This is a genomic window from Methylobacterium marchantiae, from assembly GCF_042679825.1.
Lineage (GTDB): Bacteria > Pseudomonadota > Alphaproteobacteria > Rhizobiales > Beijerinckiaceae > Methylobacterium > Methylobacterium marchantiae.
In genome coordinates, this window is the sequence record NZ_JBHTND010000015.1 from 1 (window position 1) to 113,946 (window position 113,946).

General features: G+C 67.2%; 97 protein-coding genes and 1 tRNA gene (1 of these 98 only partly in view). 42 read left to right on the forward strand and 56 right to left on the reverse strand.

Translation table 11 applies throughout. The features are described 5' to 3' along the window. The 6 genes from infB to ACFQ4G_RS12215 form a co-directional block, all read left to right on the forward strand. On the forward strand, positions 1-2,068 hold a 2,068-nt coding region (gene infB, locus ACFQ4G_RS12190), incomplete at its 5' end, for a translation initiation factor IF-2 (protein ID WP_379040279.1). 143 nt (positions 2,069-2,211) lie between these two features. Beyond that, the gene (rbfA, locus tag ACFQ4G_RS12195) at positions 2,212-2,637 is read left to right on the forward strand and encodes a 30S ribosome-binding factor RbfA (protein ID WP_238202654.1); all 426 of its coding nucleotides are present in this window, start codon (positions 2,212-2,214) and stop codon (positions 2,635-2,637) included. A gap of 185 nt (positions 2,638-2,822) precedes the next feature. Then, positions 2,823-3,848, forward strand: coding sequence for a tRNA pseudouridine(55) synthase TruB (gene truB / locus ACFQ4G_RS12200; RefSeq protein WP_238202656.1), 1,026 nt, complete (start codon positions 2,823-2,825; stop codon positions 3,846-3,848). Positions 3,849-4,064: 216 nt separating this feature from the next. Next, positions 4,065-5,582 (forward strand): pilus assembly protein TadG-related protein, encoded by a 1,518-nt coding sequence (locus ACFQ4G_RS12205; RefSeq protein ID WP_238202658.1) that lies wholly within the window; start codon positions 4,065-4,067, stop codon positions 5,580-5,582. Continuing rightward, on the forward strand, positions 5,579-6,151 hold the full coding sequence (locus tag ACFQ4G_RS12210) for a TadE/TadG family type IV pilus assembly protein (RefSeq protein ID WP_238202660.1): 573 nt from the start codon (positions 5,579-5,581) through the stop codon (positions 6,149-6,151). Before ACFQ4G_RS12205 ends, ACFQ4G_RS12210 begins: the two co-directional genes overlap by 4 nt. An 8-nt stretch (positions 6,152-6,159) precedes the next feature. Continuing rightward, complete coding sequence (locus tag ACFQ4G_RS12215; protein ID WP_238202662.1) at positions 6,160-6,738, forward strand: TadE/TadG family type IV pilus assembly protein; 579 nt, start codon at positions 6,160-6,162, stop codon at positions 6,736-6,738. A 43-nt stretch (positions 6,739-6,781) separates the two neighbouring features. Here ACFQ4G_RS12215 and ACFQ4G_RS12220 read toward each other — a convergent pair whose 3' ends face one another. The 3 genes from ACFQ4G_RS12220 to ACFQ4G_RS12230 form a co-directional block, all read right to left on the reverse strand. Continuing rightward, complete coding sequence (locus ACFQ4G_RS12220) at positions 6,782-7,954, reverse strand: M20 aminoacylase family protein (RefSeq protein ID WP_238202664.1); 1,173 nt, start codon at positions 7,952-7,954, stop codon at positions 6,782-6,784. Positions 7,955-8,094: 140 nt separating this feature from the next. Further along, positions 8,095-8,544 (reverse strand): Cu(I)-responsive transcriptional regulator, encoded by a 450-nt coding sequence (cueR, locus tag ACFQ4G_RS12225; protein ID WP_238202666.1) that lies wholly within the window; start codon positions 8,542-8,544, stop codon positions 8,095-8,097. Next, on the reverse strand, positions 8,541-11,018 hold the full coding sequence (locus tag ACFQ4G_RS12230; RefSeq protein WP_238202668.1) for a heavy metal translocating P-type ATPase: 2,478 nt from the start codon (positions 11,016-11,018) through the stop codon (positions 8,541-8,543). The genes cueR and ACFQ4G_RS12230 overlap by 4 nt, the downstream gene beginning before the upstream one ends. A gap of 108 nt (positions 11,019-11,126) precedes the next feature. On the opposite strand from ACFQ4G_RS12230, the gene ACFQ4G_RS12235 reads away from it, so the two are divergent. After that, positions 11,127-11,381, forward strand: coding sequence for a hypothetical protein (locus ACFQ4G_RS12235; protein ID WP_238202670.1), 255 nt, complete (start codon positions 11,127-11,129; stop codon positions 11,379-11,381). Positions 11,382-11,391: 10 nt separating this feature from the next. Here ACFQ4G_RS12235 and ACFQ4G_RS12240 read toward each other — a convergent pair whose 3' ends face one another. From ACFQ4G_RS12240 to ACFQ4G_RS12290, 11 genes are all read right to left on the reverse strand, one after another. Then, the gene (locus ACFQ4G_RS12240) at positions 11,392-12,666 is read right to left on the reverse strand and encodes an ATP-binding protein (protein WP_379040284.1); all 1,275 of its coding nucleotides are present in this window, start codon (positions 12,664-12,666) and stop codon (positions 11,392-11,394) included. Between the two features lie 30 nt (positions 12,667-12,696). After that, complete coding sequence (locus ACFQ4G_RS12245) at positions 12,697-13,755, reverse strand: lysylphosphatidylglycerol synthase domain-containing protein (protein ID WP_238202672.1); 1,059 nt, start codon at positions 13,753-13,755, stop codon at positions 12,697-12,699. Positions 13,756-13,880: 125 nt separating this feature from the next. Further along, entirely contained in the window at positions 13,881-14,552 is a 672-nt protein-coding gene (locus ACFQ4G_RS12250) for a uracil-DNA glycosylase (RefSeq protein ID WP_238202674.1), read from the reverse strand. Next, positions 14,536-15,309, reverse strand: coding sequence for a PIG-L deacetylase family protein (locus tag ACFQ4G_RS12255; RefSeq protein ID WP_238202675.1), 774 nt, complete (start codon positions 15,307-15,309; stop codon positions 14,536-14,538). Before ACFQ4G_RS12255 ends, ACFQ4G_RS12250 begins: the two co-directional genes overlap by 17 nt. A 2-nt stretch (positions 15,310-15,311) precedes the next feature. Further along, a complete protein-coding gene (locus ACFQ4G_RS12260) occupies positions 15,312-16,535 on the reverse strand; it encodes a glycosyltransferase family 4 protein (protein WP_238202677.1) in 1,224 nt (407 codons plus the stop codon). After that, positions 16,532-17,377 carry a sugar phosphate isomerase/epimerase family protein gene (locus ACFQ4G_RS12265; RefSeq protein WP_238202679.1) on the reverse strand — a complete coding sequence of 282 codons (846 nt, stop codon included), beginning with the start codon at positions 17,375-17,377 and terminating at the stop codon, positions 16,532-16,534. The genes ACFQ4G_RS12260 and ACFQ4G_RS12265 overlap by 4 nt, the downstream gene beginning before the upstream one ends. Before the next feature lie 193 nt (positions 17,378-17,570). After that, the gene (locus ACFQ4G_RS12270; RefSeq protein ID WP_238202681.1) at positions 17,571-19,157 is read right to left on the reverse strand and encodes a YcaO-like family protein; all 1,587 of its coding nucleotides are present in this window, start codon (positions 19,155-19,157) and stop codon (positions 17,571-17,573) included. Positions 19,158-19,291: 134 nt separating this feature from the next. Then, positions 19,292-20,371 (reverse strand): Gfo/Idh/MocA family protein, encoded by a 1,080-nt coding sequence (locus tag ACFQ4G_RS12275; protein ID WP_238202682.1) that lies wholly within the window; start codon positions 20,369-20,371, stop codon positions 19,292-19,294. Then, positions 20,371-21,555 (reverse strand): class I SAM-dependent methyltransferase, encoded by a 1,185-nt coding sequence (locus ACFQ4G_RS12280; RefSeq protein ID WP_238202684.1) that lies wholly within the window; start codon positions 21,553-21,555, stop codon positions 20,371-20,373. The genes ACFQ4G_RS12275 and ACFQ4G_RS12280 overlap by 1 nt, the downstream gene beginning before the upstream one ends. 31 nt (positions 21,556-21,586) lie before the next feature. Beyond that, entirely contained in the window at positions 21,587-22,483 is an 897-nt protein-coding gene (locus ACFQ4G_RS12285; protein ID WP_238202687.1) for an HD domain-containing protein, read from the reverse strand. A gap of 23 nt (positions 22,484-22,506) precedes the next feature. Beyond that, positions 22,507-23,700, reverse strand: a complete 1,194-nt coding sequence (locus tag ACFQ4G_RS12290) for an inositol-3-phosphate synthase (protein ID WP_238202689.1) — start codon at positions 23,698-23,700, stop codon at positions 22,507-22,509. Positions 23,701-24,016: 316 nt separating this feature from the next. On the opposite strand from ACFQ4G_RS12290, the gene ACFQ4G_RS12295 reads away from it, so the two are divergent. From ACFQ4G_RS12295 to ACFQ4G_RS12305, 3 genes are all read left to right on the forward strand, one after another. Beyond that, positions 24,017-25,207 carry a transglycosylase SLT domain-containing protein gene (locus ACFQ4G_RS12295; protein WP_238202692.1) on the forward strand — a complete coding sequence of 397 codons (1,191 nt, stop codon included), beginning with the start codon at positions 24,017-24,019 and terminating at the stop codon, positions 25,205-25,207. Positions 25,208-25,514: 307 nt separating this feature from the next. Beyond that, complete coding sequence (locus ACFQ4G_RS12300; RefSeq protein ID WP_238202694.1) at positions 25,515-26,150, forward strand: HdeD family acid-resistance protein; 636 nt, start codon at positions 25,515-25,517, stop codon at positions 26,148-26,150. Between the two features lie 93 nt (positions 26,151-26,243). Beyond that, positions 26,244-28,736: a PBP1A family penicillin-binding protein gene (locus ACFQ4G_RS12305; protein WP_238202697.1), complete on the forward strand. Its 2,493-nt coding sequence runs from the start codon at positions 26,244-26,246 to the stop codon at positions 28,734-28,736. 314 nt (positions 28,737-29,050) lie between these two features. Here ACFQ4G_RS12305 and ACFQ4G_RS12310 read toward each other — a convergent pair whose 3' ends face one another. After that, positions 29,051-30,745, reverse strand: coding sequence for a methyl-accepting chemotaxis protein (locus ACFQ4G_RS12310; protein WP_238202700.1), 1,695 nt, complete (start codon positions 30,743-30,745; stop codon positions 29,051-29,053). Positions 30,746-30,977: 232 nt separating this feature from the next. After that, complete coding sequence (locus ACFQ4G_RS12315; protein ID WP_238202762.1) at positions 30,978-32,447, reverse strand: AMP nucleosidase; 1,470 nt, start codon at positions 32,445-32,447, stop codon at positions 30,978-30,980. Between the two features lie 396 nt (positions 32,448-32,843). Here ACFQ4G_RS12315 and ACFQ4G_RS12320 point away from each other — a divergent pair, with 396 nt between their 5' ends. From ACFQ4G_RS12320 to ACFQ4G_RS12330, 3 genes are all read left to right on the forward strand, one after another. Further along, positions 32,844-35,219 carry an EAL domain-containing protein gene (locus tag ACFQ4G_RS12320; RefSeq protein ID WP_238202702.1) on the forward strand — a complete coding sequence of 792 codons (2,376 nt, stop codon included), beginning with the start codon at positions 32,844-32,846 and terminating at the stop codon, positions 35,217-35,219. 195 nt (positions 35,220-35,414) lie between these two features. Next, complete coding sequence (gene tsaA / locus ACFQ4G_RS12325) at positions 35,415-35,924, forward strand: tRNA (N6-threonylcarbamoyladenosine(37)-N6)-methyltransferase TrmO (protein ID WP_238202764.1); 510 nt, start codon at positions 35,415-35,417, stop codon at positions 35,922-35,924. Next, positions 35,924-36,622: an SGNH/GDSL hydrolase family protein gene (locus ACFQ4G_RS12330; RefSeq protein WP_238202705.1), complete on the forward strand. Its 699-nt coding sequence runs from the start codon at positions 35,924-35,926 to the stop codon at positions 36,620-36,622. Before tsaA ends, ACFQ4G_RS12330 begins: the two co-directional genes overlap by 1 nt. Positions 36,623-36,659: 37 nt before the next feature. Here ACFQ4G_RS12330 and ACFQ4G_RS12335 read toward each other — a convergent pair whose 3' ends face one another. From ACFQ4G_RS12335 to ACFQ4G_RS12345, 3 genes are read right to left on the reverse strand one after another with little or no spacing between them, the layout of a single operon-like run. Next, the gene (locus ACFQ4G_RS12335) at positions 36,660-39,752 is read right to left on the reverse strand and encodes an efflux RND transporter permease subunit (protein WP_238202707.1); all 3,093 of its coding nucleotides are present in this window, start codon (positions 39,750-39,752) and stop codon (positions 36,660-36,662) included. Between the two features lie 33 nt (positions 39,753-39,785). After that, a complete protein-coding gene (locus tag ACFQ4G_RS12340) occupies positions 39,786-40,871 on the reverse strand; it encodes an efflux RND transporter periplasmic adaptor subunit (protein WP_238202709.1) in 1,086 nt (361 codons plus the stop codon). Then, the gene (locus ACFQ4G_RS12345; RefSeq protein WP_379040292.1) at positions 40,868-41,995 is read right to left on the reverse strand and encodes an efflux RND transporter periplasmic adaptor subunit; all 1,128 of its coding nucleotides are present in this window, start codon (positions 41,993-41,995) and stop codon (positions 40,868-40,870) included. Before ACFQ4G_RS12345 ends, ACFQ4G_RS12340 begins: the two co-directional genes overlap by 4 nt. Positions 41,996-42,101: 106 nt before the next feature. Between ACFQ4G_RS12345 and ACFQ4G_RS12350 the strand changes: the two genes are divergently transcribed. Beyond that, entirely contained in the window at positions 42,102-42,695 is a 594-nt protein-coding gene (locus ACFQ4G_RS12350; RefSeq protein WP_238202712.1) for a TetR/AcrR family transcriptional regulator, read from the forward strand. Positions 42,696-42,702: 7 nt separating this feature from the next. On the opposite strand, the gene ACFQ4G_RS12355 is transcribed toward ACFQ4G_RS12350, so the two are convergent. Together ACFQ4G_RS12355 and ACFQ4G_RS12360 are read right to left on the reverse strand one after the other, a co-directional pair. Beyond that, entirely contained in the window at positions 42,703-43,602 is a 900-nt protein-coding gene (locus tag ACFQ4G_RS12355; protein ID WP_238202714.1) for a histone deacetylase family protein, read from the reverse strand. Between the two features lie 13 nt (positions 43,603-43,615). Beyond that, the gene (locus tag ACFQ4G_RS12360; RefSeq protein WP_238202716.1) at positions 43,616-44,563 is read right to left on the reverse strand and encodes an NAD(P)/FAD-dependent oxidoreductase; all 948 of its coding nucleotides are present in this window, start codon (positions 44,561-44,563) and stop codon (positions 43,616-43,618) included. Between the two features lie 162 nt (positions 44,564-44,725). On the opposite strand from ACFQ4G_RS12360, the gene ACFQ4G_RS12365 reads away from it, so the two are divergent. From ACFQ4G_RS12365 to ACFQ4G_RS12375, 3 genes are all read left to right on the forward strand, one after another. Then, on the forward strand, positions 44,726-45,886 hold the full coding sequence (locus ACFQ4G_RS12365) for a ceramide glucosyltransferase (RefSeq protein ID WP_238202717.1): 1,161 nt from the start codon (positions 44,726-44,728) through the stop codon (positions 45,884-45,886). 99 nt (positions 45,887-45,985) lie between these two features. Then, positions 45,986-47,362, forward strand: coding sequence for an ethanolamine permease (gene eat, locus ACFQ4G_RS12370; RefSeq protein ID WP_238202719.1), 1,377 nt, complete (start codon positions 45,986-45,988; stop codon positions 47,360-47,362). 46 nt (positions 47,363-47,408) lie between these two features. Then, entirely contained in the window at positions 47,409-48,107 is a 699-nt protein-coding gene (locus ACFQ4G_RS12375; RefSeq protein WP_238202721.1) for a glutamine amidotransferase-related protein, read from the forward strand. A 43-nt stretch (positions 48,108-48,150) separates the two neighbouring features. On the opposite strand, the gene ACFQ4G_RS12380 is transcribed toward ACFQ4G_RS12375, so the two are convergent. Next, positions 48,151-48,237 (reverse strand) — tRNA-Leu (locus ACFQ4G_RS12380). A 131-nt stretch (positions 48,238-48,368) separates the two neighbouring features. Here ACFQ4G_RS12380 and ACFQ4G_RS12385 point away from each other — a divergent pair. Both ACFQ4G_RS12385 and ACFQ4G_RS12390 read left to right on the forward strand, forming a co-directional pair. After that, on the forward strand, positions 48,369-48,950 hold the full coding sequence (locus ACFQ4G_RS12385; RefSeq protein WP_238202723.1) for a YqaA family protein: 582 nt from the start codon (positions 48,369-48,371) through the stop codon (positions 48,948-48,950). After that, positions 48,947-49,438 carry a disulfide bond formation protein B gene (locus ACFQ4G_RS12390; RefSeq protein ID WP_238202725.1) on the forward strand — a complete coding sequence of 164 codons (492 nt, stop codon included), beginning with the start codon at positions 48,947-48,949 and terminating at the stop codon, positions 49,436-49,438. Before ACFQ4G_RS12385 ends, ACFQ4G_RS12390 begins: the two co-directional genes overlap by 4 nt. A gap of 18 nt (positions 49,439-49,456) precedes the next feature. On the opposite strand, the gene ACFQ4G_RS12395 is transcribed toward ACFQ4G_RS12390, so the two are convergent. The 4 genes from ACFQ4G_RS12395 to cpdR all read right to left on the reverse strand — a co-directional run bounded on the left by ACFQ4G_RS12395 (position 49,457) and on the right by cpdR (position 51,560). After that, positions 49,457-49,936, reverse strand: a complete 480-nt coding sequence (locus tag ACFQ4G_RS12395) for a DUF1178 family protein (protein ID WP_238202726.1) — start codon at positions 49,934-49,936, stop codon at positions 49,457-49,459. 24 nt (positions 49,937-49,960) lie between these two features. Beyond that, a complete protein-coding gene (locus ACFQ4G_RS12400; protein WP_238202728.1) occupies positions 49,961-50,836 on the reverse strand; it encodes a carbon-nitrogen hydrolase family protein in 876 nt (291 codons plus the stop codon). Beyond that, on the reverse strand, positions 50,833-51,105 hold the full coding sequence (gene grxC / locus ACFQ4G_RS12405) for a glutaredoxin 3 (protein WP_238202730.1): 273 nt from the start codon (positions 51,103-51,105) through the stop codon (positions 50,833-50,835). The genes ACFQ4G_RS12400 and grxC overlap by 4 nt, the downstream gene beginning before the upstream one ends. Before the next feature lie 98 nt (positions 51,106-51,203). Continuing rightward, complete coding sequence (gene cpdR / locus ACFQ4G_RS12410) at positions 51,204-51,560, reverse strand: cell cycle two-component system response regulator CpdR (protein WP_003603128.1); 357 nt, start codon at positions 51,558-51,560, stop codon at positions 51,204-51,206. Positions 51,561-51,768: 208 nt separating this feature from the next. On the opposite strand from cpdR, the gene ACFQ4G_RS12415 reads away from it, so the two are divergent. Beyond that, on the forward strand, positions 51,769-52,677 hold the full coding sequence (locus ACFQ4G_RS12415; RefSeq protein WP_238202732.1) for an N-formylglutamate amidohydrolase: 909 nt from the start codon (positions 51,769-51,771) through the stop codon (positions 52,675-52,677). A gap of 344 nt (positions 52,678-53,021) precedes the next feature. On the opposite strand, the gene galU is transcribed toward ACFQ4G_RS12415, so the two are convergent. After that, positions 53,022-53,888 carry a UTP--glucose-1-phosphate uridylyltransferase GalU gene (galU, locus tag ACFQ4G_RS12420; RefSeq protein WP_238202734.1) on the reverse strand — a complete coding sequence of 289 codons (867 nt, stop codon included), beginning with the start codon at positions 53,886-53,888 and terminating at the stop codon, positions 53,022-53,024. A 187-nt stretch (positions 53,889-54,075) separates the two neighbouring features. On the opposite strand from galU, the gene galE reads away from it, so the two are divergent. From galE to ACFQ4G_RS12435, 3 genes are all read left to right on the forward strand, one after another. Next, complete coding sequence (gene galE / locus ACFQ4G_RS12425; RefSeq protein WP_238202744.1) at positions 54,076-55,068, forward strand: UDP-glucose 4-epimerase GalE; 993 nt, start codon at positions 54,076-54,078, stop codon at positions 55,066-55,068. Between the two features lie 32 nt (positions 55,069-55,100). After that, the gene (locus ACFQ4G_RS12430; protein WP_379040324.1) at positions 55,101-56,306 is read left to right on the forward strand and encodes a lytic murein transglycosylase; all 1,206 of its coding nucleotides are present in this window, start codon (positions 55,101-55,103) and stop codon (positions 56,304-56,306) included. Positions 56,307-56,422: 116 nt separating this feature from the next. After that, complete coding sequence (locus ACFQ4G_RS12435; RefSeq protein ID WP_379040298.1) at positions 56,423-57,802, forward strand: SGNH/GDSL hydrolase family protein; 1,380 nt, start codon at positions 56,423-56,425, stop codon at positions 57,800-57,802. Positions 57,803-57,887: 85 nt separating this feature from the next. On the opposite strand, the gene ACFQ4G_RS12440 is transcribed toward ACFQ4G_RS12435, so the two are convergent. The 3 genes from ACFQ4G_RS12440 to gltB form a co-directional block, all read right to left on the reverse strand. Continuing rightward, positions 57,888-59,321 carry a glutamate synthase subunit beta gene (locus ACFQ4G_RS12440; RefSeq protein ID WP_238202746.1) on the reverse strand — a complete coding sequence of 478 codons (1,434 nt, stop codon included), beginning with the start codon at positions 59,319-59,321 and terminating at the stop codon, positions 57,888-57,890. 104 nt (positions 59,322-59,425) lie between these two features. Continuing rightward, a complete protein-coding gene (locus ACFQ4G_RS12445; protein WP_238202748.1) occupies positions 59,426-60,028 on the reverse strand; it encodes a glutathione S-transferase family protein in 603 nt (200 codons plus the stop codon). Positions 60,029-60,035: 7 nt separating this feature from the next. Continuing rightward, entirely contained in the window at positions 60,036-64,748 is a 4,713-nt protein-coding gene (gene gltB / locus ACFQ4G_RS12450; RefSeq protein WP_238202750.1) for a glutamate synthase large subunit, read from the reverse strand. A gap of 661 nt (positions 64,749-65,409) precedes the next feature. Between gltB and ACFQ4G_RS12455 the strand changes: the two genes are divergently transcribed. Further along, positions 65,410-66,303 carry a hypothetical protein gene (locus ACFQ4G_RS12455; protein ID WP_238202752.1) on the forward strand — a complete coding sequence of 298 codons (894 nt, stop codon included), beginning with the start codon at positions 65,410-65,412 and terminating at the stop codon, positions 66,301-66,303. A gap of 88 nt (positions 66,304-66,391) precedes the next feature. Here the strand turns inward: ACFQ4G_RS12455 and ACFQ4G_RS12460 are convergent, their stop codons facing one another. The 6 genes from ACFQ4G_RS12460 to ACFQ4G_RS12485 form a co-directional block, all read right to left on the reverse strand. Then, the gene (locus tag ACFQ4G_RS12460; protein ID WP_238202754.1) at positions 66,392-66,685 is read right to left on the reverse strand and encodes a formate dehydrogenase subunit delta; all 294 of its coding nucleotides are present in this window, start codon (positions 66,683-66,685) and stop codon (positions 66,392-66,394) included. 41 nt (positions 66,686-66,726) lie between these two features. Next, complete coding sequence (gene fdhD, locus ACFQ4G_RS12465; RefSeq protein WP_238202756.1) at positions 66,727-67,584, reverse strand: formate dehydrogenase accessory sulfurtransferase FdhD; 858 nt, start codon at positions 67,582-67,584, stop codon at positions 66,727-66,729. Continuing rightward, positions 67,571-70,432: a formate dehydrogenase subunit alpha gene (gene fdhF / locus ACFQ4G_RS12470; RefSeq protein WP_238209139.1), complete on the reverse strand. Its 2,862-nt coding sequence runs from the start codon at positions 70,430-70,432 to the stop codon at positions 67,571-67,573. The genes fdhD and fdhF overlap by 14 nt, the downstream gene beginning before the upstream one ends. Positions 70,433-70,445: 13 nt before the next feature. Further along, positions 70,446-72,005 (reverse strand): formate dehydrogenase beta subunit, encoded by a 1,560-nt coding sequence (locus ACFQ4G_RS12475; protein ID WP_238209140.1) that lies wholly within the window; start codon positions 72,003-72,005, stop codon positions 70,446-70,448. Further along, on the reverse strand, positions 72,002-72,475 hold the full coding sequence (locus tag ACFQ4G_RS12480) for a formate dehydrogenase subunit gamma (RefSeq protein ID WP_027172195.1): 474 nt from the start codon (positions 72,473-72,475) through the stop codon (positions 72,002-72,004). Before ACFQ4G_RS12480 ends, ACFQ4G_RS12475 begins: the two co-directional genes overlap by 4 nt. A gap of 165 nt (positions 72,476-72,640) precedes the next feature. Beyond that, positions 72,641-73,549 carry a LysR family transcriptional regulator gene (locus ACFQ4G_RS12485; protein ID WP_238209141.1) on the reverse strand — a complete coding sequence of 303 codons (909 nt, stop codon included), beginning with the start codon at positions 73,547-73,549 and terminating at the stop codon, positions 72,641-72,643. A 431-nt stretch (positions 73,550-73,980) separates the two neighbouring features. On the opposite strand from ACFQ4G_RS12485, the gene coxB reads away from it, so the two are divergent. From coxB to ACFQ4G_RS12555, 14 genes are all read left to right on the forward strand, one after another. Continuing rightward, complete coding sequence (coxB, locus tag ACFQ4G_RS12490; RefSeq protein WP_238209142.1) at positions 73,981-74,832, forward strand: cytochrome c oxidase subunit II; 852 nt, start codon at positions 73,981-73,983, stop codon at positions 74,830-74,832. A gap of 109 nt (positions 74,833-74,941) precedes the next feature. Further along, a complete protein-coding gene (gene ctaD, locus ACFQ4G_RS12495; protein WP_238209143.1) occupies positions 74,942-76,570 on the forward strand; it encodes a cytochrome c oxidase subunit I in 1,629 nt (542 codons plus the stop codon). Between the two features lie 180 nt (positions 76,571-76,750). Next, positions 76,751-77,713, forward strand: coding sequence for a heme o synthase (locus ACFQ4G_RS12500; protein ID WP_238209144.1), 963 nt, complete (start codon positions 76,751-76,753; stop codon positions 77,711-77,713). Then, entirely contained in the window at positions 77,710-77,883 is a 174-nt protein-coding gene (locus tag ACFQ4G_RS12505) for a hypothetical protein (protein WP_238209145.1), read from the forward strand. Before ACFQ4G_RS12500 ends, ACFQ4G_RS12505 begins: the two co-directional genes overlap by 4 nt. A 45-nt stretch (positions 77,884-77,928) precedes the next feature. After that, the gene (locus ACFQ4G_RS12510) at positions 77,929-78,543 is read left to right on the forward strand and encodes a cytochrome c oxidase assembly protein (protein WP_238209146.1); all 615 of its coding nucleotides are present in this window, start codon (positions 77,929-77,931) and stop codon (positions 78,541-78,543) included. Positions 78,544-78,706: 163 nt separating this feature from the next. After that, positions 78,707-79,558, forward strand: a complete 852-nt coding sequence (locus ACFQ4G_RS12515; protein WP_238209147.1) for a cytochrome c oxidase subunit 3 — start codon at positions 78,707-78,709, stop codon at positions 79,556-79,558. Positions 79,559-79,713: 155 nt separating this feature from the next. Next, on the forward strand, positions 79,714-80,082 hold the full coding sequence (locus ACFQ4G_RS12520) for a DUF983 domain-containing protein (protein ID WP_238209148.1): 369 nt from the start codon (positions 79,714-79,716) through the stop codon (positions 80,080-80,082). Next, entirely contained in the window at positions 80,082-80,858 is a 777-nt protein-coding gene (locus ACFQ4G_RS12525) for an SURF1 family protein (protein WP_238209149.1), read from the forward strand. Before ACFQ4G_RS12520 ends, ACFQ4G_RS12525 begins: the two co-directional genes overlap by 1 nt. A 111-nt stretch (positions 80,859-80,969) precedes the next feature. After that, on the forward strand, positions 80,970-81,404 hold the full coding sequence (locus ACFQ4G_RS12530) for a DUF4864 domain-containing protein (RefSeq protein WP_238209150.1): 435 nt from the start codon (positions 80,970-80,972) through the stop codon (positions 81,402-81,404). Positions 81,405-81,718: 314 nt separating this feature from the next. Then, the gene (gene thrC, locus ACFQ4G_RS12535) at positions 81,719-83,131 is read left to right on the forward strand and encodes a threonine synthase (protein ID WP_238209151.1); all 1,413 of its coding nucleotides are present in this window, start codon (positions 81,719-81,721) and stop codon (positions 83,129-83,131) included. Positions 83,132-83,137: 6 nt separating this feature from the next. After that, positions 83,138-84,433 carry a M16 family metallopeptidase gene (locus ACFQ4G_RS12540; RefSeq protein WP_238209152.1) on the forward strand — a complete coding sequence of 432 codons (1,296 nt, stop codon included), beginning with the start codon at positions 83,138-83,140 and terminating at the stop codon, positions 84,431-84,433. A 392-nt stretch (positions 84,434-84,825) separates the two neighbouring features. Further along, positions 84,826-87,651, forward strand: a complete 2,826-nt coding sequence (locus ACFQ4G_RS12545; protein ID WP_238209184.1) for an EAL domain-containing protein — start codon at positions 84,826-84,828, stop codon at positions 87,649-87,651. Between the two features lie 114 nt (positions 87,652-87,765). After that, positions 87,766-88,143 carry a hypothetical protein gene (locus tag ACFQ4G_RS12550; RefSeq protein ID WP_238209153.1) on the forward strand — a complete coding sequence of 126 codons (378 nt, stop codon included), beginning with the start codon at positions 87,766-87,768 and terminating at the stop codon, positions 88,141-88,143. A 76-nt stretch (positions 88,144-88,219) separates the two neighbouring features. Next, positions 88,220-89,176: a ferredoxin--NAD(+) reductase gene (locus tag ACFQ4G_RS12555; RefSeq protein ID WP_238209154.1), complete on the forward strand. Its 957-nt coding sequence runs from the start codon at positions 88,220-88,222 to the stop codon at positions 89,174-89,176. Between the two features lie 12 nt (positions 89,177-89,188). Here the strand turns inward: ACFQ4G_RS12555 and ACFQ4G_RS12560 are convergent, their stop codons facing one another. From ACFQ4G_RS12560 to ACFQ4G_RS12570, 3 genes are all read right to left on the reverse strand, one after another. Further along, a complete protein-coding gene (locus tag ACFQ4G_RS12560) occupies positions 89,189-89,902 on the reverse strand; it encodes an RlmE family RNA methyltransferase (RefSeq protein WP_238209155.1) in 714 nt (237 codons plus the stop codon). Beyond that, positions 89,899-91,005 (reverse strand): Ppx/GppA phosphatase family protein, encoded by a 1,107-nt coding sequence (locus ACFQ4G_RS12565; RefSeq protein WP_238209156.1) that lies wholly within the window; start codon positions 91,003-91,005, stop codon positions 89,899-89,901. Before ACFQ4G_RS12565 ends, ACFQ4G_RS12560 begins: the two co-directional genes overlap by 4 nt. Positions 91,006-91,115: 110 nt before the next feature. Then, positions 91,116-91,586, reverse strand: coding sequence for a response regulator (locus ACFQ4G_RS12570; protein WP_019905341.1), 471 nt, complete (start codon positions 91,584-91,586; stop codon positions 91,116-91,118). Between the two features lie 392 nt (positions 91,587-91,978). On the opposite strand from ACFQ4G_RS12570, the gene ACFQ4G_RS12575 reads away from it, so the two are divergent. Further along, positions 91,979-92,743, forward strand: coding sequence for a cold-shock protein (locus ACFQ4G_RS12575; RefSeq protein ID WP_379040308.1), 765 nt, complete (start codon positions 91,979-91,981; stop codon positions 92,741-92,743). Positions 92,744-92,920: 177 nt separating this feature from the next. After that, the gene (locus ACFQ4G_RS12580; RefSeq protein ID WP_238209157.1) at positions 92,921-93,187 is read left to right on the forward strand and encodes a hypothetical protein; all 267 of its coding nucleotides are present in this window, start codon (positions 92,921-92,923) and stop codon (positions 93,185-93,187) included. Here ACFQ4G_RS12580 and lpxB read toward each other — a convergent pair. The 9 genes from lpxB to ACFQ4G_RS12625 form a co-directional block, all read right to left on the reverse strand. Then, the gene (gene lpxB / locus ACFQ4G_RS12585; protein ID WP_238209158.1) at positions 93,165-94,355 is read right to left on the reverse strand and encodes a lipid-A-disaccharide synthase; all 1,191 of its coding nucleotides are present in this window, start codon (positions 94,353-94,355) and stop codon (positions 93,165-93,167) included. The genes ACFQ4G_RS12580 and lpxB overlap by 23 nt on opposite strands. Further along, the gene (locus tag ACFQ4G_RS12590) at positions 94,352-95,194 is read right to left on the reverse strand and encodes an LpxI family protein (RefSeq protein WP_238209186.1); all 843 of its coding nucleotides are present in this window, start codon (positions 95,192-95,194) and stop codon (positions 94,352-94,354) included. The genes lpxB and ACFQ4G_RS12590 overlap by 4 nt, the downstream gene beginning before the upstream one ends. A 38-nt stretch (positions 95,195-95,232) precedes the next feature. Further along, a complete protein-coding gene (gene lpxA / locus ACFQ4G_RS12595; protein ID WP_238209159.1) occupies positions 95,233-96,036 on the reverse strand; it encodes an acyl-ACP--UDP-N-acetylglucosamine O-acyltransferase in 804 nt (267 codons plus the stop codon). Positions 96,037-96,041: 5 nt separating this feature from the next. After that, the gene (gene fabZ / locus ACFQ4G_RS12600) at positions 96,042-96,497 is read right to left on the reverse strand and encodes a 3-hydroxyacyl-ACP dehydratase FabZ (protein ID WP_379040310.1); all 456 of its coding nucleotides are present in this window, start codon (positions 96,495-96,497) and stop codon (positions 96,042-96,044) included. A gap of 167 nt (positions 96,498-96,664) precedes the next feature. Then, entirely contained in the window at positions 96,665-97,729 is a 1,065-nt protein-coding gene (lpxD, locus tag ACFQ4G_RS12605) for a UDP-3-O-(3-hydroxymyristoyl)glucosamine N-acyltransferase (protein WP_238209161.1), read from the reverse strand. 48 nt (positions 97,730-97,777) lie between these two features. Beyond that, complete coding sequence (gene bamA, locus ACFQ4G_RS12610) at positions 97,778-100,360, reverse strand: outer membrane protein assembly factor BamA (protein WP_238209162.1); 2,583 nt, start codon at positions 100,358-100,360, stop codon at positions 97,778-97,780. 351 nt (positions 100,361-100,711) lie between these two features. Beyond that, on the reverse strand, positions 100,712-101,872 hold the full coding sequence (gene rseP / locus ACFQ4G_RS12615; RefSeq protein ID WP_238209163.1) for an RIP metalloprotease RseP: 1,161 nt from the start codon (positions 101,870-101,872) through the stop codon (positions 100,712-100,714). Between the two features lie 165 nt (positions 101,873-102,037). After that, a complete protein-coding gene (locus ACFQ4G_RS12620; protein ID WP_238209164.1) occupies positions 102,038-103,612 on the reverse strand; it encodes a DHA2 family efflux MFS transporter permease subunit in 1,575 nt (524 codons plus the stop codon). An 8-nt stretch (positions 103,613-103,620) separates the two neighbouring features. Then, entirely contained in the window at positions 103,621-104,838 is a 1,218-nt protein-coding gene (locus ACFQ4G_RS12625; protein WP_238209165.1) for an HlyD family secretion protein, read from the reverse strand. A gap of 89 nt (positions 104,839-104,927) precedes the next feature. Between ACFQ4G_RS12625 and ACFQ4G_RS12630 the strand changes: the two genes are divergently transcribed. Together ACFQ4G_RS12630 and ACFQ4G_RS12635 are read left to right on the forward strand one after the other, a co-directional pair. Beyond that, a complete protein-coding gene (locus ACFQ4G_RS12630; RefSeq protein ID WP_238209166.1) occupies positions 104,928-105,617 on the forward strand; it encodes a TetR/AcrR family transcriptional regulator in 690 nt (229 codons plus the stop codon). A 106-nt stretch (positions 105,618-105,723) separates the two neighbouring features. Next, positions 105,724-107,022: an SDR family oxidoreductase gene (locus tag ACFQ4G_RS12635; protein WP_238209167.1), complete on the forward strand. Its 1,299-nt coding sequence runs from the start codon at positions 105,724-105,726 to the stop codon at positions 107,020-107,022. 34 nt (positions 107,023-107,056) lie between these two features. On the opposite strand, the gene dxr is transcribed toward ACFQ4G_RS12635, so the two are convergent. The 8 genes from dxr to ACFQ4G_RS12675 form a co-directional block, all read right to left on the reverse strand. Then, a complete protein-coding gene (gene dxr / locus ACFQ4G_RS12640) occupies positions 107,057-108,226 on the reverse strand; it encodes a 1-deoxy-D-xylulose-5-phosphate reductoisomerase (protein ID WP_238209168.1) in 1,170 nt (389 codons plus the stop codon). Between the two features lie 13 nt (positions 108,227-108,239). Next, a complete protein-coding gene (locus ACFQ4G_RS12645; RefSeq protein ID WP_238209187.1) occupies positions 108,240-109,106 on the reverse strand; it encodes a phosphatidate cytidylyltransferase in 867 nt (288 codons plus the stop codon). Next, entirely contained in the window at positions 109,106-109,951 is an 846-nt protein-coding gene (locus ACFQ4G_RS12650; RefSeq protein ID WP_238209169.1) for an isoprenyl transferase, read from the reverse strand. Before ACFQ4G_RS12650 ends, ACFQ4G_RS12645 begins: the two co-directional genes overlap by 1 nt. 50 nt (positions 109,952-110,001) lie before the next feature. Further along, a complete protein-coding gene (gene frr / locus ACFQ4G_RS12655) occupies positions 110,002-110,565 on the reverse strand; it encodes a ribosome recycling factor (RefSeq protein WP_238209170.1) in 564 nt (187 codons plus the stop codon). 150 nt (positions 110,566-110,715) lie between these two features. Then, positions 110,716-111,201 carry a BLUF domain-containing protein gene (locus ACFQ4G_RS12660; protein ID WP_238209171.1) on the reverse strand — a complete coding sequence of 162 codons (486 nt, stop codon included), beginning with the start codon at positions 111,199-111,201 and terminating at the stop codon, positions 110,716-110,718. A 159-nt stretch (positions 111,202-111,360) separates the two neighbouring features. Then, a complete protein-coding gene (pyrH, locus tag ACFQ4G_RS12665) occupies positions 111,361-112,083 on the reverse strand; it encodes a UMP kinase (protein WP_238209172.1) in 723 nt (240 codons plus the stop codon). Between the two features lie 184 nt (positions 112,084-112,267). After that, positions 112,268-113,191, reverse strand: coding sequence for a translation elongation factor Ts (tsf, locus tag ACFQ4G_RS12670; protein WP_238209173.1), 924 nt, complete (start codon positions 113,189-113,191; stop codon positions 112,268-112,270). Between the two features lie 122 nt (positions 113,192-113,313). Continuing rightward, positions 113,314-113,946 carry the 3' portion of a 30S ribosomal protein S2 gene (locus ACFQ4G_RS12675; RefSeq protein WP_238209174.1) on the reverse strand. Its footprint extends 432 nt past the window's final position, so only the last 633 of its 1,065 coding nucleotides appear in the window; the start codon falls outside the window, past its right edge; the stop codon is at positions 113,314-113,316.

Genomic DNA, 113,946 nt, shown 5'->3' on the forward strand with positions numbered 1-113,946 from the left:
GACGGCGGCCACCGCCGCGCGTCCGGCCGGCGCCACACCGGCTGCCCGTGCACCGGGCCGGCCGCAGGCCGCCGAGGAGGAGAGCGAGCAGAAGCGCGTGATCCGCCGTCCGGGCATGCCGCTCAAGATCATCACGCCGCCCAAGACACCCAAGCAGCCGGGCGGCGACCGCAATCGCGGCCGTCTCACCATCGCCACCGCCACGTCGGGCGAGGACGAGCGTACGCGTTCCGTCGCCTCGTTCCGCCGTCGCCAGCAGCGCATGAGCGGCAACCGGCAGGTGGAGCAGAAGGAGAAGCTCTCCCGCGAGGTGACGATCCCGGAGACGATCACCATCCAGGAACTCGCCAACCGCATGTCGGAGCGGGCCGTGGATGTGATCCGCCTGCTGATGAAGCAGGGCGAGATCCACAAGATCACCGACGTGATCGATTCGGACTCGGCCCAGCTCATCGCCGAGGAACTCGGCCACACCGTGCGCCGCGTCGCCGAATCCGACGTCGAGGAAGGCCTGTTCAACGACGAGCCCGATCTCGAGGAGGATCTCGACCCGCGTCCGCCCGTCGTGACCATCATGGGCCATGTCGATCACGGCAAGACCTCGCTCCTCGACGCCATCCGCAAGACGGCGGTGGTCTCCGGCGAGGCCGGCGGCATCACCCAGCATATCGGCGCCTATCAGGTCGCGTCGCCCTCCGGCGACATGGTCACCTTCATCGACACCCCCGGCCACGCGGCCTTCACCTCCATGCGCGCCCGCGGCGCCAAGGTGACGGACATCGTCGTGCTCGTGGTGGCCGCCGATGACGGCGTCATGCCCCAGACGGTGGAGGCGATCAGCCACGCCAAGGCGGCCGGCGTGCCGCTGATCGTGGCGATCAACAAGATCGACAAGCCCGAGGCGAACCCGCAGCGGGTCCGGACCGAGCTGCTGCAGCACGACATCCAGGTCGAGTCCATGGGCGGCGAGACCCTGGAATTCGAGGTGTCGGCCAAGACCGGCGACGGTCTGCCGGACCTCCTCGAAGGTCTGCAGCTCCAGGCCGAGATCCTGAACCTGCGCGCCAACGAGGCGCGTGACGGCGAAGGCACGGTCATCGAGGCCAAGCTCGATCGCGGTCGCGGTCCGGTGGCGACGGTGCTCGTCCAGCGCGGCACGCTCTTCACCGGCGACATCGTTGTCGCCGGCGCCGAATGGGGCCGCGTCCGCGCCCTCATCGACGACAAGGGCGAAAACATCCCCTATGCCGGCCCGTCGGTGCCGGTGGAGGTGCTCGGCTTCAACGGAACTCCTGATGCGGGCGACCGCGTCGCGGTGGTGCCGAACGAAGCCCGTGCCCGCGAAGTCACCGAGTACCGTGCGCGCCAGAAGCGCGAGCGGATCGCCGCCCGCACCGGTGGCGCCAACCGTTCGCTCGTCGACATGATGCGCGACCTCAAGGAAGGCCTGGGCCGCAAGGAACTCGCCATCGTCGTCAAGGGCGACGTGCAGGGCTCGGTGGAAGCCATCACCGGCGCGCTGGACAAGCTCGGCAACGACGAAGTGTCGGCGCGCATCCTGCTCTCGGGCGTCGGCGGTATCACCGAATCGGACGTCACTCTGGCCGAGGCTTCCAAGGCTGTGGTCATCGGCTTCAACGTGCGTGCCCACAAGGAAGCGCGCGAATCGGCTGAGAACAAGGGCGTCGAGATCCGCTACTACAACATCATCTACGACCTCGTGGACGACATCAAAGCGACCCTCTCGGGCATGCTCCCGCCGACCCTGCGCGAAGAGCGTCTGGGCGAGGCGCAGATCCTGCAGATCTTCGACGTGTCGAAGGTCGGCAAGATCGCCGGTTGCCGCGTCACCGACGGTGTCGTGCAGCGCGGCGCCCATGTCCGCCTGATCCGCGACAGCGTCGTGATCCACGAGGGCAAGCTCTCGCAGCTGAAGCGCCTCAAGGACGACGCCAAGGAAGTCGGCTCGGGCTACGAGTGCGGTATGTCCTTCGAGAACTTCCAGGACATGCGCGCCGGCGACACCATCGAATGCTACCGGGTCGAGGAGATCCGCCGCACGCTCTAGCAGCGACGCGGCCCGACGAACCCGGCGGCTGCAGCGCACGCTGCAGCCGCCGTTTTGTTTTGAAGACGGCCGGCACGTCGGTGCGCCCCCTCAGGATGGGTGCGCCCCCTTCCAGGCGATCCCGGAGCCGAGACCGAGCGACCATGGCCCAGAAACCCAATCCCAACGGCCCGACGCAGCGCCAGCAGCGCGTGGCCGAACTCATCCGCCACGCCATCGCGGAGGTGCTTCAGCGCGGCGACATCCAGGATCCCGTCCTCGGCTCGCACGTCATCACCGTGCCGGAAGTGCGGATGTCGCCCGATCTCAAGATCGCCACGGCCTACATCATGCCCCTCGGCGGCCTCGACGAGACGCCGGTCATCGCGGCCCTGGAGCGCAACAAGAAAGCGCTGCGCCAGGAAGTGGCCCGCCGCGTGAACCTGAAATTCGCCCCCGATCTCCGCTTCCGCCGGGACGAGACCTTCGACGAGGCGGATCGGATCGATGCGCTTCTCAGGACCGAGAAGGTCCGGCGCGATCTCGAATCCCAGCCGGAGGACGCGGATGACCGGGACGGCGACGCCTAGGCCCGCTCGTCGCCGGGACATTCGTCGCCAAGTCCGTTTTTCGCCAAGTCCGTTTTTCGCCAAGACCTTTTTCGGACCCGACCGGCCCGATCCCTGTGTTACCCCCTCACGAACAGACCACGGCGTTCATCGGGATTCTCCGGCCGCAGGGCCGCAGCGTCGATCGCGCCGCCAATGAGGACACCATGATCAACGATCCGACGATCGAGCGTTCCGACGTCGCCGCTCCGCCGCCCCATCAGACCGGCGAGGAGAGACCCTCGCAGGGTCGTCGCCAGCCGCGCGGACAGGCCTCGGACCGGCCGAAGCGCCGCGATGTCAACGGCTGGGTCATCCTCGACAAGGGCGTCGGCATGACCTCGACCCATGCGGTCGCCGTGGTGAAGCGCGCCTTCAACGCCAAGAAGGCGGGCCATGCCGGCACACTCGACCCGCTGGCCTCGGGCATCCTGCCGATCGCCCTCGGCGAGGCGACCAAGACCGTCCCCTTCGTGATGGACGGGCGCAAGGCCTACATCTTCACCGTGACCTGGGGCATCGAGACCGATACCGACGACGCCGAAGGTCGCCCCGTGGCGACGAGCGAGTCGCGGCCGGACCGGGCCCTCGTCGAGGCCGCCCTCCCCGCCTTCGTCGGCGCCATCGAACAGGTGCCGCCGCGCTACTCGGCCATCAAGATCGCCGGAGAGCGTGCCTATGATCTGGCCCGGGACGGCGAGATCGTGGAACTCGTCGCGCGCTCGGTGCAGATCGACCACCTCTCCGTCGTCGAGCACACGCCCGATCGTACGGTGATCTCGGCGGAATGCGGCAAGGGCACCTATGTCCGCGCCATCGCGCGCGATCTCGGACGCGTGCTCGGCTGCTACGGCCACGTCTCCGCCCTGCGCCGGACCCGTGTCGGCCCCTTCGCGGAGGCGGATTCCTGCTCCGTCGCCACCCTCGAAGAGGGCGGCCCCGACGGCAATGCCCCGCATCTCCACCCGGTGGAGACCGCTCTCGATGCGGTGCCCTCCGTCACCGTCTCGCGGGACATGGCGCTTCGCCTAATGCGGGGACAGCCGGTCCTCCTGCGCGGGCAGGACGCCCCCATGGAAGGCAAGGCCTTCGCCACGTGCGGCGGCATCCTGGTGGCGGTGGGCGATGTCGAGCGCGGCGAACTCGTGCCACACCGGGTCTTCCATCTCGGCGGGACGGCCCGCACATCGTAAGATGTATTTCGGCTCGCTTGCGTCATCCTGCGTGAGCCGAAAGAAGATCTCCACCATCATACGATGGTCGGCTGTACCGATCGCTGGCTGTCTTCGACAAAAACGCTGCCGATCCATCGGCAGCGGCGCCGATTACGCAACCGGTTTAGACATCTGTTAGGACGTGCGCCCTAGCGTCTCGGCATGAATTCTTTCCGGCCGGATTTGTCTTCTGGATTGCTCCGACGCTTCCGCAAGGATGCGAACGGTGCCATCGCCATCCTGTTCGGTCTCATCGTGATCCCCCTCCTCGTGCTGTCGGGGTTGGTCATCGATTACGGGACCAACTCGATGGCTCAGCAGAACTTCCAGGACGCCGCCGATTCCACGGTCCTGTCCCTGCTGAAGCTCCCGATCTCCACGACCGACGCGGACCTTCAGGCCAAGGCCGAGACGCAGATCAGGGCCACCGTTCCGAAACTGGTGGGCGACGACACCAAGATCGCGGTCACGCGGGTCGACAACAAGATCACGATAGCGATCACCGGGACGACGCAGACGAGCCTGACGAAGATCGCCGGCTTCAACGCCTTCCCGCTCTCGATCCTGAGTTCGGGCATGCGCGGGTCCGGCAATCTCGAGATCGCGCTCGTGCTCGACAATACCGGCTCCATGGCCGGCACGAAGATCAACAACCTGAAATCGGCCGCCAACGACCTCGTCTCGACCTTGTTCAAGGAAGTCGATCCGAACAAGCCGAACTCGCTCAAGATCGGGATCGTGCCGTTCTCGATGACGGTGAATGTCGGTCCGGGCAACACCAAGCAGGAATGGCTCGATAAGGACGCGAAGGCCTCCTACCACTCGCAGATCTTCGTCTCGGCCGCCAATCGCCTGACCCTGTTCGGCAAGATGGGCATCGCCTGGGGCGGCTGCGTCGAGAGCCGTCCGTATCCCTACGACGTGCAGGACACGCCGCCCTCCGTCGCCACGCCGGACACGCTGTTCGTGCCGTATTTCGCGCCCGACGAGTCCGACAACGACGATTACGCCGTCAACGACTACATGAACGACTATTCGGGGCGCACCAGCGGATCGAGCGTCAATCGCACGCGGCAGGGCCAGATCGACAAGTACTCGAACAATTCCTTCAAGGTCTCCAAGACCGTTCGCCCGAACGGTGCCCTCAGCTACCTCTACGGCCCCAATTCCGGCTGCGACCTGCAGCCGATCACCCATCTCACCACGTCTCAGACGACCCTGACCAACGCCATCAACGCGATGACCGTGATCGGGGACACCAACATCGCCATGGGCCTGGTCTGGGGCTGGCACCTCCTGTCCCCGAACGGTCCGTTCAGCGAGGGCGTCGCGTATAACGACAAGGACACGCGCAAGTTCGTCGTGCTGATGACCGACGGGCAGAACACCTCGGCACAGACCTACTCGTCCAACCAATCGTATTATTCCGGCATCGGCTACATCTGGCAGAACCGGATCGGGACGACCTCCTTCGACGCCGCGACGCGGACCAGCGCCATCGACGCGCGGCTGACCACCCTGTGCAACAACATGAAGGGGGCGGGCATCACCATCTTCGCGGTGCGCGTCGAGGTCACCGAGGGGACCAGCGACATCCTGAAGAACTGCGCCTCCGGCACCGACAAGTTCTACGACGTCCAGAATTCCGCGAACCTCACCGACGCCTTCAAGGCGATCGGGTCGCAGATCAGCGAGTTGCGGATCTCGCGATGACGAGGCCCGTGACGATGCGCTTCGGCCGCTTCTCGCTGCGGGATTTACGGGACGATTGCCACGGTGCGACGGCCGTCGAGTTCGGGCTCGTGGGTCTCCTGTTCTTCGGCCTCATCGCAGCCATTCTCGAAGTCGTCATGCTGCTCCTGGCGCAATTGTCCCTCGACAACGCGCTCGATCGCGCGGGACGTTCCGTCTTCACCGGCACCTATCAGGAGGGGGCCAGCAGCGTGAATCCGGCGACACGCCTGATCACCGAGCTGTGTAAGGGCGTCACGCTCTTCACGTGCAACGACCAGACCATCAAGCTCGAAATGACGGTCTCGACGGATTATGCCAAGGCACCGACGAGCCCGTACGACAGCACCACCAATACGGAATCCGCGACGTTCGGAAACAAGTTCGACTGCCCGAAGGGCGGAGAGATCGTCACCATCGTCGCGGCCGCCAAACTGCCCCGGTACTTCAACTATATGCAGGTCTTCGCCCGGCCCCTGCCCGATTACAAGCAGCAGATACAATCGACGATCCTGTTTCAGGCCGAGCCGTATCCGCAGGGCTCATGCTGAGACGATCGATGCGGAGACATGATCGGGTTCGGCGCTTCGTGGGCGATGGTTCCGGCGTGTCCGGCGTGGAGTTCGCGCTCCTGGCGCCCGTCCTCATCGCCGTGTTCGTCGGCATGGTCGAACTGACGCGGGCCTACGGGACCAGCCAGCGTGCGAGCCGCGCCACCCGCGCCATGGCCGACCTGATCTCCCGCAACAGCCCTTCGAGCGATACGGTCTCCATCATCTACCAGGGCGGCCGCAGCATGCTGGCGCCCTTCGACGCCTCGAAGGCCGAGATCGTCCTCACGGCGGTCGGCGTCTACCTGCAGAAGGACGGCTCATTCAAGGCCAAGGTCTGTTCGAGCGTCACGAGCCTGGGCACGCAATACCCGGCCGGGACCGATCTCGGAGCGCCGCCGCCATCCGAGACCAGGGACAAGGGCCGCTATGTCATGGCCGAGATGAAGCTGAAATACGCGCCGATCATCGACGTGTTTCCTGTGCTGAAGAATTTCAGCTTCGAGAAGAAGGTCACCTGGCCGGTCCGCTCGGCCACCGCGAAGGAAATCGTTCTCCCGAACGGAGCGGCCTGCCCGTCTTCCTGATCGTGGTCTGCCGCCGGTCGGACGGCGCCCGGCGTCGCGGAGATCAGGCGCGGACCGGCAATGCCGTCTCGATGACCTTCGCCCAGAGCGAGGCGCCGTAGGGGATCGCGGCGTCGTTGAAATCGTAATGCGGGTGGTGAAGGCCGGCGCTCTCGCCGTTGCCCATGAAGATGTAGGCGCCTGGCCGATGGGCCAGCATGTAGGAGAAATCCTCCGCGGCCATCATCGGGGCCACGTCGCGCTCCACCTGCTCCTCGCCGACGATCCCCGCCGCAACGTCGGCGATGAAATCCGCCTCCGCCGGATGGTTCTCGGTCACCGGATAGCCGCCGCTGTAATCCACCCGGGCGACGGCACCGAAGGCCAGGGCGGTATTCGCCACGACGGCGCCGATGCGTTCCTGCATGGTGGCGCGCACCTCCTTCGAGAGGGCGCGCATGGTGCCGCGCATGGTGACCTGCTGGGGCAGCACGTTGAAGGCGTCGCCGGCCTCGAGCGCGCAGACCGAGACTACGGCGCTCGCCAGCGGGTCGACGCCGCGCGCCACCACCGACTGGAGAGCGACGACAATGTGGCTCGCCACCAGCACGCTGTCGATGGCGAGATGCGGCTGCGCCGCATGGCCGCCGCGCCCCTCGATGGTGATGGTGAAGCGGTCCGTAGAGGCCATGATCGGGCCGGGACGGATCGCGAAGCGGCCGAGTGCCAATCCGGGGATGTTGTGGAGACCGTAGACGGTCTCGACGCCGAACCGCTCCATCATCCCGTCGCGCACCATCGCCTCGCCGCCGCCGCCGCCCTCCTCCGCCGGCTGGAAGATCATCACCGCCGTGCCGTCGAAATCGCGGGTCTCGGCCAGATACTTGGCGGCGCCGAGCAGCATCGCGGTATGGCCGTCATGCCCGCAGGCATGCATCTTTCCCGGAACGGTGGAGCGATACGGCAGATCGCGCACCTCCTGGATCGGCAGGGCGTCCATGTCGGCACGCAGGCCGACGGCGCGGTTCGAGCCGTGCGAGCGCCCGCGAATGAGTCCCACCACCCCCGTCCGGCCGATTCCGGTGGCGATCTCGTCGCAACCGAATTCGCGCAGCTTGTCCGCGACGAAGCCGGCGGTGCGATGGACGTCGTATTGCAGCTCCGGATGGGCGTGGAGATCGTGACGCCAGGCGGTGATCTCGTCCGCCAGGGCTGCGATCCGATCGGGGATGGGCATGGTTTCGGGTCTTTCGCGGGCCTTGGCTCATCTCGGTTCGAGCCGCTCGACCATAGCCCATCCCAGCAAGGGCGAGGCCATTTAGATCGATTTCAAACGACGCATCCGATGGTTCATGTGCAGAACCCGTCACGTTGACGTCAGCGGGGAGACGGTTTTCTCCGGTCCGGCCTTCGGGGGGTCGGCGAAGGCCCGGCGGCGAGATCGTCGAGAATCGGACAATCGGGCCGGGTATCGCCGCTGCAATGGTCCGCGAGCGACGCCAGGGTGCGGGCCATGGCCTCCAGTTCGGCGATCCGGCGACGCAGATCCGCCACGTGATGCAGCGCCATGGCCTTCACCTCGGAACTGGCGCGTGCGCGGTCGTGCCAGAGGGCGAGGAGGCCGGCGATGTCCTCGACGGAAAAGCCGAGATCGCGCGCGCGGCGCACGAAGCGCAGGCTGTGCAGATCCTCGTCGCCGTAGAGGCGATAGCCCGATTCCGTCCTGCCGGCCGGCGGCAGCAGGCCGGTCTCCTCGTAATATCGGATCATCTTGGCCGAGACGCCGGTGGCCCTTGCCGCCTCGCCGATGGTGACGGGCCCGCTCATGCCGTCCCTCCCGCTTTTCGGAGACGAAGGGCGTTGGCGAGCACGAACACGCTGGAGAGCGCCATCGCGCCCGCCGCCAGGATCGGCGACAACAAAGGCCCGCCGAACGCGTGGAGGAGGCCTGCCGCTACGGGGATCAGGGCGACGTTGTAGGCGAAGGCCCAGAACAGGTTCTGGGCGATGTTGCGCATCACCGCGCGCGACAGGCCGATGGCGGAGACGATGCCCGAGAGCGCGCCGGACATGAGCACCACATCGGCGCTCTCCACGGCGATGTCCGTGCCGGTGCCGATGGCGAGGCCGATCTCGGCCTCGGCGAGGGCCGGCGCGTCGTTGATGCCGTCTCCGACGAAGGCGACAGGGCCGAACCGGCGGCGCAACGCCCGCACGGCCTCGACCTTGCCGCCGGGAAGCACCTCGGCCGCGATCTCGGTGATGCCGAGTCTCGCCGCCACGCCGGAGGCCGCGCCCCGCGCGTCTCCGGTCACCATGGCGACCGTCAGGCCCCGCGCCTTCAGCGCCGAAACGGCCTCGGCCGCGCCCGCCTTGATCGGGTCCGATACGGCCAGAAGCGCAGCGAGGCTTCCGTCGACGGCCAGGTAGAGCGGGCTCTTGCCCTCGGCTTCGAGGCGGGAGGCGGCCTCGGCGAGATCGCCGGTGGCGATGCCCAGCCTGTCCATGTGGCGGCGCGCGCCGACGGCGACCGCCCGCCCTCCGATCGCTCCCTCGACGCCGTGGCCCGGCACCGCCTCGAACCGGTCTGGGGGCGAGAGGGCGAGGCCGCGCGCCCGCGCCGCGTCGACGAGGCTGCGGGCGACCGGATGTTCGGAGCGCGATTCGAGGGAAGCCGCGAGACCAAGCGCCGTATCCGCTTCGAAACCCGGAGCCGCGACGAGATCGGTGAGGGCGGGCCTGCCCTCGGTGAGCGTCCCGGTCTTGTCGAAGGCGACGACCTTCGCGTCGCGCAGGGCCTGCAACGCGCCGCCGTTGCGGAACAGCACGCCGAGTTCAGCCGCGCGCCCGGTGCCGACCATGATCGAGGTCGGTGTCGCGAGGCCCATGGCGCAGGGGCAGGCGATGATGAGGACGGCGATGGCATTGACCAGGGCGAAGCCGAGGGCCGGGCTCGGACCGAGCACGAGCCATCCGGCGAAGGTCAGGAGCGATGCGGCGATGACCGCCGGCACGAACCATCCCGTCACCCGGTCGACCAGGGCCTGGATCGGCAGCTTGGCGCCCTGGGCCGCCTGCACCATCGCCACGATCTGCGCCAGCACCGTTCGCGCGCCGATCGTGTCGACGCGAAGATCGAGACTGCCGTTGGTGTTCAGCGTGCCACCGACCGTGCGGTCGCCAGCGCCTTTCTCCACCGGCACCGGCTCACCGGTGACCATGCTCTCGTCGACGAAGCTTCTGCCCGCCACCACCACGCCATCGGCGGCGATGCGCTCGCCGGGGCGGACGCGGACGACGTCGCCGATCCGCAGGGACGCGAGAGCGACGTCCTCCTCGCGCCCGTCGCGGACGATCCGCGCGGTCTTCGGCGCGAGGCCGACGAGCCGGGCGATGGCCGCGCCCGTTCTCCCCCTGGCGCGGGCCTCCAGGGCGCGGCCGAGCAGGATCAGGGTGACGATGAGGACGGAGGCCTCGAAATAGAGATGGGCCGTCCCGGGCGGCAGGATCGCAGGCGTGAGGGTCGAGACCAGGGAATACGAATAGGCGGCCCCCGCCCCCAGGGCCACGAGGGCGTTCATGTCCGGATGGCCCTTCAGCAGCGCGGGAATTCCGAGCCGGAAGAACCGCCGTCCGGGCCAGGCCAGGACCAGGCTCGCCAGGGCGGCCTGGACCAGGGCGGCCACCGCGCCGAGATGGGTCTGGACGGCATGGCCGAAGCCGGGGATCAGGTGTCCTCCCATGTCGAGGACGACGATCGGGGCCGACAGGGCGGCGGCGATGACGACGTCGCGCCTGAGCCCGGACGCCTCGCGCTCCCGGCGTTCGGCCTCCGCGTCACCCGCCCCCTCGTCGACGGGGGATGCCGCGTAACCGGCGGCCTGCACGGTCGCGACGAGGTCCGCGACATCGACCGCGCCTTCCGCATGGCGGATCGTGGCGCGGCCGGTGGCGAGGTTGACGCTCGCCGAGCCGACACCCTCGACGGCGCCGAGGGCACGTTCCACGCGTCCGACGCAGGAGGCGCAGGACAATCCGGCGACGGACAGGTCCGTGTCGATATCGGGCACCTCGTAGCCGGCCCTGGCGATGGCGGCGACCGCGCTCGCCGGATCGCCGTCGAGGGTCAGCCCGGCGCGCCCCGTGGCGAGGTTGACGGCGACGTCGGATGCGCCGGGCAAGGCCGCCAGCACGCGCTCGACGCGGCCGACGCAGGACGCGCAGGTCATGCCGACGACCGGGATGCTGAGACGACGCACCGTGGCGGGACGCTGTGCGGGAGAAGCGAGAACGGTATCCATGCACATCTATGTGGGGCTTCCCATGGTGGGAAGGTCAAGGCTGCGACGCATGGCTCATTGCGTCGCGTACAGATGGCGTCCGAGACGTTTCCGCGTCATATGGAGGCGATGATACAGCCCCTCGACACCTGCATGCGGACCCTGAGCGCGCTGATCACCTCCGACATCCCCGCAGGGGAAGCGGAGGCGAATGCCTGTATCGAGACCTATCTCGCGACCTTTCCGGGCCTGCCGAAGCAGGTCGCGGCCCTGAGCATGCTCGACCACGCCGTCGACCAGCGCCTGAGCCCCTCCCCCTTCCTGCCCGTGCTGAAGGCGATCATCGAAGCGCAGTACCGGCGCCTGGGCACCAGCCGGAACTGACCGGACGGAATCAGGCGTCCGGGGCCGCCGCACCGACCGGCTGGTGTTCCGGCAGCAGAGTGCGGACGGTCGTGCCCCGGTCCGGCTCACTCTCGATGACGAGCTTGCCGCGGTGGCGGTTGACGATGTGCTTGACGATGGCGAGGCCGAGCCCCGTCCCGCCCTGCTGGCGGCTCGACGCCACGTCGACCCGGTAGAACCGTTCGGTCAGGCGGGGGATGTGCTCCGGGGCGATGCCGGGCCCCTCGTCCCGCACGCTGAGGGCGATCTGGCGCTTGCCGGAGGCCGAGCGCACGGTCCGCTCGAGACCGACGACGACGCGGCCGCCGCTGCCGCCGTACTTCACCGCATTCTCCACGAGGTTTTCCACCACGCGGACGAGTTCGTCGCGTTCGCCGAGGATCGGATAGGCCGCGTCGGATGCCTCGAGGGTGATCTCGACGCCGCGCTCGCGCGCCAGCGGCCCCTGCATGTCCACCATCTGCCGCGCGATCTGCCCGAGATCGACCACCTGCGTCGGCGCGACGTGCTCGCGCAGCTCGATGCGCGAGAGCGAGAGGAGATCGTCGATGAGGCGCGTCATGCGCTGCGCCTGGGCCTTCATGATGCCGAGGAACTTCTCCCGCGCCGGCGCATCGGCTTTGGCCGGGCCCTGCAGCGTCTCGATGAAGCCGAGGAGGGAGGCGAGCGGCGTGCGGAGTTCGTGGCTGGCATTGGCGACGAAATCGACCCGCATCGTCTCCAGACGGCGGGCGGCGGTGAGGTCCCGCAGGAACAGGACGACGTTGGGCTGGCCGCCCCCCGGTCCGTCCGGCATCGGCAGCGCGCCGATCTGGACCTCGAAGGCCCGCTCCGTCGGCACCCTGGTGGTGTAGAGCGTCTTCAGCGCCGCGCCGGTGCGCAGCACCTCCTCGATCCCGTCGAGCACGTCGGGGGCCCTCAGGGCGAAGGAGAGCGGGTGCTTGAGCTTCAGGGCCGGGAGCAGCGTGCGCGCGGCCGGATTGACCTCGATCACCACGCTGCGCCGGTCGACCAGGATCACCGGATCGGGGATGTTGGCGAGCAGGGCCTCGGCGATGGAATGGCGCTCGCGCGCGGCGGCCTCGGGCACGGCGACCATCCGCGGCCGGCTCAGGCTTCCGACGAAGCCGCCCGCGACCACCGCCAACGCGCCCGCTGCGACGAGGCCGGCGTCGAGGTCACCCCGAAGCCCCGCGACGGTGACCATGGCCGCGGCGGAGATGCCGGCGGCGGTCCAGGCCGATCTGCGCGCGCCACGGGCCATCGCTCAACGCTCCGCGGGCAGAGGCATCGGTCAGGAACCGCCGGAGGCGGGCGGCGATGGCCGGCGCAGGCGCCGGACGATCTCGTAGACCCCGAGCATCGCCAGCGCGATGATGAAGGGCACGAGGTAGTAGCAGACCCGGAACAGCAGCAGCGACCCGAGCACCTGATCGCGCGGCAGGCTCGACAGGGCGAGCAGGATGGTCGCCTCGAACACCCCGAGACCGCCCGGCGCGTTGGAGGCGATGCCGAGCATGGCCGCCAGCACGTAGACGCCGACGAAGGTGGTGAAGCCGATGGTGGTGCCGGCCGGGAGCAGGACATAGAGCGTGGCCGCCGCGGCGCAGACGTCGCCGATCCCCACCACCATCTGGCTCATGGACACCGTGGCGCCGGGCAGTTCCAGCGACCAGCCCTTGACCCTGACATGCCGGCGCTTGAGCGAGACCCAGCCGAGATAGCCGAAGACCGCGAGCAGGGCGGCGAAGCCCACACCCTGGTTCAGGCGGATGCTGGTGAAGGTGAGCGCCGCCAGTTGACCCGCCTCGACCACGAGGCTGAGGCCGAGGACCACGCCCATCCCGAGCCAGAAGGTGAACCCGGCGATGACGGTGAGGGCCGCGATCTTGGCCGCGCTCAGTCCCTTCTTCGAGTAGATCCAGTAGCGGATCGTCCCCGCCGTCAGGAGGGGGAAGCCCAGGGTGAAGCTGACCGCGTAGCTGGTGAACGAGGCGAGCGCCGTCGTCCTGTAGGGGACCTTGATCTTGAGCTGGCGCAGAGCGAGCGCGTCGTAGCAGGTCAGGAAGAGATAGCTCACCGCGACGAACAGGAAGGCGAGACCGAGCTGTTCGCCCGTCGCAGCGGTCAGGGCCGCATGCAGCTCGGCCCAGGTCACCTGCTGCGAGAGCCTCCACAGCACCCCGAGCGAGACGGCGAAGATGACGATGCTGGCGGCGGTGCCGAGCCAGGCGTAGCGGTTCCGGTAGGAGCGCTTGGGTGCGGGCGGCACGCTATCGCCGGTCTCAGCCGTCGTCACGGCGTCGACCGCCTTCGATTCGGCCAACCGCTTATGCTCCCCCGCAAAGTTCATATCGTCGGCGTCCGCCTCCGCCGGTCTTCCCGCCCGACCTTGACGGCGGCGTGGAACGAGACCGAGCTTTTGCCGGACCGCGGCCCGTGCGTCGGCATTTAGGGTCTTTGTGTCCGGAAGGCCAGTCACCCGTCCGATCGAGCTGGTGACGATCGCCGCCGGCGCAGGATCGCGGCCGCCTCGTCCAGGCCGGCGCGGATGCGCTCGGCGACCATCGGCGAGGTGCAGACATAGGTCGGGCTCGGATGCGGAACGGCGATGACCGGCAGGCCCGGCCTCAGCTGCCGGAGCGGTTCGCGCGACAGGCCGGCCACGCGGCCGGCGAGGACGGCGACGTCGAGCGACGGGAGGAGATCGATCAGCGGCGCCAGATAGGTGGCGGCCATTGCGATCTCGGCCCTGCGCGGCGCGCGATTGAGGGCGCCGGGCGCGTGGATGACCCAGGGCACCGCGTTCCAGATCAGGCTGTCGCGCCGGGCGATGCCGGCACCCGCCAGGAACCGGAACAGGTTCGCGGCGGTGCCGGTGGGGTTGTCGCGCGAGACGAAGCCGGTGCGGCCGATGCCGGGACCGGGCGTCTCGAGGAGCAGGAGGAGCCGCGCCTCGATCCCGCCATCCAGCGGATCGGGGTCGGGCACATCGGCGGATCGTTCGGCGGCGATCCGCCGCGCCAGCGCGCGCAGGGAAGTGACATGCGCCGCGTCGAGGAGCGTGCGACGGATTGCGACCTGCTCCGGATCGCCGAGACTCTTCGGCAGAGTGGGGTCCGGCCGGGTCGTGTCAGGATCGGGCGGCATGATCCGCGAAGAGGGTTGCCGCAGCGTCGGGAAGCATTCCGGCGAGGCGGAAGCGCTCGGACCGCGCCTCTTCCGCGAGACGGCGCATCAGGCCATCGACGCCGCCGAACTGGTATCCGAGCTGGGTTTCATAGGCTGCGCAGGCCCGGCCCTTCCGGGCCTCGGCCCTCGCGGAATAGTGAACCATCGTCTCGGACAACGCGCCGAACTCCTCGCGGAACGGCTGCTTCGGCGCGGCGCTGCGGACCGTGTAGGGGAAGTCCCGCCACCACAGGATCGGGGCATCCCACCGCAGGGTGCCGATGGCGCGGACGAGCTGGATATGGTCGACATGGCCGCCAACCGCCTGCGGGGCGAGGACGAGGTCGGGCGAGACCTCACCGACGAGCCGCGCGACGGCCGCCGCGAGAGGGGCGACGATGGCATCGTCGTCGCGCGCATCGGCGAAGAGCTCGGGTGCCGAGCCGTAGCCGCGATGCGGCGCCTCGCGAAAGGGGAGATACACGGGCTCCGCGATGCCGAGGGCCTCGGCCGCCCGGCGATCCTCGTCCCGGCGCAGCGCCATGTAGTCGATCTCGGGCGCCAGGCCCTTGTCGGTCTGGCAGGCGAGGGCAAAGCCCTTCGGATCGGGTACCGAGGCCGTGAAGATCGTCGCCATCACCACGTGCCAGCCGGCATCGGCCAGGGTCGCCAGGGTGCCGCCGCAGGAGAAGGCGGCGTCGTCGAGATGAGGCGAGAGCGCGAGGGCGACGGGCATGGTCAGAGCAGATGCGGCTCGGCGCGGAACCGGCACGACGGGTCGTGCGGCAGGGTGTCGGCGAAACCCGTCCGGGGCCGCTCGCCTGCCACCTCCGCATAGACCTCCATGATCCGGCGTCCGACCGCGCTCCAGGAATAGACCCGGCGGCACTCGTCGAGCCCATCACGGGCGAGCCGGCGGCGCAGGGCCTCGTCCTCGATGACGCGCTGAAGCGCATCCGCCAGGGCTTCCACCTCGCCGGGCTGGACCAGCAGCCCGTTTTCCCCGTCGCGAAGGCAGTCGGACACGCCGACCGCATGGGTCGAGACCACGGCGAGCCCCGCCGCCATGGCCTCCAGGATGGTGTTGGAGAACCCTTCCGCATAGGTCGGCGACACGAAGACGTCGGCCCGCCGGTAGAGGTCGGGCACGGTGTGATAATCGGCGTAGCCGGTGAAGCGGATCTCGGCCTCCGAGAAGTTCAGTTCGGCCGCTCGGGCCTTCGACGAATCCACGTCGGGCCCGATGCCGGAGATCACGGTCTCGAACGGGACGCCGCGCGCGCGCAGCAGGCCGAGCGCGTCGATGAAGTCGAGCACGCCTTTCCGGCGGTCGACGCGGCCGTGATAGAACAGCCGGACCGGCCCTGCATGCCCGGCCGGACCGGGGGTGAAGCGCGCGGTGTCCACCGCGCCCGGCACGATGGTGAAGCGATCCGGGTCCGAGCCCAGCCGGTCGCAGACCTCCGTCACGAAGGAGCGTCCGCCGATGAGGAGCGCGTTGGCATGGGCCAGCACCTCGCACATGGCGACCCGGTGGGTCTCGCAGCAGGACCCGACCCAGTGGCCGTCGCCGCCCTGGATCGAGACGACGTTCGGGATGCCGATCCGCTTCGAGGCCAGCAGAACCGCCCAGCCGGTGGGATAGCCGTACTGCGCATGGAGCAGATCGAACGGCTGCTTGCGATGCTCGGCCAGAATCGTCTCGACCATCGTCTCGATGTCGCGCTCGAAATCGCCGCCGGTCTGCTCTCCCACCTGTTCCAGGCCGATGACGCGCACGCCCGGCACGTCCGGCGGCGGGCCGCCGCCATAGACGCGGGTGCCGAACGCGTCGCCGCGGTACTGGCTGATCATCGTCACGTCGTGGCCCGCCTCGACGAGTTCGCGCAGCAGGTTCTGCGCGTAGACGCTCATGCCGGAAATCGCCGGGAAGTAGCGCCGGCTGACGAAGCAGATCCTCATGCGGGCTCCTCCGCCTTGTGGTTGCGGCAGGTCCGCAGATAATCCAGCGATGACGGTACCATCACGTCGGCCCGGTGGCTCTCGCGGGAGAGTTCGACGCAGACGAGGCGCTGGAAGCCGATCGAGTCGAGGGCGTCGAGCACGGCCGAGACGTCCATGTCGCCCTCGCCGAAGGGCAGATGGATGTGCTCGCCCCGTGCCATGTCCTCGATCGCCACGGTGCCGATGCGATCGGCGAACTCCGCCACCGCCGCCGCCGGGTCGCGCTCGCCGGTGACGAGGCAATGGCCGGTATCGAGGGCGAGCCTCAGGCCGTCGATCTTCAGGGCGGCGAAATCGTCGAGTGTCTCGATGAGCATGCCGGGTTCGGGTTCGAGGCAGGCGACGATGCCCTGTTCCCGCGCATAGGCGACGATTTCGGCGACGCCGTCGGCGAGCCAGAGTTGCGCCTCGTCGCGATCGATGCCGGGCTTCGGCACGCCCGCCCAGAACGAGACGGCCTCCGAATGCAGGATGACGGCGATGTCCACCGCCCGCTTCAGGAAGCCGATGCGCCGGGCCCGTCCCGAGGCGTCGCCGCTGACCAGGGTCGGCTCGTGCTTCGCCCGCGGATCGAGGAGGAAGCGGGCTCCGGTCTCGATGACGCTGCCGAGGCCGAGCCGCTGCAGCCGGCTCGACACGCGCTGCGCCTCCTGGACCCAGTTCTCCGCGAAGGGGTCGAGATGGTGGATGTCGAGGGTCAGCGCCACGCCATGGTAGCCGGCATCGGCGATGAGATCGATGGCGTCGTCCAGGCGGTGGTTGGCGGTGCCGTTGGTATTGTAGGCGAAACGAAGGGTCATGGAGTAGGCCTCCTATCGACACACGGTATCGGCCCGGCATTCCATCCCGACCACCTCATCCTGAGGTGCCGCGGAGCGGCCTCGAAGGAGGCTTCCAGGGATCGCAGGTGTCGCTGGAGGCCTCCTTCGAGGCCCGCTGGCGCGGGCGCTTCAGGATGAGGTCGAGAGCGGGAGACGGCACGCATGCAGCTCGTCACGCCGCCTTCCCCTGCTGTTCGAGACGGAACGGGGCGTGGTGCGATTCCGGCTCGCGGTAGAGCGGGTAGTGCCGGCCCACGATCTCGTCGGCCAGGGCCACGTCGAAGAGCGGCTGGCCGCCGAAACGCTCCAGAGCTTCGGGGGGGAGCCTCACGGGAAGCTTCGTCTCGCTCGCCTCGCCGAAAGAGATCAGCGGGTGATCCCGCGCGATCAGCTTGGCGGTGTTGCGCTCGCCGATGCGATGGTAGCTCATCGTCTCGACCTCCAGGCCCGGCACGATCGCCTTGACCACGCCGACGCTGCCGCCCGGCGGCGAGCAATCGACGTAGAGGACGTCGAACCCGGCCTCTTCGAGCCGCTCGCGGGCGATCCGTCCACGGGCATGGCCGTCGGGCGCCTCCGTCGTCGGCAGATCCGAGAAGGCCTTGGTGCTGCGCTCGGAATAGACGCTGTCCTTCAGGACGTCGTGCAGGCCCTCCGGCGGCAGCACGATCCATTCGAGCATCGCCTTCAGGGCGCGGCTCTCTTCAAGGTCGAGGCTCGGCAGGGCCTTCTGGATGAAGGCGTTGACGTAGCCCGGCGGCGTCACCTGTTCGGCGAGGCTCAGCGGACCGTGGCCGAAGGCCTTGCGGACACGGGCGGCCTGGAATTCGAGCAGCGCCTTGCGGAGCGCCCGCTCCCGGTCGGGATCGCAGGCCTCGCCGCAGGCGGAGAGGGCCACGGGGACCGGCGCATCGGCGGGATTCCGGTCGTAGCCGACCACGTAGATGTTGGTGAGGCCGAACTGGTCGGTGGCGAATTTCGGCAGAGCCCGGATGCCGAGGCCGTCGAGGCGGTCGAGCATCGCCCGGTTCTCGGGGCCGATCCCGTCGAGGTCGAGCATCACGCCCTGGTCGAGGGCGCGGAACAGGAGGCCGTTGCCGTCGCGCTGGAGCAGTTCGAGCAGGCCGTGGCCGAGGGCGAAATCCACGTCCGGCCCGGCGCCGAGGCCGTTGGTGATGAGGTTGGTGAAGGGCTTGTAGCCCTCCGACAGCTCGAAATAATCGGTGGCCGCGATGTCGAGGGGCATCAGCACGGTCTCGCCGCTGCGCGCCCGGATGCTCGGCGTCCATTCCAGCACCGTGTCGCGGCCGACGGGAGACCCGGCGGGGAGGCACAGGGTCAGCGGATCGGCGACCGAGGCGGCGCCGAAGACCTTGGCGAGGTCATGGTAGGAGCCGCGCTCCTTGCTGCGCGGCATCACGGCCAGCGACGGCATCAGGTTCTCGGCGATCTCGGCCACGGCCCCGATCAGCGCCTCGTCGTCGGTGGCGCCGTAGCCGATGCCGCTCGGCATGGCTCCGACGAAGAACGGATCGTCGAGGAACAGCGAGACGAACCAGACCGGGATGCCGGTCCGGTCGAGGGGCGCCAGGGGAAAGCCGACGACCCGGCCCTTCGGCAGGATGTCGAGATAGGCCCGTACAGGCTCCGGCAACGACGAGGGCAGGCCCTCGATGGTGCGCGGACCGCCGTAGCTGTAGGGCCGAGGGGCCTTGATGCGCGGATCGCGAGCCCGGGCGTCCTGGTCGTGTTCGCTCATGTCCGTCACTTCCCGGTTGCTCTCACCAAACCCCCTCATCCTGAGGTGCCACCTCAGCGGCCTCGAAGGAGGCCTCCAGCGATCGCTGCGTGAACTGAAGGCCTCCTTCGAGGCCTTCGCTGCGCTTCGGCGCCTCAGGATGAGGGGTTGGGTAGGATGTTGTCTTGAGAACGAAATCCCGATCTCGAATCCGTCCCTGAGTCTCCACGGCCGGAGAGACCGTCATAGGCCCGTGCCAGGAGCCGCATCGTGTGAAGGTCGCGCTCGGCGCTGTACGCCTCGCGCTCGGAGGGCCGGCGCAGGGCCGAGCCGAAGGCGCGGACTTGTTCGAGGAAGGGCGAGGCGTCGCCGTCGAAGGGGATCGCTTCGACCCGCCCGTCAACACCGTCGGTAAAGGAGAGCGTGCCGCCGGCCACCTGACCCATCGTGTCGATGGCGGTGAGCGCGCCCCCGGTCCCGATCACTTCGAGACGGCGGCGGGGCAGCGCGTCCGGGCAATTGTAGGCGACATGAAGGTTGGCGAGGATGCCGGAGCCGGTGCGGCCGATGAGGAGCGCGCCGTCGTCGACGGCGTAATCCTGCGCCCTCGCCTGGGTGAGGGCGGCGATGTCCTCGATCGATTCGTCGAGGAGGAAATCCACGAGGTCGATGCCGTGGGGCGCCAGATCCATCAGCGCGCCGCCGCCGGCCTTCACCGGATCGATGCGCCAATTGTCCTGGCCGACGAAGGAGGTCCAGGCCCGGTCGAGCCAGCAGGCATAGACGATCCGGATCGTGGTCACGGCGCCGATGCGGCCCTCGCGGATCGCCTCGCGCATCGCCCGATGGGCTGGGTGATGGCGCTGGTCGAAGGCAGTGCCGTAGAAGATGCCGCCCCTCCGCACCGCCGCGACCATCGCCTCGGCGTCAGTCAGGGAGGCCGCCATCGGCTTTTCGCAGAGCACGGCCTTGCCTGACGTGGAAAGGGCCTCGACCGCCTCGCGATGGAGGTGGTTCGGCGTCGCCACGTAGACCGCCTCGACCTCCGGCTCGGAGAGCAGACCGGCGAGATCCTGATGGGCGCGGGCGCCCTCGGCCTCGGCGGCCGCGCGCGAGGCCTCGCCGGGATCGGACACGGCCACGAGGCGGTGCCCCGCCGCTCGGATGCCTGGCGCCATGTAGTCGCGCGCGACCCAGCCGTAGCCGACGATGCCCCAACCGATGGAGTCGCCCATCACCAGCGCTCCGGCAGGTCGACGAACTCGCGACGACGGACGCGGTCCTCGTGTGGGGACTGCTCGCCGCCGACCCAGTCGAGGGTCTCGGGTCCTTCCGAATGCAGCGGATAGGTCACCCGGGACGCGTATTCCGCCTCGTAGCGTTCGGACGGCCATGAAACGGCGTAGCCCCCCGCCGGATCGGGCTCGTAGAGGGGGTTGAGGCGCAGGGCCGTCCCCTCGCTCGGCCAGGTCAGCCCGTCGAGGATGGCGCGGGGCGCCGGCCGCATCCCGGCACCGGCGACCACGGAAAAGGCCTCCACGTGGCGCAGGTCGGCCGGGCGTTGCGGCGCGGGGGCGCGCTTCTCCACGAGCGCACGGGTGAGCTCGTCGTCGTCATAGACGAGGGCGTCCGGAAACAGCTCCTCGATCTCCTCCGCCGAGACGGCACGACCGGCCGAGAAGCCCGGCCGCTCGGAATTGTGGATGTGGCTGAGCACGAGCCAGCCGTCGTCGCCGGCATTCTGACGCAGGCATTCGAGCACGGCCGGCTTGTCGTCGAGGAAGTAGAAGGCGTCGTTGCAGACGACGAGATCCACCGGCGCGCCGGGGATCGGCCAATGCGGCGAACCCGCGTCGAAACAGACGAGCTGGGCCTTCTCGCCGACGACCCAATGGCGCGCTACCCAGAGCTTGGCGAAGACCACGTCGGCCCCCGCCACCTTGACCCCGCGCAGCTGCATCTCGCGCAGGTAATGCCCGATGCCGCAGGCGAATTCGAAGACGCAGACGGGATCGTTCCAATGGGCTTCGAGCAGGGTCAGGCCCGCGAGGAAGGTCGGATCGGTCCAGCGATGCAGGAAATAATCGCCGACGCGACCCCAGCCGAGAAGCCGTACGGCGTCCCGCAGGCTCGCCTCGTCGCGGTCCCGGACGAGATGATGGAGGTCGAGCGGGTCGGCGGGCGGTCCGGTCCACCAATCGTCCTGATCCACGAGGAGCCCGATGATCGCACGGTCGTGCAATCCGGCGTCCAGCAGGGCGAGGGTGGAGGCGACCAGCGCGTCGCGCCCGGTCCGGAGATAGGGGATCCCGTCCACGACGGGCCAACGCGCATTCGTCACCACATCGCGCAGGGAATGCTGCGTGTCGGCCTTGAGCGCGTGTCCCGTTTGAGGGGAGAGAAGATCGAATGGGATCATGACACGCGGCCCATCCTGCCGCAGCGGACCATCACGGGATTCGCATATCCCTGAGGACACGGTCGTGAAAGCCCTTCACCGGGCCGGCATGGACCAGTTCCATCTCGTCGAGCACGGTTCCCATGGTCAGGGAGGCGGCGCGCAGATGCTGGGCGATCTGCAGGACGCGGTCGATGCAATCGGCGGCGTGAAAAGCTCGGCCCTCCGCGGTGGCATCGTCGGGAAGGACCGCGCGGGCGCGTTCCACAATCTCGCGCAGGGGTAGATCGAGATCGTCGAGGGCCCATTGCGTGGTGCGCGCCATGATCGGCGCGAGATGGTCGCCGAGGAGCATCTCGCCGGTGAAGCCGGCATCCGGCATCGCCGCATTGTGAAAATGGTGGCTCATGGCCGCAAGGAAGACCACGGCCGGATCGGCCCGGTAGAATGGGCTGAGCACGACGCCGTAGACCGCCACCATCAGGCAATGCTCGGAATGGTTCTCGGGTGGCTCCAGCAGGATGCGCGCCCTGCCGGGGCAGGTGACGCCGGCCCTCGGCTGATGGTTCAGGGCCGCGACGAAGGCCGGGAGATGGCCGGGCTGCAACGCCTCGCCACGCTGAAGGACATCGGCGAGACGAGCTTTCAGTTCCGGATCGACCGCGCCGCCGACGGCATCGAGACCGGAGACGAGAATGTCGCCGATCTGCACTTGATCGAGGCCGGTGGAGGCCAGGAACGCGGCATCGAGATCGCAGAGGCGGGAGGCCGCCAGGGCCTTGGCCGTGATGTCGAGGGCCACCGTCTCGAGATCGGCGCCCCCGGTCAGAGCCGACCAGCCCTGCGCGAACAGCCGCTCGGCGATGGAGCCGATGCGGCCAGCCGAATGCACGCGCTTCAGGTCGTTGAGTTCGACGAACAGATCGCGCAGCGCGAAGGGGGCAGCCATGCCGCCCCCCGTATCGGACGTGGTCATTGACGCACGCCGAGCCAGTCGAGGAGCATGTGCTGCTGCTTGCCGAAATCGTGCTCCGGCCCGTGGCCGTTGGCGACCATGGGCGCCTTGAAGAACGAGGACAGCTGCTCCTGCGGACCGCTCTCGCCGCGCTTCTTGGCCAAGTCGAGGACGCGGGCGATCTCGATCACCAGGGGGGCGGCCAGGATGGAATCCTTGCAGAGGAAGTTGACCTTGATCTGCATGCGCTGGCCGAGGAAGCCGGTGACGTCGATGTTGTCCCAGGCTTCCTTGTCGTCGCCGCGGGGGCGATAATAGTGGATGTGGACCAAATGGTCCTCGACCGGATAGCCGAGGATCGAATCCAGCACGGTGCCCTTGGTGTTGAGCTTCGACTGGAGCGAATCCTTGTCGTTGAGCGCGAGACCGTCGCGGTTGCCGAGGATGTTGGTGGAGAACCAGCCGTCGACGTGCAGGGCGCGGGCCTTCAGGGCGGGTGCCAGCACCGTCTTCATCATGGTCTGGCCGGTCTTGCCGTCCTTGCCGGCCAGCGGCACGCCCATCTCGCGGGCGAGTTCCATCAGAGCCGGAACGTCGGCCGCCACGCTCGGGGTGAAGTTGGCGTAGGGCACGCCGCTCTGGATCGCCGCATAGGCGTAGAGCATCGCCGGGCTGATCGATTCATCGCTCGAATCGAGGCCCTTCTCGAAGGCCGCGCGCGAATTCAGGGCCGGAGCCTGGAGATCGGGCCAGCGCTCGGTGGAGGCGAGGTTGATGACGACCACCTCGTCGAGATTGCTCTCCAGACGGAAGCGACGAAGGTCGTTGGCGATGACCGACACCGCCTCGCGGTGGTCGGCGGCGACGATGCGGTTCGCACCCTCGATGTTCTTGCAGAATTTGGCGCTGCCGACGGCCGGCCAGGGCTTGATGCCCTTGAGCACCTGGGCGCCGTTCTCGATATCCTGCTTGGTCAGCACGCCATGGCCGGTGGCGGCGGAGGCGAGATCGTCGTCGTTGAGGTCCCAGCCGCCGAAGACGAGGTCCTTGTAATCGGCCAATCCGGCGACCGAGAGCCCTGCGAGGGGCAAACCGTCGAGGCGGTTCGATCCGGATTTGATCATCTCGATGCCGGCGATGGCGGTGGTGGCGACTGCGCCACCCATACCGACGAAGGCAACGCCGACACGGCGACCGGTCTGCATACTCATTGGAATAAGGCTTCCTTTAGTGGGTCCGTCGAGGCGTTGTCTTCGGCCAGCGAGAGCCGACCCTTCAGGCCCATCCTAACTGGTCTCCGGATGATCCGTTCCAACCCCGGCCAGGACGCCTTTTTGACGCGGCCGGCCTGAACCGCGCCCGAACGTTTCGTTAAAATATCGTTAAATCATAGCCTTAACCGTTCCTTAAGCGTGCCACGCTTGAATCACGGAGCTGTCCCAATGTGGTCACAGCTCCCGGCGAGATGTCCGCTCGCTGAACTGATCGAAGCCGCGGCCTAGAACGCCGTGGCACGAACAAGGAACAATGATGGGGCTTTTCCCGGAGCCGGCGCTCTGCGCCGACGACGTGTGCCGTCTCGTGCCCAACGAGACCCTGGATCATGCAGACACGGTCGCCTGGCTGAAACCCGGCGCCATGCGCACCACCAAACGACCCGGCAACACGACATCGGCCAGGGCAATTTTCGCGAAGATCGCGATCGGCCTCCTGCTCGGGTCGGTACTGCCCCAGAGCGCCCTCGCGCCGGCGGCCACCGCCCATGACCGCATCGACGAGCGGGCCTTCGTCGCCAGTGATCTGAGCGCCGCGACGATCGACAAACCCTCGGATTGGGATGGGGTTCCCCTCCTCGATCAGGAACCGGCCACGGCGAGCCTCATCGAGACCGATCTCGCCGCACTTCCGCAGACCCGCGAGAGCGCCGGCCGGGACGTCCTCCGTTTCGGTGACATGACGGTGCCGCGTGACATCGTCGAGACAATCCTGAAGGCGTCCACCGAGACGGGCGTCGATCCGGTCTACATGATGGCGCTGGCCGACAAGGAATCGAGCTTCTCGACCACCGTGAAGGCGTCGACGTCGTCGGCGGAGGGCCTGTTCCAGTTCCTCTCCGCCACCTGGCTCGAACTGGTGCGGACCTACGGCGCCCGCTACGGCTATGAGGCCGAAGCCAACGCGATCACCGGCCGCGGCAGCGCCATCACGATCCAGGACGAGACTACCCGCGTCCGTGTGCTGCGCCTGCGACAGGATCCCTATGTCGCCGCCCTCATGGCCGGCGAGCTGATCAAGCGCGACCGCGCGCGGATCGAGCAGCGCATCGGCCGCGAGTTGAAGACCTCGGAACTCTACCTCGCGCATTTCCTCGGTACGTCGAGCGCCGGCAAGTTCCTGGCCCTCAGCACCGACAACCCGGACAAGGTCGCCAAGCAGGCCTTCCGTGCCGCCGCCCGCGCCAATCGCAGCCTGTTTACGGAGAAGGCCGGCAAGCACCGCCGCAGCCTCACCGTGGCAGAAGTCCGCGAGCGCCTCGGCGACATGATCGACCGCCGGCTCGACCAGTACGAAGGCGTCACCGCCCTCGTCTCAGGGCAGGACGGTGCGCCGGACGGCGCCGGCGATGCGAGCCAGGCCTCGGCCCTCCTCGACGCCTCCCTGCGCCTCTCGCCGCCGGCCCGGCGGATGCAGATGACCGAGGCGCTGCCGAAGGAGTAATGGCCGGATTTCGAGGATCCGGACGCTTCGCGTGCTGTCGTGCTGGGCCCCGGATCGCCCTTCGCTTCGCTCTGGCCGTCCAGGGAAGGAGCGCTTGGAAATCAGGCCTCGAAACCTGCCCCCCTTCCCGAACGCCCGAAGGGTGATCCCGGACCCCCGAGATTCTCGACACGCGTCTGGCGCGGACGAATGATCCTCATCGGTTTCGCCGCATCGCAGCGGAACGGGCATGTCGATCCGACGTTCAGCCAGGATCGATCGTCCGCCGCACGCACCTGGGCGGCCTCCCAGACATGAGGACCCGCCGATGACCACCGGAACCTCGCTTCCTCCGCAATCCGGCTCGCCCCCGCCTCGGGTCGTCCCGCCGATCGGTCGGGAACGCCTCGATGCCATGAGCAGTGCGCTGGCGCGGAACTGGTGGCTCATCGCCCTTCGTGGCGCCTTCGCGATCCTGTTCGGCGCCATCGCCTTCATCGCGCCTGGCGCCTTCGTCCTGTCGCTGGTGCTGTTCTTCGCGGCCTACATGCTGGTCGACGGGATCACGGCGGTACTGTCTTCGATCCGCGCGGCGCAGAGGCACGAACGCTGGGGCTACCTCCTCGCCAATGGAAGCCTCGACATCGTCGTGGCCGTGGCGGCCGTGATGGTGCCGGCGGCCGCGGTCTGGGCCTTCGTCTACTTGATCGCCTTCTGGGCCCTGATCGCCGGAGGGCTGATGATCGCCGCCGCGTTCAGGCTGCATCTGCATTACGGACGCTGGTGGCTCGGCCTCGGCGGCGCCGTCTCGATCCTGTTCGGGATCGCCCTCCTCATCAATCCCGGCATGTCGGCCCTGGTCCTCGCCTGGTGGATGGGCGCCTACACGATGCTGTTCGGCGCGATGCTACTCATTCTCGCCTTCCGCCTGCGCGGCCGCCACGGCGAGACTCTGAGGGCGTGACGCCGACGGCATGGCGCCGCGGCTTCGTTCCGTTCTAGAACGGCCGAGCCAGACCCGACCGGGGCTGTGGAGCAGGACGACAGCCGGCGGCCGATGACAGATCCAGATCCGGAACGCCCGAACCCCAGCGACGGGCAGGATGCCCGAAAGGCGGCGCGCGAGGCGGGGCAGGCCGCCCGGACCCTGTTCAGGCAACTCGTCTTCCTGCTCGTCACCGGTCTGCGTTCCCTCATGCGCGGGCTGGTCGGCGCCGGCCGTGCAATGGGGCGAGCCAGCGGCCCGGTCGTCTCCGGACTGAGATCCCGCCTTTCGTCCCGCCCGATCGCGACACATGGCGGACGCGCGGGCCCGACGACGGTGAACGCGTTGCCGGGCGGCGGGCAGACGGGCTCGTCACCACGCTTAGGGTGGTCGGCTCGGTTACGGACACGGCCCTACCTCGTGGCGGGGCTCGCGATCATCGCGCTGCCCCTGGTCTTCCTCGCCGGCCTCGTCCTCTACAGCTTCGCGACGCTGCCGCCGCTCGGGGGCGTAGTGCCGGAAGGCGGCCAGCGCGCCCTCACGGTGGAGGCGGATGACGGCCGGGTCTTCGCGACCCGCGGCGCCTTCCAGGGGCAGAAACTCACCGCCGCCGACATGCCGGCGCATCTCGCGCAGGCCGTGGTGGCCATCGAGGACCGGCGCTTCTACTCGCATTGGGGCGTCGATCCCCGCGGGCTGGTGCGGGCGCTCTGGCGCAACACGGTGAGCGGCGGCGTGCGCGAGGGCGCCTCCACGATCACGCAGCAATACGTGCGGCTCACCTCCCTGACCCAGGAGAAGACCCTCCGCCGCAAGATCCAGGAGGCCTTCCTCGCCTTCCGGGTCGAGAGCACGATGTCGAAGGAGGACATCCTCCTCGGCTACCTCAACACCGCCTATTTCGGGGCCGGCGCCTACGGGATCGACGCCGCGTCGCGGCGCTATTTCGGCAAGGGCGCGAAGGCGCTGACGCTGCCCGAGGCCGCGATGCTCGCCGGCCTCGTTCGGGCCCCGTCCCAGCTCGCTCCCACGCGCAATTTCGGCGGCGCCAAGGAGCGTGCCGACATCGTCCTGCAGACCATGGTCGAGACCGGCGCGATCAGCGCCGCCGAGGCCGACACGGCACGGGCCCAGACCATCACCCTGCGCACGCCGCCCGAGACCCCGCCCGGCACCAACTACTTCCTCGACATGGTGGCGGCCGATGCCAAGCGCCTCTCGGACACGCCCGGCGACGTCACCCTGCGCACGACCCTCAACCTCGACCTGCAGAGTCTCGCCGAGGGGGTCGTCGCCCGCCGGCTCGATGCGGAAGGGGCGAAGAAGAAGGCGAGCCAGGGCGCCATGGTGGTCCTCAACAAGGAGGGCGCCATCGTCGCCATGGTCGGCGGGCGCGACTACGAGGACAGCCAGTTCAACCGGGCGACCCAGGCCAAGCGCCAGGCCGGCTCGCTGTTCAAGCTGTTCGTCTACCTCACCGCCTACGAGAAGGGCCTGACGCCCGAGACCGTACTGGTGGACCGTCCGATCCAGATCGGGGACTGGGAGCCGCAGAACGCGAGCGGACGTTTCCGCGGGGCGGTCCCTCTCCGCACCGCCTTCGCGCAATCGATCAACACCATCGCGGCGCAGCTCGCCGACGAGATCGGCATGGCGTCGGTGATCCAGACGGCGCGCAAGCTCGGCGTCACCTCCGACCTGCCCGACGTGCCGAGCCTCGCCCTCGGCTCGGCAGAGGTGTCCCTCCTTGAGATGACACGGGCCTATGCGAGTGTGCTTGCGGGCGCCCAGCCCCTCGACACCTACGGCGTCCACGCCATCCGCGGGACCGGCCCCGACCCGCTCTACCTGCGCCCCGATGCCAAGCCGGCGACGCCGCTCCCGGGCGACAGCCGCGCGATGATGCTCGATTCGCTGCAGGCCGTGGTCGATAGCGGCACCGGGCGGGCCGCGCGGATCGCCAACCTCGCGGTGGGCGGCAAGACCGGCACCACGCAGGATTACCGCGATGCATGGTTCGTCGGGGTCACGCCGGACCTCGTCGTCGGTGTCTGGATCGGCAACGACGACAATTCCTCGATGAACAAGGTCGGCGGCGGCGACCTGCCGGCCGCGATCTTCAAGGATTTCATGCAGCGCGCCAACACGCAGATGGCGAGCCGGCGCAAGCGTCCCTCCGCGGCCCGGGCCGAACCGGCACCGGCGAAGGACCCCATCGTCGCCGGTGCGCTGCGCGGCGTGCCGGAGGTGATCGACACCGGCACCCTGTCGTTCCGGGGCCGGACCGTGCGCCTGCTCGGCGTCGACGGCGAACGCGGCGCCCTCGCCCGCCAGCTCGCCCGCTACCTGCGCCGGCGCGAGGTCGTCTGCGCGCAGGCCGCGAATGGCGGCACCGAAGACGCCGCGCCGCAGGGACTGCGCTGCCAGATCGACGGCGACGATCTCGCCTCGCTGATCCTCACGGCCGGCGGTGCACGCGCGTCGGAGGATGCCCCGTCGGACCTCCTGGCGGCCGAGGAGCAGGCCCGTTCCGAGCGGGCCGGATTGTGGCGGCGCGAGCGGTAGCTGACGCGATCCGGTGAGGGATGCGCGAGGCAGGGTGCCCATTTCCGCTTCCCTCCGGACGCCGTCGCGGAGGCGCGAGGAGCCACTCGCCTATCCGGAGGCGAGTAACGGCAGCCGGCACCGGATCACTCCGGCGCCGACGGGCTTCCGGCTTCGTCGTTGAAACACGACACGTGCGGGTCCGAGGGGAAATGGTGATGGCGTCGTGAAACGCAGCCTTCGTCTCCCAACCCCTGAACGCAGGGAGCCCCCTCCCGTCCGAGGACGGGAGGGGGCTCAGGCGACCGTGGCCGCGATGCGTGATCGGGGTCAGGTCAGGCGGCGCGCACGGTGGCGAGGAACCGTCCGACCTCGGAGCCGAGATGCTCGCTCTGCTGCGAGAGTTCCGAAGCGGCAGTGAGCACATGGCCCGCCGCCTCTCCCGTGCCGGACGCCGCCGAGGCGACGCCCGCGATGCTCGACGTGACCTCGGTCGTCCCCACGGCGGCCTGGGCCACGTTGCGTACGATCTCCTGGGTGGCGGCGCCCTGCTCCTCGACGGCGGCGGCGATGGTGGTCGCCACCGAACTCATCTCCCGCACGCTGTCGGCGATACCGGTGATCGCGGCGACGGCCTGGGTGGTCGCGCCCTGGATCTCGCCGATCTGGCGGGAGATCTCGTCGGTGGCGCGCGAGGTCTGTCCAGCCAACTCCTTCACCTCCGTGGCGACCACCGCGAAACCACGTCCGGCCTCTCCGGCGCGAGCCGCCTCGATGGTGGCGTTGAGGGCGAGGAGGTTGGTCTGGCTGGCGATCGTGCTGATCATTCCGACGACATCGCCGATCTTGGAGGCCCCCTGGCTGAGGGCGGCCACGAGGGCCGCCGTCTCGGCGGCCTGACGGACGGCATTGCCGGCGAGGTTGGCGGCGGAATTGGCCTGACGTCCGATCTCATGGACCGAAGCGCCGAGCTCCTCCGCCGCGCTGGCGACCATCGTCACGTTGGTCGCGGCCTGATCCGCCGCCGCCGCGGCCGTGGTCGACTGGCTCCTGGTGTCGGTCGCCGTCACGCTCATGGACTGCGCGGTGGCCTGCAATTCCGTGGATGCGGAGGACACGGCCGTGACGATGCCGCCCACCGCACCCTCGAAGGCGTCGGCGAGTTCGCGCATGGCCGCCTTGCGCTGCGTCTCGACGCTGGCGCGCCCGAGCTCCGCCTCCGCTTCGAGCTGATTCGTGCGGATCATCATGGTCTTGAACACGGCTACGGCCCCGGCCATGGCGCCGATCTCGTCGCGGCGCTCCATATCGGGGACGTCGACGGATACGTCGTTCTGTGAAAGGCGACTCATGACGCCCGTCATCACGGTGATCGGACGTGCGATACCGCGCTGGAGGATCAGGAGGCTGACGACGGCGATGGCGACCATCGCCACGAGACCGAGAATGTTCGTCAGACGGAAAGTATCGACGGCCTCCGCGGCGGCGATGCTGCGCGTCTCGAGCAGGGCCTTCTCCTCGGCGGCGATCTCGGCAGCCTTGGCGCGAATGGCATCCATGCTCGCCTTGCCCGCGCCCGACGCTTCCAGGCCCTGCGCCTCGCTGCGGGTGGCGGGATCGCGCATCAGGGCGATCTCCTTCTGCGCGACGGTTTCGTTCCATTTGCGGGCGAAGTCAGCGATCTCCGCCAGACGCTTCTGCTGGACCGGATTGTCCGACGTGAGGGTCCGCGCGGAGGCCAGAGCCGTCTCGAACACCTTCCGACCGGCGATGTAGGGATCCAGGAACGAATCTTGTCCGGAGATGAGGAAGCCGCGCATGCCGGTCTCCTGATCGACCATGCCACTCGTCATCCGGTTGGTCGCGTCCAGGACGTCGTGGGTATGCGCCGTCCAAGAGGAGGTTTCCTGGACGACGCCAAGACTCCTCAGCGACAGAACAGTCGATGCAATGGCAACCAAAACGATCAAGGACAAGATCGTGCCGATCTTGGTAGTAATCTTGAGGTTCTTCATTTTCAGCCACAACATCCCGAAATCCGAGATAGCCCGACGGCACTAAGCATACGGACTTGGGCGCAACGTTATGATACGCCCTCTGGATCGAGCCCTAATTCAATACACATAACAGCTTATTAAAGCGCTATCCTGTAATAAAATTCCGCCTTGGCCTTCCTGTACCGCAGGAATTGCCTGATACATCATCCATCAGGCATCACTCTGGGATGGGAGAGGACGCTTCCTTAAGTCGCACGACGCGGTCTCACCGGAACGGCGGCTCGTCGAAGCTCCGCAGCTTGCGCGAATGCAGGCCGTTGCGGTCGGCGCGCAGGATATCGAGGGCGGACAGGCCGATGAGCAGGTGCTCGGCTACCGCCCGCTCGTAGAAGGCGTTGGCGGCTCCGGGCAGCTTGATCTCGCCGTGGAGCGGCTTGTCGGAGACGCAGAGAAGCGTGCCGTAGGGAACGCGCAGCCGGTATCCCTGCGCCGCGATGGTACCGCTTTCCATGTCGACGCCGATGGCGCGCGACAGATTGATCCGCCGCCGTTCCTGGCTGAAGCGGAGTTCCCAGTTGCGATCGTCGTAGGTGACGACGGTGCCGGTGCGCAAGCGGCGCTTGAGATCCTCGCTGGTCTCGCCTGTGATGCTGGCGGCGGCCGCCTGGAGCGCGAGCTGGACCTCGGCCAGGGCCGGCACCGGCACGTCCGGCGGCACGAGCTCGTCGAGGATGCGGTCCCGGCGCAGATAGCCATGGGCGAGGACGTAGTCGCCGATGGTCTGCGATTGCCGCAGGCCGCCGCAATGGCCGACCATGAGCCAGCAATGCGGACGCAGCACCGCGAGATGGTCGGTGATCGTCTTGGCGTTGGACGGGCCGACGCCGATATTCACCAGCGTCGTGCCCTGCATCGCTCCGTCGGGACCGCGTGCCACGAGGTGATAGGCCGGCATCTGGAACTTGTGCCAGGGCGAGGCGGCAATGAGGGTCGCCGGATCGATGCCCGCCGCCTCCGCCCGCGAGACGGAGATGCCGCCCGGCAGGATCATGCGCTCGTAGCCGCCCTGCCCGCTAGCGAGCTGCTCCAGCCCGTGCCGGATGAAGCCGTCGACGTAGCGATGGTAGTTGGTGAGCAGGATCCAGGGCTGGACGTCGCGCCAGTCGCAGCCGGTATAGTGGACGAGACGGCGCAGGGAATAGTCGACCCGGATCGCGTCGAACAGCGCCAGGGGCCGCGGCTCGTCGGGCGGGGCGACCCAGAGACCGTCCGCGATCTCGTCGCCGACTACCGAGAGCAGCGGCACCGGAAAGTAGGTGGCGAGATCGCGCGGCGTGATGCCGTTGCCGGAAAGATCGGCACCAAGCTCCAGCACGTAGGGATAGGGGATTTCCTGCGCGCTCAATCCGACTTCCAGGGTCGCCCCGTAATCCCGTACCAGCGGCCTCAGCTGTTCGAGCAGATAGGGCCTGAAATGCGCCGGCTGGGTCACCGTCGTCGCGTAGGTGCCCGGCGCCTGGAACTTCGCCGTCGCCCGGGATACCCGGGGGATCGGCCCGGCGGGCTGATAGGTGATCCGCAATTCGGGATAGCGGAACTGGAGCCGCTCGGCATGGTCTGGGGCGGGACCGCCGGCGAGATAACAGGTCAGGGCGGCCTGAAGCGACTGGATCGCACTCGCGTGCAAGGCCGCCAGACGGTTGACTGCCGTCTCGGCATCGGCCACGGATTCCATCGGACGCCATTCGCTGCTGGTCACGGTGTCTCCCCAAGGTCCGGATGGCGGACTCGCCACCATGTCTCGCAATCTCCGGACCTACACCTTTCGGCCGAGCGGTGCGACCGGCTCGCCCGAAGCCTGCCCGGTCCGCCATATCCATCGAAAAATCTTTCTGTGCGCAGTACTGCGGATTACATCTGAATTACATTGTGAAAGTAATATAATTGATGTTAATATAACGATATATTCTTGATTACTATGCGTCAGCGATTGAATTCTGAGTTACATCAAAGCCAGAGGCGACGCTCGATTCAGTATTTGTTGACGAATGACGGCCAATCACGTCGTTCTAGACTTTGTTTAGAGTGGTCCCAGCCTAAGGCCGGCCTGTGATCCCAAGGTTGTAGTCGAATGCTGAAGGTTGCAGGCTGTTTCGCCGATGTCCACGACTGGCGTCTCGTCGGTCTGGCGGCGGTGATGTGCGCCCTGTCGTCCCTGAGCACGGTCACTCTCCTGCGTCACGCGCGACGTGCCCTCGGCAGGCTGAGGACGACCTGGCTCTGCATCGCGGCCGTCGCCGGCGGCTTCGGCATCTGGGCCACCCACTTCATCGCCATGCTGGCCTTCGCACCGGGCATCGCCAGCGGCTACGATCTCGGCCTGACCCTGCTCTCGCTGGCCTTGGCGATCTGCACCACGGGCGCCGGACTCGCCCTGGCGATCGGCATGCGGGGGCCGATGGCCCCCTGGATCGGCGGCATGGTCGTCGGCGCCGGCATCGCCATCATGCATTTCACCGGCATGGCCGCCTATGAGAGCGCCGCCCATGTGGTCTGGGAAAGGGGGATCGTTCTCCTCTCCATCCTCGTCGGGACGATCCTGGGAGGTTCGGCCGTCCGGGTGGCCGTCTCGCAGGGATCGCGGCGCATCGTCGGTCCGGCCCTTCTCCTGCTCGCCGCGATCTGCGGCCTGCACTTCACCGCGATGGCCGCGGTCACGCTGGTCCCGGATGCGTCCCTCGACGTGCCGACCTCATCGATTCCCGGCAATTGGCTCGCCATCGCCGTGGCGGGGGCCAGCACCGCGATCGTGCTGCTGGCCCTGGGCGCCCTGGGGCTCGATCTCCACGAGCAGAGAAACGCCCACACCGCCCGCGAGCATCTCAGCAAGCTCGCCAACGCGACGCCGGAAGGACTGATCATCTGCCGCGGCGACGTCATCGTCAGTGCGAACTGGAGCTTCGCCACCCTCGTCGGCGCCGAGATCGATACCCTCTCGGGCATCGGCCTCGCCCGTTTCCTTCCCGACGTGCTGGATCTGCCGCGGCTCGGCCATCGTCCGCAGCGGCAGGCCGAGACCCTCCTGACGACGATGGACGGGGACCTCGTTCCGGTGGCGCTCATCGTCAGCCCGATGGACGATGGCGGGCAGCAGCGATGGGCGATCGCGGTCCGCGACCTTCGATCGGAGCGCGATGCCGAGAGCAGGATCCGATACCTGGCACGGCACGATGCCCTGACGGGGCTCGCGAACCGAACCACGTTCCTCGAAGCCCTCGAACAGGAGTTGCGGATCGCCGGAGCCACGCGGCGCAAGCTCGCGGTACTGCGGATCGACCTCGACCGCTTCAAGGACGTCAACGACCTTCTCGGCCACGAGGCGGGCGACAGGCTGCTGAAGCTCGTCGCCTGCGTGATCACGACGTCCCTGGCCGAGCACGAGATCCTGGCGCGGCTCGGCGGCAACGAATTCGCGCTCTTCAGCATCTGCGACGACGCCGTGGATGCGAGCCGCCTCGCCGAGCGGATCACCACGTCGATCCGGACCGGGAAGAGCGAGGTCGAGATCGGCGCCAGCATCGGCATCGCGATCTATCCGGACGACGCCATCGAGCACGGCGCCCTCGCCCGTTGCGCCGATACCGCCCTGCGTCAGGCCAAGCTGAGAAACCGCGGCGGCCACCGCTTCTTCGAAGCCAGGATGGGTGCCGATGTCCGCGACCGGAGCCTGATGGAACGGCAATTGCGCGATGCCGTCCGCAACCGCGAACTCACCCTCGTCTACCAGCCGCAACTGGATGTCGGGTCAGGGAACGTGACCGGTTTCGAAGCCCTCCTGCGCTGGACCCATCCCACGCGCGGATCGGTGGCACCCGACCTGTTCATCCCCATCGCCGAGGAATCCGATCTCATCCTTCCCATCGGCGAATGGTCGATGGAACAGGCCTGCCGGAACGCGGCGTCCTGGACATGCCCGCTCTCGGTGGCGGTCAACGTCTCGGCGGTCCAGCTCCACAGCGCGGACTTCGTCGGGCGGGTGGAGAGGATCCTCGCGGAGACCGGCCTCGATCCCAAGCGCCTGGAGATCGAGATCACGGAGACGGCCCTGATCCGCGATCCGGTCCGTGCCCTCTCGGCCTTGCAGCAATTGAAGGCCGCCGGCGTGAGCATCGTCATGGACGATTTCGGGACGGGCTACTCGTCGCTCTCGAACCTGCGATCGTTTCCCTTCGACGTGATCAAGATCGACCGGTCCTTCATGTCGGCGGCCGACAGGAACGAGCAGAACGCCGCCATCGTGCGCTCGGTGCTCGGCCTCGGGAAAGGCCTCGCCATGCGCGTCGTCGCCGAAGGTGTCGAGACGGCGGAGGAACTCGACTTCCTGCGTCGCGAAGGCTGCCACTCCGCGCAGGGCTATCTCATCGGCCGTCCTGCGGCGATCGAGGACTACGCGGACCTGACCGGCGCCGCCGATGGGGCGAAGGAGCGGTTTTCCCTCGCGTCCTGACGCGGGCCCGCGCCCGTTCCCGATCCCGGCAACCGCCGCCGATGGCGCTGCCCCGGCATTCGCGGGCGGATCATCGACCCCCGCGTTGACGATCAGGGACTCGTCGATCAGGGACTTGCGGATCGGGCCGAGTTGACCGACACGACCGGGCCGGACCTTCGCGCCGGACATCCTTCCTCGAACACGGTGCGCGTGATGAGCGACCCCATCGACCGGCGGCCCGGCGAGGAGACCATTGCCCTGCCGGCCTCCTACGATGCCGGGCTCTACTTCATCGGCCGTATCCGCACGCCCTGGGCGACGCGGGCCGAATGCCCGAAGAACGGGCTCCAGACCGACGCCGTCTGTACGCTGCAGGTGGATGCCGCCTACGCCTCGGCCTTGCAGAACGTGGAAGGAGCGAGCCACCTCATCGTGCTCTACTGGATGGACCGGGCCGCCCGCGACATCGTGCGCCAGAGGCCGCGCCATGCCGAGGGCAGTCGCGGCACCTTCTCCCTCCGCTCTCCGGCACGGCCGAACCCCATCGCGCTCTCGGTGGTGGAACTCCTCGGCATCGAGGGCGGAACCGTGAGCGTCAGGGGCCTCGACTGCCTCGACGATACGCCGCTCCTCGACATCAAGCCTTATTACGCCACGACGGATTCGCGGCCGGGCGCCACCGTCGACAGGGCCGGCACCGCCGGACGGACCCAAGGTTCCTGATGCGCCTTCCCCTGGTCGCCGCCATCGCGCTCACGGCCCTCGCCGCCGGCGGAGCGATCGGATGGCAGTCGCACGTTCCCAAGCTGAGCGCCCTGCTCTACGCCACGAACCGCCTCATCGTGGTCCAGGTCCATCTCGACGAGGCGCCTCCCGACTACATCCTGGTCGAGGGGGATTCCCAGGCCGAACTGCAGAGCACCGGCCAGCGCGTCTGCGGCCTCGAACTCGTCAATGCCGGCATCAACGGGGCGAGCGCCGCGATCTATGCCGACCTCCTCGATCGCGTCACCATACCCACACGCCCGCGCGCGGCGGTGCTGACGATCGGCACCAACGATCTCTTCACCAAGGGCGACCCGCGCTCGGCCGGAAGCATCGCACGGTTCGAGCAATCCCTCGCCCGGATCGTCGGCAAGCTGCGGGGGGTGACGGACCGCGTGGTGGTGACCGCCGTGCCGCCGATCGGTCGCAGGGCCGGCGCCAAACTCGATGCCGAGGCGGTCGGCGTCTATTCCGCGCGCATCCGCGGCTTCTGCGAGCGAGGCGGCTGCACCTATGCCGACCCGTTCGCCGACCTACGCGACGGCGATGGCGGATACGCCGTCGCCGGTGCCCTCCGCGACGACCTGCACATCGCCGGCTATCGCCGCGTCATGCGGGCACTGGAGCCCGCACTCTGCCCGGCCTCGGCGCCCTGATCGCCAGGCCTAGCGCCATCGCCGAGCATGGCCGGCCCTAGGCGTGACCATGCGCGGCGGTCTCGGCCGGAGCGCCGCCTGCCGGCCGATCTCCCTTCGGCGCCTTGATCCGGTACCAGCCGACGTAGAGAGCCGGCAGGAAGAACAGCGTCAGGAAGGTGGCGGCGATGATGCCGCCGATCATGGCATAGGCCATCGGCCCCCAGAACACCTCGCGCGCGATCGGGATGAGGGCGAGACTCGCCGCACCCGCGGTGAGCAGGATCGGCCGCATCCGGTGGCAGGTCGCCTCCACCACAGCGTCCCAGGGCGCCATGCCCTCCTTGTCGTATTCGTCGATCTGCATCACCAGGATCACAGAGTTGCGGATGATGATGCCGATGAGCGCCAGGACGCCGAGGATCGCGACGAAGCCGAGCGGCTTGCCGAAGGGCAGCAGGATCGCCACCACGCCGATGAGCCCGAGCGGCGCCACGCTCGCCACCAGGAACAGCTTCTGGAAGCTCTGGAGCTGGATCATCAGGAACATCGCCATGGCGAGCAGCATCACCGGCGCCACCGCCGCGATGGGTCCGCTGCCCTTGGCGCTCTCCTCCACGGCGCCGCCGACCGCGAGGGTGTAGCCGTCCGGGAGCGTCTTCTCGAACGCCTTGATGGCCGGATCGAGCTGGTTGACGATGGTCGGCGCCTGGGTGTCGTTGACGATCGCCGCCCGTACCGTGATCGTCGGCAGGCGGTCGCGGCGCCAGACGATGGGCTGTTCGAGTTCGTAGCTCACGGTGGCGAAGGCCAGGAGCGGCACGACACTGCCGTTCGAGAGCGGCACCTGCAGGCTCTGGAGCGTCTCGACCGAGTTGCGCTCGGCCGCCTGGGCGCGGCCGATGACGTCCACGAGGTAGATCGAGTCGCGCACCTGCGTGATCGAACGGCCGCCGACGATGCCGTTGAGGAGGCCCGCGATGTCCTCCGAGGTGACGCCGAGCTGGCGCGCCTTGTCCTGGATGATCTCCACCTTGAGCACCTTGCCCGGCTCGTTCCAATCGAGGTTCGGCAGGCCGACATTCGGGTTCGAAGCGACGATGTTGCTGAGCTGGAGAGCGAGGCCGCGGACCTTCTGGAGATCGGGTCCGCTCAGGCGGTACTGGATAGGCCGTCCCACCGGCGGGCCGAGATCGAGGGAGTGGACGAACACGTCGGTGCCGACGAACTCCTTGGCGGCCAGCGCCTCGAACTTCTGCATCATCTTGTCTCGCGCCTCCAGCGAAGAGGTCACGACGATGATCTGTCCGAAGAACGCGTTGCCGAGCTGCTGGTCGAGGGGGAGATAGAAGCGCACCGCGCCCTGACCGACATAGGAACTCCAGCGCAGGATGTCGGGATCGCCCTTCAGCGTCGCCTCGAACCGGTCCATCTGCGCCTTGGTCTCGGCGATGCTGGCATTCTGCGGCAGCGTCATGTCCACGAGGATCTCGGGACGGTCGGAAGCCGGGAAGAACTGCTGCTGCACGAACTGGATTCCGTAGAGCGACAGGCCGAGCAGCCCGATGCATAACGCCACCGTGACCCAGCGGAAGCGCATCGCCGGCAGCAGCATCCCGCGGAACGTGCGCAGCAGGAAGCTCGGTTTGTCATGGTGCTTCTTGATGGTCTTCGGCAGGAGCTTGATGCCGATGAGCGGCGCGAACAGCACCGCCACCACCCAGGAGATCAGCAGGGAGGCCGCGATGACCACGAACAGGCTGTAGGTGTATTCGCCCGCCGCCGAGCCGTTGAAGCCGATGGGGAGGAACCCGGCAACGGTGACGAGGGTGCCGGTGAGCATCGGGAAGGCGGTGGAGGTGTAGGCGAAGGTCGCCGCCTTCTTCAGGGTGTCGCCGACCTCCAACCGCGCGACCATCATCTCCACGGTGATCATCGCGTCGTCGACGAGGAGGCCGAGCGAGATGATGAGGGCACCGAGGGAGATGCGCTGGAGCGTGACGCCCATCACCTGCATCACCACGAAGACCACGGCGAGGACGAGGGGGATCGAGAACGAGACCACGAGCCCCGCACGCCAGCCGAGGCTGATGAAGCTCACTGCGAGCACGATCACCACGGCCTCGATCAGCGCCTTGGTGAAGCCGCCCACGGCCTCCTCGACGATCTTGGGCTGGTCCGAGACGAGATGGATGCCGACACCGTAGGGCAACTCACCCTCGAGCTTCTTCATCCGCGCCTTCAGGTCGGTGCCGAAGGTGAGGAGGTTGCCCGACGGCTGCATGGCGATGGCGAGTCCGATCGCCGGCTGGCCGTTGAAGCGGAACAGGTTGGTGGGCGGATCGGTGAAGCCGCGCGAGATCTCGGCGACGTCCGACAGGCGGAAGAACCGATCGTTCACCCGCAGATTGATCGTGCGGAGGCTGTCCTCGGAAACGAACTGTCCGCCGACCCGCACCGAGACCCGCTCCGGCCCGGCCTGGATCACGCCCGACGGAGCGATGGCGTTCTGGGCCTGCAGGGTCTTGATGACGGCGGCCTGGTCGACGCCGAGGCCGGCGAGCTTGCGGGTCGAGAAGTCGAGGTAGATCGCCTCGTCCTGGGCACCGAGGAGCTGCATCTTGCCGGCATTGTTGACCTTCTTCAGGTCGGCCCGCACCCGCTCGACGTAGTCGCGCAGCTGGCGCATCGAGACGCCGTCCGCCGTGAAGGCGTAGACGTTGCCGAAGACGTCGCCGAACTCGTCGTTGAAGAACGGCCCCTGGATGCCCTGCGGGAAGGTGTTGGCGATGTCGCCGATGCGCTTGCGGACCTGATAGAAGATGCCCGGAATGGTCTTGGGCGGCGTCGTCTCGCGCAATTGCACGAAGACCGTCGTCTGCCCCGGCACGGTGTAGCTGCGGCTGAAATCGACGGCGTCGATCTGCTGCAGTTCCTTCTCGATCCGCTCCGTGACCTGATCGAGAGTGTCGCCGATCGTCGCGCCGGGCCAGCGTGCCTGCACGATCATCGTCTTGATGGCGAAGGGCGGATCCTCCTCGCGGCCGAGCTTCTCGTAGGCGAGGAAACCCGCCACCATCGAGATCAGCATCAGGAACCAGACGAAGGAGCGATGCTCGAGCGCCCATTCGGACAGGTTGAAGTTCTTCACGGGCGATTCTCGCGTGACGCTGTTCGAGCAGGACTATTGCGGCTTGTCGGACAGGCGGACCCGCTGGCCTTCGCTGAGGCTGCGGGCGCCCGCGAGCACGACGCGCTCGCCGGCTTTCAGTCCGTCGGTGATGGCGACGCGGTCGTCGCTCCGCTCGGCCACGGTGACGTCGCGCCGGGAGACGGAATCCCCGGCCTCGTTCACGATCCAGACCGCGCTTTGCCCATCCGCCTCGAACAATGCCGTCGCCGGCAGCGGGAAGCGCGGCTTCATCTGGCGCGAGAGCCCGACCGTGATGGTGGAGCCGAGGCGGAAGGCGTCCGACGGGTCGAGCAGGGTCATCCGGATGCGCCGGGTGCGGGTCCTCTGGTCGGCGAAGGGCGAGATCTCGCGGACCTTGCCCGTCGCCGTCACGTCGGGCGCGCTCTGGAGCGACACGGTGAAGACCGCATCCTTCGGCATGGCGCCCACGAGGTCCTCGGGGATGTCGACAACGGCCTCGCGCTCCTCCGGACGGGCCAGGGTCGCGACCGCCTGCCCGGCCGAGAGGACTTGGCCGACCTCCGCGCTGCGCACCGTGACGACACCGTCGAAATCGGCATGCAGCTCGGTATACCCCATCTGATCGCGGGCCTTCTGCAGGTTCGCCTGTGCCTGGGCGAGGCGGGCCTGCGCGGTGTCCCGGCTCGCCACGGCACTGTCGAGACGGGCCTGCGTGACGTTGCCGTTGGCCATCAGGCGGCGCTGCCGGAGTTCGGTCGCGCTGGCGTTCTCGGCCTGCGCCGTCGCGTCGGCGAGTTCCGCCTCGGCGCGGGTGAGGGCGAAACGCGTCACGATGGGGTCGAGGGCGGCGATCCGCTGGCCCTTCTTGACCACGTCGCCCATCGTCACGTCGCGGGCGATCATACGGCCGGCGATCTGGAAGCCGATCTCAGACTGGTAACGGGGGGCGACGAACCCGGCGAAGGGTCCGAACACGATCGTGTCGACGGGCTTTGCCACCGCATAGAGCACGGGCCGCACCGGCGGCGGGCCGGCCTCGTCCTCGGCTCCGTGGCAGGCGCCGAGGACGGCGAGGACCGCCGAGGCCAGGGCGAGGCGGATGCCGGCGCGGATCATCGGCCGATCTCCTCGGCGACGGACACGGTCTGCCCCGGCCTGAGAAACTGGATACCGGCGATGACGACCTCCTCGCCCGGCTCGACCCCGCCGGACAGGGCGATGGTGTTGGGAGAGTAGCGTTCGATGGTGACGTTACGGGGGGCGACCTTGCCGCTCGCCGGATCGCGGACCCAGACCGCGGGACCGTCCTCCCAGCGATAGAGCGACGACCAGGGCAGGACGATCGCGGTCTGCGGCCGGAACTTGCCCGTGCCGATGACGATGGCCCCCAGCGACATGGCGGCGGGCGTGTCCTTCAGGCCGATCTTCACCCGCACCGTCCCGGAGGTGGAATCGACGCTCGGCGAGATCTCGCGCACGGTGCCGACCGTCCGCACCTTCGGGTCGGCCTGGAGGGTGATGTCGACGTTCTTGCTCTCGGGCGGGGTCGCGAGCACCGCCTCGAACACGTTGAACACCGCATCGCGCGGCCCGTCCTCGGCCATGGTGAGGACGGTCTGGCCAGCCTGAACCACCTGCCCCACCTCGAAGCTGCGGCTCAGGACGATGCCGTCCACGCCCGCCTTCAGGTCGGTGTAGGAAAACTGCTCCTGGGCCGTGCCGAGTGCCGCCTTGGCGGACTCGACGGAGGCCTGGGTCGTGCGCAATTGCTGCTCGGCATCGTCATAGCTCGGCCGCGTGGTGTAGCCGCTGGAGAGCAGCATCTCCTGGCGCTTGAAATTGACCTTGGCCTGGGTCAGCAGCGCCTCGGCCGAGGTCAGCGCCGCCTGCGCATTGTTGAGGTTGGAGCGCTGCTCCTGAGGATCGAGCCTGGCGAGGACCTGATCGGCGGTGACATGATCGCCGACCTCGACGAGGCGGGTGGCGATCTTCCCGTTGTTGCGGAAGGCCACGTTCACCTGGGACTGGGCCTGGATGTCGCCGGTGAAGACGAGGTCCGCGGCGATCGTGCTGCGCTCCGCCTTCACCGTTCGGACCACCGCGATACTCCGTTTCGCCGCGTCGGCGACGGACGGTTCCACGGGCTCGTTCGCCTGCGCCGGAAGGCCGACGATACCGACGAGCGCGGCGAACCAGAGAATCACGACGAGCCGCGCATCGCGGGCTCGTCGAGCGGACATGGTCAGGCCAGACACTGCGATCCCGTTCCGTGAAAGCTCTATCGGCCGCCACTCCTATCGGCTATCCTACCGACCGTCCAGACGGTTTTTAACGGAAGACAGACAGATGGTGAAGCCGCGCACACGGCGCGACGATCGGGCGAGTATCATCCTCGATGCCGCCGAAAGCCTGATCCGCCGCTCGGGCACGCGGACTCTCACGATCGATGCGGTCGCGACCGAGGCGAGCCTGAGCAAGGGCGGGGTCCTCCACCATTTCGCATCCAAGGACGCGCTGATCTCGGCCCTCGCCGAGCGCAAACTCAAGGAGGTCAAGGAGGACATCGCCCGGCACGAAGCGGAGCAGGTTCCCGGGCCCTCCGCCCTGCCCCTCGCCCTGATCGCCCATGCGCGGCAGGTCTATGCCGACGAGGAGGGATTTCCGCGGGCGCTGCTCCTCGCTTCCGCGGAGAACCCTGAAGCCTTCGCGGGCTTCAACGCCTTCCTCGGCGAGCGGCTCGCCGGGTTCGAGAAGATCGAACGATGCCCGGGGATCGGCGCGGCGCTCGTCTTCTCGACGCTGGGGCTGCTGATCACCCGGACGCTGGGCTTCCATTCCATGGAAGGTCCGCAGCTCGAACGTCTCTTCGACGGCCTCGAGAAGGTGGCGCGTTCCGTGACCGAGGCCGAGATCCCACCGGATTCCTGCGGACGGGAGTGACGGCGCGTCAGGCGAGCGCCGCCATGGCCTGGAAGACGAGGGCGTGGCGGGCGGCGAGCGCGTCGATATCGCCGGTATAGCCGCCGCCGATGACCGCCACGAGGGGGATGCGCCGCCGCCGCGCCTCTCCGACGACGGTTAAGTCGCGCGCCCGCAGGCCGGCATCGGTGAGCGACAGACGCCCGAGCCGGTCGTCCACGTGCGGGTCGACACCGGCGTTGTAAAAGACGAGGTCCGGTGCGAGGCCGTCGAGGAGGCCCGGCAGATGCGCGCCGAGCACCGCGGCGTAACCGGCATCGTCAACGCCGTCGCTCAGGCCGATATCAAGATCGCCGGCGATCTTGCGCGTCGGATAGTTCTTCTCCGCATGGATCGACACGGTGAACAGGTCCGGCGACCCGGCAAGGCAATCGGCGGTGCCGTCGCCCTGGTGGACGTCGCAATCGACGATGAGCGCCCGGCGGATCGTGCCCTCTTCCTGGAGTGCCAGGGCGGCGATGGCGACATCGTTGAACAGACAGAATCCGGCGCCGGTCTCACGCCGCGCATGGTGGCTGCCGCCGGCGGCACTTCCCGCGAGGCCATGCTCCAGCGCCAGTCGCGCCGCCGCGAGGGTCCCGCCGGCCGAGGCGCGCGAACGGGCGACGACACTCTCGTCCACGGGCAGGCCGATGCTGCGCTCGATCTCCCGCGACACCGAACAGGCGAGGACCGCGTCCACGTAATCCGCGCGGTGGGCGCGCTTGAGCAGGGCAGCATCGGCGGGCTCCGGCCTGACGAAGCCCGAGGGCGCGAGACCGAGTTCTGTCAGCATCTCGGCGAGGCGACCGTATTTCCGCATCGGGAAGCGATGGCCGTCGGGCAGGACGGCTTGATAGGCCGGGTGGAAGACGATCGGCGGGATCATGTCGAAGCCGGGATCATGCGAGATCCGCGATCATCCGCGCGGCGAGAGCCGCGCCGCTGTCATGGGCGGCCTCCACCCTCGGGCCGAGGCACCAATCACCGCAGGCGCCGAGCCTGAGCGACGGATCGTAGAGGCAATCCCGGCCGAGGGGCGTCTCGACAAGGGCATAACGCCAGCGATGGGCGCTCGCATGGATCGGCTTCAGTGGAGCGTCCATACTCGCCTCAATGGCCGCGACGAGCAGGGCGGCGACCTCCTCCCGCGTCCTCTCGAGATGGGTCCGCGACCAGTCCGGGGTGGCATGGACGACCATCCGAACCGTATCGGTCGATCGTCCGGGCTTGCGATCCTCGCGAAACATCTGCGCGATCGGTCCGCTCGCGTCGTTCAGGGGGCCGCCCTGCAGCGGGCAATCCCCCTCCCAGGCCAGCATCAGCGACCAGCACGGCGCATAGACCGGGATCTCGAGCCCCGGCAGCGACACGTCGCTCGCCGCCAGTAGGGCTGCGACCTGCGGTGCGGGAAAGCTCACCGCCACCGCGTCGAAGACCTCGCCATCGGAGAAGACCTCGCCCTCGGACCCCTCGGCGATATCGAGGCGCCATGATCCGCCCACGTTTTCGAGGCGGGTGATCTTGCGGCCCGAGCGCGTCTCGATCCCGTCGAGGAGATCGCGGACCGGTGCCGTCATGCCGGGAATGCCGACGGATCCGCCCGTTTCCTCCCACTCGCCGACGATGCCCCGGTCGGTCCAGTCGGCGAGGCGTTCGCGAAAACCGGCTCCATGCGCCCGCATGAACTGGGCGCCGTGATCGAAGGAGAGACCGGATTCGTCGACCCGTCGCGTGGCCATCCGCCCGCCGATGCCACGCCCCTTGTCGAAGACGGTGACGGCCAGACCGGCCTCGCTCAAGTGCCGGGCGGCGACGGCCCCCGCTATCCCGGCCCCCAGAACGGCCACGCGCCTCGTTTCGCCCACGCCACACCTTTCTTCGCGGAGAGGCCGATCGGCCCCCGCGCCAACGTCACCCGCACCCTGTCATACGACTGAAACAGCCCACCTGTTAGGCCCCTCGTCATGGGCTGGTTCCGTCGAATGGCGGAGGCGGGGAGGAATGGCGGCATGATCGGCAGCATCGAGACCGGCGCGGTCGTCGCGCTCTCGCTCTGTGCCGTGCTGACGCTCGTCAACCTCCTGAGCATCGCCATCGCGGCACGCCGGATCGGACGGGATCGCGGCACGGCGAGCTTTCCCGCCGCCGCGCCGATCTCGCTGGTGCGTCCGGTCTGCGGCCTCGAAGCCTTCAGCGAGGAGATGCTGGAGCGCGGCTTCCGGCTCGCCCATCCGAGTTACGAACTGATCTTCTGCGTCGCCGATGGCCGCGACCCCGTCGTCCCACTGCTGCATCGCCTGATGGCGGCCCATCCGGGGGTGCCGGCACGCCTGATCGTCGGGGACGAGCGCATCAGCGACAATCCGAAGCTCAACAATTGCGTCCGCGGCTGGGAGGAGGCCCGGCACGACTGGGTGGTGCTCGCCGATTCCAACGTGCTGATGCCGCCCGACTACCTCCAGCGGCTCCAGGCCTCGTGGCGGCCGGATACCGGGCTGGTCTGCTCGACGCCGATCGGCGCGCGGCCGGACGGGCTCTTCGCCGAACTCGAATGCGCCTTTCTCAACACCCTCCAGGCCCGCTGGCAATATACCGGCGAGAGCCTCGGCCTCGGCTTTGCCCAGGGCAAGAGCATGCTCTGGCACAAGCCCTTCCTCGACGCGCATGGCGGCATCCGCGCGCTGGCCGCGGAGATCGCCGAGGACGCGGCGGCGACCAAGCTCGTCCGCGCCGCCGGAAAGCGGGTGCATCTCGTGGCCGCGCCGTTCGAACAGCCCCTCGGATGCCGGGCGTTCCGCGAGGTCTGGTCCCGTCAGGTGCGCTGGGCGCGCCTGCGCCGGGTGACGTTCCCGCACTTCTTCGCCCCAGAGATCGGATCGGGGGCCCTGCTTCCCTTCGCGGTCGCGGCCATCGCGGTCCCGACGGCGCCGGTCCTCGTCGGCGTCGCCGCGATGGCCGCCCTCTGGTACGGGGCGGAATACGCCCTCGCCGCCCGCGCCGGCTGGCACCGCTCGCCCCGCCTCGTCCTCGCCTTCCTGCTCCGCGACGCGATCCTGCCCGTCATGTGGACCAGCGCCTGGATGCAGAGCGCCATCGTCTGGCGCGGGAACGCCATGGACATCCGCCCGAAGGAGACCGGACGTCTGCGCCCGCGGGTCCGGGCGGCCTGAGGCCGGGTTCCCGCCCGGCATTTGGTGATCCGCGCTTTCGGCAGCACTCTTGCTTGGCCGTTGCCCGACGGCAGCCGATGCCGATGGCGGGAACCGATCATGCAAAGCGAATCCACCAGCCTTCATAAAGGTCTGAACGCGTTTCACTTGTGGGGCATCGCCGTCGGCCTCGTGATCTCGGGCGAGTATTTCGGCTGGAGCTACGGCTGGGCCAGCGCCGGCACGCTCGGCTTCCTCGTCACCACGACCTTCATCGCGGCGATGTACGTCGCCTTCATCTTCAGCTTCACCGAGCTGACCACCGCGATCCCGCAGGCCGGCGGCCCCTTCGCCTACAGCAAGCGCGCCTTCGGACCGATCGGCGGCTGCATCGCCGGCTACGCCACGCTGATCGAGTTCGTCTTCGCGCCCCCCGCCATCGCGCTCGCCATCGGCGCCTATCTCAACGTCCAGTTTCCGGGGCTCGACCCGAAACACGCGGCGCTCGGCGCCTACCTGATCTTCATGACCCTGAACATCGTCGGGGTGCAGATCGCCGCCACGTTCGAATTGTTCGTGACCATCCTGGCGGTGGGCGAGCTCCTGGTCTTCATGGGCGTGGTCGCCCCCGCCTTCAGCTTCACCAACTTCGCGGCCCATGGCTGGGCCGGCGAGTCGACCTTCACCCTGGCGTCCATCGGCGGCATGTTCGCAGCGATCCCCTTCGCGATCTGGTTCTTCCTCGCCATCGAGGGCGTAGCCATGGCGGCCGAGGAGGCGAAGGACCCCAAGCGTACCATCCCGATCGCCTACATCACCGGCGTCCTGACGCTCACCGCCCTGGCCTTCGGCGTGATGATCTTCGCCGGCGGCTCGGGCGACTGGCGGACGCTCAGCAACCTCAACGACCCCCTGCCCCAGGCGATGAAGACGGTGGTGGGCGAGTCGAGCGGCTGGCTGCACATGCTGGTCTGGCTCGGCCTGTTCGGCCTCGTCGCCTCGTTCCACGGCATCATCATGGGCTATTCGCGCCAGATCTTCGCCCTCGGACGCGCCGGCTACCTGCCCGGCTTCCTCGCCAAGGTCCATCCGCGCTTCCAGACCCCGCACATCGCCACGGTGGCCGGCGGCCTCGTCGGCATCGCGGCGATCTACAGCGACAACCTGATCGAGATCGCCGGGCAATCCCTCACCGCGAGCATCGTCACCATGGCGGTGTTCGGCGCGCTGGTCATGTACGGCATGAGCATGGCCGCCCTGTTCAAGCTGCGCCGCAGCGAGCCCGACCTCGCCCGCCCCTACCGGGCGCCGTTCTTTCCGGCGGCACCCGCCTTCGCCCTGGCGATGGCCGGCATCTGCTTCGTGGCCCTCGTCGTGTTCAATCCGGTGATCTTCGCGATCTTCCTGGCCGTGATGGTGGTCGCCGTGCTGGCCTCGCATTTCCTGGCGAGGCCGACTGCGGTCACTCCCGCCACGGCCCTCGATCCGGCGATCTGATGCGCCGGATCTCGCAAGGAGGACGCGTGTCGACCATAAGGCGGGGATGAAGATCGGAATCATCGAGGCGGGCACGCCGCCCGCCCGTCTGGCCGGGGCCTATCCGTCCTATGGCCGCATGGTCGAACGGCTCATCGGCGACGCTGCCGAGGTCACGACCTTCCCGGTGGCCGAGGGGCGGCTTCCCACCTCTCCCGACGATTTCGACGCGTTCTTCGTCACCGGATCGGCGGCGGGCATCTATGACGACCTGCCGTGGATCGCGCCGCTCAAGGACTTCCTGCGCGGCGTCGAGGGGCGCGCCAAGCTGGTCGGCCTCTGCTTCGGACACCAGGTCATGGCGGCGGCCTTCGGCGGTACCGTCGAGGAATCCCCGAAAGGCTGGGGCATCGGCCTCCACACCTACGACGTCTTCGAACGCGCGGATTGGATGGATGAGGCGGACCGCGTCTCGGTCCCGGCCATCCATCAGGATCAGGTGATCGTTCCGCCCGCCGGGGCCCGCATCCTCGGCGGCAATGCGTTCACGCCCTACGGCATCCTGTCCTACCCCGAACGACGGGCGATCTCGTTCCAGGTCCATCCGGAATTCGAGACGGATTACGCCACCGCCCTCATCGCCGGACACCGCCCGGCCGTTCCTCACGACGAGGCGTTCCGAACCGCCGCCCTCGCCTCTCTCGAGGGCACGAGCGACGCTCCCCGGATCGGCGGCTGGATCCGCCGCTTCCTGCATTCGCGGTGACGAACGGGAAAACTGTAGAGGAGCGCTTGCTGAACTGGGCTGATGGTGCGGGCGGTCGGAATCGAACCGACACTCTGTCACCAGAACCGGATTTTGAGTCCGGCGCGTCTACCAGTTCCACCACGCCCGCAACAACCGCGTCATGGCACAGGATCGCGCTGACGGCCAGAGGGGTTCTGCCTCCGTCGTTCCGGCTCGCAACCGCGCCCGGGTTGTGCTCAAAGGGCCTCGCGCCTTCCCCTTTCGGAGAGAAGCTGAACCATGATCCGCCGCCTCTACGAGTGGATACTCGCGCTCGCGGGCAAGCCGTCGGCGCCCTATGCGCTTGGTGCGGTGGCTTTCGCGGAGAGTTCGTTCTTCCCGGTCCCGCCCGACGTGATGCTGGTGCCGATGGCGGTGAGCCGGCCGGACAAGGTCTGGCTCTATGCGACGATCACGACGTTGTCCTCGGTGGCCGGCGGCCTGCTCGGCTACGCGATCGGCGCGCTGCTCTACGATTCGATCGGCGTCTGGCTGTTCTCGGTCTACGGACTGACCGACAAGGCCGAAAGTTTCCAGGCCTCCTACGCCCATTACGGGCATTGGGTGATCCTGCTGAAGGGCCTCACGCCGATCCCGTTCAAACTGGTGACGATCACCTCGGGCTTCGCCCATTACGACCTGTTCTGGTTCGTCCTGCTGTCGCTGATCACCCGCGGCGCACGATTCTTCCTGCTCGCCGGCCTGTTGAAACGCTACGGTGTCTCGATCCGCGCCGTCCTCGACCGACATCTCAATGTCGTCGCGGCCATCGCGGTGGCCGCCATCATCCTCGGCTTCGTCCTGTTCAAGGTGCTGCTGTGATCGATTATTCCGCCCTTCTCCGCCTTCGCCGAGCCGCTCTGGCGATCCTGATCGGCTCCGCGCTGACGATCGCCGGAGCCTTCTATTTCCAGTGGGTGCTCGGCTACGTGCCGTGCAAGCTCTGCCTGACGGAGCGCCTGCCCTATTATGCGGCGATCCCGCTCGCCGTGCTGGCGCTGTTCACGCCCGAGCGCCTGACCCGCGCGATCCTCGGGCTCGCGGCCCTCGGCCTGCTCTACGGGGCGGGCCTCAGCGTCTACCATGCGGGCGCCGAATGGGCGCTGTGGGCCGGCCCGGCGGATTGCGGCGGCGGGAGCGGCGCCAATCCGAGCGATGTCGGCGACTTCCTCGATACCCTGCAGGCGACGCGGGTGGCCGATTGCTCCACCGCCGCCTGGCGCTTCCTCGGCGTATCGCTCGCGGGCTGGAACGCCGTCATCGCCTTCGTCCTCGCATCCATCGCCGGGACGGCCGCGCTCAAGCGCTGACGGGATCGGCCCAAAGCCTCAGTTCAGATCGTCCGGCAGGGTGGGAAGCGGGGCGACGTCGATCCCCTCCTCGATGAGGGCACGCGCCTCGGCGGGGCTCGCCTCGCCGTAGATCGGGCGCGATGCAGCCTCGCCGTAATGCATCCGGCGAGCCTCTTCCGGGAACTGCCGGCCGACGTCGTCGGCCGTGCGGGTCACGTGCTCGCGGACGGCCCGCACCAGCGCGCGCAACTGCCGCTCCGGCTCCGCCATCATCGGCACCGTGGCTGGGGCGACGAGCTCCTTCGAAGCGGTCTCCGTCGCCGGGCCGACCGGAGCGGCCGGCTTGACGGCGGCCTTCGCCACCGCCGGTGCCATCATCGCCTTGGCGATTTTGACCGAGCCGCAAACAGGGCATTCCACGAGCCCCCCCGCTGCCTGTTCATCGTAGGAATCGCTGGAACGAAACCACCCTTCGAAATCGTGTCCGTGCTCGCAGACGAGCGTGTAACGGATCATCGGCAGGAACGAACCGGTCTCATCTCAGCCTACTCGCCCGACGCGTTCCACGGTAAAGGGGCGGGCATGTTTCAGGGCGGGGATACGTCCCCGTGCCTCGGTGACGCGGGCGAGGTCGATCTCGGCCAGGATCACCCCCGGCTCGGCCCCGCCGGCATCCGCCAGCACCTTGCCCCACGGATCGACGATGATCGAGTGACCGTAGGTCTCGCGGCCATCTTCGTGGCGCCCGCCCTGGGCCGCCGAGATCATGAACGATCCGGTCTCGATGGCGCGGGCGCGGTGGAGGACGTGCCAATGCGCCTCCCCCGTCTGCTTGGTGAAGCAGGCCGGTGCGCTCAAGATCGTCGCCCCGGCTTCCGCAAGGGCGCGATACAGCGCCGGGAAGCGCAGATCGTAGCAGATCGCGATGCCGAGGGGCGCCCAGGGGGTCTCGGCGACGACGGCGCAGGCGCCACCCGTATAGGTATTGGATTCGCGCCAGCGCTCGCCGTTCGGCAGGTCCACATCATAGAGATGGAGCTTGTCGTAGGACGCGGTGATCGCCCCCTCCGCATCGATGAGGAAGGCGCGATTGGCGATCTTGTCGCCGTTGCGGACGGCCAGCGAGCCGATATGGACCACGATGCCGCGCTCGCGTGCCACGTCCCGCAGAGCCGAGAGGGTCACGTCCTCGTCCTGTCCGCGAACGTTGGCGAACAGGCTCGCCTTGTCCCGCTCCACCAGGGACGTCATCTCCGGCGTCTGGACGTAGTGAGCCCCCTGCGATGCCGCCTCGCGTACGAGAGTGACGGCCGCATCGCGGTTGGCGAGCGGATCACGCCCGGAACGCATCTGGACGCAGGCCGCGACGAAACGTGGCTCGGACCGGTCGGGAGCCGTGGACGGGTTCTCGCTCATGGCTGCGCCACCGGAGCCGCCAGCAGCGGATCGAGCTTGCCGGACCGGTCGAGGGCGTAGAGGTCGTCGCAGCCGCCCACATGGGCATCTCCGACGAAGATCTGCGGAACGCTGGTCCGGCCGCCGGCCCGCTGGATCATGGCGAGGCGGGAACCCGCGATCTTCTCCACGTCGATCTCCGAAAAGGAGACACCCTTCTCCCGCAGCAAGGTCTTGGCGGCGGTGCAGTAAGGGCACCAGGCTGTCGTGTAGATGGTCACCGGAGGCATGGTTTGCAGACGTCCCGCTTCGCTCCCCTCAGCATATAGGGGAACGGCAACCGTCTTCATACCGGGAAGAACACTGCGGCCGGCCCGAGCGTTCGGGCTCAGGCGGCCAGCAGTTTCTCGACCTCGTTGACGAGATCACGAAGATGGAACGGCTTTGACAGCACTTTCGCATCCTTCGGAGCCTTGGAATCCGGGTTCAGCGCCACGGCAGCGAAGCCGGTGATGAACATCACCTTGATGTCCGGATCGAGTTCGGTGGCGCGGCGCGCCAGCTCGATGCCGTCCATCTCGGGCATCACGATATCGGTGAGGAGCAGCTCGAAAGGTTCTTCGCGCAGGCGGTTGTAGGCCGAGAGGCCGTTATCGAACGACAGCACGTCATAACCGGCATTCTGCAGCGCCTTGGCGAGAAAGCGCCGCATGTCGTTGTCGTCTTCCGCTAGGAGGATCTTCATCGATCGGCGTCCCGCACCCGTGAGTCGTTGTGTTCTTTTCATAAAGCGCAGACTTGGTAAACAAGGTGTTGAGATCGGCTCCGGAGCAGAGTGCCCGGCGGCACATCGATCGCCTGCGGACGGGTCGTGTCGCAGTGGACACGCTCACCTACACACCGCACAGTGCGGCCATGCGTTTCCTTGCCCGCTCCGAGGCGCCCACGCCGCGATGACAGAGCCCAACTCTCGCCAGAACGCGGTGAATCCGGGGAGCTTCGACCCTCCCTTCGTCATCGACGAACCGACGGATCATACGCTTCCGTTCGTGTTCAACACGCCTCATTCCGGTGCGGTCTATCCGAAGACGTTCCTGGCGGTGTCCCGTCTCGATGCGCTGGCCCTCCGGCGCTCCGAGGATGCCTATGTCGACAGGCTCTTCGCACCGGTGGTCGATCTCGGCGCGCCGCTGATGCGGGCGAATTTCCCGAGGGCCTATCTCGACGTGAACCGGGAGCCCTACGAACTCGACCCCCGGATGTTCGACGGTCGGCTCCCGCCCTTCGCCAACACGCGATCGATGCGCGTCGCCGGCGGGCTCGGCACGGTGCCGCGAGTGGTCGCCGACGGCCAGGAGATCTACCGCACGCGATTGCCGGTCGAGGAAGCGGTGGCGCGGATCGAGGATCTCTACAAGCCTTATCACCGGACCCTGCGCGGCCTCGTCCAGCGCACCGCGCGGAGCTTCGGCCACGCTATTCTCATCGATTGCCACTCGATGCCGTCATCGAGCCTCATCCGCGAGGAGGATGCAAAGGCCGAATTCGTGCTCGGGGACCGGTTCGGAACGAGTTGCGCGCCCGTCCTGATCGCGGCGTTCGAGCACCATCTGCGGGCTCGCGGCTTCCGCACCCTGCGCAACAAGCCCTATGCGGGCGGCTTCATCACCGAGCATTACGGCGAACCGAATATCGGCCGTCACGCGCTTCAGATCGAGATCAACCGCAGCCTCTACATGAACGAGGCCAACCTCGCGATCACGCAAGGCTTCTCGGACCTGGTCTGGACGCTGCGCGATGTGGTTAAGGCGGTCGCCGAGGAGCTTGACGATCTCGCGCCGAGGCGGATGGCAGCCGAGTAGGCGAAAGCAGCGGAGGAGCGCGTCGCTGCGCGACATCCCGGACGATGGCCGCTCGTCTCGAGCACGTCGAACACCCGAGAAAATGGAACGCCCCAAAAATCGAGTGCTCAAGAAAAAAGGCCGCTCCGAAGAGCGGCCCGAAGTCTAGGGAGGAAACGCCCAAGAAGGGCTGCCAGACCGCGACGCCATCGCGATCTCGCAATGCACAAAGTAAAGTGCGACGCACAAAACGCAAGGGTATTTCGTCGCCGAAAGGCCGCGCGCCGTGCATACCTAGCCCGCGCCTTGTGCACCGAACTGCGCAGCTTGCAGCTCTCCGAACTCGTCCCTCCCGTTTCAGGCCCTCATGCTTCGTTGAGCAGGCGGGCGATCTCGGCCTTCAGCGGCTCGGCGAGGTCCTTGCGCTGGAGCGCGTAGGCGATGTTGGCGGTCAGGAAACCGAGCTTGGAGCCGGTATCGTAGGTCCGGCCCTCGTAATGCATGCCGAAGAAGGATTGCTTCTCGGCGAGCTTGATCATCGCATCGGTGAGCTGAATCTCGCCGCCGGCACCCTTCTCGCCCTGTTCGAGGATCGAGAAGATCTCCGGCTGGAGGATGTAGCGTCCGGAAATGATGAAGTTCGACGGCGCGGTGCCCTGTTTGGGCTTCTCGATCATGCCGTCGATCTCGAAGGTCTGGCCGTAGGTCTCGCCGACGCCGACGATCCCGTACTGGTGCGTCTCCTCCGGCTTCACCTCCTCCACGGCGATGACGTTGCCGCCATGGCGCTCATAGGCCGACAGCATCTGCTGCATGCAGCCTTTGCTGAGCATGTCGGGGAGCAGCACCGCGAAGGGCTCGTCGCCGACGATCTCGCGCGCGCACCAGACCGCATGACCGAGGCCGAGGGGCGCCTGCTGGCGGGTGAAGCTCGTCTGGCCGGCGGCCGGCAGATCGCGCTTGAGCTCTTCGTAGATCGCCTCCTTGCCGCGCTCCTGAAGCATGCGGTCGAGTTCGAAGGCGATATCGAAATGGTCTTCGATCACGGCCTTGCCGCGGCCGGTCACGAAGATGAAATGCTCGATGCCGGCTTCGCGGGCCTCGTCCACCACATGCTGGACGACGGGCCTGTCGACCACGGTCAGCATTTCCTTCGGTACGGCTTTGGTCGCCGGAAGGAAACGGGTACCCAGGCCCGCAACGGGCAGGACGGCTTTACGAATCGGTTTCATCAAGCGGGACCCGGTCTCTTAAATATGGTGGGAACAACCCGGAGGCATGACACGATAGCACGTTGCCGTGATCGATGGAGCAGGAAGGAGACCGTATCCACGGTCGACGCTGCGCTACGTGAAGTATCATTCCACAAGTGGTTTTCGGTGTATCCTGTTGCGGGATCACCAGAATGAAGGTTGGATAATGACGGTTCTGGTCACGGGCGGCGCAGGATATATCGGCAGCCACATGGTGCTGGCCCTTCTGGATGCCGGCCACGAAGGCATCGTCGTCCTCGACGACCTGTCCACTGGGTTCGATTGGGCGCTTCCGCCCGAGGTCACCCTGGTCATCGGCGACGTGGCGGATCAGGCCCTGGTGAAGAGGATCATTGCCGAGCACGAGATCGACGCCCTTGCGCATTTCGCCGCCAAGATCGTCGTGCCGGATTCGGTCGCGGACCCCCTCGGCTACTACCTCTCGAACACGGTCAAGACCCGGGCGCTGATCGAAGCTGCCGTCGAGGCGGGCGTGAAGCACGTCATCTTCTCCTCCACCGCCGCCGTCTACGGCGAGCCGGACGTCGTCCCGGTTCCGGAAGATCTCGTCACCTCGCCGATCAATCCCTACGGCCGTTCGAAACTGATGAGCGAGTGGATGATCGCCGATGCCGCCAAGGCGCATGGCTTCAGCTACGTCATCCTTCGTTACTTCAACGTCGCCGGAGCCGATCCGCGTGGGCGCAGCGGCCAATCGGCGCCCAATGCGACCCATCTCATCAAGGTGGCGACGCAGGCGGCTCTGGGCCGGCGCAGCCATCTCGACGTGTACGGCACGGATTACCCGACCCGAGACGGCTCGTGCCTGCGCGACTACATCCAGGTCTCGGATCTCGCAGAGGCCCATCGTGTGGCGCTCGCGCATCTGCGCTCGGGCGGCGACAGCCTGACGCTCAATTGCGGATACGGTCGCGGTTATTCGGTCCTCGAGGTGATCGAGGTGGTCAAGCGCGTATCCGGCCGGGACTTCGAGGTCCGGTTGTCGCCACGCAGGGCCGGCGACCCGGCGCAGATCGTGGCCAAGGCCGACCGCATCCGCGACAAGCTGGGGTGGCGGCCGCAACACGACGACCTCGACGAGATCGTCGCCCAGGCCTTCGCCTGGGAAGAAGCGCTGGCTCGGCGCAACCGCACGTGAAGCGCCACTGCATCGCCATCGTCATCGGCATCCTGCTCGGAACCCAGACCAGGGCGCAGGAGGCGGGGCGCCCTCCCGCGCCGGCAAAAGCGGGCACAGCGGTGACGCAAGACGGGGCGGCGAACCCGTCGTTTCGCGGCTTCATCGACGCGCTTCGGCCCGATGCGGACGCGCGCGGGATCAGTCCCGCGACGTTCGAGGCGGCCTTTCGCGGCATTTCCGCCCCCGATGCCAGCGTTCTGGCCAGGACCAAGGCACAAGGCGAGTTCGGGCGACCCGTCTGGGACTATCTCGTCGGCGCCGTGTCGCCCGGGCGGATCGCCCGCGGACGCTCCCAGGCGGCACGTCTGTCGAACACCCTGGCGGCGATCGAGGCCCGCACCGGCGTTCCCCGATGGATCATTCTCGCTTTCTGGGGCGTCGAATCGGATTTCGGGGCCAGCGGCGGTACCGTGCCGACCATCCGCGCCTTGGCGACCCTGGCCCAGGCGCGCTTTCGCGGTACCCTGTTCCGCGACGAGTTGCTCGACGCGCTGACCATCCTCCAGCGTGGCGACATCGCGCCGGAGGCGATGAAGGGCTCGTGGGCGGGAGCCATGGGTCAGACCCAGTTCCTGCCGTCGACCTTCCTCAAACACGCCGTCGATTTCGACGGGGACGGCCACCGCGACATCTGGCGCTCGGAGGCCGACGCCCTGGCCTCCATCGCCGGCTATCTCCAATCGCTCGGCTGGAACCCTGGGCTGTCCTGGGGCTATGCCGTCACGCTCCCCGCCGGCTTCGACCTGACCCGATACCGGGCCGATCTGTCCGATTTCGCCCATCGCGGAATCCGCAGGATCGACGGAGAGGCTCTGCCGGCATCGGGTCAGGCCAGCCTGTTCCTGCCGGGCGGCGCCGGCGGCCCGGTCTTCCTGATCACCGACAATTTCGAGGTGATCCGGGCCTACAACACCTCCGATTCCTACGCCCTCGCGGTGGGCCACCTCGCCGATCGCCTCGCGGGCGGCCCAGCCCTGGCGGCTCCCTGGCCCAGTGGCACGGCCCGCCTCGACAAGGCCGGGTTACAGGCCCTGCAGAAGGGTCTGGCAACGCGAAACCTCTATGCCGGCGATGCCGACGGCCGGGCCGGACCGAAGCTGCGGGAGGCGGTGCGCCAGTACCAGATCAAGGAAGGCCTCGTCGCGGACGGCTACGCCACGCCCGCGCTTCTGGAACACCTGAACGCGCGCCCTTAGACGCCGCTCGGATCGTCGTCTAGGATGCTGGCCATTCCCGTCTTTTCGTCGATCACCCGACAGGTCGCAGCGTGACATCAAGGACCGCCAAGGACGTATCGTCGGCTCGGAGGGCCGTGAGCCTCGCAGGCGCGGCGTTGCTGCGTGCCTGCTTTCTCGGCGTGTTCGCGACGCCCTTGCTCTTCGCATCGGCTCCGCCGAGCTCGGCGCAGTGGGGCGATTCCTACGACACGCCGCGCAACGACCCCTATTATTCGCCGCGCCGCCGCTCTCGCGACGAGGGCGATTACGGCGGCCGGCAGGCCAACAGGCGCTACGCCCCTCCCCCCCAGGAAGCACCCCGTCAGTTCTACTGGCCGTGGGAGGATCGGCCGCAGCAGGCCCAGCCGAACCCGACGCCCGCGCCGACGGCCCGGCCGGCACGTCCCCGCGCGCCGACGATCGGGGAGAGTCAGCGCTCCTATACGAGGAAGCCTCGTCCGGCTCCGGCGGTCGCCCAGCCGAAACCGGTGCAGCCGAAGACGGAACCGTCGATCCGCATCGCGGTCTTCGGCGACTCGCTGGCGAGCTATCTCAGCCGCGGCCTCGACGACGTGTTCGAGGAGAATGCCGACGTGGCGATCCTCGATCGGTCGAAGGCCGATAGTGGTCTCGTGCGGAAGGACGTGGTCGACTGGGCGAAGGCCGCCGAGGATTTTCTGAAGACCGGGCCGAAAGTCTCCTACGCCGTGGTGATGCTCGGCGCCAACGATCGCCAGCCGATCCGGGAAGGCTCGGAAAGCGTGGACCCGGGAACGGAGCGCTGGCGCGAACTCTATCGCGAGCGCGTCGATGCCCTGGCGAAGGTCTTCGCCATCCAGAAGATCCCGCTCATCTGGGTGGGAGCCCCGCCGATGCGCAGCGAGTCGTTGACGAAGGATATCGCGACGATCAACGACCTGATCCGCGACCGCGTCGCGAAGGCGGGCGGCACCTACGTGGACATCTGGCCGGGCTTCGTCGACGACCGGAACCGCTTCGTCGTGTCCGGTCCCGATCTGGAAGGCCAGGAAGCCAAGCTGCGGACATCGGACGGCGTCCATTTCACCAAGTCCGGCGCGCGCAAGGTCGCGCATTTCGCCGATGTGGAACTGAAACGGCTGATGGGCTCGACTCCGGCCGAGGCCCCGGCAGCCGCTTCCGTGGCCACGGTTCCGGGGCCGCTCCTCGACGGCGAGACGGCAAAGCTCGACGACAACGCGGCGATCGACCGCCAGATCACGGCGATGCTGCCGAGCTTGCCCGAACCGCCCGGTATCCCGGCATTACCGGTGAAGCCCGCGGCCGGCCCGATCATTCCCCTGGGCCGCGCCGAAGTGACCCCCGGCGGCATGCTGATCAGCGGCAGGCCGCGGGACGGCGACGCGTCGGGCAATGTGGAGCGCGTGCTTCAGCGTGGTTCGGCGCCCGTGCCGCAACCGGGCCGGGCCGACGATTTCAAATGGCCGCCGAGCTGAACACGCCCCGACGCGGCATCGTCGGGAGCGAAATGTAACGGGACGGGGCCGGATCGTCTTCGGCTCCGTCGCCGAGTGAAGGGTCTCAGCGCGGCAGGACGCTCGATCCCATCAGGGCTTCGTCGATGGACCGCGCCGCCTGACGGCCTTCGCGAATGGCCCAGACCACGAGCGACTGGCCGCGACGCATGTCGCCGGCGGCGTAGATTTTCTCGTTCGATGTCCGGTAGTCGAGTTCGTTGGCGGTGACGTTGCCGCGCTTGTCCATGGCGACACCGGATTCTTCCAGCAGGCCCTTGCGGAGCGAGCCGGCGAAACCGATCGCCAAGAAGACGAGATCGGCCGGCAGGGTGAACTCGCCGCCGGGGACCGGCTGACGCTTCTCGTCGACGCGCGTGCAGACGACGCCGGTGAGCTTGCCCTTCTTGTTGCCCTCCAGCCGCAGGGTGGCGGCCTGGAACTCGCGCTCCGCGCCCTCGGCCTGGCTCGACGACGTCCGCATCTTGGTCGGCCAGTACGGCCAGACCGACAGCTTGTCCTCGCGCTCGGGCGGACGCGGGCGGATGTCGAGCTGCGTCACCGACAGGGCGCCCTGACGGAAGGAGGTGCCGACGCAATCCGACGCCGTATCGCCGCCGCCGATCACCACGACGTTCTTGGCGGTGGCGAGGATCGGCAATTCGCCGTTGCCCGGCATCGGTTCGGCGCCGACCCGGCGGTTCGACTGGACGAGGAAGGGCATCGCGTAATGCACGCCCGACAGTTCCTGGCCGGGAAGCTGCGGGTTGCGCGGATCTTCCGCGCCGCCGGCGAACAGCACCGCATCGAACTCCGCGGTGAGTTCGTCCAGCGGTTTCGTCACGCCGACATTGACGCCGTAATGGAAGGTGACGCCTTCCGCTTCCATCTGCTTCACGCGCCGGTCGATATGGCGCTTCTCCATCTTGAAGTCGGGAATGCCGTAGCGCAGGAGACCACCGGCCTTCGGCTCGCGCTCGAAGACGTGGACGTCATGGCCGACGCGGGCGAGTTGCTGCGCCGCCGCCATACCGGCCGGTCCGGAGCCGATCACGGCGACCTTCTTGCCGGTGCGGGTCGACGGAATCTCCGGCTTGACCCAGCCGTTGTTCCAGGCGCGATCGGCGATCGCCTGCTCGATCGTCTTGATCGCGACGGGCTGGTTCTCGAGGTTAAGGGTGCAGGCCTCCTCACACGGCGCCGGGCAGATACGGCCGGTGAATTCCGGGAAGTTGTTGGTGGAGTGGAGGTTGCGTGCCGCCTCCTCCCAATCGGACTGGAAGACGAGCTCGTTCCAGTCCGGGATCTGGTTGTGGACCGGGCAGCCGGTGTCGCCGTGACAGAACGGAATGCCGCAATCCATGCAGCGCGCCGCCTGCTTCTTCAGGTCGTGCTCGTCGAGGGGCAGCGTGAACTCGCGGAAGTGCCGCACGCGGTCCGCGGCGAGCTGATACTTCTGCTCCTGCCGATCGAATTCGAGGAAACCCGTGACCTTGCCCATCGTGACCGTCTTTCGCGAGCCTGTCTGATCCGTGGGGCGGAGGAGGACCGGCCCGGTCCACCTGCGCCCGTTATCTCTGTCGTGTCGCCCGGCGCGATCGCCGGCTAGCGCGGTGTCGGCGTCCGGTCGCCTCGACCGAACGCATCGGTGCAACGGGTGAGCCAAGCCCGGATGGCCGGCCTCGGCGAGAGGTCGAATCCGCCCTCGTCAGCCCATTGCGTATAGGCGAAGAGCGACACGTCGGCGACGCTCAGCCCCTCTCCGACCAGCCACTCGGTCCCGCCGAGATGGCGCTCCATCAAGTCCAAGGCCGCCTCGCCGCGTGCCACCCGGGCCGGATCGCGCGCGTCCTTCGGCTTGCCGAGGTAGCGCATCTCGAACCGGCAGACCGCAATGGCCGGCTCGTGGCTGTACTGCTCCCAGAACAGCCACTCGTCCATCTTTGCCGCGAGGAACGCCTCCTCGGGGATCAGCACACTCTCGCGGGCGAGATAGCGAATGATCGCGTTCGACTGGGTCAGACACCGACCGTCCTCGAACTCGACCGCGGGCACCTGACCCGCGGGAAAGCGCGAGAGATAGTCCGGCGTCCGGCTCTCGCCCTTCAGGATGTCGACCGGCATCCAATCATAGGCGAGGCCGAGGTAATCGGCGACGATCTTCACCTTGAGGCAATTGCCCGAGACGAGGTCGCCGTAGATCCGCATGCCGCTGCTACTCCGCCGCCACCGGCATCCGCGCCATCTCCATTTCGCGCAGGGCCCGGCGGTACTCCACCGGCATCACCTTCACGAACTTGGTGCGGTAGCCGGCCCAGTCTTCGAGGATCGCCTTGCCGCGCGGAGACCCTGTGTACTTCACGTGGTTCGTGATGAGCTGGCTCAGCCGCTCCTCGTCGTGGCCGGACATGTTGGCCAGGATGTCGACGCGCCCCTTGGTCTCGAGGTCGCCGTCCTGGTGGAAGCGGCGCATGACGTCGTCTTCCTCCTCGACGGGCTCCAGATCGACCATGGAGAGGTTGCAGCGGGCGGCGAAGGAACCGTCGGCGTCGAGGACGTAGGCGATACCGCCCGACATGCCGGCCGCGAAGTTGCGCCCGGTCTCGCCGATAGACACCACCACGCCGCCGGTCATGTACTCGCAGCCATGGTCGCCCATGCCTTCGACGACCGTGATGGCGCCGGAATTGCGCACGGCGAACCGCTCGCCGGCCGAGCCGCGGATGTAGCACTCGCCCGCGATCGCCCCGTACAGGACCGTGTTACCGGCCATGATCGTCCGGCCCGCCGGCGACTTCAGAGCATCGCTCGGACGGATGATCAGCTTTCCGCCCGACAACCCCTTGCCGACATAGTCGTTGGCATGGCCCGTCAGGACCACGGTGACGCCGGCCGCCAGCCATGCCCCGAAGCTCTGGCCGGCGGTGCCCGAGAGGTTCACCGTGATGGTGTCGTCGGGCAGGCCCTCGTGGCCATAGCGCTTGGCCACGACGCCCGAGAGCATCGCACCCGCCGTGCGGTCGGAATTCCTGATGACGTCGTTCAAGACCACCGGCTCGGCGGTCTCGATGGCCGATGCCGCGCCCTCGATCAGGCGCCGGTCGAGAACCTTGTCGATCGGATGCTTCTGCTTCTCCGTATGACGGATGGCCACGTCGGGACCGACATCGGGCCGGTGGAACAGCTTCGAGAAATCGAGCCCCCGCGCCTTCCAGTGATTGATGACCTCCAGGGTGTCGAGGAAGTCGGAGCGGCCGATGAGATCCTCGAGCTTGGTGAAGCCCATCGTCGCCATCAGTTCGCGCAACTCTTCCGCCACGAAGAAGAAGTAATTGACCACGTGCTCCGGCGTGCCCTTGAAGCGCTTGCGCAGGACGGGATCCTGCGTCGCCACGCCCACCGGGCAGGTGTTGAGGTGGCACTTGCGCATCATGATGCAGCCGGCCGCGATGAGCGGCGCGGTGGAGAAGCCGAACTGGTCGGCGCCGAGGAGCGCCGCCACGAGAACGTCGCGGCCGGTGCGGATGCCGCCATCGGCCTGGAGCACGACGCGACCGCGCAGGTGGCTCAGTACGAGGGTCTGCTGGGTCTCGGCGAGACCCGTCTCCCAGGGCCCGCCCGCATGCTTGATAGACGTCAGCGGCGCGGCACCGGTGCCGCCGTCGAAGCCGGAGATCGTGATGTGGTCGGCGCGCGCCTTGGCGACGCCGGTGGCGACGGTGCCGACACCGACCTCGGAGACGAGCTTCACCGAGACGTCGGCGGCCGGGTTCACGTTCTTCAGGTCGAAGATCAGCTGAGCCAGATCCTCGATCGAGTAGATGTCGTGATGCGGCGGCGGCGAGATCAGGCCGACGCCCGGGGTGGCGTAGCGGACCTTGGCGATCTTGGCATCGACCTTGTGACCGGGCAGCTGGCCGCCCTCGCCGGGCTTGGCGCCCTGCGAGACCTTGATCTGCATCATGTCGGCATTGACGAGATATTCCGTCGTCACGCCGAAGCGACCGGACGCCACCTGCTTGATCGCCGAACGGCGCGAGCGCCCGTCGGCCATCGGCTTGAACCGCTCGACCTCCTCGCCGCCCTCGCCGGAATTGGAGCGGCCGCCGAACGAGTTCACCGCGATGGCCAGGGTCTCGTGCGCCTCCTTGGAGATGGAGCCGTAGGACATCGCGCCCGTGGCGAAGCGCTTGACGATCTCCACCGCCGGCTCGACCTCGGAAATGTTGACGGGTGCCCTGCCGAGTTCGGCTGCCTGCTTGATGCGGAACAGGCCGCGGATGGTCTTGAGGTGGTTCTCCTGCTCGTTCACCAGCCGGGCGAACTCGCGGTAACGATCGGGCAGGCCGAGACGTACCGCGTGCTGGAGTGTCGCCACCGAATCCGGCGTCCAGGTATGGCTCTCGCCGCGCAGGCGATAGGCATACTCGCCGCCGACATCGAGAGCGTGGCGATAGACCGGCGCGTCGCCGAACGCATCGGCGTGACGACGGGCGGTCTCTTCCGCGACCTCGGCCATGCCGATGCCTTCGATCGTCGTCTTGGTGCCGAAGAAGTCGCGGGCGACGAAGGACGAGTTCAGGCCGATGGCGTCGAAGATCTGCGCGCCGCAATAGGACTGGTAGGTCGAGATGCCCATCTTGGACATGACCTTGAGCAGACCCTTATCGATCGACTTGATGTAGCGGTAGACGATCTCGTCGTCGGTGAGATCCGGCGGGAACTCGTCCTTCATCGCGATCACCGTCTCGAAGGCGAGATAGGGATTGATCGCCTCGGCACCGTAGCCGGCCAGACAGGCGAAGTGATGCACTTCGCGCGGCTCGCCGGATTCGACCACGAGACCGACCGAGGTACGAAGCCCCTTGCGGATCAGGTAGTTGTGCACCGCCGCCGTGGCCAGCAGGGCCGGGATCGCGATGCGGTCCGGGCCGACGCCGCGGTCGGTGAGGATGATGATGTTGTAGCCGCCGCGCACCGCCGCCTCGGCCCTGTCGCAGAGACGATCGACCGCGCCTTCCATGGCGACGGCACCGGCCTCGGCCGGGAAGGTCATGTCGAGGGTCTTGGTATCGAAGCGGTCCTCGAAATGGGAGATCGAGCGGATCTTCTCCAGATCGCCATTGGTCAGGATCGGCTGACGGACCTCGAGGCGCTTCTTGCGCGAGGCACCCTCCATGTCGAGGATGTTCGGCCGCGGACCGATGAACGAGACGAGGCTCATCACGGCCTCCTCGCGGATCGGATCGATCGCCGGGTTGGTGACCTGAGCGAAGTTCTGCTTGAAATAGGTGTAGAGCGGCTTCGGCTTGTCGGAGAGGGCCGAGAGCGGCGTGTCGGTTCCCATGGAGCCGACCGCCTCCTGGCCGGTGACGGCCATGGGCGCCATCAGCAGCTTGAGATCCTCCTGGCTGTAGCCGAAGGCCTGCTGGCGATCGAGCAGCGACACGTCGGAACGCGAGGCGCGCGGGATGACGGGCTTCAGGTCCTCCAACACGATCTGGGTGTTCTTGACCCATTGTGCGTAGGGATTGGCCGCGGCGAGCTCGCTCTTGATCTCCTCGTCGGAGATGATGCGACCCTTGCGGAGATCGATCAGCAGCATGCGGCCCGGCTGAAGGCGCCAGGATTCGATGATCCTCTCGTCCGGGATCGGCAGGACGCCCATCTCGGAGGCGAGCACGACGAGGCCGTCATCGGTGACGATGTAGCGGGCGGGACGCAGGCCGTTGCGGTCGAGGGTCGCGCCGATCTGGAGGCCGTCGGTGAAGCAGACGGCAGCGGGGCCGTCCCAGGGTTCCATCAGTGCGGCGTGATACTCGTAAAACGCCTTGCGTTCCTCGTTCATGAGCGGATTGCCGGCCCAGGCTTCGGGGATCAGCATCATCATGGCATGGGCCAGCGAGTAGCCGCCCTGGACCAGGAATTCGAGGGCGTTGTCGAAACACGCCGTATCGGACTGACCCTCGTAGGAGATCGGCCAGAGCTTCGAGATGTCGTTGCCGAAGAGATCCGAATCGACGCTGGCCTGGCGCGCGGCCATCCAGTTCACGTTGCCGCGCAGGGTGTTGATCTCACCGTTATGGGCGACCATCCGGTAGGGATGCGACAGCTGCCAAGTCGGGAAGGTATTGGTGGCGAAGCGTTGGTGCACGAGGGCAAGGCCGGAGACGTAGCGCTCGTCCTGCAGGTCCTTGAAGTAATGGCCGAGCTGCGTGACCAGCACCATGCCCTTGTAGACGATGGTCCGGGTCGAGACGGAGACCGGATAATAGGCCTTCACGCGCGGGTCGTTGAGGCCGTAGACCTTGTTCGAGATGACCTTGCGGGCGATGAACAGGCGGCGCTCGAACACGTCCTCATCGGTGATCGCGGCCGGGCGGCCGATGAAGACCTGCTTGTGGTGCGGCTCGGTCTCCTTGACACGCTCGCCGAGGTCGCTCGGATCGACCGGCACGTCGCGCCAGCCAAGGAAGGGCAGGCCTTCGTCGTGCAGCGACTTCTCGACGATCTCCTCGACGATGCGGCGGCCTTCCGGGTCCTTGGGCAGGAAAAACTGTCCGACGCCGTAATGGCCCGGCTCCGGCAGCGTGATGCCGAGACCTTCGCACTCCTCCTTCAGCAGGAAATGCGGGATGTGGGTGAGGATGCCGCAGCCGTCGCCCATCTTCGGATCGGCGCCGACGGCACCGCGATGGTCGATGTTCTCGAGAATGAGCAGACCCTGGGCGACGATGGCATGAGTCCGCCGGTCGTGCATGTCCGCCACGAAGCCGACACCGCAGGCATCGCCCTCGCGGGCGGGATCGTAGAGACCCTGCTTGTGCGGAAGGGCCTGATCGCGGACGACGATCGGAGCGACACCGTCCCGGGTGGCCGGGATCGGGTTCCGGACGGTCTCGACAACCTCAGATGCGGCCATGCTCATAACCCCTCAGCCTCGTTCGTCCGTGCCCGCATGCGAGCATGTTTCGTGCCCGAATGCCATCCGGCACTCAGGCTCACCCCTCGACGCGGTCGGATTCGAGCAGGTCTTCGGTGAGGAAGCGCCCGCTATCCGCGGGCTCGTCGCCGGCTTGACGTCAAGCCGTACGGGCCCGGATCGCCGCAATGGCGACCGGCTTCGAATCTCGTTTTTTCGTGAGATTCAACACCCGATCGAGACCTTCCACGTTCCTCGAAAGCACCGTGTCCTCGGAGACGGCTCGCCCCCGGAACGCCCTGCCGAAAATGGGACAGCCGTACTGTCCTAATTATGGAAAGTGACAGATTTTAAACGCTCCAGCAAGGGGCTCGCGGATGAGATGGACAGGTTTGATGGCCGCTGCGACATCGTGAGAGCCGAAACTGTTCCCGCCCTCCGGAAAATCGAATTTCGAAGACCGGATGGTGCGGGAGACCGACGGTCCAGACGGACCGCGACTTGCCGCCCGCGACTTGCCCTGGTTCACCCGCAATCCCGCCCCAATCGAACGATCTACAGGGCTCGCCAAGCACAAGCGGCATGCGGGGTGATGGACCGCACGGAGACTTCCCTAGACCTGCGTCAACAGTAGGCTATGGACAACGAACATTTAAGACGAGGCACCATGGAATCGAGCCGCAGGGCGCCTGTGCGCTCATCGACGATCGGCCTGACGATGCTGGCGGGGTTCATCGCCCTGTCGGCACTCGGAACGGGAAGCGCCCAGGCCCAGTACGGCTATGAGCCCGATCTGCTGCTTCCTCCCCGCGCCGTAGTCTGGCGCCTCAACGATCGCGGCTTCACCGAAATGACGCGACCGCGATTCGACGGTCGGGCCTATGTGGTCGAGGCGACCGGCCCCTACGGCGATCGGGTGCGGCTCTTCGTCGATGCCAGGGACGGAGCCGTGATCGACCGCCAGCGCCTGGGTGCGCCACTGCCGCCGGCACCGGTTCGCGTCGCGCGCCCGGCACCCGGCTACGGCTGGACCGAGCAGGAGGAGCGGCCGGTCCCTCCGGGCATGATCCCGGATGGCCGCGGCATCGCCCGGCAGCCGCGTTTCGACGTAGCGACCCGTCCCGAGGCGCCGCTTCGCTCCGAACCGGCGGACCGGAATCCGTCGGGGCTCAACCCGGATGCCAGAAGCGGCGATGCCAGAAGGCCCGCCGATTCCGCACCGTCGCGCAAGGTGGCCAAACTGACGCCGCCGGTGAAACCCGCGCCCCCTAGGCTAGCTCCCGAGGCGCCTCGCCCGGCCACGACGGCAGCTCCATCCACGCCACAGAAGACCGAGCCGCCCGTCGCGGCGATCGAGCAGCCCAAGGCCGAGCCTTCGACCCCGGCGGCGAACCAGCCGCGCCGCGACGAGGCTGTGCAGGCGCCGCAGGGCTCTCCGGCGAAGTCACAGGCCTGGAGCGATCCTCCGGCGGAGAAGAAGGCCGTCCGGGTGATCGGTGGCGCGACGGTGGTGCCCGGCGCCACCGACAAGGATCAGACCAGCGACCGTCCGGCGGAATAGCCGGCCCATTACTGGACTTGAAGATAAGAAAGGCGTCGAGCGGAGAAGCTCGGCGCCTTTTCGGTGTTTCAGAGCCGGAGGTCCGGCGTCAGCCGGCGTCGCTGGCACCGGCACCCTGAAGATGCGGATCGGTGGTGGCGGCCCGGATCGGGCTGTCGCTCTGATCATGCGTCGAGGTGATGGCGCGGAGCGCCAGCGGATCGAGACCGCTGCCTTCCTCGGGACCATGGGCTTCGAGGGCTCGGCGCATCTTCGGCGTCCAGAACGCCACGATGTGCTTGTGGATTCCGGCGACCGCCTCGTCATCCGGATAGGACCTGAAGAAGCCGGCGATCTGGTTCGCCATGCGGACGAGCTTGTCGTTGGTGGTCAGGGCGCTCATGGGACTGGCTCTGTCGACGGGTGAGAAACACCGGGTGCGGCTCAGCGCCCGGCGGCGAGAAGAAGGCGTTGGCGGCCCGAGAAGACCGTGAGGGTATCCGACCGGGCGATGGCGCAGAGCGTCATGTCGTGCAGGCGCGCCCGGTCGATGGCGAGCGAGGTCGGGGCCGAGATCGCCACGAGGACCGCGGCTCCGAAAGTCGCAGTCTTCTCCACCATCTCGAACGAGCAGCGGCTGGTGATGACGACGAAGCCGTCGCTCGAATCCGTCCCGGCCCGCATCAGCGCGCCGATCAGCTTGTCGAGGCCGTTATGGCGACCGACATCCTCACGCACCGCCAGGAGAGTGCCGTCGCGATCCGCCCATGCCGCCGCGTGGACAGCGCGGGTGGCATGGTTGAGCACCTGCGCCTCGCCGAGAGCGAGAAGAGCCCGCTGGATCGATGCGATCTCGACCCCGCCGCCGGTATGCCTGCGCGGATCGGCTGTGGGCAGGGAAGCCAGATCGTCGATGCCGCAGACGCCGCATCCGGTACGCCCTGAAATGGCGCGCTTCCGGGCAAGGTGCTCACGCAACCGCCCAGGAGCGAGATCGACGACGAGGCGAAGACCGCCATCGCCGTCCTCGACCCGGACCGACCTGATCTCGTCGGCGGATTCGACGATCCCCTCGGTGAGGCTGAACCCGTAGGCGAAATCGACGAGGTCCGACGGCGTCGTCATCATGACTGCGTAGGGTACGCTGCCGTAGACGAGGTTGACCGGCATTTCGACGGCGAGGTCCCGGTCACCGTCGCGGGGAGTCGGATCCTCGTAGGCCACGACCAGGGTCGGGACGCGCCGGCTCGTGGGAGCCGACGCGTCCGTCTCGTTCAGAACGTCCCGTTCACTCGGCAGCATTCAATTGCGTCGCGATTCTGGTGAGCGAGAAGTCTTCCTCGAAGAACTTCGCCTGCCAGTCCGACGGCCGGTTGGTCCGCCGCACCTGCACCGCCGTCACCTTATACTCGGGGCAGTTGGTGGCCCAGTCCGAGAAGTCAGTGGTGATGACGTTGGCGCCGGTCTTGGCGTGGTGGAAGGTGGTATAGACCACGCCCGGCTGCATGCGCTCCGAGACGATCGCTTTCAGGGCGATGTCGCCGGAGCGGCTCTCCAGAGCCACCAGATCGCCGTGGACGATGCCGCGCACCTCCGCGTCGAACGGGTGGATCTCCAGCACGTCCTCCTCGTGCCAGCGCGAGTTCTCCGTGCGGCGGGTCTGAGCGCCGACATTGTACTGCGACAGGATACGGCCGGTGGTGAGGATGAGCGGGAAGCGCGGGCCGGTGCGCTCCTCGGTGGCCACGTATTCGGTGATCATGAACTTGCCGAGGCCGCGCACGAACCGGTCGACGTGCATCATCGGCGTGCCGTTCGGGGCGGCGTCGTTGCACGGCCACTGGATCGAGCCGAGCTCGTCGAGCTTGGCGAAGCTCACGCCCTTGAAGCTCGGGGTGAGCGAGGCGATCTCGTCCATGATCTCGCTGGGATGCGAGTAGTTCATCGGATAGCCCAGTGCGTTGGAGAGCAGGATCGTGCCCTCCCAGTCACCGTAGCCGGCCAGCGGCGGCATCACCTTGCGCACGCGGCTGATGCGGCGCTCGGCATTGGTGAAGGTGCCGTCCTTCTCGAGGAACGAGGCGCCCGGCAGGAAGACGTGGGCGTATTTCGCGGTCTCGTTGAGGAAGATGTCCTGAACGACGATGCATTCCATCGCCATCAGGCCGGCGGTGACGTGGTGCGTGTCCGGATCCGACTGGGCGATGTCCTCGCCCTGGATGTACATGCCCTTGAAGGCGCCATCGACGGCCTCGTCGAGCATGTTGGTGATGCGCAGGCCCGGATCCTTGTCGAGCTGGACACCCCACAGGGATTCGAAGGTCTCGCGGGTGGCATCGTCCGAGACGTGGCGATAGCCCGGCAGCTCGTGCGGGAACGAGCCCATGTCGCACGAGCCCTGCACGTTGTTCTGGCCGCGCAGCGGGTTCACGCCGGCACCCAGCATGCCGATATTACCGGTGGCCATGGCGATGTTGGCCATGCCCATGACCATGGTCGAGCCCTGGCTGTGCTCGGTGACTCCGAGCCCGTAATAGATGCCCGCGGCCCCGCCGGTGGCGTAGAGACGGGCAGCGCCCCGGATGTCCTCCGGGTTCACGCCGATCTTGTCGGCCTGCGCCTCGGGCGAGTGACGCTCCTCGGCGATGAATCGGGCCCAGGATTCGAAGTCGCCGAGGTCGCAGCGTTCGCGGACATAGGCTTCGTCGATGAGCCCTTCCGTGACGATGACATGCGCCATGGCGTTGATGAAGGCGACGTTCGAGCCGGGCTTCAGCGGCAGGTGATAATCGGCCTCGATATGGGGCGACTTCACCAGGTCGATCTTGCGCGGATCGGCGACGATGAGCTTGGCACCCTCACGCAGACGCTTCTTCATCCGCGAACCGAAGACCGGGTGGCCGTCCGTCGGGTTCGCACCGATGACCAGGATCACGTCGGAATGCGCCACCGAGGCGAAGTCCTGCGTGCCGGCGGAGGTGCCGAGCGTCGACATCAGGCCGTAGCCCGTGGGCGAATGGCAGACGCGGGCGCAGGTATCGACGTTGTTGTTGCCGAAGGCGGCGCGGACCAGCTTCTGGACGAGGTAGGCTTCCTCATTGGTGCAGCGCGAGGAAGTGATGCCACCCACCGAATCCTTGCCGTACTTGGCCTGGATGCGCTTGAACTCCGACGCGGCGCGGTCGATGGCGACCTCCCACGACACTTCCTGCCAGGGATCAGTGATCTTGTCGCGGATCATCGGCTTGGTGATGCGGTCCTTGTGGGTCGCGTAGCCATAGGCGAAGCGGCCCTTGACGCAGCTATGGCCCTCGTTCGCCTTGCCGTCCTTGTAGGGGACCATGCGGACGATGCGGGTGCCCTGCATCTCGGCCTTGAACGAGCAGCCGACGCCGCAATACGCGCAGGTGGTGACCTCGGAATGGTCCGGCTGACCGTGCTCGATGATCGACTTCTCCTGCAACGTCGCCGTCGGGCAGGCCTGAACGCAGGCGCCACAGGACACGCATTCGGAGTTGAAGAAGTCGGTGGGGCCGGCGGCGACGCGGCTGTCGAAGCCGCGGCCCGAGATCGTCAGGGCGAAGGTGCCCTGCGTCTCCTCGCAGGCGCGGACGCAGCGGTTGCAGACGATGCACTTCGACGGGTCGTAGGTGAAGTACGGGTTCGACGTGTCCTTGGGAAGGTACTGGTCCGAGGACGGCTTGACGTGGTTGGCGCCGTCATAGCCGTAGCGCACGTCGCGCAGGCCGACCGCGCCGGCCATGTCCTGCAACTCGCAATCGCCGTTGGCGGCACAGGTCAGGCAGTCGAGGGGGTGATCGGAGATGTAGAGCTCCATCACGCCCTTGCGGAGCTTGGCGAGCTTGTCCGTCTGCGTCGAGACCACCATGCCGTTCTCGGCAGGCGTGGTGCAGGAGGCGGGCGTGCCGCGCCGTCCCTCGATCTCCACGAGGCAGAGGCGGCAGGAGCCGAAGGCTTCGAGGGAATCGGTGGCGCAGAGCTTGGGGATCTGCGTCCCGGCATGCATCGCCGCCGCCATCACCGAAGTCCCGGCGGGAACGGTGACGCTCATGCCGTCGATGGTGAGGGTGACGGTCTGCTCGTTCACCCGGATCGGGGTGCCGTAATCGATCTCTTTGATGAGGGCCATGGGTCGCGCCTCCTTACTCGGCAGCGACGGACATCGGTCCGCGCTGCTGGAAATCCTCGGGGAAATGGGTGATCGCGCTCATCACGGGCATGGGCGTGAGCCCGCCCATGGCGCAGAGCGACCCATCGGTCATGACGTCGCAAAGGTCGGCGACCACGGCGAGATTCTCGGTCGGCCGGATGCCGGCGATGACCTTGTCCATGGTCTCGACGCCGCGTGTGGCGCCGATCCGGCAGGGGGTGCACTTGCCGCAGGATTCGACGGCGCAGAACTCGAAGGCGAAGCGGGCTTGCTTGGCCATGTCCACGGTGTCGTCGAACACCACGATGCCGCCATGGCCGACGAGGCCCTTCTTGGCGGCCATCGCCTCGTAATCGAGGGGCGTATCGAGGAGATGGTCGGGGAAGTAGGCGCCAAGCGGGCCGCCGACCTGCACCGCGCGGACGGGGCGGCCGCTCTGGGTGCCACCGCCGAAATCCTCGATGATCTCGCGGAGTGTGATGCCGAAGGCGAACTCGATGAGGCCGCCATGCTTGATGTTGCCGGCGAGCTGGATCGCCAGCGTCCCGAGCGAGCGTCCCATGCCATAATCGGCATAGGCCTTTGCGCCGTGCTCTAAGATGTAAGGCACGGCGGTGAAGGTCATCACGTTGTTGACCAGCGTCGGCTGACCGAGGAAGCCCTTCAGGGCCGGGATCGGCGGCTTGGCGCGGACGATGCCGCGACGGCCCTCGAGGCTCTCCAGCAACGAGGTCTCCTCGCCGCAGATATAGGCGCCGGCGCCGAGGCGAACCTCCAGATGGAACGCCTTGCCGGACCCCGCTACGTTCGCGCCGAGATAGCCCGCGGCATTGGCGTTGACGATCGCTTCCTTCAGCGTGGCGAAAGCCTGCGGATATTCCGAGCGCAGGTAGATGTAGCCGCGCGTGGCACCCGTCGCGATGCCGGCGATGGTCATGCCTTCGATGAGGTTGAAGGGGTCGCCCTCCATCATCATCCGATCGGCGAAGGTGCCGGAATCTCCCTCGTCGGCATTGCAGACCACGTATTTCTGCTCGGACTTGGCGAGCATCACCGTGTTCCACTTGATGCCGGCGGGGAAGCCCGCGCCACCGCGTCCGCGCAGGCCGGAATCGCGGACCTGCTCGACGATGCCGGCGGCATCGAGCTTCAGCGCGGCTTCGAGGCCGTTATAGCCGCCATGAGCCCGGTAATCGTCGACCGAGACCGGATCGACGACACCGCAGCGATGGAAGGTGAGGCGCTGCTGGCGGGCGAGATAGGGCATCTCCTCCGGCTTGCCGAGGCGAAGCGCGTGCTCGCCGCCGTTCACGAGGCCGGCATCGAGCAGGCCGTCGACATCGCCGGGAGTCACCGGGCCGTAGGCGATGCGCCCTTCGGGCGTCGCGACCTCGACCATGGGCTCAAGCCACAGCATCCCGCGCGATCCCGTGCGGACGATGGTGACGTCGAGGCCGCGCCGCTCGGCACCGGCGAAGATCGCGCGGGCGACGCGGTTGGCGCCGAGGCCGAGGGCGACGGCATCGCGCGGGACATAGATGGTGATGCTCACGACTTCATCTCCGTGAGGGCCGATTCCAGCGAATCCGCGGTGAGGCGCGCGAGCGGCTCGTCATCGACCAGCGCGCCCGGACCGTTGGCACAGAGGCCTAGGCAGTAGACTGGTTCCACGGTGATCTGACCATCGGGAGTGGTCCCGTGCCAATCGATGCCGAGGCGGGCGAGGATGTCGGCGTGGAGGGCGTCGGAGCCCATGGCCTGGCAGGCTTCGGCGCGGCACAGCTTCACCTGGTGACGCCCCGAGGGAGCGCGGCGGAAGTCGTGGTAGAATGTGATGCAGCCGTGGACCTCGGCGCGGGACAGGTTCAGCGCATCCGCGATCAGCGGGACGGCCCCCTCGTCGACATAGCCGAAGGTCTCCTGCAAGGCGTGGAGAATGGGGAGCGTGGCGCCTTCGAGATGCGTATGGTCGGCGATGATGCCGGCCGCCCGCTGCGCGCTCCAGGGCTCGTGCTGCAGCATTGTTCCTACCCAGGTAAACTTGTTGTGGTTCCAAGGTGGTATATCTCCGACCCTGAATCAATCGCGCGGTTCGGTCGATCGACAATGCTTTTTTGTTATAATTCTATTGTGCACTGCAAAAACACAGCGTGACTGCCGAGCCGGGGAAAAGGTTGAGCTGCTGAGTTAAAGCGAGGCTATATCATCGGCGACGGTGGGGGCGATCGCCTGCGCCTCGACGATGAGGGCCGCGCAGAGAGGCGTCATCGGGTCCCGCTCCGGCACAACGAGCCCGATCATATGGCTGACGTCGGGCTCCCCGATCGGGACCGAGCGCACGCGCTCGCTCAGGCGGAAGCTGTCGGCGAGGACGGCCGGCATCACGCTCGCCCATTTCGCCGTGCGGACGTGGGTGAGCAGCACGATCATCGAATTCGACTGCAGCAGCGGCGCGGCATCCCGGCCGGCATTATGGAGATGACCGTCGATGATGCGACGGTTCTGCATGTCCGGCGTGAGGAGGCAGAGCGGCAAGCGACCGACCTCCTCCCAGCTCACCGAATCCCTCATGCCGTAGACGCCGTCGATGGCGGTGAGCAGGCGGTAGCGCTCGCGGTAGAGCGGCACCGCGATGACCTTCCCCAGGGGCTCGTTCTCGAGATAGGTGATGCCGGCATCGATCTCGTGATCGGCGATCAGCCGACCGATCTCGCCCGACGTGGTCGACTGGACGGAGAAACGCACGTCCGGATGGCGGGCGCGGAACGGCGTGGTCAGCGAGGCGACGATCGGCGTGGCGGTGGGAACCGCGGCGAGGCGGAGGGTGCCGGACAATCCCCGGCGCAGGCTGGCGACCTCTTCGCGCATGGCGCGCGCGTCGCCGACGATTCTTCGGGCCCAATCGAGGACGCGCTCGCCCTCCGGTGTGAAGCCCTGGAAACGGGATCCTCGCTCCACGAGGAGCACGCCGAGGCGTTCTTCGAGCTGCTTCACCCCGGCCGAGAGCGTTTGTTGAGAAACGTTGCAGAATTGCGCCGCCCGGCCGAAATGCCGCTCCCGCGCCAGGGCGAGGAGAAATTCGAGACGCTCGATCACCGGCGCGACCTCATCCTATCCATCCCGAACCCCAGTTCTTCTGCGACAGGCTCCCGCGCCGATGACGCCGGGCAAGGTCCTCTCCATAGCGTCAGCGGCGATATACTGGCGAGCCGCAAGGCATCGAAGAAGCCCACGACGCAAATTTAAGTTCAGAGCCGGGAAAATTCACTTTGAGGCCTCTCGGCGACGTGGCTTTCGAAGCGCCTCCACTACGGGGAAAGGCGCATCCATGCGACGCTGTTGCGGTTGCGCCTTCGCCGTCCTTGTGGTCTGAACCGGCAATGGCGGCCCGGATTTCAAGCCCGAGGCCTGCCTTTCCCGTTGAGCAAGGCCTTGACCCTTCGAGCAAGGGCTTGCGCGCCACGACAAAAGTCGCAAGACGCTGCGGGACGATTCAGAACGATACTAAGGGGAGCCACGAGAGGCACATGCGGACCACGCAGGCGCAACACCGGTCATCATGGGGACTTGCTGCGGGCGCTCTCGCTGCGCTCGGCACCACCCTCGTTTCCTCCGCTGCGATGGCAGCCGGCATCGGCCAGCCCGAGCCGTGGCAGATGGATCGTCAGGTCGCCGTCACCGAGAACGCGCGGGACATCCACACGTTCGAGCAGGGGATGCACTGGCTCTCCTTCGGCATCTCGGCCTTCGTGCTGGGCCTGATCGTCTATTGCATCTTCAAGTTCAATGCGAAGGCGAACCCGGTTCCGTCGAAGACCACGCACAACACCATGATCGAAGTGGCCTGGACGATCGTTCCGGTGCTGATCCTGGTGGCCGTCGCCATCCCCTCGTTCCGCCTGCTGCGCACCCAGCTCTCCGATCCGAAGGCCGACGTCATCGTCAAGGTGATCGGCCATGCCTGGTATTGGTCCTACGAGTACCCGGCCGTGGAGAATGGCGGCGGCTTCACCTTCGACGCCAACATCGACGAGGAGAAGCAGCCCAAGCTGCTCGGCACGGACAACGACATGGTCGTTCCGGTCAACAAGATCGTGAAGATCCAGGTGACAGCGGCCGACGTCTTGCATTCCTGGGCGATGCCGTCCTTCGGCTTCAAGATCGATGCGATCCCCGGCCGCCTGAACCAGTTCTGGTTCAAGGCCGAGCGTGAAGGCACCTATCACGGCCAGTGCTCGGAGCTCTGCGGCGCTCGCCACGCCTACATGCCGATCACCGTGCAGGTCGTGAGTGAAGAGGCCTACGCGGCCTGGCTCGCCGAGGGGAAGACCAAGTTCGCCCGCCTCGACGACGGTTCCAAGTTCGCGCAAGCCAAGTAGAGGCTTTTGCCGACGCCGCCTGACGGCATCGGCCGGACCGGATCCCTCGACGGGTCCGCTCCATTCGCAAATCGAGAGATTTAGAGAAACCTGAACAGGGTCTGCATCGATGGCAACCGCCGCAGCACAATCAGGGCATCACGACGCCCACGCCTCCCATACGCCGTCCTTCTTCGCTCGTTGGTTCCTGTCGACCAACCATAAGGACATCGGCACCCTCTACCTGTTGTTCGCGTTCTGCGCGGGCATCATCGGCGCGTTCCTCTCCTTCGGCATCCGCATGGAGATGGAGGAGCCCGGCCTGCAGTACTTCTCGAATCCCGGCACCTACAACGTGTTCGTAACCGGCCACGGTCTCATCATGGTGTTCTTCATGGTGATGCCGGCCCTGATCGGCGGCTTCGGCAACTGGTTCGTGCCGCTCATGATCGGCGCGCCGGACATGGCGTTCCCACGCATGAACAACATCTCGTTCTGGCTCACCGTGGCGGGCTTCGCGAGCCTCGTGTGCTCGCTGTTCGTCGAAGGCGCGCCCGGAACGACCGGCGCCGGCACCGGCTGGACCGTCTATCCGCCGCTCTCCACCGCCGGCCATCCCGGCCCGTCCGTCGACTTCGCGATCTTCGCCCTCCACCTGTCCGGTGCCGGCTCGATCCTGGGTGCGATCAACTTCATCACCACGATCCTGAACATGCGCGCTCCGGGCATGACCCTGCACAAGATGCCGCTGTTCGCCTGGGCCGAGCTGGTGACCGCGTTCCTGCTTCTCCTGTCGCTCCCGGTCCTCGCCGGCGCGATCACGATGCTGCTCACCGACCGCAACTTCGGCACGACCTTCTTCGACCCGGCCGGCGGTGGCGATCCGGTGCTCTACCAGCACCTGTTCTGGTTCTTCGGCCACCCCGAAGTGTACATCATGATCCTGCCGGCCTTCGGCATCGTCTCCCACATCATCTCGACCTTCTCGCGCAAGCCGGTCTTCGGCTATCTCGCGATGGCCTATGCCATGGTCGCCATCGGCGTCGTCGGCTTCGTCGTGTGGGCCCACCACATGTACACGGTCGGCCTGTCGCTGCAGACACAATCCTACTTCGTCTTCGCCACCATGGTCATCGCGGTGCCCACCGGCGTGAAGATCTTCTCCTGGATCGCGACGATGTGGGGCGGTTCGATCCGCTTCACCGCCGCCATGCACTGGGCCGTCGGCTTCATCTTCCTGTTCACGGTCGGCGGCGTCACCGGCGTCGTGCTCGCGAACTCGGCCGTCGATAAGTACCTGCACGACACCTATTACGTCGTGGCGCACTTCCACTACGTGCTGTCGCTCGGCGCCGTGTTCATCATCTTCGCCGGCGTCTACTACTGGTTCCCGAAGATGACCGGCTATGTCATCCCGGAATGGGCCGGCAAGCTGCACTTCTGGCTGGCCTTCATCGGCGCGAACGTCCTGTTCTTCCCGATGCACTTCCTGGGTCTGGCCGGCATGCCGCGTCGCTACGCCGACTATCCGGAAGCCTTTGCCGGCTGGCACAAGGTCTCCACCTGGGGCGGCCACATCTTCGCGCTGGGCATGGTGGTCTTCTTCATCGGTGTCGTCCTCGCCTTCCGGTCCAAGGTCCGCGCCGCCGACAATCCCTGGGGCGAAGGCGCCACCACCCTGGAGTGGACGCTCTCCTCGCCGCCGCCCTTCCACCAGTTCGAGACGCTGCCGACCATCGTCGACGAGCATGGCCACTAAAACCGCGGTCGCTCAGAAAATTGCGATCGGTCTAGAACGACACTAGGGATTGCGAGGATCGCGTGAGCGGTCCTCGCTCTTTACCGGATGCCTCTCCAGCGGAGGGACATCCCGCAAAGGGCGGCGCCAGAGACGGCGCGATCCGAACCCCGGCCATACCGACAACAACATCGGGTACCCATGACGAGCCTGTCGAACAGCGTCTCCGCTGGCGCCGAGCCGCAAGATTTCGCGCCGACCCCGATGATGGTCGGCGGTGAGGTCGCGGATTTCTTCGCACTCCTGAAGCCACGCGTGATGGTGCTGGTGATCTTCACCGCCCTCGTCGGCATGGTGGTCTCGCACGTCCACATCCAGCCCGTCGTCGGCGTGATCTCGCTCCTGATGATCGCGGTAGGCGCCGGCGCCTCGGGCTGCCTCAACATGTGGTGGGATGCCGATATCGACGCTGTCATGACTCGCACCGCGACCCGCCCGATTCCCGGCGGCCGCATCCAGCCCGGCGAGGCCCTCGCCTTCGGCATCGTCCTCTCTGTCGGCTCGGTCCTCGTGCTCGGCCTCGCCTCGAACTGGCTTGCCGCCTCGCTGCTGGCCTTCACGATCGTCTTCTACGCGGTCGTCTATTCCATGTGGCTGAAGCGGGCGACACCGCAGAACATCGTCATCGGCGGTGCGGCCGGCGCCCTCCCCCCAATGATCGGCCAGGCCGCCGTCTCGGGATCGGTTGGCATCGAATCGATCGTCCTGTTCCTGATCATCTTCATCTGGACGCCGCCGCATTTCTGGGCGCTCGCCCTGATCAAGGCCGGTGAATACGCGAAAGCCGGCATCCCGATGATGCCGAACGTCGCCGGGCCGCAATCCACCCGCCGCCAGATCATCTACTATTCGATCGTGCTCTTCCCCGTGGGCCTCGCCCCGGTCTTCCTCGGCTTCGGCGGCTGGCTCTACGGCGTCACCGCCCTCCTCGGCGGTCTCGGGATGCTGGCCTTCAGCGTCCACGTCTTCCGCAACCGCGAGGGCGAGGCGGAGCGCAAGGCCGCTCTCGGCATGTTCGGCTTTTCGATCCTCTATCTGTTCCTGCTGTTCTCCGCGGTTCTCGCCGAGCAGGGGCTCGGCCTGTTCCGCCCGGTGATGGCATGACCTCCCTCCCGGACAAATCTCCGCCGCCGAGGCGGCTGACGCCGGAGGAGCAGCAGCGCCAGCGCAAGCGCTCCATCGCGATCGCGGCTGTTCTCTTCGCTCTGGTGACCATCTTCTACGTCCTGACCATCGCCAAGCTCGGACCGCAGATCCTCAACCGCCCCCTGTGACGTTGCCGGACCGGACGGTCCGGCACGGACAAGTCGGAAGTCATCATGACCGGCACGGCTCCCAAGACGACCACGACGTCGAACCGCAAGGCCTCGGTCACAGCCTTCGCCTGCGCCGGCCTGGCCTTCGGCATGATCGGTCTCGCCTTCGCGTCGGCGCCGCTCTACGACATGTTCTGCAAGGCGACGGGCTATGACGGCACGCCGCGCGTCGGTCTGGCGCCGACCCAGGTCGCCGTGGACGACAGCATGGTCGTCCATTTCGACACCAACGTGGCCTCGACGCTGTCCTGGCGCTTCGTCGCGGAGACTCCGAAGATCGAAGCGCGCCTCGGCGAGACCAAGACCGTGTTCTTCCGCGTGAAGAACACGGGCACGACACCCTCCACGGGAATCGCGACCTACAACGTCCAGCCGGGCCTGATGGGCAGCTTCTTCGTGAAGATCCAGTGCTTCTGCTTCAACGAGCAGACGCTACAGCCGGGCGAGACGATGGATTTCCCGGTGGTGTTCTACATCGATCCGGCTGTGAGGGCGGATTCGAACACCGCTCATCTGCAGGAGATGACGCTGTCCTACACCTACTTCGCGTCGAAGAACGGCCAGCCAACGGCCGCGCTCGCGACGTCCGAAGGTCGGGGAGCGAAATCGAATTTCTGAGCCCATCAACTATTTTGGCGCGACGGATTTTCGATGCGCCAGATTTTTGCGGTCTCAAGCGTGACAACACGGCGCCGTCCCGATTAAGGGTTCCGGTGTAGCCGAACATTCAGAAGGCCGTAGCCGCTCGCGGTACCCGGCACGGGTGAGGAGAAGAGTTCAGATGGCCGAGGCGCACGCCAAGAATCACGATTTCCACATCTTGAGCCCGAGCCCCTGGCCGCTGTTGGGTGCCTTCTCCGGCTTCCTCATGGCGTTCGGCGCCGTGTTCTGGATGAAGAGCCTGCAGATCGGCACGCTCACCCCCGGCCCCTACATCTTCGGCGCCGGCACGATCGGCGTGCTCTATGTGATGTTCTCCTGGTGGCGCGACGTCGTGCACGAGGCGAATGCCGGCGATCATACCCGCGTCGTGCAGCTCCATCACCGCTACGGCATGATCATGTTCATCGCCTCCGAGGTGATGTTCTTCGCCGCCTGGTTCTGGGCCTATTTCGAGGCGGCGCTTTACACAGCCGACCCGATCCAGACCACGCGCCTCGACTTCACCGGCGGCACCTGGCCGCCCAAGGGCATCGAGGCGTTCGATCCCTGGCACCTTCCGCTCCTCAACACCTTGATCCTGCTGACCTCCGGCACGACGATCACCTGGGCCCACCATGCCCTGCTGCACGACGACCGTAAGGGCCTGAAATACGGCCTGTGGCTCACGATCATCCTCGGCGTGCTGTTCACCGCCTGCCAGGCCTACGAGTACAGCCACGCGCATTTCGGCTTCTCGGGCAGCATCTACTCGGCGACCTTCTTCATGGCGACGGGCTTCCACGGCGCTCACGTCATCATCGGCACGATCTTCCTCGCGATCTGCCTCTACCGCGTCTATCTCGGCCAGTTCACGGTCCAGCAGCATCTCGGTTTCGAGTTCGCGGCCTGGTACTGGCACTTCGTCGACGTGGTCTGGCTGTTCCTCTTCGCCTCGATCTACGTCTGGGGCGCCGGCACGGCTGCTCACTGACGCTGTTTCACGCTCCGTCGGAGCGAAGCGATACGGCCAAGCGACACAGGTATGAGAATCGGGGCGGCGCAAGCCGCCCTTTTTCGTGCCATGGCTCTCGCGAAGTCCCATATGCGGCGGAGGGCAGACATCTCCGTCGCCGAGGAGCATGCATCGTGAACAAGACACGGCCGCTACCGCCGCCCATCCCGACCGGATTGCGGTGTCGGTGTCCCCGCTGCGGCGAGGGCGCGATGTTCGACGGGTTCCTCACCTTCAGGCCGTCTTGCGAGGTCTGCGGCCTCGATTACTCGACCTTCAATGCCGGCGACGGACCGGCCTTCTTCGTCATGTCCATCGTCGGCATCGTGGTGGTCGGATTGGCCCTTTGGCTCGAGATCACCTTCGAGCCGCCGATCTGGGTCCATGCCGTCATCGCGATCACCCTGTCGGTCGGGCTCAGCCTCATGTTGGTGCGCCCGTTGAAGGGGCTCCTCGCAGCGCTGCAATTCGCCAACAAGGCCGAGGAGGGGCGCTTTCGCTGATGTCGACGGTCGCTCGCCCAGGCGCCGTGCGGTCTCTGGCCGCGCCGGCCATCGTCTCGCTGATCTGCCTCGCCATCCTCCTCGGCCTCGGAATCTGGCAGTTGCAGCGCAAGGGCGAGAAGGAAGCCCTGATCGGCCGGATCGTCGCCCGCTCGAGGATCGAACCGCCCGCTTCACCTCCGTCCCGTGGTGATTGGGATGCGGCCCGCGACGAGTTCGAGCGGGTGCGGGTTACGGGGACGCTCCTCAACGATCGAGAGACGCTCGTCCATGGGCTCGCGGCCGGCGCGGTGCCGGGCAACGCGCTCCAGGGCTATTACGTGCTGACGCCGCTGAAGCGGGACGATGACGGCAGCCTCGTCCTGATCAACCGCGGCTTCGTTCCGACCGAGCTGAAGGATGCCGGCCGCCGACCGGCAGGCCAGATCGCCGGGTCGACCACGATCACCGGCATGCTGCGCGGGCCCGAGATACGGACCATGTTCGTACCGCCGCCGGAGCCGGCCAAGGGCGAGTGGTTTCACCGCGACATCGACGGCATCGCAGCCGCGAAGGGGCTGACGGTGATGCCCTACCTCATCGAGGCGGATGGCACGCCCAATCCAGGCGGTTGGCCGAAGGGAGGGCAGCTCCGGGTCGACCTCCCCAACAACCACCTGCAATATGCCTTCACCTGGTTCGGAATCGCGGCCTGCCTCGTCGGGGTGTTCGGCGTCTTCGCGTGGAAGCGCCTGTCGGAGGAGCGTGATACGGACTCGCCGCGGTCGCCTGCGTAACATTGGCCAATATCTTGCTGGAGAGGTTCGGCGGAGCAGCTACTCCGCTCTTGTGGGCCGGAAGCCTCGCACTATCCTGCTTCTGGCCGCCCCGATTGCGAAGTGTGGTCCATGCGCGCCGTCCTCTCCCTGCTGATCGCCCTCGTCTGCCTGACTGCGGTCGCAGTCTGTTCACCGGCCCGAGCCGCCGACGATGCGGCGAAGTCGGAGGCACGGGCGACGGTGGAACGCCAGATCGAGGCGTTCCGTAAGGACGATGCGGCCACCGCCTACGCCCAGGCCGCCCCCTCGATCCAGGGAATGTTCACCTCCCCCGATAACTTCATCGAGATGGTTCGGAAGGGCTATGCCGCCGTCTACCGGGCCCGCAGCTTCAGCATCGACCGCATCGAAGAGACCGATGACGAAGGCCTCGCCCTCGGCGTGAAGCTGCAGGACGAGAACGGTGTCGACTGGGTGGCGCTCTACAGCCTCGAAAAGCAGACTGACGGGGCCTGGAGGATCAGCGGCTGCCGCCTCGTCAAGGCACCGGGAAGCGCCGCGTGACATCGCTCTGACCGCAGATCACGCTGGTTTGCTTCGCCTGCTCCGCTCTCATCAGTGGCGTCGTCTACCTTGCGACGGTGTTGTCCTCGGCCCGACGTCGCAGCTCGCTGGCATCCTTGGGCGGCTCGGACGCGGGCGCAGGCTGGCAGGCAGGCAGGCAGGCAGTCTCATCCTATACCTCCGGCGATACCTGCTCCGATGGGGACGGTTCCTCCTGCGACTGATGACCCTCGATGCGAATTGGCGCGGGACGTCATCTGTTTTCGACAGCGCCACCCACATCGTGTAGACCGGCCGCCTTCCCGGAGGCCTCTTTGCTACACGTCTCGACCCGCGGCGCCGCGGCGCCCCTCAGCTTTTCCGATGCTCTCCTCGCCGGCCTCGCCCGCGACGGTGGTCTCTATTTGCCCGAGAGCTGGCCGCAGATTTCTCGCGACGCCATCGCCGGACTTGCCGGACAGCGCTACGCCGAAGCCGCCAAGCTCGTCCTCCGGCCGCTGATCGACGGCGAGATCGCCGATGCCGATCTCGATCGGATGATCGAGGATGCCTACGCCACCTTCCGCCACCCGGCCGTCTGCCCACTCGTCCAGCTCGACGACAACCTGTTCTTGCTCGAACTCTTCCACGGGCCGACGCTGGCGTTCAAGGACGTGGCGATGCAGCTGCTCGGGCGACTGATGGACCATGTCCTCCAGGCTCGCGGCTCGCGCGCCACCATCGTCGGCGCCACGTCGGGCGATACCGGCAGCGCCGCGGTGGAAGCGTTCCGCGGCCTCGACCAGGTCGATATCTTCATCCTGTTCCCGCACGGCCGCGTGTCGGAGGTGCAGCGCCGCCAGATGACGTCGGTGGGTGCGGACAACGTCCACGCCATCGCCATCGACGGCAATTTCGACGATTGCCAGAACATCGTCAAAGCCCTGTTCCAGCACGCCGACTTCGCCGACGAGATGCGCCTGTCGGGCGTCAACTCGATCAACTGGGCGCGTGTGGCGGCGCAGGCGGTCTATTACTTCACCAGCGCCGTGGCTTTGGGCAGCCCTCACCGGCCGGTCTCCTTCGCGGTGCCCACCGGCAATTTCGGCGACATCCTCGCCGGCTGGGTCGCCAAGCGCATGGGCCTGCCCATCGACCGGCTGATGATCGGCACGAACGCCAACGACATCCTGGCGCGCACTCTTGAGCACGGCGCCTACGAAGTCCGCGGCGTCCAGCCGACGACCTCGCCCTCCATGGACATCCAGATCTCCTCGAATTTCGAGCGTCTGCTGTTCGAGGCGCTCGGCCGCGATGCGTCGAGCCTGTCGCGGCTGATGGCGGGGCTGAAGCAATCGGGTGGCTTCAGCCTCGACGAATCCGTGCTCAGGACCGTACGCGACGAGTTCGACGCCGCTTCCGTTCCGGAAGAGGCCGTCCTCGCCGAGATCGCTCGGGTCCATCGGGATATCGGCATGGTCATCGATCCGCACACCGCCATCGGCGTCCATGCGGGCCGGCGTCTTCTGGAGAAAGATTCCAGAACCCCCGTCGTCGCCCTCGCCACCGCCCATCCCGCCAAGTTTCCGGATGCAGTCTCGCAGGCGACGGGCGGCTTGCGCCCCGCCTTGCCGCCGCATCTCGCCGACCTGCTGGATCGGAAGGAGCACTTCACCCGCGTGGCCAACGATCAGGCTGCGGTGGAAGCCTTCATCCGCGGACATTCGCGCATCACGGCGGGGAACTGAGAGACCATGAACCAGCATTTCGCGACCCATGGCGCCTCGCCCGGCCTCAAGATCTCTCGCCTCGCCAACGGTATCACCGTCACGACGGAGACGATGCCGGGCGTCGCCACGGCGACCTTGGGGGTCTGGGTGGGGGCCGGATCGCGTCACGAGCGGCCGGACGAGGGCGGGCTCAGCCACCTCATCGAGCATATGGCGTTCAAGGGGACGCAGACCCGCTCGGCCCGCCGGATCGCCGAGGACATCGAGAATGTCGGCGGCGACATCAACGCCGCCACCAGCGCCGAGGGCACGAGCTACACCGCCCGCGTCCTCGGCGAGGATGCCGGCGTGGCGCTCGACGTCATCGGCGACATCCTCACGCGCTCGGTCTTCGATGCAGGCGAGCTCGCCCGCGAGAAGGGCGTGATCCTGCAGGAATACGCCGCCATCGAGGACACGCCGGACGACGTGGTCTACGAGGCCTTCACAGCAGCCGCCTTTCCGGACCAGCCGATCGGCCGCCCGATCATCGGCACGCCGCAGACCATCGCGAGCTTCGACCGCGATGCGATCGAGGCCTATCTCGCCCGCGAATACACCCCGGACCGGATCGTCGTCGCCGCCGCCGGCGCGATCTCTCACGAGGCCATCGTCGAAGCGGCCGAGCACCATTTCGGTGGCATGCCGGCGGCCGTCGCTCCTGAAATGGTCCCCGGCACCTATGTCGGCGGCGAGAAGCGGATCCAGAAGAAGCTCGAACAGGCCAATCTCGTCCTCGGCCTTCCCGGTCTCTCCTTCCGCGACGAGGGCTACTACGCGCTGCACATGTTCGCGCAGGTGCTCGGCGGCGGCCTCACCTCGCGGCTCTGGCACGAGGTGCGCGAGACGCGCGGCCTCGCCTACGAGATCCAGGCCTTCCACTGGTCCTTCGTCGATTGCGGCCTTTTCGGCATCGGCGCCGGGACGTCCGGCTCGGACCTCGCCGAACTCGTCGACGTCACCCTCGCGGCCACCGCCAAGGCGGCGCGCGACGCGGATACCGTCGAGGTCGATCGCGCCAAAGCGCAGGTGAAGGTCGCCCTGCTCTCCGCCCTGGAGACCCCCGGCGGTCGGATCGAGCGCAATGCCCGGCAGATGCTGGCCTGGGGCCGGGTGATCCCGCCTCAGGAGGTCATCGCGAAGATCGATGCCGTGACGGTGGACGACGTGAGGGCGGCGGGTTTGCGCCTGCTTGCGGGCGCTCCGACTCTGGCCGCCATCGGGCCGATCAAGAAGCTGCCGTCGCTGGAGAAGATGCGAGGCATGCTCCAAGCGAGCTGAGGCGCCAGTCACGGTCCGTTCAGGCGAGTTAAGCCAGCCGCTGAGCGTGAGCATCGCTGCCGGGTTTCTATGCCGAATCCCCGGCATCCGCGTCATGGGGACGGTTCCTCGTGCCGTTGACTGTGCGGTTCCGTCCCTTCTCCGGTCGCCCGGCTTGTTTTGGCCGCAAAAGCACGCGATCGAAAATCCCTCGGCGCTACGCCAGGAAGCAGTGGGTGCCGCAAGTCTCGGCAGCTCGCGCGACTTGCCCGTGGACACCCCCGCCGATACGACTGGGCCGCAAGCTGAGCCGTATTCACCATAAGAGCCCGCCCGGCCGGAACACTCGCCCGTTGCGCAGATCCCTCGTCGTCCTGACCGCTTTCGTCTCGCTCCTCATCGGCACCCTCGGAATGGGCGCGCCGGCCTGGGCGGTGGAAGCCGTGCGCGTGACACTCGACGCGCCCGCGATCGACCTGACGCCGATGATCGAGCGCTACCGCTCCGATGGGGACCTGATCCAGATCTCCACCGCACCCGGCAAGGACGGCATCGTCCGCCGCATCGTGGTGAAGGCGCGCGATAGCGGTGCGCGACCCGACTGGATGGTGTTCGCGCTGACCAACGACACCGACGAGCAGATCGACCGCGTCCTCGTGGCACCGCATTTCCGCCTCGTCGGGTCTGGCGTGATCTGGCCCGATCTCGGCGGCTCGCGCATCGCGGCCATCACCGCGAGTCAGGGCATCCGGCCCGAGCGCGACGAGAACCCGGAAGCCGACCAGTTCGTCATCACCCTCGATCCCGGCGCCACGGTCACCTTCGTCGCCGAGTTGCACGGCCCCAACGTTCCGCAGGTCTACCTGTGGGATCAGGAGGCCTACCGCAAGAAATCCACCGGACTGACCCTCTACAAGGGCATCATCATCGGCATTGCCGGGCTGCTCGCGCTGTTCCTCACGATCATCTTCGTGGTGAAGGGCGCGATCATCTTCCCTGCCGCTGCGGCCCTCGCCTGGGCGGTGCTCGCCTATGCCTGCATCGATTTCGGCTTCCTTCAACGAGTCTTTCCAGTCACCGAGGTCGCCGAGCGGATCTACCGCGCCTCCGCCGAGGCAGTGCTCGGCGCGACGCTCCTCGTCTTCCTGTTCGCCTATCTCAACCTCAGCCGCTGGCACGTGCGCTACGGGCACGTGGCCTTCTTCTGGCTCGCCTTCCTGGCCGGCCTCGTCGGCCTCGCGGTGTTCGATCCGCCGGTGGCGGCGGGCGTCGCCCGCATCTCGATCGCCGCCGTTGCCGGCGTCGGGCTCCTGCTCATCGTCTATCTCGCCATCCATAACGGCTACGACCGCGCGATCCTGCTGGTACCGACCTGGTTCCTCCTGCTCGTCTGGGTCGTGGCCGCGGGCTTCGCCATCACCGGCCAGATCGGAAGCGATCTCGTCCAGCCGGCCCTCATCGGCGGCCTCGTCCTCATCGTCATGCTGATCGGCTTCACCGTGATGCAACACGCCTTCACCGGCGGCGGCATGACCCATTCCCTGGTCTCGGACACCGAGCGGCGGGCCCTGGCCCTCACGGGCGCCGGCGATGTGGTGTTCGACTGGGACGTGCCGGGCGACCGCGTCTTCGCCGGACAGGAGATCGAGAGCCAGCTCGGACTCAAGCGCGGAACCCTCGAAGGTCCGGCTTCCAACTGGCTCAGTCTCGTTCATCCCTTCGACGTCGACCGCTACTCGGCGGCGCTCGACACGGTGATCGAGGAGCGGCGCGGCCGCATCGTCCATGATTTCCGTCTGCGCTCCACCGAGGGCCTGTATGTCTGGTACCGGCTGAAGGCCCGGCCGGTGATCGGACCGGACGGCGAGGTCATCCGGATCGTCGGTACCATCTCGGACGTGACCGAACTCAAAACGGCGGAAGAGCGCCTGCTCTACGACGCGGTCCATGACAGCCTCACCGGCCTGCCCAACCGCGAGTTGTTCTACGACCGCCTGGACGCCGCCCTCGCCTTCGCCAGCCAGGATGCCCGCCTGAAGCCGACGACGATCCTGCTCGACATCGACCGGTTCAAGGCGATCAACGACGCCATCGGCCTCTCGGCCGGCGATTCCATCCTGCTCACCCTGTCGCGCCGTCTCGGTCGGCTTCTGCGTCCGCAGGACACGCTGGCCCGCATCGCCGGCGACGAGTTCGCCTTGATCCTTCTCTCGGAGCGCGAGCCCGACCGTATCATCGCCTTCACGGACATGATCCGCCGGGCGATCGCCACCCCCATCACCTACGCCGACCGCGAGATCTTCCTCACCGTCTCGGTCGGCATCGTCCTGCACGAGACCGGTGCCGCGCCGAAGCGCGAGGACGTGTTCAAGAATGCCGAGATCGCGATGATCCAGGCCAAGCGCAACGGCGGCGACCGCACCGAGGTGTTCCGGGCGAGCATGCGCAACGAGCGCAGCGATCGCCTGATGCTCGAGGCCGACCTTCGGCGCGCCCTCGACCGCAACGAGATGAAGGTGCTGTTCCAGCCCGTCGTTCGCCTGGAGGACCGCACCGTCGCGGGGTTCGAGACGATCCTGCGCTGGGATCATCCCAAGCTCGGCCGCATCCCGCCATCGACCTTCATGCCGATCGCCGAGGAGAGCGGCTTCGTCGTCAATCTCGGCATCTTCGCCCTGGAGCGCACCGCCCTCGAACTCGCCGCCTGGCAGCGCTCCCTCGACGTCGATCCTCCGATCTTCGCCTGCGTGAACGTGTCCTCGCGTCAGATCCTGCGTCACGACCTGCTGCACGACGTGAAGACAATCCTGGCGCGTTCAGGAGTGCTTCCGGGCTCGCTCAAACTCGAACTCGGCGAAGGCCTGGTGATGGAGAACCCGGAATACGCCGCTCAGATGCTGACCCGCATCCACGACCTCGGGGCAGGCCTGTCGCTGGACGATTTCGGCACCGGCTACTCGGCCCTCTCCTATCTGCAGCGCTTCCCGTTCGACACGATCAAGATCGACCAGAGCTTCGTGCGCCAGATGGCGTCGGGACGGACGGTGATGCTGCGCTCCATCGTGAAGATGGCCCAGGAACTCGGCCTCGCGATCATCGCCGATGGTGCCGAGAACGAGACCGACGCGCAGACCCTGGCCGAGTTCGGCTGCGAATATGCCCAGGGTACTGCCTTCGGAGACCCGATGTCGATGCTGCAGGCGCGTCAACTGGTCGGGGCGGCACCGGAAGCCGCCTGATCGCGCGACAGCGAGGATCGAATTAAGCCTCCTTTAACCATGATCGCTCATCGTCACGGTCGAAATGGATCGAATGGCGCGGCACGGTCTGCCGTTCGACAGGAGGCGAGCGTGATGGCCGAAGCGGCATTGCGATTGGGCGACGGTTTCGGGCTCGGTGAAGATTTCGGCACGGATATCGTGAGGCGCCTGATGGCGCGCCCGATCCGTCACGGCACGGGCTCCAAGCTCGCCGAGATCGTGCCGGCGGCGCGGCCGATCGAGCCGGACGTCGACCCGATCGACGAGGACGCCCCGTCCGGGGATGTGGCACGGCTGCGCTCCGAGATCATGGTGATGAAGGCGGTGCTGCGCGCGGAACGCGAGGAGACCGCGACCATCCGCGCCAGCGTCGAGTGGCTCGCGGGACCCGCGCCCACCACTCCGGAAGCCTGCGCGGTGCGTGATCGCTGGGCTGCTCTCGTCGACCAGTTGCTCGACGGACAGCGTTGAGGCCTCCGCCATCGGCTGGTGCGCTCGACTTCGCGCCGGCTTCCCTTCGACTTCTCTCATCCATCGAGGCTCGACCATGAGCGCGCGCTGCTCGCTTGTCGTCAACGGCAAGGCCGTGCGGGTCTCGACCGGCGATACGCCGCTCGAAGCCGCCCTCGCCGACGGCGTCATCGCCCCCACCACCGGCCTGCACGGCTCCCACCTCCTCGGGCAGAGCTCAGGCCCCTCACCGCGTCGCGCCCAGGCACGGGCGCACCGCACCGAGCCGGTCAAACTCTCGATGCCGCGCCCCGCCGCGTCGGAGGATATGCTCGCCTTCGCCGAAGTCAGGTCCGCCGCACAGGTGCGGCGCATCGGGACGGTGACGCAGATCGCGCCCCTCGGCGCCCATGTGCTCGAAGTCGTCGTCACGGTCACCCGCCGTCTCGATCTCGAGCCCGGCCATCAGGTCACCGCCACCTTCGAGGGCTTCGAGCCGATCGACGTGAGCCCGACCTTGCGGCTCGATGGCACGACGGAACTCAACGAACTCGTCTTCCATTTGCGCGTCGGACATTCCTGCAATCCGGTCGCCCATGCCCTCGGCGAGGAGATCCTCCTCGGCCACCCGGTGAAGATCAAGGGCCCGGTCGGACGCGGCTATTATCGTCCCGGCGGTGGCCGCTTGCTGCTCGTCGGCCGCGAGACCGGCTTCGCCCCGATCTGGGCGATCGCCCGGGCCGCACGCTATATCGAACCGATCCGCGAGATCGTGGTGGTGACCGGCGCCAGCGATCCCCTCGATCTCTACATGCGCCCCTCCCTCGACTGGCTTCGTGCCACGGGCGTCTCGCGGATCACGCTCGTCGCCGACAGGACGAGGCAGCGCCCGCCGGACGTCCGGCCAGGCCCCCTCACCGCGCATCTCACCGGGCTGAAGACGACCGACGTGGTGCATGTCGCCGGCGACGCTTCCACCGTCGGGGCGGTCGAGGTCCTTGCCGCCGCTGCCGGGGCGCGATGCTACCCGATCCTGATCCCGGACAGGCTCTAGACAGGCGACCCGTCAGGCCTCGTCATCCGCCGTCTCGGTGGCGCTGCCGCGAAATCCGGTGGCCAGCACGTAGAGTTCGCTCGAATCGGCGCGGCTCGCCGATGGCTTCACGTGACGCACGAGAGAGAAGTCGCGCTTGAGATCGGCGAGCAGGGTACCCTCCGTACCGCCCTGGAAGACCTTGGCGAGATAGCTGCCGCCCGGCGCCAGCACCTCGCGGGCGAACTCTGCGGCGGTCTCGGCGAGGCCGATGATGCGCAGATGGTCCGTCTGCTTGTGACCCGTCGTATTGGCCGCCATGTCGGACATGACGATGTCGGCCGGCCCGCCGAGGAGGTCGGTGAGGCGCTTCGGGGCATCGGGATCGAGGAAATCGAGGGTGATGAACTCGACGCCGGTCATCGGCTCGATCTCGAGCAGGTCGATGCCGACGATGCGGCCGCTCGGGCCCACGATCTTGGCGGCCACCTGGGACCAGCCGCCCGGCGCCGCGCCGAGATCGATGATCTTCTGGTTGGGCTTCAGGATCTTGTGGCGCTCGTCGATCTCGATGAGCTTGAAGGCAGCCCGCGAGCGATAGCCCTCGCGCTTGGCCCGCGCCACGTAAGGGTCGTTCAGCTGCCGTTCGAGCCAGCGCTTCTGCGAGGCCGTTCGGCCGCGCCCCGTCTTCACCCGCTGCTTGAGATCGCCCCGCAACCCGCCGCCCGCACCACGCCTGTCGGTCAACGGTAGCCTCCGCGGCGCCAGACGCCGTCTTCGCGCATCATGTTCATCAATAGACCTTCGCGCAGACCGCGGTCGGCGATGCGCAGCCGCTCGGACGGGAATGCCCGGCGGATCGCCTCCAGGATGGCGCAGCCCGCGAGCACGAGATCAGCCCGGTCGCGGCCGATACAGGGATTGTCGGCCCGCTGGTCGAGGCGCGTATCGAGCAGATCGTCGATGGCGTCGCTGACGTCGCCGTCGCTCATCCAGAGCCCGTCGACGCGACGGCGCTCGTAGCGTGCCAGCCGCAGATGCATGGCGGCGAGGGTCGTCACCGTTCCGGACGTGCCGAGGAGATGGAAATGTCGGGCGTTGGCCGCGGCTGCGGCACGGATGGCAAAGCGCGCGAGCAGATCGGCCACCTCTTCGACCATGCCCTCGAACATCAGGCGCGTGACATCGGCGGCACCGTGCCGTTCGGCCAAGGTGACGACGCCCACGGGCAGCGAATCCCAGGCGCGTATGCGAAGGGTCGGGTCCGCGGACGGGTTGGTCGCCGCGCCGTCGAGCCAGGCAATCTCAGTGGAGCCGCCGCCGATATCGAAGATGACGACCGATTCCGCGTAAGGATCCGCCAGGGCCGCACATCCCGTCACGGCGAGATAGGCCTCGGTCTGCCGGTCGACGATCTCCAGATCGAGCCCGACCTCGTCGCGCACCCGTGCCACGAAATCGGCTCCGTTGACGGCGAGCCGGCAGGCTTCGGTGGCGATGATCTTGGCGCGCGCGACACCACGCGCCTCCATCTTGGTGCGGCAGACGCGCAGAGCCTCCACGGTTCGCTCCACGGCGGCCTCGCTGAGGCGGTCCGAGGTGCCGAGCCCCTCGCCGAGACGGACGATACGGGAGAACGCGTCGACGACGCGAAAGCCGTGGGAAGCAGGTTCGGCGATCAGCAGGCGGCAATTGTTGGTGCCGAGATCGAGGGCGGCATAGGCGTTGCGGCGACCGGGACGATAGCCGACGACCGGCTGTCGACCCGCATCCGGCACAGCGGGGGCGTCCGTCGGCGCGGGGCCAGCCATGGGGCGGGCCGGCATCATGGCGGCGCTCTCTTCCCTCATCGGCCTTGCCGGCATCCTCGGTCGTGACCCGACCGGAACAGGTCGGCCATCATTCGATAAGAAGCCTACAGGGCTTAGGCGTCAGTGCAAAGCCTCGATCAATGATCGACTTACAGCGCTTTGCCGGCTGCAGACATTCTCGGGACGGGGCGCAGCAGGCTCTTCACCTGGGAGAACGGCCGCGGCCGGTTGATGACTTCGTCGAGGCGGGACCACAGCGTCTTCGGCGAGAACGGCTTGGCGATGATCTCGTTGACGCCCAGCGAGATGGCGCGGTCGACGACGTTCCGGCGCGGCTGCGCCAGCATCAGGATGATCGGCACTGTGGGCGACGGCGAGGTGGTGGGTGTGCGAGCGAGGCGGATGAACTCCTCGCCGGACAGAATCGCCAGGTCCCAATCGATGATCGTGATGTCGGGCTTGCTCTCGGCCAGCACGCCGAGGGCCTCCGCACCATCCGGCGCCTCGAGGACGCGCTTGATCCCCACGCGCATGAGCATGTCGCGAACGATTCGCCGGATATACAGGCTCTCATCCACCACGAGGGCCGAAAGGTCCGGAAACGAGGGGGTTGCGATCATCGGCCAAGGGTTCCCGGCCGCCCGTTGTCGCAGGCGCCGCGTCCCAATCTTAAGGCCGAGCGATTTGCATTTTCCTAACGCGATCGCATCGATTGCGACATGCGAAGTCGTTCAGGCGCATGGAGTTTGAGCCCTCTGCTCGCAATGCCGCCGAGCGGGCCGAGCTGCGCGGTGCACCGGAGATTGCGTAATTTGCCGCAGGAAATTATCGGAACCTTGCAGAGTCCGGCGAGAAGCGTCTTGCGATAGCGGCGAGATTCAGTCAGGACTAAGGCGTTATTCTTGGTCACCGCTGCCGAGAGTGATGATAGTGTGGTGAAGTGCCCGTCTGGGACGGGGCGCACCCGGTATTCGATGACAGATGGTCGGCGGACGGTTTTTGCGAGCTTTCGATGGGACGTGGTCGTGATTTCAGGGGGCCGCAGAAGCGCGGCTTCGATGAGGGTGGTGCCGAGCCTCGCTGGCCGGATCAGGCACCCCCGAGCGGTGGCTTCGGCGGTGGATATGGCGGTGGCGGCGGCGGTTTCGATCGCGGTCCGGCCCGTGCAGCAGCCGCTCCCTCTGGGCCGGAGCGCGACGCGACGGTCAAGTGGTTCAATAAGGAGAAGGGCTTCGGCTTCGTCGAACTGGCCGACGGTTCGGGCGACGCGTTCCTTCACATCCGCGCGGTCGAGGCCGCCGGTCATGCCGACCTCCTTCCCGGCACGCGCCTGACCGTCCATACGGCCCAGGGTCAGAAGGGTCCGCAGGTCACCGACGTGACCAGCGTCGATACCTCGACGGCCGAGGCCGAGCCCCCGCGCCGCGCTCCCCCGCGCGCCGGCGGCTTCGGTGGCGGCGATCGCTTCGGCGGAGCCGGCGGCGGCTATGGTGGCGGCGGTGATCGCTTCGGCGGCGGTGGAGCCGGCGGCGGCGGCGGTGGCGGTCGTTTCGCCAGCGGCCCGTCGGTGGAGATGTCCGGCACCGTGAAGTGGTACGACCCGGCCAAGGGTTTCGGTTTCGTGTCGGTGAACGACGGCGGCAAGGACGTGTTCGTCCATCGCTCGGCCCTGTCGCGCGCCGGTCTCGAGTCCCTCGCCGAGGGCCAGCAGGTCACGCTGAGCGTGGTCGACGGCCAGAAGGGCCGCGAGGCCCAGAGCATCAACGCCGATTACTGATCGGGCTCGCAAGTGTTCCGGCACAGACCATCCTCGGGTGGGCTGTGCCGGACTTGGCGACAATCGAACGGCGGCCTTCGGGTCGCCGTTTTTCGTCTCCAGCATCATCTCGGGAACTGGTGCATGTTTCCGGAACACGCTGAAGCGATACGGATGATTCAAGCGTCGGGAGCTGCGATGCGTGCCGTCTTGATGACGATGAGCCTGTGCCTGCCGATGGTACTGCCCGGCATGGCGAAGGCCGAGGATTTCACCGGCTTCTATGCCGGCGTCAATGCCGGCTACGCCTTCGGACGCGACAGGGGCGTACGGCCCCCGGACTTTCCGTCCCTTTCGTCGAAAGCCGCCCCTGATGCCAGCGCACTTCCGCCGAGCGCCGTCCAGGCCTCGGAGGCGATGAAGGGCGCAAAGTCGAGAGCGGCTACGTCGCCCCTGTTGCGCTGACGGAGGGGCGGGTCGCCGCGAGCACGATCCGCGCAGCTTTCCGGCTCGGTTCGTCATCTCCCACGAGCCGCATCGAACCATCGATGCGGCGGAGGGAATTGATCTGAGCATCCCGGGCCTCTCCGCCTCTCAGGAGCGGCAACAAGGCCTCGCCCAAACGTCCGGGCGTACATTCGGCCTGGATGAATTCCGGCATGGCGTTCTCGCCGAGAATCAGGTTCGGCAGAACGATGGTCGGCACCTGGATGAGCCGCCGGGCCACTGCCTCCTCCAGGCGTGAGACCTTGTAGGCGACCACCATCGGCACTCCGGCGAGAGCGAGTTCGAGGGTGACCGTGCCCGACGCTGCCAAGGCCGCGCGGGACCGCCGGAAGGCCGCGTATTTCGCCGCCTCGCCGTGGACGATCCTGACCGGCCGCGACCAGGAGAGCGCGAGCCGTTCGATCATGGCGCGGTGGCGGGTGACCGCTGGGAGCACGGCATCAATCGGCCCGTATCGCTGCACGAGAAGATCGAGCGTGGCACCGAAGACCGGCATCAGCCGTTCGATCTCCGAGCGGCGCGAGCCCGGCAGGATCACGAGGGTCGCCGGCCGGGCCTCGCGCGCTGCCGCCTCGCCCGGATCCGGGCGCAACTCGGACAGGCGCTCGATCAGCGGATGTCCGACATAGGTGCAATCCGGCCCCCCGAGCCGGCGATGCGCTTCGGGCTCGAACGGCAGCAGGGCCAGGACATGGTCGATGAACGGCCGCATCTTGGCTGCGCGCCACGGTCGCCAGGCCCAGACGCTGGGAGAGACGTAATCGACGATGGGCAGGCTCGGCAGGCGCTTGCGCACCCGCGAGGCCACGGCATGCGTGAAGCCGGGACTGTCGATGATGACGAGCACATCGGGACGCGACTCGACAATGTCCCGCACCGTCTGACGAATGCGGCGCAGGAGCGTACGCAGACGGGCCGCCACGGGCAGGTAGCCCATCACCGCCACGTCATCGAGGGGAAACAGGGAGACGAACCCCTGCGCCGTCATGGCTTCCCCGCCGACACCGCCGAATGTCACCTGTCCGGAGGAGAGGTCGGACAGCGCCCGCATCAGCTTGGCACCGAGCTGGTCGCCAGAATCCTCGCCTGCGACGAGCCAGATTCGCCTGGACGCGTTGTTGGTCATGCCTCGATCCGCAAGCCGATGAGAAACAGACCCGCTTGGTCGGCCGCGGCCACCGTGGCGTCCCTGCCGATGATGAGGGTGTAGCCGGCCTGGATGGCGATGCCGGCGCAGCCCGCGGCCGCTGCGGCTTTCACCGTGCGCGGACCGATGGCCGGCAGGTCGACGCGCAGGTCCTGGCCGGTCTTGGCGAGCTTCACCAGAACGGTACCCGGCTGCGCCGCTCCCACCCCGAAGGGCTTGCGGCCGAGGGCCCGCGCACGGGCGAGCATGCGGTCCGTGCCCTCCGGCCCCTCCACCGCGAGGGCGCGCTGCGCCGCGACGACGATCGCCTGCCCGACATCGTAGGCGGCCAGAGCCGCGAGGATGCTGCAGCCGGTGGCGATGGATGCCTGTGCGGGAATATCCGGCGCGAGCCGGCCGAGTTGGCCCTCGGGGCTCAGCAAGTCGGGCGCCACGTCGTGGATGCCGACAACGCGATGGCCGTTATCTTCCAGTAGGACCAGGGCACCGCGCAACAGCCGGTCGTCCCCTCCCCCCGATATGGCCTTGAGCGCATCGCGATTCCGCAGGGCCGCGGCGGCGTTGAGGATCGCGGTGGGGTTGGGGCGCGAGACGCCTCCCACCGGTATGACGCTGGCCGGTCCCCAGGATTCGAGGATCTTCAGAGCACCGGAGATATCGAGGAGGTCGACCGTCGCCTCGGCACGGGCACGCATCGAGCGTTCGGCGAAGCCACGGATGGCGAGGACCCGGAACGGGCGCCCCGACCTTTCGAGGGATTCGGCCACGAGTTCCGGCAGACGTCCGGCCCCGGCCACGAGGACGAGACTCTTCTCCATACGCGAATCGACGAGGGGCGCCGGATCGGGAGAGGCGGTCAAGCCGGACCCGGAGTCTCGCGCGGAGTGCAGATCGAGCGCTTCCCGCCCTCGCGGATGAAGGCGATGATCTCGGCGACCGCGCTGTGCGATTCGAATTCGGCGGCCACGTCCTCCACTCTTTCCATCAAGGTCCCCTCGTTGGCAAAGAGCAGACGATAGGCCCGGCGCAAAGCGTGGATGTCCTCCCGCGCGAAACCGCGGCGCTGCAGGCCGATGATGTTCAGGCCCGCGAGATAGGCGCGGTTGCCGAGCGCCATTCCATAGGGGATGCAATCGTTCTCGAGACCGGAGAGACCGCCGACGAAGGCATGGGCACCGACACGCGCGAACTGGATGACGGCGGCGCCGCCGCCCAGGATCGCATAATCGCCGACGCTGCAATGGCCGGCGAGCATGACGTTGTTGGAGAAGACGACCCCGTCGCCGATCCGGCAATCATGCCCGACATGGGAATTGGCGAGGAAGGTGCACTTGTCGCCGACGACGGTCTCTAGACCGCCGCCCGCGGTACCGGGGTTCATCGTGACGCCTTCGCGGATCAGGCACTCGGCGCCGATGGTCAGCGTCGAGGCCTCGCCGCGAAACTTGAGGTCCTGAGGCGGATGCCCGATGGACGCGAAAGGATAGAGCTTGGTGCGCGGGCCGATGCCGGTGCGGCCGGCGACGACGACGTGGCTGATGAGTTCGCAGCCTTCGCCCAGGACGACGTCCGGCCCGACATGGCAGAACGGGCCGATCCGCACGCCGGCGCCGATCGTGGCCCCGTCCTCCACGACGGCGCTGGGATGGATGTCGGTCACGTCGCTCACTCCGTCACCAGCATGGCGCCGATCTCGGCCTCGGCGACGAGGGTATCGCCCACCCGTGCCTCTCCTCGGAACCACCACATGGTCCGTCGCTGGTTCGTCTTCGTCATATGATAGCGCACCGTGTCGCCGGGCACGACCGGCTTGCGGAACTTGCACTTGTCGATGGTCATGAAGAAGACCTGCTTGGCCCGCACATCGGCGGTCATGATGTGCTGGCAGCAGATGGCGCCGGCGGTCTGGGCCATGCCCTCGATGAGGAGGACGCCCGGAAACACCGGCAGGCCCGGAAAGTGCCCGGTGAATTGCGGCTCGTTGAACGAGACGTTCTTGATCCCGATACAGGACCGATCGCCGTCGATGTCGACGATGCGGTCGATCATCAGGAACGGGTAGCGATGGGGCAGAAGTTCCAGGATCTTCTGGATGTCGGCCGAGCCCAGGTCTTTCGGCATGTCACTCATCGATCGAACAATCCCATCGCGCGCCGGCGCTCCCGACGCCCCGCCTCGTCCCTTAAAAAGTGGAGCGTTGTCTTCGACATAAACGCCGCGGGATGCAAGTCTCGGACTGACGCAAGTCGTTGGACCGACGCTATTCTCGGACCGACTGCCGCTAAAGCTCAATCCTTGGAGGGCTCGGTCGCATCGCGCCCCGACTTTTCCGCGAGACGGGCCAGCGCCGTCAATTCGCGGAACCAGGTCCGCACGGGTTTCGCCGGCGTTCCTCCCCATCGGCTTCCCGGCGGCACGTCGCGATTGACGTTGGAAGAACCGGCGATCTGCGAGCCCATGCCGATCCGCAGATGGCCGACCACGCCGACCTGCCCGCCGAGCACGACGTAATCTTCAAGAGTGGTCGACCCGGAGATGCCGACGCCGGAGACGATCACGCAGTGCCGGCCGATAACGACGTTGTGGGCGATCTGGACGAGGTTATCGATCTTGGTCCCCTCGCCGATCATGGTATCGCGGCCGGCACCGCGATCGATCGTCGTATTGGCACCGATCTCGACATCGTCCTGCACGATGACGCGTCCGGTCTGGGGCACCTTTAGATGGCCGCCCGGCCCCATGGCGAAGCCGAACCCGTCCTGGCCGATGCGCGCGCCCGGGTGAAGGATCACGCGGTTGCCGACGAGGGCGTAGGCCAGCGTCGTCCCCGCGCCGATGGAACAGTCACGGCCGATACGGACCCCGGGACCGATGACGGCGTTCGGGCCGATGATGGTGCCTGAGCCGATCTCGGCGCCAGGGCCGATGACGGCACCGGGATCGACTACCACGCCGTCTTCGAGCCGAGCTTTCGGATGGACATGAGCCCCCGGCGACACACCCTCGGTGGCGAATTGCGAGAGAGGCCGCACGGCATCGGGATGGAAGCGCGCCAGCAGAGCGGCGTAGACCCGATAGGGGTCGCGCGTGACCAGGGCGACCGTCGTCGACGGAACCTTGGCGGCGAAGCGCGGGGAGACGAGGCAGGCCAGGGCCTTGGTCTGTGCCAGCACGTCGCCGTAGCGGGCGTTGTCCATATAGGCGAGGTCGCCCGGTCCGGCAGTCTCGAGGGGTGACGCGCCGCTGACCGTGGCCTGCGAATCGGCGCCCTCGGGAAGCGAAACGCCGGCAGCCCCGGCGATGTCGCCGAGGCTGATGGCTATGCTCGATGAGAAGAAAACAGGATCAGACATGATGCGACAACGCGCGGACTTCGGAAAAAGAAGCCCGTGCGTCTTGGGTCAGAACCGCGAACCGCCGGAGAAGCGGAAGGCCTGGAGCTGATCCTTGCCGACGCGGCCGAGGAACGTCCCATCCGCAGCGAAGATCTTCTGTCCCTCGTCCTTGGTCAGGGCGTAGGCATAATCGAAGCGGATCGGGCCGAGCGGCGAGTTCCACAGGATCGATGCGCCGATCGAGGAGCGGATCGTCATCTTGTCGCGAACGTTCAGGCACTCGGGCTCGACGGTGATCGCACCAGCACCCAGAGCGGTGTAGGCGCAGGCCCCACCCGGCGCGATGCCGTTGATAGCTGCGTCACCGTTCACGTCGAACTGCGTCCGGCTGTTGTAGCCGAACAGCGTGCCGGCATCGGCGAAGACCGCGCCCTTCAGGCCGAGATCACGCGGGATACCATAGATCGGAAACTGAACTTCGAGCGTACCGCCGAAATAAGTGGTGCCACCCACCGCATTCGAACGGGCGTCGGCGCTGCCGACGTCACGCGGACCGATGCCGTTGGGCGCGAAGCCGCGAACCAGCGACGGACCGAGGAAGTACTGGTCGGTGATGCGTAGCTTCTCGTCGGTCAGCGGCGAGATATGGCCGCCCTGGAAGCGGACGAACCCGACCACGTCCTCGTAGAATTCCTTGTAGTAGCGCATGTCGCCAGCCACGCGGAAGAACTTCGAGTCACCGCCGAGGCCCGCGATCTCAGGCTTCAGTTCCGAGTAGAGGCCGTTGCGGGGCTGTGCGAGGTTGTCCAGCGTCGAGTAGGCCAGGGTCACACCGGCCAGCGAGGTCAGCGTGTTACCGGTCGACCCCTTCAGCGCAATCGAGGCTTCGCCATCGAGAGCACAGTTCGGATAGGTCGGCAGCCCGCTCGTGTTACGACCGGAGACAGGATCGATAGTGTTCGGCGCGTTGAGGGCGGTATAGCCCGGGATCGGGTTCGAACAGTCGTTGTACGGCCGCTTGACGCTGTTCGGGATCGTCAGCTCGGTGTTGTAGAGCGAGTAGCGCAGGGTCACGCCGAACTCTTCCGTGATCGGCAGGCCGACGCGGAGCTGACCGCCGTAGACGGTGGTCTCGTAGCGCGAGTAGCGGGTCAGGTCGCTGTACTTGTAGAAGGCGTCGAAGCCGGCGGCGAGGCGGTAGCCGAGGAAGTACGGCTCGGTGAACGAGAAGTCGACTCCGCGCGAATACTGGCCGCCGGTGCCGGCGAGGCGGACATACTGACCGCGACCGAGGAAGTTCGACTCGGAGACCGAGACTTCGCCGATGATGCCGTCCTGGGTGGAGTAGCCGCCGGCCACCGAGAACGAACCCGTGGGCTGATCCTCGACGTCGATGTTGATGACCACGCGATCGGCCGAGGAGCCCGGCTCGTTGGAGAAGCGGACCTTCTTGAAGAACCCGAGGCCGTTGAGACGACGCTCGGCCCGATCGGTCAGCACGCGGTTATAGGCATCGCCCTCGGTGATATCGAGCTCGCGGCGGATGACGTAGTCGCGGGTGCGGGTGTTGCCGCGGATATTGATGCGCTCGACATAGACGCGCGGGCCGTCCTCGACCACGAAGCCGAGGGCAACGGTGTGGGTGGCGCGGTCGCGCTGGCCGGTCGGGCGGACCTGGGCGAAGGGGAAGCCCTGGCGTGCGACCTGGTTGGTCACGCCGGTGAGGGTCTTCTCCACGTCCTCGGCGTTGTAGACGTCGCCGACAGCGGCACGGACCTCGCCGTCGAGGATCTGGGTATCGACGCCCGGAAGGCGCGAATCGATGGCAACGGCGCCGACCGTGTATTGCTGACCCTCGTCAACCGTCACGGTGATGACCCAGCCGGCATCGCCCTCGCCCTCGACGTAGCGCGCATCGGCATTCACCACCCGGAAATCGGCATAGCCGTTCTTCAGGTAGTAGCGGCGCACGAGGTCGAGATCGTTGGTGATGCGATCGGGATCGTAGACGTCGGAAGTCTTGATGAACGAGAGGAAGTTCATCTCCGAAGAGGACATCAGCTCGCGCAGCTTACGCTCGGAATACGCGCTGTTGCCGACGAAGTTGATCGACTTGATGCCGGTCTTGTCACCTTCCTCGATCACGTAGATCAGGTCGATGCGGCCATTGGGCAGATCGACGGTGCGGAAGCTGACCTTGGCCGTGCCACGGCCGGCACGACGATAGATCTCGCGGATGCGCTGAAGATCGGCCTGGACGACGCCTTCGCTGTAGCCGCCGCGGCCCTTGGCCTCGATCTCGGCCTCGAGGGTCGCCTTCTCGATCTTCTTGTTTCCCTCGAACACCACCCGGTTGATGATGTTGTTCTCGCGCACCGTCACCACGGTCCCAGCGCCGCTGCGCGACACCTTCACATCGGAAAACATGCCGCTCGCCAGCAGGTTGCGGCGGGCCTCTTCCGGAGATCCAGAGGCCGTACCGGTCACGTAGGACCGGATGGTGTCGGCATCGACGCGCTTGTTGCCCTGGACGACGATCTGCTGCGCCTGAGCCGTGCCGCACAGAACAAGCCCTGCGGCCGCGGCAGCGACTAGGACGATGGTCTGTTCGGCCGACTTACGCCGGCGCTTCCCCGTCATCGACATCATGTAATCGCCCGTCTCTTTTATTTACAGTACGGGTTTGCACCCGCAGACAGGCGGTCGTTGTCCGACCGTCCCGTCACCTGGTCCCAGTTCAGCTTCTACCGAGTTTCCCGAGCGAAGCAAACGCTCGGACCTGGGCTCTGAAGGGGATTTTGGGGAGACGTGGCCTTCCGGTCACTTAACGGTTCCCGTTCATCGCTCGATAAGGTGAATCAATCCTCAATTCGCAGCAAAAAGCCCGCCCGGGATGCCGGACGGGCTTCTCAATCACCGGGTAAAATCAATCGCTTAGAGAGACATCCACAACCCGCCGAGAGGATTGTCGGGCGCCTCCGGCGCGATGGGCGCGCCCGGTCAGGAACCGCGGCCCGACCAGGACGCACCGAGGTTCAGGATGTCGTTCCAAGCGGCGAACAGCATCAGGAACAGCACCAGCGCAAGCCCGATCCGGAAGCCGATCTCCTGGGTCTTCTCGCTCAGCGGACGGCCACGGACGGCCTCGAACGCGTAGAACAGCAGGTGTCCGCCATCGAGCAGTGGAACCGGAAACAGATTGAGCAGACCGATCGACACCGACAGCAGCGCCACGAGGCCGATGAGACCACCGACGCCGCCGACCTTGGCGACCTCGCCGGAGACGCGCGCGATCCCGATGGGCCCGGAGAGCTGATCGGCGGATTCACGACCCGTCACGAGCTTGCCGAGGTAATTCATGGTCCGGTCGACGACGAAGTAGGTCTCCGACACGCCGAGCCCGAGGGACTGGACCAGGCCGTAATGCCTCACCTGCGCATCGGCCCCGTTCGGGCCCTTGATGCCGAGGCGACCGAGGCGGTGCTTGCCGAACGGCGTCCGCTCTTCCACCGCATCGGGGATGGCGGTCAGGGTCTTGGTCTCACCGCCGCGGTCGACGGTGACGGCGAGTGTGGCGCCGGCGCTCCCGGAGACGGTGCGCTGCATGTCGAGGAAATTCGTGACGGTCGTTCCGTCGATGGAGGTGACCACGTCGCCGGGCTGGAAGCCGGCACGCTCGGCGGCGCTGCCGGCCATCACGCCGTCGATGCGCGGCGGAAGCTCGTAGCGCCCGGAAAAGTAGATCGCGCCGGCGAACAGGGCGATGGCGAGGAGGAAGTTGGCGATGGGGCCGGCGGCGACGATCGCCGCGCGCTTCCCCAGGCTCTGGGCCGGGAAACTCGTGGCGCGCTCCTCCGGCGTCATCCGCGCCAGCGCCGCAGGGTCGGCCACGCTGGCGCCGTTGGCGTCGCCGTGGAACTTGACGTAGCCCCCGAGCGGGATCGCCGAGACCTTCCAGCGTGTGCCGTGACGGTCGTTGAAGCCGAAGAGTTCGGGGCCGAAACCGAGGGAGAAGGCGTGAACGCCCACCCCGCACCAGCGGCCCACGAGGAAGTGACCCATCTCGTGGACGAACACGACGATGCTCAGCACGATGACGAAGGGGATCACCGACCCGAAGAAGCCGGAGGCGGTTCCCCCCATCGAATTCAGAAAGTCCATCCGTCGATCCTTCAGGGCCTCGCGAGGGGCCAGCATGCGTCCATAGCAGATCGGATCGCGGTCGAGCGAACGCAAACCAGATGAGGCCTGCGAGATCGTCGCACGACGGCATGCCGTCCCCTGTTTCCTCAACGGAAGGTTAAGAGGCCGGCAGAGGCTGCGTTCTCAATGGCCGCCGCCGCCGGGCGAAGCCGCGCGCGGGCGGCGGATCAGCGGCGTCGCGCAGGCCATGGCCAGGAACAGGAAGGTGAGCACCAGGAAGACGTCGGTGAAACTCATCACCAGTCCCTGCATCCGCACGGTGTTCATCATCGCCTTGAGGGCCATGGCGTTGCCGTCGAGCCCGAGCGCGTCGAACTGGCGGCGGGTCATGTCGAGCCGCTCCAGCACGGTGGTGTTCGTCCAGGTGAAGCGCTCGTGCAGCCGCGCGAGATGCAGGTCCCAGCGGTCGTTGAGCACCGTGTTGATGAGGGCGAGGCCCACGGCGCCGCCGAGATTGCGGGTGAGATTGTAGAGGCCCGACGCGTTCTTCATCCGCGCCGGCGGCAGAGTGCCCAGAGCGATGTTGTTGATCGGGATCATGCACAGCATGAGCGAGCAGCCGCGCAGCACCTGCGGCAGAAGCAATTCCCAGAAATCCCAATCCTTGGTCAGGCCGGTGACGATCCAGGTTCCGGCGGCGAAGCCCGTGAAGCCGATACCCATGAGAATGCGCGGGTCGATCTTGCCCGAGAACCGTCCGGCGATGGGCGCGGTGGCGAACATGCACAGGCCCGACACGAACATGGTCTCGCCGATCTGCAGGGCCGAGTAGCCGCGCACGCGGCCGAGATAGACGGGGTAGAGATAGGTGAGGCCGTAGAGGCCGATGCCGAGGACGAAGCTGAAGATGCAGCCCGCCGCGAAGTTGCGGTCGGTGAAGGCGCGCAGATCGACGATGGGTTCTCGGGCCGTGAGCGCACGCCAGAAAAAGGCGATGCCGCCGGCGACGCAGATCAGGGCGCAGGCGAACACCGCCTCGTCCTGGAGCCAGTCGTGGTTCGGCCCCTCCTCCAGCACGTATTCGAGGCAGCCGAGGAAGGCGGCCATGAAGGCGAGGCCGAACCAGTCGAAATGCTTGAACAGATCGAGGTTGGGCTCGTCGAAATCGACCAGCAAATAGGTCGATACGGTGACGATGATGCCCGGCACGACGTTGATGAGGAACAGCCAGTGCCAGTCGAACGCGTCGGTGAGGTAGCCGCCCACGGTCGGGCCGATGGTGGGCGCGAGCGTCGCCACGAGGCCGATCATCGGTGACACGATCGGGCGCTTGGACGGCGGGAAGATCGTGAAGGCCGAGGCGAAGACGGTGGGGATCATACCGCCGCCGATGAATCCCTGCAGCGCGCGCCACACGATCATCTCGTTGATCGAGGTCGAGGTGGCGCACATCAGACTCATCAGGGTGAAGCCGCCGGCTGAGACCACGAACATCCAGCGCGTCGAGATCACCCGCGAGAGGAAGCCGGAGAGCGGGATCGCGATGACCTCGGCGATGAGGTAGCTGGTCTGGACCCAGGGGATCTCGTCTCCCGAGGCCGAGAGGCCGGCCTGGATCTCGGCGAGCGACGCCGAGACGATCTGGATGTCCAGGATCGCCATGAACATGCCGAACACCATGCACACGAACGCCACCATGCGGCGGCGATCGAGGGGCGGCTCTCCGACGGCAGGCGCGAGGGTGGCGGACGCGGCCATGGTCGCGCCTAGTGCCGGGAGGCCGTTCGGAGAGGTTCGCCCCCGTCGCGGGTATCGACGCGCACGGTGACGGAGAGGCCCGGACGCAGCAGACCCTCATGGGCGACGTCGGCCGGCACGCGGACGCGCACCGGCAGCCTCTGGACGATCTTGGTGAAGTTGCCGGTGGCGTTGTCCGGCGGCAATAGGCTGAAGACCGAGCCGGAGGCCGGCGACAGCGATTCGACCTCGCCAACGATGTCGCGGCCGGGATAGGCATCCACCGCGATGTGGACGCGCTGGCCCGGATGCATGCGCTCGACCTGCGTCTCCTTGAAATTGGCGTCGACGCGAACGCTCTCCAGGGGAACCAGGGCGGCGATGCGCGAGCCCGGCGAGACGTAAGCGCCCGCCTCAACCGCCTTGTTGCCGACGACGCCGTCGAAGGGCGCCTGGATCACGGTGAAGGCGAGGTCGCGGGCGGCCCTGTCCTCGGCGGTCTTCAACTCGGCCGCGAGACCCTCGGCCTCTTTCGCCTGCGCGCGCAGGACATCGACATTGGCCTTCATCATGGCGAGGTTCGCCTCGGCCCCCTTCACCGTGGCCTCAGTGCGGTTGCGGTCGGCCAGCGCCTGCTCGATGCGCGACTTGGCAACGAAATCCACCTTTTCTAGCTGCTGCTGGCGGGCATAATCGGCGGCGGCGCGGATCGAATCCGCCTTGGCCGCATCGATCTGCGCGGAGCTCTGGAGGATCTGCGCCTGCGCGGCCTCCACCTGCCGGCCGATGCGGGCGATCGTCGCCTGCTGCGTCACGAACTTGTCGTGCGCCGCCTGGCTCGCGAGACGATAATCGCCGTCGTCGAGGCGGGCGATGACGTCTCCCTTGTGCACGGCCTGCCCGTTCATCACCGGCACGGCGGCAAGATAACCAGGGACCTTCGCCGCGAGGATCGAGATGTCGGCCTGGACATAGGCATCGTCGGTGGAGACGAAGAAGCGGCCGACATTCCACCATTCGTAACCCTTGTAGCCGCCACCGGCGAGGACGAGCGCGATGAGGGTCGACAGCACGGCCTTGCGCAGCGGCCGGCGTTTCGGAGGGGGCGCGACGGGCCCGGCGACCGGTGCCACCGGCTCTCCGGCCATGATGCGGACCGCTGGAGACGCCGGCGGCGGAGGGATGTCGTCAGAATGGCCGGCATTGGAAGACGAGGCCCTCTGCCCGTCATCGTCACGCAGAGACATGATCTGGTCCCGATGAAAATGAATTGACCGAACCGTTCGGTCATTATTGGCCTCTGATTGACCGAGGCCGTTGCATTCCCGTAGATAGAATGACTGAACGGTTCGGTCAATCGGAGGAAGAGGTGGTGGCAGGGGCAGCAGGTAGCCCGACGCTCGACAGGACGAGCGCGCGGCACGCGGCGGAGACGGACAAGCGCCGGCAGATCCTCGACGGTGCCCGCTCCGTCTTCATGGCTTCCGGCTTCGACGGCGCCAGCATGGGCGAGATCGCAAAGGCGGCAGGCGTCTCCAAAGGCACGCTCTACGTCTATTTCGACAGCAAGGAGGCTTTGTTCGAGGCGTTGACGCTGGAAGAGAAGCGCGGCCTCGCCGAAGCCCTGTTCCAGCTCGATGCCGACGATCCGGACGTGCGCGGCGTTCTCACCCGGCTCGGCCAGAGCTACCTCGTCCACATGATCCGTCCGGACCACGTCGCGATCATCCGCATGGTGATCGGTGCCACGGAGAAGTTTCCGCGCTTCGGACAAGCCTTCTACGAGGCGGGCCCGGCGCAGGGCGTTACGAGGCTCGCCGCCTATCTCGACCGCCAGATCGCCGCGGGCCGCCTGCGGAAGGCCGATACAGAGCTCGCCGCCAAGCACTTCCTGCACCTGTGCCAGGCCGGGCTTCTGACGCGCCTCCTCTTCGCAGCGGGCGGCCCCGTGAAAGAGGCGGAGATCGGCCCGCGCGTCACCGAAGCGATGCGCGTGTTCTTCGCGGCCTATGGTCCGGAGGAATGACCTCTGCTGAGTCGCGCGGATCGAATCGCGTGCCGTCAGGGATGATTTAGGCAATCCAGGCGATGGTGGCCCGATACGCGACGAGAAGCGGCGGGCCGTCCACCACATGCGAATCCTTGTTCTCGGAGGCTATGGCCTCATCGGCTCGGCGGTGGTGACCCGCTGTCTCGCCGCCGGGCATGCGGTGGCGGGCCTGGGACGGGACGTTTCGGCGGCACGATGGCACCGGCCCGATGCGACTTGGATCGAGCGCGACATCGCGAGGATGGTCGCGCCGGCGGATTGGACCGAGGTGCTTCACGGCGTCGATGCCGTGGTGAACTGCTCGGGCGCCCTGCAGGACGGCCCGCGCGACGATGTCCGCGCCGTCCAGACGATGGCGATGCGCGCCCTGTTCGCCTGCTGCGAACGGGTGGGTGTCCGGCGCGTCGTCCAGATCTCGGCGGCAGGAGCCTCGCACGATGCTCCGACGGATTTCATGCGCAGCAAGGCCGAGGCCGATGCGGCCCTGGCCGCCCTCGATCTCGATTGGGTCATCCTGAGACCGGGGCTCGTCCTGGCACCAATCTCCTACGGCGCCACCGGCCTGATCCGGGCGCTGGCATCGCTTCCTGTCGCCTTCATGGGGATGCCCTCCCTCCGGCCGATCCAGACCGTCCATGTGGAGGACGTGGCGCAGGCGGTTCTCCTAGCGGTGGAGAGGCGGATCGCCGCGCGGACGCGCTACGATCTCGTCGAGGAGCACGGCCACATACTGCCGGACATCGTGGCGAGCTACCGCGCATGGCTCGGGCGCCCTCCCGCCCTGCTCGCGCTGCCTGTCCCGTCCTGGCTCTTGGGCGTAGCATTCCGCATCGGCGACCTCGTCGGACGACTAGGCTGGCGGACGCCGATCCGCACCACGGCATTGCGCCAGATCGAGGCCGGTGTGACTGGAGACCCGACGCCGTGGAAGCAGATCGTTGGAGCGCCGCCACTCTCGCTGGCGGACAGCCTCCGCCGGATGCCGTCCGGCGTGCAGGAGCGCTGGTTCGGCCGGCTCTGGCTGATGAAGCCGGCGATCCTAACCATGCTCTCTCTGTTCTGGGGGCTGTCCGGCCTGATCGCCCTGGCTCATCTCGATGCCGCAATGGCGGCGATGACCGCCCACGGCATCGCCCCTGGCCCGGCGCGGATCATGGTGTTGGCCGGAATCGCCGTCGACCTTGTCCTCGGCGTCGCGATCCTGGTGAGACGGACCATGCCGCTGGCAGCGCTTGGCATGGTGGCGATGACGGGAATCTATCTCTTTCTCGGCTCTGCGCTGGCCGCCGGCCTCTGGCTCGATCCGCTGGGCGCCTATCTGAAGACGCTGCCCGGCGCGATGCTGGCCCTCGTCGCCTACGCGCTCGCCGACGAGCGCTGAACGGAAGCGCCGATCTTCACACCCCTTAAGGCCGTCAGACGGCCGACGGCAGTGCCTTGGCGCTCCAGGCGCGGACATGGGCATCGATGGCGAGCGCCTCGTCCACATCGGCCGGGGCATTGCGGTACTCGGCCGCGAAATGCTCGCAGGCGCTCTCCACCAGTTCGGCGATGCCGTAGAAGCCGATCTCGCCGCGGATGAAGGCAGCCACTGCGATCTCGTTGGCGGCGTTCATCACCGTCGGCGCGGCACCGCCTTCCGCGAGCGCAGCGCGGGCAATGCGCAGACACGGGAAGCGCGTCTCGTCCGCCGCCTCGAAGGTCAGACTGCCGACAGTGGCGAGATCGAGGGAGCGGCCCCGCTCGATGGTCAGGCGGTCGCCCAGTCCGAGGCAATGGGCGATGGGGACACGCATGTCCGGCATGGCGAGGCCTGCCGTCACCGCGCCGTCGCGCCAGGTGATGAGGCCGTGCACGATCGATTGCGGATGCACGATCACGTCGAGGCGCTCAGCCTCGATGGTGAACAGGTGATGCGCCTCGATGAGTTCGAGGCCCTTGTTCATCAGCGAGGCCGAATCGATGTTGATCTTCATCCCCATCGACCAAGTCGGATGGGCCGCGGCCTCCGTCGGCGAGGCAGCAGCGATGCGCTCCCGCGTCCAGGTGCGGAACGGGCCGCCGGACGCGGTGATGGTCATCTTGGCGACGTCCGATACCCGGCCGTCGCCGAGCGCCTGAGCCAGGGCATTGTGCTCGGAATCGACCGGCAGCAGCGTCGCGTTGAACCGCGCGGCGTCGCGCATGAAGGCATCGCCAGCGCAGACGAGGCTCTCCTTGTTGGCGAGCGCCACCGTGCGGCCGAGGCGCAAGGCGGCGTGAGTCGGGCGCAGGCCCGCCGCGCCGCTCACCGCTGCCACGACGATATCGGCGTCGCGCGCCACCGCTTCGAGGACGGCGCCCTCCCCCGCTCCATTGGCGATGCCGGTGCCGGAAAGCGCCTCGCGCAGGGCCGGACCCTGGCTCTCGTCGGCCAAGGCCGCAAAATCGGCGCCGATTTCACGGGCGAGCCTGGCCAGGGCCACGGCGTCTCGGCCACCGACGAGGGCGCCGATCCGGAAACGCTCCGGATGCTGGGCCAGCAGGTCCGTGGTGGAACGGCCGATGGACCCGGTGGCGCCGAGGATGGTGACGGTATGGCTCAACGGATCGGTTCCTTCAGAGCACGGCCAGGCGGTGCGCGATGAGATAGAGGCCGGCCAGCACGGCCACGGCGAAGAAGCCGTCGAGCCGGTCCATGACACCGCCATGGCCCGGGATCGACCGGCCGGAATCCTTCACGCCGTAATGCCGCTTGAGCGCCGATTCGGCGAGATCGCCGGCCTGGCTGAGGATCGAGGCGACGGCGCTGGTGACCGCGACCACGACGAGCGGTGCGTCGGCGAGCGTGGTCCAGCCCTGCGACCGGGCGGCGATCACCAGCCCGGTTCCGGCAGCGACCCCGGCGGCCAGCCCGCCGAGGGAGCCCGACCATGTTTTCTTCGGGCTGACCGACGGCATCAGCTTCGGCCCGCCGAAGGTCCGGCCGGTGATGTAGGCAACGATGTCGGTGGACCAGACCACGGCGAACATCCAGGCCGGCCCGAAGATGCCGATGCCGGAATCGTCGCGCAGGGCCGGCGGGACCAGGGCCAGCACCGCGGCGCTGCCGAAACCGACGATTGCACGGCCCCTGCGGGCCTTGTCCCCGGCAACGACCAGGATCGCGATGAGACCGGCCGCCGCGACCGCGAGCCAGATCGGGAGCGACGCATCGAGGCGCAGGCAGAGCGCGAGCCCGGTCAGGGACAAAGCCGTGACCGCCACGACGATCCGGACCGGCGTGATCCGGCTGATCGCGATCCATTCCCCGGCGGCGACGATGCCGGCGATGAGCCAGATGGCGGCGAAGGCCCAGCCGCCCACGAACAGCGTCGTGAGCACGATCGTCGCGAGCACGATGGCCGAGGCGGTGCGAAGCTGGAATTCGCGGCCGCTGAGGGGGCCGCGCCGCGGCGCGGACGCCGCGTCGCCGGGCGAGACCATCACCCGGCCTTGCCGCTGAGACCGCCGAAGCGGCGGTCACGCCGATGATACTCGTCGATGGCCGCGTGGAAGCATGCGTGATCGAAATCGGGCCAGAATTCGGGCACGATCACGTATTCGGCATAGGCCGTCTGCCAAGTCAGGAAGTTCGACAGGCGCTGCTCGCCGGAGGTGCGGATGACGAGATCGGGATCGGGGATGCCGGTGGTGTCCAGCGCATGGGTTATCGCTTCGAGACCGATCTCGGCAGGACTCATCCGGCCGTCTGCCACCGCCTGGGCGAGGGTGCGCACCGCCCTCAGGATCTCCTGTCGTCCGCCGTAATTGAAGGCGATGACGAGGGTCAGGCCGGTATTGCCGCGGGTGCGCGCCTCGGCCTCGTCGAGCAGCCCGGCGATGTCGGCGCTGAGGCCCTCGCGCGCACCGATGATCTTCACCCGAACATTGTTGCCGTGAAGTTCGGCGAGGTCGCGCCGCACGAACAGTTTAAGCAACCCCATGAGATCGGCGATCTCGGCCGGCGGCCGACGCCAGTTTTCCGAGGAGAAGCTATAGATCGTCAGATAGGAGACGCCGAGTTCGATCGCGGATCGGACCGCCCTGCGGACCGCCTCGACTCCGCGACGGTGTCCCTCCACCCGCGGCAGGTTGCGGCGCGCGGCCCAGCGACCGTTGCCATCCATGATGATGGCCACATGCGCCGGTGCCGCCGGACGAGGGGCGGGGGTCGGGCCGGAGCCCGTCGTCACGGGACCACACGAAGCGAGGTCGACCGTCACGCCGGCGGCCTCTCTCTCCCCGGCCGCAGATGCCTCGATCTGACGCGCGCCCTCTGAGCGACCCAACGCGCTTCTCCCCGTCCCTGATTCCGTTATTCCCATACGTGTCCGACAACTCAGACCTGCATGATTTCCTTTTCCTTCGAGGCGAGAACACCGTCGATCTCGGCGATGTGCTGGTCGGTCACCTTCTGCACCTCGGCGGCCTGACGCTTCTCGTCGTCCTCGCTGATGGCGCTTTCCTTCTCGAGCTTCTTGAGATGGTCGAGACCGTCGCGGCGGACGTGGCGGACCGCGACGCGGGCCTCCTCGGTATATTTATGGGCGACCTTGACCATCTCCTTGCGGCGCTGCTCGTTCATCTCGGGCACGCGCAGGCGGATGGTCTGGCCTTCGGTCTGTGGGTTCAGGCCGAGATCGGATTCGCGGATCGCCTTCTCCACCGCGGCCACCATGCTCCGGTCCCATACCGAGATCGAGAGGAGGCGCGGCTCGGGGACGCTCACCGTGGCGACCTGAGCCATCGGCATCGAGGAGCCATAGGCATCGACATTGATCGGATCGAGGATGCTCGGTGTCGCGCGTCCGGTGCGGAGGGAGCCGAGATCCTTCGACAACGCGCTGACGGCGCCCTGCATCCGGCGCTTGATGTCGTTGAGGTCGAACTCTGGGGTCGCCATACTCTGTGTCCCGACGAAAATTAGGGAAAAGGCGTCGGGCCGCCGGGGCCCGTGCGTGCGGCCTCAATGAACCAAAATCCGACAGGTCGCAAATGGCGTTCGCACCTGCGACGGATCAAATCGCCCGTGCAGGCCGGCTTCGGGGTCGGCCTATCGCGCGGCCGGTTTCATCGCCACCATTCCTGGCTGGCCGGAGCGCTGGACGAAATGGCTCGCATCGAGCTCCGTGAACGACCGGAGCAATGCGATGATGGCCCCAACCGACATCTCCGTGGGGTCGAACTTCGCGGTGGGACCGTACTGGAGATAGAGGGCGTCGAGGGCCTCCGAACGGCCGGCATAGCCGACCATCCATCCCCGCAACGCACGCTGCTGAACCGGAGCGGCCGAGACGAGGACCATGCCGCTGTGGCGGCTATCCGCTGCCAGATTCCAGAGCTGCTCCGAGATCGTCGATGCCTCACCCTCCATGGCCTGGAGGAAGAAATCCTCGTTGAACACGAGAGCGCCGGTCATGCCCGACGCACGATCGTAGCGGCTGCAGGAGGCCAGTATGTCCCTGACCATGTCCCGCATCGAACCACCCGTCAGCTTGACGAGGTTCCGGCTATAGAAAACGATCTGCGACAGGGGCATCGACCATGCTCGGCAGCCGCATCGGGCAAGCGGCAAAGGTTCCCTTCGCAGGAAGACGTAAAATCCTCAAGAAACCCTGACGATGTAAAATAGCGGTCGACTGGGAGACCGCCGCGCATCAACTCGGCACGGCCGGCCCGATACTTGAGATGTGATGCGTTAGGGTACGACGTGCGTCGAAGGCGCATTTCCAGTGAGGATCGCGGTCACGGAACTCGGTGCGTGGACCGAGCCGACGACGATGGAGATGCGGCTTTCGCGGGCGAGCGCGAAGGCCGCGGTGTCCATGATCTTGAGATCGCGCGCGATGGCATTGTCATGGGTCAGACGGTCGTAGCGCACGGCCGAAGGATCCTTCTTCGGATCGGCCGAATAGACGCCGTCGACCTGGGTGGCCTTCAGTACCGCGCCGCAGCGCAGTTCGGCGGCGCGCAGGACGGCGGCGGTATCGGTGGTGAAGTACGGATTGCCGGTGCCGCCGGCGAGGACGACCACCTGTCCCTTGTCGAGATGGTGCAGGGCCGGCTGGCGCGCATAGGTCTCACAGATGGTGGGCATCGATACCGCCGACATCGTGCGCGCCGGTACGCCCGCGGCGTTGAGCGCCGTCTCCAGGGCGAGGGAATTCATCACCGTGGCGATCATGCCGAGCGAGTCGCCGGTGGCACGGTCGATCCAGCCCGCCGAAGAAATCCGCGCGCCCCGGATCATGTTGCCGCCGCCGACCACGAGGGCGACCTGGAAACCGGCCTCAAGCGTCTTGGCGATGTCCTCGGCCAGGGCCGCCAGAAGCGGAGGGTGCAGCCAGTACCCGTCCGGGGCGGCCAGGGCCTCGCCCGACAGCTTCACGAGCACGCGGCGAAACGGTTTGGTCTCCGGCATGGCGCCAGTCCCCTCAAGCACCGGCGCAAGGCCGAACGATTCAATCGGAAGCGCTCGTTGTCTATCGCAACGCGGTCGCGAACGTCGAGGGGCACGGCGATCCAAGCGGGACAAATGAGAACGGGCGGTGGCATCGCTGCCGCCGCCCGTTATCCATGGGATTCGAACCGGGAGGAAGGGGTTGTCAGCCGCGTGCCGCAGCCGCCACTTCGGTGGCGAAGTCGGGGGCCTCTTCCTTCTCGATGCCCTCACCGAGCGCATAGCGAACGAAAGCGGTGAGCTTGACCGGCGCGCCGGCCTTGCCCTCGGCTTCCTTCAGCACCTGGGTGATGGTCTTCGATCCGTCATGGACGAAGGGCTGCTCGAGGAGGGTGACCTCCTTGTAGTAGCTCTTCAGGCCGCTCTCGACGATCTTGGCGAGGACGTGATCCGGCTTGCCGGCGTTCTTCTCACGCAGGATGTTGCTCTCGCGCTCGAGAACCGCCTGGTCGACGCCGGCCGCGTCGAGGGCCACCGGGTTCGTGGCGGCCACGTGCATGGCGATCTGGCGGCCGAGTGTGGACAGCACCTCCACGTCGCCCTCGGATTCCAGCGCCACCAGCACGCCGATCTTGCCGAGGCCGTCGGCGACCTGGGCATGGACGTAGGAGGCGATCACGCCCTTGGTCACGTCGAGCTTGGCGACGCGACGCAGAGTCATGTTCTCACCGATCGTGGCGATGAGGCTGGAGAGCGACTCCTTGACGGAGGTGGAGCTGCCGGGGAAGTGCGCGGCCTCAAGGCCTTCCAGCGAACCGTCGGTATCGAGGGCCAGCTTGGCGGCTTCGCGAGCGAAAGCCTGGAAGCTGTCGTTGCGGGCGACGAAGTCGGTTTCTGAATTCACCTCGACGATGGTGGCATGGTGACCCGACGATTCGACGGCGACGAGGCCCTCGGCGGCGACCCGGCCGGCCTTCTTAGCGGCCTTGGCGAGACCCTTCTTGCGCAGCCAGTCGACAGCGGCTTCGATATCGCCATCCGTCTCGTTGAGCGCGCCTTTGCAGTCCATCATGCCCGCGCCGGTCTTTTCGCGGAGCTCTTTCACCAATGCGGCGGTGATGTTGGCCATGGCGATTCCTCTCTTCGGGTCTGTCTCAAATGATAAAGGAGCCCGACGCTAGGGTGAGCGCCGGGCTTCGTGGATGGGTTCGACGTCTGCGGCAGCATCCCGTTGCCGGGATGCCTGTGCGATCAGGCGGCGGCAGCGGCCTCGGCGAAGCCACGGGCCTGATCGACCCAGCCGTCGCGGCTGATGCGGCCGTTGAGCTTCAGATCGGCATCAACCTTAGCGACCTCGGCATCGGTCATCGCGGCGATCTGCCAGTAATGGTAGACGCCGGCATCGTTGAGCTTCTGCACGATCTGCGGACCGGCGCCATGGAGCTTGGACAGATCGTCCGGAGCGCCGCGAGGAGCGGATAGCAGCTCGAAATGCTCAGTGGATTCCACGAGCGCGGCGACATCGGCCGGATCGAGGGCATCGGATTCTACCGAGATAGCAGCCTGCTCGGCGGGCAGTTCCTCGGCGACCGGCGCCTCGGAAGCGCCGAGATCGACGCCGCTGGAGCCCTGACCGCGGGAGATACCGTCGATGGCGGCGCGGGCGACGAGGTCGCAATAGAGCGAGATCGCGCGGCCGGCATCATCGTTGGCGGGCACGACGTAGGTGATGCCGTCGGGGTTGCAGTTGGTGTCGACGATCGCGGCCACCGGGATCCCGAGGCGCTGAGCCTCCTTGATCGCGAGCTGCTCCTTGTTGGTGTCGATCACGAACAGCAGGTCCGGCACGCCGCCCATGTCCTTGATGCCGCCGAGCGCCTTCTC

What these genes read in the sequence shown, in the direction of transcription:
- ACFQ4G_RS12280 (WP_238202684.1), bottom strand. Translation starts at nt 21,555, where the DNA reads ATGATCCCATTCGATCTTCTCTCCCCTCAAACGGGACACGCGCTCAAG.
- ACFQ4G_RS12565 (WP_238209156.1), bottom strand. Translation starts at nt 91,005, where the DNA reads ATGAGGGAAGAGAGCGCCGCCATGATGCCGGCCCGCCCCATGGCTGGC.
- ACFQ4G_RS12230 (WP_238202668.1), bottom strand. Translation starts at nt 11,018, where the DNA reads ATGGATACCGTTCTCGCTTCTCCCGCACAGCGTCCCGCCACGGTGCGT.
- ACFQ4G_RS12480 (WP_027172195.1), bottom strand. Translation starts at nt 72,475, where the DNA reads ATGCTGCAGCACGAGCCCTGGAGCGCGCAGCGGGCGGCCGGCATCATC.
- truB (WP_238202656.1), top strand. Translation starts at nt 2,823, where the DNA reads ATGATCAACGATCCGACGATCGAGCGTTCCGACGTCGCCGCTCCGCCG.
- ACFQ4G_RS12635 (WP_238209167.1), top strand. Translation starts at nt 105,724, where the DNA reads ATGCGAATCCTTGTTCTCGGAGGCTATGGCCTCATCGGCTCGGCGGTG.
- ACFQ4G_RS12455 (WP_238202752.1), top strand. Translation starts at nt 65,410, where the DNA reads ATGGAATCGAGCCGCAGGGCGCCTGTGCGCTCATCGACGATCGGCCTG.
- ACFQ4G_RS12310 (WP_238202700.1), bottom strand. Translation starts at nt 30,745, where the DNA reads ATGTTGTGGCTGAAAATGAAGAACCTCAAGATTACTACCAAGATCGGC.
- ACFQ4G_RS12530 (WP_238209150.1), top strand. Translation starts at nt 80,970, where the DNA reads ATGCGCGCCGTCCTCTCCCTGCTGATCGCCCTCGTCTGCCTGACTGCG.
- ACFQ4G_RS12245 (WP_238202672.1), bottom strand. Translation starts at nt 13,755, where the DNA reads ATGAACTTTGCGGGGGAGCATAAGCGGTTGGCCGAATCGAAGGCGGTC.
- ACFQ4G_RS12375 (WP_238202721.1), top strand. Translation starts at nt 47,409, where the DNA reads ATGAAGATCGGAATCATCGAGGCGGGCACGCCGCCCGCCCGTCTGGCC.
- ACFQ4G_RS12545 (WP_238209184.1), top strand. Translation starts at nt 84,826, where the DNA reads ATGGGCGCGCCGGCCTGGGCGGTGGAAGCCGTGCGCGTGACACTCGAC.
- ACFQ4G_RS12385 (WP_238202723.1), top strand. Translation starts at nt 48,369, where the DNA reads ATGATCCGCCGCCTCTACGAGTGGATACTCGCGCTCGCGGGCAAGCCG.
- gltB (WP_238202750.1), bottom strand. Translation starts at nt 64,748, where the DNA reads ATGAGCATGGCCGCATCTGAGGTTGTCGAGACCGTCCGGAACCCGATC.
- ACFQ4G_RS12630 (WP_238209166.1), top strand. Translation starts at nt 104,928, where the DNA reads ATGACTGAACGGTTCGGTCAATCGGAGGAAGAGGTGGTGGCAGGGGCA.
- ACFQ4G_RS12215 (WP_238202662.1), top strand. Translation starts at nt 6,160, where the DNA reads ATGCGGAGACATGATCGGGTTCGGCGCTTCGTGGGCGATGGTTCCGGC.
- ACFQ4G_RS12300 (WP_238202694.1), top strand. Translation starts at nt 25,515, where the DNA reads ATGACCACCGGAACCTCGCTTCCTCCGCAATCCGGCTCGCCCCCGCCT.
- ACFQ4G_RS12540 (WP_238209152.1), top strand. Translation starts at nt 83,138, where the DNA reads ATGAACCAGCATTTCGCGACCCATGGCGCCTCGCCCGGCCTCAAGATC.
- ACFQ4G_RS12265 (WP_238202679.1), bottom strand. Translation starts at nt 17,377, where the DNA reads ATGACCCTTCGTTTCGCCTACAATACCAACGGCACCGCCAACCACCGC.
- ACFQ4G_RS12645 (WP_238209187.1), bottom strand. Translation starts at nt 109,106, where the DNA reads ATGGTCTCGCCCGGCGACGCGGCGTCCGCGCCGCGGCGCGGCCCCCTC.
- ACFQ4G_RS12260 (WP_238202677.1), bottom strand. Translation starts at nt 16,535, where the DNA reads ATGAGGATCTGCTTCGTCAGCCGGCGCTACTTCCCGGCGATTTCCGGC.
- ACFQ4G_RS12660 (WP_238209171.1), bottom strand. Translation starts at nt 111,201, where the DNA reads ATGCCCCTGTCGCAGATCGTTTTCTATAGCCGGAACCTCGTCAAGCTG.
- ACFQ4G_RS12510 (WP_238209146.1), top strand. Translation starts at nt 77,929, where the DNA reads ATGACCGGCACGGCTCCCAAGACGACCACGACGTCGAACCGCAAGGCC.
- tsaA (WP_238202764.1), top strand. Translation starts at nt 35,415, where the DNA reads ATGAGCGACCCCATCGACCGGCGGCCCGGCGAGGAGACCATTGCCCTG.
- ACFQ4G_RS12500 (WP_238209144.1), top strand. Translation starts at nt 76,751, where the DNA reads ATGACGAGCCTGTCGAACAGCGTCTCCGCTGGCGCCGAGCCGCAAGAT.
- ACFQ4G_RS12275 (WP_238202682.1), bottom strand. Translation starts at nt 20,371, where the DNA reads ATGGGCGACTCCATCGGTTGGGGCATCGTCGGCTACGGCTGGGTCGCG.
- ACFQ4G_RS12210 (WP_238202660.1), top strand. Translation starts at nt 5,579, where the DNA reads ATGACGAGGCCCGTGACGATGCGCTTCGGCCGCTTCTCGCTGCGGGAT.
- frr (WP_238209170.1), bottom strand. Translation starts at nt 110,565, where the DNA reads ATGGCGACCCCAGAGTTCGACCTCAACGACATCAAGCGCCGGATGCAG.
- ACFQ4G_RS12350 (WP_238202712.1), top strand. Translation starts at nt 42,102, where the DNA reads ATGGTGAAGCCGCGCACACGGCGCGACGATCGGGCGAGTATCATCCTC.
- ACFQ4G_RS12625 (WP_238209165.1), bottom strand. Translation starts at nt 104,838, where the DNA reads ATGTCTCTGCGTGACGATGACGGGCAGAGGGCCTCGTCTTCCAATGCC.
- rseP (WP_238209163.1), bottom strand. Translation starts at nt 101,872, where the DNA reads ATGGACTTTCTGAATTCGATGGGGGGAACCGCCTCCGGCTTCTTCGGG.
- ACFQ4G_RS12305 (WP_238202697.1), top strand. Translation starts at nt 26,244, where the DNA reads ATGACAGATCCAGATCCGGAACGCCCGAACCCCAGCGACGGGCAGGAT.
- fabZ (WP_379040310.1), bottom strand. Translation starts at nt 96,497, where the DNA reads ATGCCGAAAGACCTGGGCTCGGCCGACATCCAGAAGATCCTGGAACTT.
- ACFQ4G_RS12580 (WP_238209157.1), top strand. Translation starts at nt 92,921, where the DNA reads ATGCGTGCCGTCTTGATGACGATGAGCCTGTGCCTGCCGATGGTACTG.
- ACFQ4G_RS12590 (WP_238209186.1), bottom strand. Translation starts at nt 95,194, where the DNA reads ATGGAGAAGAGTCTCGTCCTCGTGGCCGGGGCCGGACGTCTGCCGGAA.
- ACFQ4G_RS12240 (WP_379040284.1), bottom strand. Translation starts at nt 12,666, where the DNA reads ATGGCCCGTGGCGCGCGCAGATCGGCCTGGACCGCCGCCGGCATCTCC.
- ACFQ4G_RS12620 (WP_238209164.1), bottom strand. Translation starts at nt 103,612, where the DNA reads ATGGCCGCGTCCGCCACCCTCGCGCCTGCCGTCGGAGAGCCGCCCCTC.
- ACFQ4G_RS12505 (WP_238209145.1), top strand. Translation starts at nt 77,710, where the DNA reads ATGACCTCCCTCCCGGACAAATCTCCGCCGCCGAGGCGGCTGACGCCG.
- ACFQ4G_RS12345 (WP_379040292.1), bottom strand. Translation starts at nt 41,995, where the DNA reads ATGTCCGCTCGACGAGCCCGCGATGCGCGGCTCGTCGTGATTCTCTGG.
- ACFQ4G_RS12440 (WP_238202746.1), bottom strand. Translation starts at nt 59,321, where the DNA reads ATGGGCAAGGTCACGGGTTTCCTCGAATTCGATCGGCAGGAGCAGAAG.
- ACFQ4G_RS12415 (WP_238202732.1), top strand. Translation starts at nt 51,769, where the DNA reads ATGACAGAGCCCAACTCTCGCCAGAACGCGGTGAATCCGGGGAGCTTC.
- ACFQ4G_RS12290 (WP_238202689.1), bottom strand. Translation starts at nt 23,700, where the DNA reads ATGAGTATGCAGACCGGTCGCCGTGTCGGCGTTGCCTTCGTCGGTATG.
- ACFQ4G_RS12555 (WP_238209154.1), top strand. Translation starts at nt 88,220, where the DNA reads ATGAGCGCGCGCTGCTCGCTTGTCGTCAACGGCAAGGCCGTGCGGGTC.
- ACFQ4G_RS12525 (WP_238209149.1), top strand. Translation starts at nt 80,082, where the DNA reads ATGTCGACGGTCGCTCGCCCAGGCGCCGTGCGGTCTCTGGCCGCGCCG.
- ACFQ4G_RS12295 (WP_238202692.1), top strand. Translation starts at nt 24,017, where the DNA reads ATGATGGGGCTTTTCCCGGAGCCGGCGCTCTGCGCCGACGACGTGTGC.
- lpxB (WP_238209158.1), bottom strand. Translation starts at nt 94,355, where the DNA reads ATGACCAACAACGCGTCCAGGCGAATCTGGCTCGTCGCAGGCGAGGAT.
- lpxD (WP_238209161.1), bottom strand. Translation starts at nt 97,729, where the DNA reads ATGTCTGATCCTGTTTTCTTCTCATCGAGCATAGCCATCAGCCTCGGC.
- ACFQ4G_RS12395 (WP_238202726.1), bottom strand. Translation starts at nt 49,936, where the DNA reads ATGATCCGTTACACGCTCGTCTGCGAGCACGGACACGATTTCGAAGGG.
- fdhF (WP_238209139.1), bottom strand. Translation starts at nt 70,432, where the DNA reads ATGGCCCTCATCAAAGAGATCGATTACGGCACCCCGATCCGGGTGAAC.
- ACFQ4G_RS12320 (WP_238202702.1), top strand. Translation starts at nt 32,844, where the DNA reads ATGCTGAAGGTTGCAGGCTGTTTCGCCGATGTCCACGACTGGCGTCTC.
- galU (WP_238202734.1), bottom strand. Translation starts at nt 53,888, where the DNA reads ATGAAACCGATTCGTAAAGCCGTCCTGCCCGTTGCGGGCCTGGGTACC.
- ACFQ4G_RS12250 (WP_238202674.1), bottom strand. Translation starts at nt 14,552, where the DNA reads ATGCCGCCCGATCCTGACACGACCCGGCCGGACCCCACTCTGCCGAAG.
- ACFQ4G_RS12575 (WP_379040308.1), top strand. Translation starts at nt 91,979, where the DNA reads ATGGGACGTGGTCGTGATTTCAGGGGGCCGCAGAAGCGCGGCTTCGAT.
- galE (WP_238202744.1), top strand. Translation starts at nt 54,076, where the DNA reads ATGACGGTTCTGGTCACGGGCGGCGCAGGATATATCGGCAGCCACATG.
- cueR (WP_238202666.1), bottom strand. Translation starts at nt 8,544, where the DNA reads ATGAGCGGGCCCGTCACCATCGGCGAGGCGGCAAGGGCCACCGGCGTC.
- bamA (WP_238209162.1), bottom strand. Translation starts at nt 100,360, where the DNA reads ATGATGTCGATGACGGGGAAGCGCCGGCGTAAGTCGGCCGAACAGACC.
- pyrH (WP_238209172.1), bottom strand. Translation starts at nt 112,083, where the DNA reads ATGCCGGAGACCAAACCGTTTCGCCGCGTGCTCGTGAAGCTGTCGGGC.
- ACFQ4G_RS12460 (WP_238202754.1), bottom strand. Translation starts at nt 66,685, where the DNA reads ATGAGCGCCCTGACCACCAACGACAAGCTCGTCCGCATGGCGAACCAG.
- ACFQ4G_RS12550 (WP_238209153.1), top strand. Translation starts at nt 87,766, where the DNA reads ATGGCCGAAGCGGCATTGCGATTGGGCGACGGTTTCGGGCTCGGTGAA.
- ACFQ4G_RS12235 (WP_238202670.1), top strand. Translation starts at nt 11,127, where the DNA reads ATGATACAGCCCCTCGACACCTGCATGCGGACCCTGAGCGCGCTGATC.
- ACFQ4G_RS12285 (WP_238202687.1), bottom strand. Translation starts at nt 22,483, where the DNA reads ATGGCTGCCCCCTTCGCGCTGCGCGATCTGTTCGTCGAACTCAACGAC.
- tsf (WP_238209173.1), bottom strand. Translation starts at nt 113,191, where the DNA reads ATGGCCAACATCACCGCCGCATTGGTGAAAGAGCTCCGCGAAAAGACC.
- ACFQ4G_RS12270 (WP_238202681.1), bottom strand. Translation starts at nt 19,157, where the DNA reads ATGAGCGAACACGACCAGGACGCCCGGGCTCGCGATCCGCGCATCAAG.
- cpdR (WP_003603128.1), bottom strand. Translation starts at nt 51,560, where the DNA reads ATGAAGATCCTCCTAGCGGAAGACGACAACGACATGCGGCGCTTTCTC.
- ACFQ4G_RS12365 (WP_238202717.1), top strand. Translation starts at nt 44,726, where the DNA reads ATGATCGGCAGCATCGAGACCGGCGCGGTCGTCGCGCTCTCGCTCTGT.
- ACFQ4G_RS12515 (WP_238209147.1), top strand. Translation starts at nt 78,707, where the DNA reads ATGGCCGAGGCGCACGCCAAGAATCACGATTTCCACATCTTGAGCCCG.
- grxC (WP_238202730.1), bottom strand. Translation starts at nt 51,105, where the DNA reads ATGCCTCCGGTGACCATCTACACGACAGCCTGGTGCCCTTACTGCACC.
- ACFQ4G_RS12315 (WP_238202762.1), bottom strand. Translation starts at nt 32,447, where the DNA reads ATGGAATCCGTGGCCGATGCCGAGACGGCAGTCAACCGTCTGGCGGCC.
- ACFQ4G_RS12400 (WP_238202728.1), bottom strand. Translation starts at nt 50,836, where the DNA reads ATGAGCGAGAACCCGTCCACGGCTCCCGACCGGTCCGAGCCACGTTTC.
- rbfA (WP_238202654.1), top strand. Translation starts at nt 2,212, where the DNA reads ATGGCCCAGAAACCCAATCCCAACGGCCCGACGCAGCGCCAGCAGCGC.
- ACFQ4G_RS12570 (WP_019905341.1), bottom strand. Translation starts at nt 91,586, where the DNA reads ATGATCGCAACCCCCTCGTTTCCGGACCTTTCGGCCCTCGTGGTGGAT.
- eat (WP_238202719.1), top strand. Translation starts at nt 45,986, where the DNA reads ATGCAAAGCGAATCCACCAGCCTTCATAAAGGTCTGAACGCGTTTCAC.
- ACFQ4G_RS12220 (WP_238202664.1), bottom strand. Translation starts at nt 7,954, where the DNA reads ATGCCCATCCCCGATCGGATCGCAGCCCTGGCGGACGAGATCACCGCC.
- coxB (WP_238209142.1), top strand. Translation starts at nt 73,981, where the DNA reads ATGCGGACCACGCAGGCGCAACACCGGTCATCATGGGGACTTGCTGCG.
- ACFQ4G_RS12340 (WP_238202709.1), bottom strand. Translation starts at nt 40,871, where the DNA reads ATGATCCGCGCCGGCATCCGCCTCGCCCTGGCCTCGGCGGTCCTCGCC.
- ACFQ4G_RS12355 (WP_238202714.1), bottom strand. Translation starts at nt 43,602, where the DNA reads ATGATCCCGCCGATCGTCTTCCACCCGGCCTATCAAGCCGTCCTGCCC.
- fdhD (WP_238202756.1), bottom strand. Translation starts at nt 67,584, where the DNA reads ATGCTGCCGAGTGAACGGGACGTTCTGAACGAGACGGACGCGTCGGCT.
- ACFQ4G_RS12255 (WP_238202675.1), bottom strand. Translation starts at nt 15,309, where the DNA reads ATGCCCGTCGCCCTCGCGCTCTCGCCTCATCTCGACGACGCCGCCTTC.
- ctaD (WP_238209143.1), top strand. Translation starts at nt 74,942, where the DNA reads ATGGCAACCGCCGCAGCACAATCAGGGCATCACGACGCCCACGCCTCC.
- ACFQ4G_RS12330 (WP_238202705.1), top strand. Translation starts at nt 35,924, where the DNA reads ATGCGCCTTCCCCTGGTCGCCGCCATCGCGCTCACGGCCCTCGCCGCC.
- ACFQ4G_RS12445 (WP_238202748.1), bottom strand. Translation starts at nt 60,028, where the DNA reads ATGCGGATCTACGGCGACCTCGTCTCGGGCAATTGCCTCAAGGTGAAG.